General features: G+C 71.0%; 103 protein-coding genes, 1 tRNA gene and 1 other RNA gene (1 of these 105 running past the window's edge). 54 read left to right on the top strand and 51 right to left on the bottom strand.

What is annotated here, in order from left to right; genetic code table 11:
* The 6 genes from IEY73_RS11580 to IEY73_RS11555 form a co-directional block, all read right to left on the bottom strand.
* A protein-coding gene (locus IEY73_RS11580; RefSeq protein WP_189079156.1) for an acyl-CoA carboxylase subunit beta crosses the window boundary here: on the bottom strand, positions 1-1,223 show its 5' portion. The gene continues 199 nt to the left of window position 1, outside the view; the window shows 1,223 of its 1,422 coding nt (coding positions 1-1,223); the start codon lies at positions 1,221-1,223; its stop codon lies beyond the left edge, outside the window.
* A gap of 22 nt (positions 1,224-1,245) precedes the next feature.
* Positions 1,246-2,472, bottom strand: coding sequence for a beta-ketoacyl-ACP synthase II (gene fabF, locus IEY73_RS11575; RefSeq protein WP_189079155.1), 1,227 nt, complete (start codon positions 2,470-2,472; stop codon positions 1,246-1,248).
* Position 2,473: 1 nt separating this feature from the next.
* On the bottom strand, positions 2,474-2,716 hold the full coding sequence (locus IEY73_RS11570) for an acyl carrier protein (RefSeq protein WP_189079154.1): 243 nt from the start codon (positions 2,714-2,716) through the stop codon (positions 2,474-2,476).
* 60 nt (positions 2,717-2,776) lie between these two features.
* On the bottom strand, positions 2,777-3,727 hold the full coding sequence (locus IEY73_RS11565) for a beta-ketoacyl-ACP synthase III (protein ID WP_189079153.1): 951 nt from the start codon (positions 3,725-3,727) through the stop codon (positions 2,777-2,779).
* An 88-nt stretch (positions 3,728-3,815) separates the two neighbouring features.
* Positions 3,816-4,985: an acyltransferase domain-containing protein gene (locus IEY73_RS11560; RefSeq protein WP_189079152.1), complete on the bottom strand. Its 1,170-nt coding sequence runs from the start codon at positions 4,983-4,985 to the stop codon at positions 3,816-3,818.
* A 129-nt stretch (positions 4,986-5,114) separates the two neighbouring features.
* Positions 5,115-6,314 carry a PucR family transcriptional regulator gene (locus IEY73_RS11555; RefSeq protein ID WP_189079151.1) on the bottom strand — a complete coding sequence of 400 codons (1,200 nt, stop codon included), beginning with the start codon at positions 6,312-6,314 and terminating at the stop codon, positions 5,115-5,117.
* A 720-nt stretch (positions 6,315-7,034) separates the two neighbouring features.
* On the opposite strand from IEY73_RS11555, the gene IEY73_RS11550 reads away from it, so the two are divergent.
* The 3 genes from IEY73_RS11550 to IEY73_RS11540 are packed head-to-tail and all read left to right on the top strand — an operon-like array spanning position 7,035 to position 8,858.
* A complete protein-coding gene (locus tag IEY73_RS11550; protein ID WP_189079150.1) occupies positions 7,035-7,589 on the top strand; it encodes a TetR/AcrR family transcriptional regulator in 555 nt (184 codons plus the stop codon).
* Between the two features lie 46 nt (positions 7,590-7,635).
* Positions 7,636-8,097 (top strand): sigma factor-like helix-turn-helix DNA-binding protein, encoded by a 462-nt coding sequence (locus IEY73_RS11545; protein WP_189079149.1) that lies wholly within the window; start codon positions 7,636-7,638, stop codon positions 8,095-8,097.
* On the top strand, positions 8,094-8,858 hold the full coding sequence (locus tag IEY73_RS11540) for a hypothetical protein (RefSeq protein WP_189079148.1): 765 nt from the start codon (positions 8,094-8,096) through the stop codon (positions 8,856-8,858). Before IEY73_RS11545 ends, IEY73_RS11540 begins: the two co-directional genes overlap by 4 nt.
* Positions 8,859-8,876: 18 nt before the next feature.
* Here IEY73_RS11540 and IEY73_RS11535 read toward each other — a convergent pair whose 3' ends face one another.
* Complete coding sequence (locus IEY73_RS11535) at positions 8,877-9,512, bottom strand: hypothetical protein (protein ID WP_189079147.1); 636 nt, start codon at positions 9,510-9,512, stop codon at positions 8,877-8,879.
* A gap of 309 nt (positions 9,513-9,821) precedes the next feature.
* Entirely contained in the window at positions 9,822-11,228 is a 1,407-nt protein-coding gene (gene gltX, locus IEY73_RS11530) for a glutamate--tRNA ligase (protein ID WP_189079146.1), read from the bottom strand.
* Positions 11,229-11,369: 141 nt separating this feature from the next.
* Here gltX and IEY73_RS11525 point away from each other — a divergent pair, with 141 nt between their 5' ends.
* The 3 genes from IEY73_RS11525 to IEY73_RS11515 all read left to right on the top strand — a co-directional run bounded on the left by IEY73_RS11525 (position 11,370) and on the right by IEY73_RS11515 (position 13,989).
* Entirely contained in the window at positions 11,370-12,746 is a 1,377-nt protein-coding gene (locus IEY73_RS11525; RefSeq protein WP_189079145.1) for a glycosyl hydrolase family 18 protein, read from the top strand.
* Positions 12,747-13,067: 321 nt separating this feature from the next.
* Positions 13,068-13,601: a dihydrofolate reductase family protein gene (locus IEY73_RS11520; protein ID WP_189079144.1), complete on the top strand. Its 534-nt coding sequence runs from the start codon at positions 13,068-13,070 to the stop codon at positions 13,599-13,601.
* A 4-nt stretch (positions 13,602-13,605) separates the two neighbouring features.
* On the top strand, positions 13,606-13,989 hold the full coding sequence (locus IEY73_RS11515) for an ArsR/SmtB family transcription factor (RefSeq protein WP_189079143.1): 384 nt from the start codon (positions 13,606-13,608) through the stop codon (positions 13,987-13,989).
* Here IEY73_RS11515 and IEY73_RS11510 read toward each other — a convergent pair.
* The 3 genes from IEY73_RS11510 to IEY73_RS11500 form a co-directional block, all read right to left on the bottom strand.
* Positions 13,979-16,087, bottom strand: a complete 2,109-nt coding sequence (locus tag IEY73_RS11510; RefSeq protein ID WP_229715759.1) for a methyl-accepting chemotaxis protein — start codon at positions 16,085-16,087, stop codon at positions 13,979-13,981. The two genes, IEY73_RS11515 and IEY73_RS11510, sit on opposite strands and share 11 nt — an antisense overlap.
* A gap of 106 nt (positions 16,088-16,193) precedes the next feature.
* Entirely contained in the window at positions 16,194-18,932 is a 2,739-nt protein-coding gene (gene aceE / locus IEY73_RS11505; RefSeq protein ID WP_189079141.1) for a pyruvate dehydrogenase (acetyl-transferring), homodimeric type, read from the bottom strand.
* A gap of 162 nt (positions 18,933-19,094) precedes the next feature.
* Positions 19,095-19,499, bottom strand: a complete 405-nt coding sequence (locus IEY73_RS11500) for a YjbQ family protein (protein WP_189079140.1) — start codon at positions 19,497-19,499, stop codon at positions 19,095-19,097.
* Positions 19,500-19,603: 104 nt separating this feature from the next.
* Between IEY73_RS11500 and IEY73_RS11495 the strand changes: the two genes are divergently transcribed.
* The 7 genes from IEY73_RS11495 (at position 19,604) to IEY73_RS11465 (ending at position 26,821) form a co-directional block, all read left to right on the top strand.
* Positions 19,604-21,904, top strand: a complete 2,301-nt coding sequence (locus IEY73_RS11495) for a thiamine pyrophosphate-dependent enzyme (RefSeq protein ID WP_189079139.1) — start codon at positions 19,604-19,606, stop codon at positions 21,902-21,904.
* Between the two features lie 106 nt (positions 21,905-22,010).
* The gene (locus IEY73_RS11490; RefSeq protein WP_189079138.1) at positions 22,011-22,442 is read left to right on the top strand and encodes a DUF3052 domain-containing protein; all 432 of its coding nucleotides are present in this window, start codon (positions 22,011-22,013) and stop codon (positions 22,440-22,442) included.
* An 8-nt stretch (positions 22,443-22,450) separates the two neighbouring features.
* Positions 22,451-22,915, top strand: coding sequence for a peroxiredoxin (locus tag IEY73_RS11485; protein WP_189079137.1), 465 nt, complete (start codon positions 22,451-22,453; stop codon positions 22,913-22,915).
* A gap of 184 nt (positions 22,916-23,099) precedes the next feature.
* Positions 23,100-23,171: transfer RNA gene (locus IEY73_RS11480), tRNA-Val, on the top strand.
* Positions 23,172-23,862: 691 nt separating this feature from the next.
* Entirely contained in the window at positions 23,863-24,849 is a 987-nt protein-coding gene (locus IEY73_RS11475; protein WP_189079136.1) for a matrixin family metalloprotease, read from the top strand.
* Between the two features lie 62 nt (positions 24,850-24,911).
* Complete coding sequence (locus tag IEY73_RS11470; RefSeq protein ID WP_189079135.1) at positions 24,912-25,850, top strand: glycoside hydrolase family 16 protein; 939 nt, start codon at positions 24,912-24,914, stop codon at positions 25,848-25,850.
* A 20-nt stretch (positions 25,851-25,870) separates the two neighbouring features.
* Complete coding sequence (locus IEY73_RS11465) at positions 25,871-26,821, top strand: glycoside hydrolase family 64 protein (RefSeq protein WP_189079134.1); 951 nt, start codon at positions 25,871-25,873, stop codon at positions 26,819-26,821.
* Positions 26,822-26,851: 30 nt separating this feature from the next.
* On the opposite strand, the gene IEY73_RS11460 is transcribed toward IEY73_RS11465, so the two are convergent.
* Positions 26,852-28,054 (bottom strand): MFS transporter, encoded by a 1,203-nt coding sequence (locus IEY73_RS11460; protein ID WP_229715758.1) that lies wholly within the window; start codon positions 28,052-28,054, stop codon positions 26,852-26,854.
* Positions 28,055-28,123: 69 nt separating this feature from the next.
* Between IEY73_RS11460 and IEY73_RS11455 the strand changes: the two genes are divergently transcribed.
* From IEY73_RS11455 to IEY73_RS11440, 4 genes are all read left to right on the top strand, one after another.
* Positions 28,124-28,753 (top strand): maleylpyruvate isomerase family mycothiol-dependent enzyme, encoded by a 630-nt coding sequence (locus IEY73_RS11455; RefSeq protein ID WP_189079132.1) that lies wholly within the window; start codon positions 28,124-28,126, stop codon positions 28,751-28,753.
* A gap of 95 nt (positions 28,754-28,848) precedes the next feature.
* On the top strand, positions 28,849-29,289 hold the full coding sequence (locus tag IEY73_RS11450) for a hypothetical protein (RefSeq protein ID WP_189079131.1): 441 nt from the start codon (positions 28,849-28,851) through the stop codon (positions 29,287-29,289).
* Between the two features lie 154 nt (positions 29,290-29,443).
* On the top strand, positions 29,444-30,298 hold the full coding sequence (locus IEY73_RS11445) for a hypothetical protein (RefSeq protein WP_189079130.1): 855 nt from the start codon (positions 29,444-29,446) through the stop codon (positions 30,296-30,298).
* Between the two features lie 80 nt (positions 30,299-30,378).
* Positions 30,379-31,035: a nucleoside/nucleotide kinase family protein gene (locus IEY73_RS11440; RefSeq protein ID WP_189079129.1), complete on the top strand. Its 657-nt coding sequence runs from the start codon at positions 30,379-30,381 to the stop codon at positions 31,033-31,035.
* Positions 31,036-31,049: 14 nt separating this feature from the next.
* Here the strand turns inward: IEY73_RS11440 and IEY73_RS11435 are convergent, their stop codons facing one another.
* Positions 31,050-31,610 (bottom strand): bifunctional DNA primase/polymerase, encoded by a 561-nt coding sequence (locus IEY73_RS11435; protein ID WP_189079128.1) that lies wholly within the window; start codon positions 31,608-31,610, stop codon positions 31,050-31,052.
* A gap of 245 nt (positions 31,611-31,855) precedes the next feature.
* Between IEY73_RS11435 and IEY73_RS11430 the strand changes: the two genes are divergently transcribed.
* From IEY73_RS11430 to mctP, 8 genes are all read left to right on the top strand, one after another.
* Positions 31,856-33,079 (top strand): helix-turn-helix domain-containing protein, encoded by a 1,224-nt coding sequence (locus IEY73_RS11430; RefSeq protein WP_189079127.1) that lies wholly within the window; start codon positions 31,856-31,858, stop codon positions 33,077-33,079.
* A 67-nt stretch (positions 33,080-33,146) separates the two neighbouring features.
* On the top strand, positions 33,147-33,677 hold the full coding sequence (locus tag IEY73_RS11425; RefSeq protein ID WP_229715772.1) for a flavoprotein: 531 nt from the start codon (positions 33,147-33,149) through the stop codon (positions 33,675-33,677).
* A 79-nt stretch (positions 33,678-33,756) separates the two neighbouring features.
* Positions 33,757-34,620, top strand: coding sequence for a Nif3-like dinuclear metal center hexameric protein (locus IEY73_RS11420; RefSeq protein WP_189079125.1), 864 nt, complete (start codon positions 33,757-33,759; stop codon positions 34,618-34,620).
* Positions 34,617-35,351, top strand: a complete 735-nt coding sequence (locus IEY73_RS11415) for a zinc ribbon domain-containing protein (RefSeq protein WP_189079124.1) — start codon at positions 34,617-34,619, stop codon at positions 35,349-35,351. Before IEY73_RS11420 ends, IEY73_RS11415 begins: the two co-directional genes overlap by 4 nt.
* A 4-nt stretch (positions 35,352-35,355) precedes the next feature.
* Complete coding sequence (locus IEY73_RS11410; RefSeq protein ID WP_189079123.1) at positions 35,356-36,471, top strand: bifunctional RNase H/acid phosphatase; 1,116 nt, start codon at positions 35,356-35,358, stop codon at positions 36,469-36,471.
* Positions 36,472-36,530: 59 nt separating this feature from the next.
* On the top strand, positions 36,531-37,793 hold the full coding sequence (locus tag IEY73_RS11405; RefSeq protein WP_189079122.1) for a glycoside hydrolase family 18 protein: 1,263 nt from the start codon (positions 36,531-36,533) through the stop codon (positions 37,791-37,793).
* A gap of 145 nt (positions 37,794-37,938) precedes the next feature.
* Positions 37,939-38,181, top strand: a complete 243-nt coding sequence (locus IEY73_RS11400; RefSeq protein ID WP_189079121.1) for a DUF3311 domain-containing protein — start codon at positions 37,939-37,941, stop codon at positions 38,179-38,181.
* Positions 38,174-39,820: a monocarboxylate uptake permease MctP gene (mctP, locus tag IEY73_RS11395; protein WP_189079120.1), complete on the top strand. Its 1,647-nt coding sequence runs from the start codon at positions 38,174-38,176 to the stop codon at positions 39,818-39,820. The genes IEY73_RS11400 and mctP overlap by 8 nt, the downstream gene beginning before the upstream one ends.
* 95 nt (positions 39,821-39,915) lie before the next feature.
* On the opposite strand, the gene IEY73_RS11390 is transcribed toward mctP, so the two are convergent.
* On the bottom strand, positions 39,916-40,569 hold the full coding sequence (locus IEY73_RS11390) for a hypothetical protein (protein ID WP_189079119.1): 654 nt from the start codon (positions 40,567-40,569) through the stop codon (positions 39,916-39,918).
* Between the two features lie 220 nt (positions 40,570-40,789).
* Between IEY73_RS11390 and IEY73_RS11385 the strand changes: the two genes are divergently transcribed.
* Positions 40,790-42,043 (top strand): outer membrane protein assembly factor BamB family protein, encoded by a 1,254-nt coding sequence (locus IEY73_RS11385; RefSeq protein ID WP_189079118.1) that lies wholly within the window; start codon positions 40,790-40,792, stop codon positions 42,041-42,043.
* A gap of 7 nt (positions 42,044-42,050) precedes the next feature.
* Here the strand turns inward: IEY73_RS11385 and IEY73_RS11380 are convergent, their stop codons facing one another.
* A complete protein-coding gene (locus IEY73_RS11380; RefSeq protein ID WP_189079117.1) occupies positions 42,051-43,127 on the bottom strand; it encodes an SGNH/GDSL hydrolase family protein in 1,077 nt (358 codons plus the stop codon).
* Between the two features lie 137 nt (positions 43,128-43,264).
* On the opposite strand from IEY73_RS11380, the gene IEY73_RS11375 reads away from it, so the two are divergent.
* Positions 43,265-43,543 (top strand): ArsR/SmtB family transcription factor, encoded by a 279-nt coding sequence (locus tag IEY73_RS11375; protein ID WP_229715757.1) that lies wholly within the window; start codon positions 43,265-43,267, stop codon positions 43,541-43,543.
* A gap of 6 nt (positions 43,544-43,549) precedes the next feature.
* Positions 43,550-43,936, top strand: coding sequence for a VOC family protein (locus IEY73_RS11370; RefSeq protein ID WP_189079116.1), 387 nt, complete (start codon positions 43,550-43,552; stop codon positions 43,934-43,936).
* Between the two features lie 32 nt (positions 43,937-43,968).
* Here the strand turns inward: IEY73_RS11370 and rnpB are convergent.
* The 4 genes from rnpB to IEY73_RS11350 form a co-directional block, all read right to left on the bottom strand.
* Positions 43,969-44,368, bottom strand: an RNA gene (rnpB, locus tag IEY73_RS11365) — RNase P RNA component class A.
* Positions 44,369-44,518: 150 nt separating this feature from the next.
* On the bottom strand, positions 44,519-45,283 hold the full coding sequence (locus IEY73_RS11360) for a sulfite exporter TauE/SafE family protein (RefSeq protein WP_189079115.1): 765 nt from the start codon (positions 45,281-45,283) through the stop codon (positions 44,519-44,521).
* Positions 45,284-45,433: 150 nt separating this feature from the next.
* Positions 45,434-46,348, bottom strand: coding sequence for a serine/threonine dehydratase (locus tag IEY73_RS11355; RefSeq protein WP_189079114.1), 915 nt, complete (start codon positions 46,346-46,348; stop codon positions 45,434-45,436).
* A gap of 18 nt (positions 46,349-46,366) precedes the next feature.
* Complete coding sequence (locus IEY73_RS11350) at positions 46,367-47,425, bottom strand: type I glyceraldehyde-3-phosphate dehydrogenase (protein WP_189079113.1); 1,059 nt, start codon at positions 47,423-47,425, stop codon at positions 46,367-46,369.
* A 461-nt stretch (positions 47,426-47,886) separates the two neighbouring features.
* On the opposite strand from IEY73_RS11350, the gene IEY73_RS11345 reads away from it, so the two are divergent.
* Positions 47,887-48,636, top strand: a complete 750-nt coding sequence (locus IEY73_RS11345) for a M15 family metallopeptidase (protein ID WP_229715756.1) — start codon at positions 47,887-47,889, stop codon at positions 48,634-48,636.
* A gap of 33 nt (positions 48,637-48,669) precedes the next feature.
* Here IEY73_RS11345 and IEY73_RS11340 read toward each other — a convergent pair whose 3' ends face one another.
* Positions 48,670-49,470 (bottom strand): class I SAM-dependent methyltransferase, encoded by an 801-nt coding sequence (locus tag IEY73_RS11340; protein WP_189079112.1) that lies wholly within the window; start codon positions 49,468-49,470, stop codon positions 48,670-48,672.
* 110 nt (positions 49,471-49,580) lie between these two features.
* On the opposite strand from IEY73_RS11340, the gene IEY73_RS11335 reads away from it, so the two are divergent.
* Both IEY73_RS11335 and IEY73_RS11330 read left to right on the top strand, forming a co-directional pair.
* Positions 49,581-50,606: an aspartate-semialdehyde dehydrogenase gene (locus IEY73_RS11335; RefSeq protein ID WP_189079111.1), complete on the top strand. Its 1,026-nt coding sequence runs from the start codon at positions 49,581-49,583 to the stop codon at positions 50,604-50,606.
* Positions 50,607-50,766: 160 nt separating this feature from the next.
* The gene (locus tag IEY73_RS11330; protein WP_189079110.1) at positions 50,767-50,973 is read left to right on the top strand and encodes a hypothetical protein; all 207 of its coding nucleotides are present in this window, start codon (positions 50,767-50,769) and stop codon (positions 50,971-50,973) included.
* A gap of 13 nt (positions 50,974-50,986) precedes the next feature.
* Here IEY73_RS11330 and IEY73_RS11325 read toward each other — a convergent pair whose 3' ends face one another.
* Entirely contained in the window at positions 50,987-52,225 is a 1,239-nt protein-coding gene (locus tag IEY73_RS11325) for a hypothetical protein (RefSeq protein WP_189079109.1), read from the bottom strand.
* 102 nt (positions 52,226-52,327) lie between these two features.
* On the opposite strand from IEY73_RS11325, the gene IEY73_RS11320 reads away from it, so the two are divergent.
* On the top strand, positions 52,328-53,737 hold the full coding sequence (locus IEY73_RS11320) for an RNB domain-containing ribonuclease (RefSeq protein WP_189079108.1): 1,410 nt from the start codon (positions 52,328-52,330) through the stop codon (positions 53,735-53,737).
* Positions 53,738-53,743: 6 nt separating this feature from the next.
* Here IEY73_RS11320 and IEY73_RS11315 read toward each other — a convergent pair whose 3' ends face one another.
* The 3 genes from IEY73_RS11315 to IEY73_RS11305 form a co-directional block, all read right to left on the bottom strand.
* Positions 53,744-54,178, bottom strand: a complete 435-nt coding sequence (locus tag IEY73_RS11315) for a VOC family protein (protein WP_189079107.1) — start codon at positions 54,176-54,178, stop codon at positions 53,744-53,746.
* 88 nt (positions 54,179-54,266) lie between these two features.
* Positions 54,267-55,100 (bottom strand): 3-methyl-2-oxobutanoate hydroxymethyltransferase, encoded by an 834-nt coding sequence (panB, locus tag IEY73_RS11310; RefSeq protein WP_189079106.1) that lies wholly within the window; start codon positions 55,098-55,100, stop codon positions 54,267-54,269.
* 98 nt (positions 55,101-55,198) lie between these two features.
* Positions 55,199-57,028 carry an NAD+ synthase gene (locus IEY73_RS11305; RefSeq protein ID WP_189079105.1) on the bottom strand — a complete coding sequence of 610 codons (1,830 nt, stop codon included), beginning with the start codon at positions 57,026-57,028 and terminating at the stop codon, positions 55,199-55,201.
* Positions 57,029-57,198: 170 nt separating this feature from the next.
* On the opposite strand from IEY73_RS11305, the gene IEY73_RS11300 reads away from it, so the two are divergent.
* Positions 57,199-58,551 carry a glutamine synthetase family protein gene (locus IEY73_RS11300; RefSeq protein ID WP_189079104.1) on the top strand — a complete coding sequence of 451 codons (1,353 nt, stop codon included), beginning with the start codon at positions 57,199-57,201 and terminating at the stop codon, positions 58,549-58,551.
* 92 nt (positions 58,552-58,643) lie between these two features.
* Positions 58,644-59,069: a DUF350 domain-containing protein gene (locus tag IEY73_RS11295; RefSeq protein WP_189079103.1), complete on the top strand. Its 426-nt coding sequence runs from the start codon at positions 58,644-58,646 to the stop codon at positions 59,067-59,069.
* Positions 59,070-59,112: 43 nt separating this feature from the next.
* On the opposite strand, the gene IEY73_RS11290 is transcribed toward IEY73_RS11295, so the two are convergent.
* Positions 59,113-60,156, bottom strand: coding sequence for an HNH endonuclease (locus tag IEY73_RS11290; RefSeq protein ID WP_189079102.1), 1,044 nt, complete (start codon positions 60,154-60,156; stop codon positions 59,113-59,115).
* 9 nt (positions 60,157-60,165) lie between these two features.
* A complete protein-coding gene (locus tag IEY73_RS11285; RefSeq protein ID WP_189079101.1) occupies positions 60,166-60,525 on the bottom strand; it encodes a DUF6317 family protein in 360 nt (119 codons plus the stop codon).
* Between the two features lie 135 nt (positions 60,526-60,660).
* Between IEY73_RS11285 and IEY73_RS11280 the strand changes: the two genes are divergently transcribed.
* The gene (locus IEY73_RS11280) at positions 60,661-61,446 is read left to right on the top strand and encodes a type 1 glutamine amidotransferase (RefSeq protein WP_189079100.1); all 786 of its coding nucleotides are present in this window, start codon (positions 60,661-60,663) and stop codon (positions 61,444-61,446) included.
* A gap of 40 nt (positions 61,447-61,486) precedes the next feature.
* Positions 61,487-64,543, top strand: a complete 3,057-nt coding sequence (locus IEY73_RS11275; RefSeq protein WP_189079099.1) for a bifunctional [glutamine synthetase] adenylyltransferase/[glutamine synthetase]-adenylyl-L-tyrosine phosphorylase — start codon at positions 61,487-61,489, stop codon at positions 64,541-64,543.
* Between the two features lie 25 nt (positions 64,544-64,568).
* Here IEY73_RS11275 and IEY73_RS11270 read toward each other — a convergent pair whose 3' ends face one another.
* Entirely contained in the window at positions 64,569-66,113 is a 1,545-nt protein-coding gene (locus IEY73_RS11270; RefSeq protein ID WP_373292773.1) for a hypothetical protein, read from the bottom strand.
* Positions 66,114-66,173: 60 nt separating this feature from the next.
* Here IEY73_RS11270 and mptB point away from each other — a divergent pair, with 60 nt between their 5' ends.
* Both mptB and IEY73_RS11260 read left to right on the top strand, forming a co-directional pair.
* Positions 66,174-67,730, top strand: coding sequence for a polyprenol phosphomannose-dependent alpha 1,6 mannosyltransferase MptB (gene mptB, locus IEY73_RS11265; RefSeq protein ID WP_189079098.1), 1,557 nt, complete (start codon positions 66,174-66,176; stop codon positions 67,728-67,730).
* A gap of 122 nt (positions 67,731-67,852) precedes the next feature.
* Positions 67,853-69,973 (top strand): esterase-like activity of phytase family protein, encoded by a 2,121-nt coding sequence (locus IEY73_RS11260; protein ID WP_229715755.1) that lies wholly within the window; start codon positions 67,853-67,855, stop codon positions 69,971-69,973.
* A gap of 7 nt (positions 69,974-69,980) precedes the next feature.
* On the opposite strand, the gene IEY73_RS11255 is transcribed toward IEY73_RS11260, so the two are convergent.
* The gene (locus IEY73_RS11255; protein ID WP_229715754.1) at positions 69,981-73,127 is read right to left on the bottom strand and encodes an ATP-binding protein; all 3,147 of its coding nucleotides are present in this window, start codon (positions 73,125-73,127) and stop codon (positions 69,981-69,983) included.
* Between the two features lie 53 nt (positions 73,128-73,180).
* On the bottom strand, positions 73,181-74,605 hold the full coding sequence (gene glnA / locus IEY73_RS11250; RefSeq protein WP_189079096.1) for a type I glutamate--ammonia ligase: 1,425 nt from the start codon (positions 74,603-74,605) through the stop codon (positions 73,181-73,183).
* Positions 74,606-74,781: 176 nt separating this feature from the next.
* On the opposite strand from glnA, the gene IEY73_RS11245 reads away from it, so the two are divergent.
* Complete coding sequence (locus tag IEY73_RS11245; RefSeq protein WP_189079095.1) at positions 74,782-75,186, top strand: RDD family protein; 405 nt, start codon at positions 74,782-74,784, stop codon at positions 75,184-75,186.
* Between the two features lie 59 nt (positions 75,187-75,245).
* Here the strand turns inward: IEY73_RS11245 and IEY73_RS11240 are convergent, their stop codons facing one another.
* From IEY73_RS11240 to lpdA, 7 genes are all read right to left on the bottom strand, one after another.
* Complete coding sequence (locus IEY73_RS11240; RefSeq protein WP_189079094.1) at positions 75,246-75,938, bottom strand: DUF4191 domain-containing protein; 693 nt, start codon at positions 75,936-75,938, stop codon at positions 75,246-75,248.
* A gap of 30 nt (positions 75,939-75,968) precedes the next feature.
* On the bottom strand, positions 75,969-76,865 hold the full coding sequence (gene lipA, locus IEY73_RS11235) for a lipoyl synthase (RefSeq protein ID WP_189079218.1): 897 nt from the start codon (positions 76,863-76,865) through the stop codon (positions 75,969-75,971).
* A 172-nt stretch (positions 76,866-77,037) separates the two neighbouring features.
* The gene (gene lipB / locus IEY73_RS11230; RefSeq protein WP_189079093.1) at positions 77,038-77,670 is read right to left on the bottom strand and encodes a lipoyl(octanoyl) transferase LipB; all 633 of its coding nucleotides are present in this window, start codon (positions 77,668-77,670) and stop codon (positions 77,038-77,040) included.
* A 42-nt stretch (positions 77,671-77,712) separates the two neighbouring features.
* A complete protein-coding gene (locus IEY73_RS11225) occupies positions 77,713-79,563 on the bottom strand; it encodes a DUF6311 domain-containing protein (RefSeq protein ID WP_189079092.1) in 1,851 nt (616 codons plus the stop codon).
* A 53-nt stretch (positions 79,564-79,616) separates the two neighbouring features.
* Positions 79,617-80,534 (bottom strand): TIGR01777 family oxidoreductase, encoded by a 918-nt coding sequence (locus tag IEY73_RS11220; RefSeq protein WP_189079091.1) that lies wholly within the window; start codon positions 80,532-80,534, stop codon positions 79,617-79,619.
* 133 nt (positions 80,535-80,667) lie between these two features.
* Positions 80,668-82,512, bottom strand: coding sequence for a 2-oxoglutarate dehydrogenase, E2 component, dihydrolipoamide succinyltransferase (gene sucB / locus IEY73_RS11215; protein ID WP_189079090.1), 1,845 nt, complete (start codon positions 82,510-82,512; stop codon positions 80,668-80,670).
* Between the two features lie 43 nt (positions 82,513-82,555).
* A complete protein-coding gene (gene lpdA, locus IEY73_RS11210) occupies positions 82,556-83,938 on the bottom strand; it encodes a dihydrolipoyl dehydrogenase (protein WP_189079089.1) in 1,383 nt (460 codons plus the stop codon).
* A gap of 163 nt (positions 83,939-84,101) precedes the next feature.
* Here lpdA and IEY73_RS11205 point away from each other — a divergent pair, with 163 nt between their 5' ends.
* A complete protein-coding gene (locus tag IEY73_RS11205; protein WP_189079088.1) occupies positions 84,102-84,437 on the top strand; it encodes a hypothetical protein in 336 nt (111 codons plus the stop codon).
* Between the two features lies 1 nt (position 84,438).
* Here the strand turns inward: IEY73_RS11205 and IEY73_RS11200 are convergent, their stop codons facing one another.
* On the bottom strand, positions 84,439-85,983 hold the full coding sequence (locus tag IEY73_RS11200; protein WP_189079087.1) for a leucyl aminopeptidase: 1,545 nt from the start codon (positions 85,981-85,983) through the stop codon (positions 84,439-84,441).
* A 150-nt stretch (positions 85,984-86,133) separates the two neighbouring features.
* Positions 86,134-87,063 (bottom strand): hypothetical protein, encoded by a 930-nt coding sequence (locus tag IEY73_RS11195; RefSeq protein WP_189079086.1) that lies wholly within the window; start codon positions 87,061-87,063, stop codon positions 86,134-86,136.
* Between the two features lie 265 nt (positions 87,064-87,328).
* Here IEY73_RS11195 and gcvT point away from each other — a divergent pair, with 265 nt between their 5' ends.
* Complete coding sequence (gene gcvT, locus IEY73_RS11190; protein WP_373292772.1) at positions 87,329-88,414, top strand: glycine cleavage system aminomethyltransferase GcvT; 1,086 nt, start codon at positions 87,329-87,331, stop codon at positions 88,412-88,414.
* Between the two features lie 12 nt (positions 88,415-88,426).
* Here the strand turns inward: gcvT and IEY73_RS11185 are convergent, their stop codons facing one another.
* Positions 88,427-89,188, bottom strand: a complete 762-nt coding sequence (locus IEY73_RS11185; RefSeq protein WP_189079084.1) for an adenosylcobinamide-GDP ribazoletransferase — start codon at positions 89,186-89,188, stop codon at positions 88,427-88,429.
* On the bottom strand, positions 89,181-91,106 hold the full coding sequence (locus IEY73_RS11180) for a bifunctional adenosylcobinamide kinase/adenosylcobinamide-phosphate guanylyltransferase (RefSeq protein ID WP_189079083.1): 1,926 nt from the start codon (positions 91,104-91,106) through the stop codon (positions 89,181-89,183). The genes IEY73_RS11185 and IEY73_RS11180 overlap by 8 nt, the downstream gene beginning before the upstream one ends.
* Positions 91,107-91,188: 82 nt before the next feature.
* Here IEY73_RS11180 and IEY73_RS11175 point away from each other — a divergent pair, with 82 nt between their 5' ends.
* Both IEY73_RS11175 and IEY73_RS11170 read left to right on the top strand, forming a co-directional pair.
* The gene (locus tag IEY73_RS11175; RefSeq protein ID WP_189079082.1) at positions 91,189-91,386 is read left to right on the top strand and encodes a hypothetical protein; all 198 of its coding nucleotides are present in this window, start codon (positions 91,189-91,191) and stop codon (positions 91,384-91,386) included.
* The gene (locus IEY73_RS11170) at positions 91,383-92,204 is read left to right on the top strand and encodes a site-2 protease family protein (protein WP_189079081.1); all 822 of its coding nucleotides are present in this window, start codon (positions 91,383-91,385) and stop codon (positions 92,202-92,204) included. Before IEY73_RS11175 ends, IEY73_RS11170 begins: the two co-directional genes overlap by 4 nt.
* A 351-nt stretch (positions 92,205-92,555) precedes the next feature.
* On the opposite strand, the gene IEY73_RS11165 is transcribed toward IEY73_RS11170, so the two are convergent.
* From IEY73_RS11165 to IEY73_RS11155, 3 genes are all read right to left on the bottom strand, one after another.
* The gene (locus IEY73_RS11165) at positions 92,556-93,554 is read right to left on the bottom strand and encodes an aldo/keto reductase family protein (protein WP_189079080.1); all 999 of its coding nucleotides are present in this window, start codon (positions 93,552-93,554) and stop codon (positions 92,556-92,558) included.
* Positions 93,555-93,572: 18 nt separating this feature from the next.
* Positions 93,573-97,568, bottom strand: a complete 3,996-nt coding sequence (locus tag IEY73_RS34100; RefSeq protein ID WP_189079079.1) for a WG repeat-containing protein — start codon at positions 97,566-97,568, stop codon at positions 93,573-93,575.
* A gap of 339 nt (positions 97,569-97,907) precedes the next feature.
* Positions 97,908-98,465, bottom strand: a complete 558-nt coding sequence (locus IEY73_RS11155) for a helix-turn-helix domain-containing protein (protein ID WP_189079078.1) — start codon at positions 98,463-98,465, stop codon at positions 97,908-97,910.
* A 66-nt stretch (positions 98,466-98,531) separates the two neighbouring features.
* Here IEY73_RS11155 and IEY73_RS11150 point away from each other — a divergent pair, with 66 nt between their 5' ends.
* Entirely contained in the window at positions 98,532-99,263 is a 732-nt protein-coding gene (locus tag IEY73_RS11150) for an AzlC family ABC transporter permease (RefSeq protein WP_189079077.1), read from the top strand.
* Complete coding sequence (locus tag IEY73_RS11145; protein ID WP_189079076.1) at positions 99,257-99,565, top strand: AzlD domain-containing protein; 309 nt, start codon at positions 99,257-99,259, stop codon at positions 99,563-99,565. The genes IEY73_RS11150 and IEY73_RS11145 overlap by 7 nt, the downstream gene beginning before the upstream one ends.
* A 31-nt stretch (positions 99,566-99,596) precedes the next feature.
* Here the strand turns inward: IEY73_RS11145 and IEY73_RS11140 are convergent, their stop codons facing one another.
* From IEY73_RS11140 to nadA, 3 genes are all read right to left on the bottom strand, one after another.
* Positions 99,597-100,226: a DUF3043 domain-containing protein gene (locus IEY73_RS11140; RefSeq protein WP_189079075.1), complete on the bottom strand. Its 630-nt coding sequence runs from the start codon at positions 100,224-100,226 to the stop codon at positions 99,597-99,599.
* A gap of 44 nt (positions 100,227-100,270) precedes the next feature.
* Positions 100,271-101,626 carry a UDP-N-acetylglucosamine 1-carboxyvinyltransferase gene (gene murA / locus IEY73_RS11135; protein WP_189079074.1) on the bottom strand — a complete coding sequence of 452 codons (1,356 nt, stop codon included), beginning with the start codon at positions 101,624-101,626 and terminating at the stop codon, positions 100,271-100,273.
* A 214-nt stretch (positions 101,627-101,840) separates the two neighbouring features.
* On the bottom strand, positions 101,841-103,010 hold the full coding sequence (gene nadA, locus IEY73_RS11130; RefSeq protein ID WP_189079073.1) for a quinolinate synthase NadA: 1,170 nt from the start codon (positions 103,008-103,010) through the stop codon (positions 101,841-101,843).
* Between the two features lie 82 nt (positions 103,011-103,092).
* On the opposite strand from nadA, the gene IEY73_RS11125 reads away from it, so the two are divergent.
* The 3 genes from IEY73_RS11125 to IEY73_RS11115 all read left to right on the top strand — a co-directional run bounded on the left by IEY73_RS11125 (position 103,093) and on the right by IEY73_RS11115 (position 105,823).
* Positions 103,093-104,205 carry a glycerate kinase family protein gene (locus IEY73_RS11125; protein WP_229715753.1) on the top strand — a complete coding sequence of 371 codons (1,113 nt, stop codon included), beginning with the start codon at positions 103,093-103,095 and terminating at the stop codon, positions 104,203-104,205.
* Positions 104,206-104,292: 87 nt separating this feature from the next.
* Entirely contained in the window at positions 104,293-104,667 is a 375-nt protein-coding gene (erpA, locus tag IEY73_RS11120; RefSeq protein WP_189079072.1) for an iron-sulfur cluster insertion protein ErpA, read from the top strand.
* A gap of 175 nt (positions 104,668-104,842) precedes the next feature.
* Entirely contained in the window at positions 104,843-105,823 is a 981-nt protein-coding gene (locus tag IEY73_RS11115; protein ID WP_189079071.1) for a carbohydrate kinase family protein, read from the top strand.
* 13 nt (positions 105,824-105,836) lie between these two features.
* Here the strand turns inward: IEY73_RS11115 and IEY73_RS11110 are convergent, their stop codons facing one another.
* Entirely contained in the window at positions 105,837-106,055 is a 219-nt protein-coding gene (locus IEY73_RS11110; RefSeq protein WP_189079070.1) for a sulfurtransferase TusA family protein, read from the bottom strand.
* Entirely contained in the window at positions 106,052-107,221 is a 1,170-nt protein-coding gene (locus IEY73_RS11105) for a cysteine desulfurase family protein (RefSeq protein WP_189079069.1), read from the bottom strand. The genes IEY73_RS11110 and IEY73_RS11105 overlap by 4 nt, the downstream gene beginning before the upstream one ends.
* A gap of 182 nt (positions 107,222-107,403) precedes the next feature.
* Between IEY73_RS11105 and ctaC the strand changes: the two genes are divergently transcribed.
* Together ctaC and IEY73_RS11095 are read left to right on the top strand one after the other, a co-directional pair.
* Complete coding sequence (gene ctaC / locus IEY73_RS11100) at positions 107,404-108,336, top strand: aa3-type cytochrome oxidase subunit II (protein WP_189079068.1); 933 nt, start codon at positions 107,404-107,406, stop codon at positions 108,334-108,336.
* 5 nt (positions 108,337-108,341) lie between these two features.
* On the top strand, positions 108,342-108,767 hold the full coding sequence (locus IEY73_RS11095; protein WP_189079067.1) for a cytochrome c oxidase subunit 4: 426 nt from the start codon (positions 108,342-108,344) through the stop codon (positions 108,765-108,767).
* A gap of 87 nt (positions 108,768-108,854) precedes the next feature.
* On the opposite strand, the gene IEY73_RS11090 is transcribed toward IEY73_RS11095, so the two are convergent.
* From IEY73_RS11090 to IEY73_RS11080, 3 genes are all read right to left on the bottom strand, one after another.
* Positions 108,855-109,052, bottom strand: a complete 198-nt coding sequence (locus IEY73_RS11090; protein ID WP_189079066.1) for a hypothetical protein — start codon at positions 109,050-109,052, stop codon at positions 108,855-108,857.
* Between the two features lie 137 nt (positions 109,053-109,189).
* Complete coding sequence (trpD, locus tag IEY73_RS11085) at positions 109,190-110,254, bottom strand: anthranilate phosphoribosyltransferase (RefSeq protein WP_189079065.1); 1,065 nt, start codon at positions 110,252-110,254, stop codon at positions 109,190-109,192.
* A gap of 41 nt (positions 110,255-110,295) precedes the next feature.
* Positions 110,296-110,727 (bottom strand): hypothetical protein, encoded by a 432-nt coding sequence (locus tag IEY73_RS11080; protein WP_189079064.1) that lies wholly within the window; start codon positions 110,725-110,727, stop codon positions 110,296-110,298.
* Positions 110,728-110,976: 249 nt separating this feature from the next.
* Here IEY73_RS11080 and ctaE point away from each other — a divergent pair, with 249 nt between their 5' ends.
* From ctaE to qcrB, 4 genes are read left to right on the top strand one after another with little or no spacing between them, the layout of a single operon-like run.
* Entirely contained in the window at positions 110,977-111,576 is a 600-nt protein-coding gene (ctaE, locus tag IEY73_RS11075) for an aa3-type cytochrome oxidase subunit III (RefSeq protein WP_189079063.1), read from the top strand.
* A 42-nt stretch (positions 111,577-111,618) separates the two neighbouring features.
* Positions 111,619-112,467 carry a cytochrome bc1 complex diheme cytochrome c subunit gene (qcrC, locus tag IEY73_RS11070; RefSeq protein ID WP_189079062.1) on the top strand — a complete coding sequence of 283 codons (849 nt, stop codon included), beginning with the start codon at positions 111,619-111,621 and terminating at the stop codon, positions 112,465-112,467.
* Positions 112,464-113,573 carry a cytochrome bc1 complex Rieske iron-sulfur subunit gene (gene qcrA, locus IEY73_RS11065; protein ID WP_189079061.1) on the top strand — a complete coding sequence of 370 codons (1,110 nt, stop codon included), beginning with the start codon at positions 112,464-112,466 and terminating at the stop codon, positions 113,571-113,573. Before qcrC ends, qcrA begins: the two co-directional genes overlap by 4 nt.
* Positions 113,570-115,183: a cytochrome bc1 complex cytochrome b subunit gene (gene qcrB, locus IEY73_RS11060; protein ID WP_189079060.1), complete on the top strand. Its 1,614-nt coding sequence runs from the start codon at positions 113,570-113,572 to the stop codon at positions 115,181-115,183. Before qcrA ends, qcrB begins: the two co-directional genes overlap by 4 nt.
* The last annotated feature ends 160 nt before the right edge of the window (positions 115,184-115,343 follow it).

Here is a 115,343-nt window from a genome sequence, read left to right as displayed (position 1 = left end):
GCGGCCAGCTTCTTGCGGTGCAGGACGTTCACCGCGGCGCTGGCACCCATCACCGCGATCTCCGCGTCCGGCCAGGCGAACACGGCGGTGGCACCCAGCGAGTGCGAGTTCATCGCGATGTACGCGCCGCCGTACGCCTTGCGCGTCACCAGCGTCACGCGCGGCACCACCGCTTCGGCGAAGGCGTGCAGCAGCTTGGCGCCGCGACGCACCACGCCATCCCACTCCTGGCCCAGACCGGGGAGGTACCCGGGCACGTCCACCAGCACGATCAGCGGCACGCCCAGCGAGTCGCACATCCGTACGAACCGGGCCGCCTTCTCCGCGCTGGACGCGTCCAGACATCCGCCCAGGCGTAGCGGATTGTTCGCGATCACGCCGACCGTGCGGCCACCGAAGCGGCCCAGCGTGGTGACGATGTTCGGCGCCCACTTCGCGTGCAGTTCCACGCCCGGAGCGTCCAGCAGCGCCTTCACGACCGGCTTCACGTCGTACGCCCGGCTGGCCTCCGCCGGCATGCTGGCGCCCAGGTCGTGGTTCTCGTCGCCGGTGGCCACGTCGTCGGCGACCACCCGGCCCTGGTGACCGAGCAGCGAGGCCAGCGCGCGGGCCTGGTCCATCGCCGTCTCGTCGTCCTTGGTGGTGATGTGCACGACGCCGGACCGCCGGCCGTGCGGCTCGGGACCGCCCAGCCGCTCCATGTCCACCTGCTCGCCGGTGACGCTGCGGACCACCTCGGGCCCGGTCACGAAGATGCGCCCGGCCTTGCTCATGATCACGATGTCGGTCAGCGCCGGTCCGTACGCGGCGCCGCCCGCGGCCGGGCCGAGCACCACGGATATCTGCGGCACCCGGCCGGAGGCGCGGACCATGGCGGCGAACACCTGGCCGACGCCGTCCAGGGCAACGACCCCTTCGGCCAGCCGGGCACCGCCGGAGTGCCACAGGCCGAGCACCGGGACTCGATCCTGCACGGCGGTGTCGATCGCGTCGACGATGCGGCGGCATCCGGCGAGGCCCATCGCGCCGCCCATCCGGGTGCCGTCGTTCGCGAAGGCGATCGCGGGCGTCCCGTTCACCTCGCCCCGCGCGAACAGCACGCCGGAGTCGTCGGCGGGCACCAGCAGGCGAAGGGTTCCCTGGTCGAAGAGGTTGCGCAGGCGCAACTCGGGATCGCGATAGTCGACGCTCGGCGCGTCGATGCCCGAAGAGGTGGTCGTCATGGCGTTCTCCTGATCGGTGAGGTCACACTCGGGTGAAGAGGAGAGCCACGTTGTGGCCGCCGAAGCCGAACGAGTTGTTCAGCGCGGCCGGGATCTCCATCGGACGGGCCTTCAGTGCGGCCACATCCAGGTCCAGTTCATCGTCGGGGTCGTCCAGGTTGATGGTCGGCGGGACGATGCTGTCCCGGATCGCCAGGATGGTGGCGATCGACTCGAGCGCGCCGGCGGCGCCGAGCAGATGGCCGGTCATCGACTTGGTGGAGGTCAGCACCGGATGGTCGCCGATCGCCTTCCGGATGCCGTGGATCTCCGCGATATCCCCGACCGGGGTCGAGGTCGCGTGCGCGTTGACGTGCACGACGTCCGTGCCGGACAAACCGGCATCGCGCAGTGCCATGGTCATCGCACGGATCCCGCCCAGACCCTGCGGGTGCGGCTGGACGATGTCATAGCCGTCCGAGGTGATTCCGGCACCGGCCAGCCGCGCATAGACCCTCGCTCCGCGAGCGGCGGCGTGGTCGGCGCGTTCCAGCACCAGGGTGGCGCAGCCTTCACCGAGCACGAAACCGTCGCGGGCCTTGTCCCAGGGGCGCGAGGCGCGTTCCGGTTCGTCGTTGCGCACCGACATCGCCCGCATGGAGGCGAAACCGGCGATGGGAAGCGGGTGGATGACCGCCTCGGTGCCGCCGGCCAGGACCACGTCGGCCCGCCCGGCGCGGATCAGGTCGTAGCCCAGCGACAGCGCCTCCGCGCCGGTGGCGCAGGCGCTGGCCATCGAGTGGACGCCGGCCCGGGCGCCCAGCTCCAGACCGACCCATGCGGCCGGTCCGTTGGGCATCAGCATCGGCACGGTGTGCGGGCTGACCCGGCGGGGCCCCGACGCCTCCAGGATGTCGTCCTGGTTGAGCAGGGTGGTGGCGCCTCCGATGCCGCTGCCGAGGCTGACCGCCAGCCGTTCCGGGTCGAGGCCGGAATCGGCCAGGCCGGCATCCGCCCACGCCTGATGGGCGGCGATCAACGCGATCGCCTCCGAGCGGTCCAGGCGGCGCATCTTGACCCGCTCGATGACCTCGGAGGGATCCACGGCGAGGTGTGCGCCGATGCGGACGGGCAACTGGGCGGCCCACTCCTGGGTGAGCGGTCCCACCCCGGAGCGGCCGGCGAGCAATGCGTCCCAGGTGGACGCGACGTCCCCGCCCAGCGGGGTTGTCGCGCCCAGCCCGGTGACGACGACGTCTGTGGAACTCATGTCAGTGGTTCGCCTCGATGTACGAAACGGCGTCGCCGACGGTCTTGAGGTTCTGCACCTCGTTGTCGGGGATCTTGACGCCGAACTTCTCCTCTGCCGCGACCACCACCTCGACCATGGACAGCGAGTCGACGTCCAGGTCGTCGGTGAAGGACTTCTCCTCGGCGACGTCGTCGGGGCTCACGCCGGCGACCTCCTCAAGGATCTCGGCGAGGCCGGACGTGATGTCAGCGCGAGTTGCCATGTGTGGTTCGTTCCTCTCGGGTGATGGGTACTGCTCGCGGGCAAATCGTCCGCCGTCCTGTCAAGGACAGCGGATGACCTGGCCGGCGTAGGTGAGGCCGCCGCCGAAACCGAACAGCAGCACCGGAGCGCCGGAGGGCACCTCGCGCCGCTCGATCAGTTTGGACAGGGCCAGCGGCACGCTTGCCGCGGAGGTGTTGCCGGACTCGACGAGATCCTTGGCGACCACACAGGCCGGGTTGAGGTCGAGCCGCTTCACGATGCCGTCGATGATGCGCACGTTCGCCTGGTGCGGCACGAAGGCGGCCAGCTCGTCCGGACGCACGCCGGCCTTCTCGCAGGTCTCGCGGGCGAACGGGGCGAGCAGGGTGGTGGCCCAGCGGAACACCGCTTGGCCGTCCTGCCGGATGTACGGCCGCCACCCCTCGATGGTCAGCGCCTCGCCGCGTTCCGGGGCGGAACCCCACAGCACCGGGCCGATGCCCGCCTGCTCGCCGTCCGGCACGGCGGTCACCACCGCCGCCCCGGCACCGTCGCCGAACAGCACGGCCGTGCTGCGATCGGTCCAGTCGGTCAGGTCGGACAGCTTCTCCGCGCCGATGATCAGCACGTTGTGTGCCGCCGCGGCCCGGATCGCGTGGTCCGCGGTGCCCAGCGCGTACGAGAACCCGGAGCATGCGGTGTTCAGGTCGAAGGCGGCCGGGGTCGCGATGCCGAGCCGGCTAGCCACCCGCGTCGCCACGTTCGGGCAGCGGTCCGCCGAGGAACAGGTCGCCACCGCGACCATGTCGATGTCCGCGGCCGTGAGGCCGGACGACGCCAGCGCCTTCTCCGCGGCGAAGGTGGCCATGTCGGCGACCGTCTCCTGGTCGGCGACGCGCCGCTCGGCGATGCCGACCCGGTCACGGATCCACTGGTCGTTGGTGTCCATGACCTGGGCGAGGTCGTCGTTGGTGACGACACGCGAGGGCTGGTAGTGGCCCATCGCGACGATGCGGGAACCTGCGGTCATCAGAGCGCTCCTTCGGCCGCGACGGAACGGGGGATCAATGCGCCTCGGGCGCGGGCCGGACGGGGGCGCCGCACGGCGTCTGCCCGGGTCACGACGGGCCGCCGATGCGGGCGACTGGCTGTCCCGGTGCCACCGGATCGTCGTCGCTGGCCAGCCACTCGGTCAGGACGCCGGCCGCGTGCGCCGTCACCTCGACCGAGCCCTGCCGGGTCATCACCTGTCCGACGGCCTGGCCGACGGCGATGGTGTCGCCTTCCGCGAGGCCGTCCACCGGGCGGAACATGCCCGCGCTGTTCGCCACGACCACCCAGAACAGGGGCGTCGGCTCGTGGGTGGGCGCCATGCCGTGCCGCGCGATCAGGTCGCGGGCCGCGGGCAGGTCGGCCGGTGTGTTCAGGGTGACGATCTCGGGTGCGCCGTCGCCCTTGAGCTCGCGTTTGATCAGGCCCGCCAGCGTGCCTGCGGGAGGCAACTCGACGATGCCGGTGACGCCGAGATCACGCATGGTACGCATGCACAAATCCCAGCGCACCGGCGAGGTGACCTGCCGGACGAGGCGCTGCAGCATCTCTCGGCCGTGGATGACCGCGGCGCCGTCCATGTCGGACAGCAGGATGCGTGCGGGGTCCGTCGTGGTGACGCCGCCGGCCATCGCCGCCAGCGCCTGCTCGGCGGGGGCCATGTACGGCGTATGGAACGCGCCGGCCACCTGCAACGCTCGTACGCGTGCCGATGCGGGTGGTTCCTCGGCGAACTTGGCCAGCGCATCCAACGCGCCGGCCGCGACGATCTGACCGGCGCCGTTACGGTTGGCCGGGTGCAGGCCGTGCCGGGCGATCGCCTCAACGACCTCGTCCGCGTCCCCGCCGAGCACGGCGCTCATCCCGGTCGGGTCGAGCGCGCAGGCGGCGGCCATCTCTCGGCCGCGCACGCCGGCCAGGGTGATCGCGGTTTCGCCGGACAACACCTCAGCGAGCGCCGAGGCTCCGAGCTCTCCGACGCTGTGCCCGGCCACCAGGGCGACGTCATGCATGGGCAGATGCTCGGCCGCGAGCAGCGAGGCGGCCACGAGCAGCGGCTGGGTCCGCGCGGTGTCCTTGATCTCCTCCGCGTCGGCTTCGGTGCCGAGGTGGATCAGATCCACCCCGGCCAGCGCGGACCACCAGCGCAGCCGGGATTCGGCTCCGGGCAGTTCGAGCCATGGAGCGAGAAATCCGGGCTTCTGTGATCCCTGACCGGGAGCGAGAACGGCGAGCACGTCTTCGACTCTTCCTGATCAACCGGCGACAAGCGGTAGCTGCCAGGCACGAAACCCTCCTACCAGCGTTGGAGGTTTCCTACAAAAGGTGAGTCGGTTTGTTGCTTTGGCGGCTTTTGTCAGCACCCGTCAAGTCGCCGGGTCGAGCCGTCCGATGGCCAGCGCCATCCGCAACGCGAACGCGTCCCGGCCGTCCAGCGGGGACAGGCCCGTCACCTCGGACACCCGCTTGAGCCGGTATCGGACGGTGTTCGGGTGCACGTACAACTCACGGGCCGCGCTCTCCAGCACGCCGCCGGCGGCGAAGAACGCGTCAAGCGTCTCCAGCAGGCCGCCGCCCGCGCGTGCCACCGCGCCGTACGCGTCATGCCGCAGGGCACGGCGGGCCTCCATGTCGCCGGCCAGGGTGCGCTCCGGCAGCAGGCCGTCCGCGGAGACCGGTGTCGGCGCACCCGGCCAGGCAGGCGCCGCACGGAAACCGGCCAGCGCCGACCGCGCCGACTCGGTGGCCTGATCCAGTGACGGCACGGCCGGGCCGACCACGATCGGCCCCGAGCCGAACGCGGGTGCCAGTTGACCGGCGATGGCCAGCGGATCGGTGGCGCCGCCCATGACCACGACCAGCCGGTCACCGTGTACGCCTCCGACCACCTCGATCCGCGCCCGCCGGGCCGCCCGGTACACCGTGTGCAGCACCGCGGTGATGTCCCCGCCCGGCGAGCGGCCCACCACGACCGCGACCGGCGGCGCATCCGCCCAGCCCAGCGCGGCGGCGCGGCTGGCCAGCACGTCGGCGGAATCGCCGCGCAGCAGGGCGTCCACGAGCAGCGCCTGCAGCCGGGCGTCCCAGGCACCGCGCGACTCCGCCGCGCGGGCGTACACCCGTGCCGCGGAGAAGGCGATCTCCCGGGAGAACTTGAGGATCGCCGTGGTCAGCGCTTCCTCTTCACCGTCGGCGGCCAGCTCGGTCACCTGGGACTCGGCCACATCGATGGTCACCTTGATGAGGGCGACGGTCTGGGTCAGTGTGATCGACCGGGCCAGGGCCCGCGGCGCGGCGGCGAACACCTCGTCGGAGATCTCCTGCGTGTCGGCGGCGAGGGTGCCGCCGGAGCGGAGCCACTCGACCAGCGACCGGACTCCCGCCTGGGCCACCAGCATCACCCAGGAACGCTGGTCGGCAGGTAACACCCGGAACCAGGGGAGCGTCTCTTCCATGCGGGCCACCGCAGACGAGGCCAGTGCACCCGCATGACGCTCGATGTGCACCAGCGTGGCGGCCAGCGGCGCTGAGCTGGGCGCCTGCTTCGAACGTGCCGTTTGTGCCACGGATCCAGCCTTTCACGGCGCACCCCAGAACCGACTGCGCTCCCGTCGGTTGTCTCATTGGCGGTATTTGACGGTTGTCGCCGTGCGCCTGTGCCGCGGTTTCGGTCGGTGACCTGGCAAGGTGTCATCCCTGGGGCACCGCCGGGCCGGCGACGCGACGAGGCGTCCGCCCGGCACGACCGAGATGTGGACGCAACGGGGCGTCAAATGCGCGCCGCGCGGGCGAGCGGCGCAGGGATGGCCGGTGCGGTGGCGGTTCGAGCCCGAAGGATCCGCCCCCGGCGACCGAGAGGCGCAGGCCGGACGGCGAGGCACGGGTGCGAACCGCGATGGTGCTCGGGTAAAGCCGGGTGCGCACCTGCCGATGGAACGGCAATGCCGTCGAGACCGCGGTTCGCGCGGGGTGAAGGAGGCAAGATGCCGGAACGGGACCACGGGCAAGTGCCAGCACGGGACAACGCCGCTGCCGCACAGGCCGCGCTCACCGCCGTGGCCGAGATTTCCGCAAGCCGTGCTTCCAGCGGCTGCCGCACCCGGCTGCACGGTTGGGCGGGAGGCCATCTGCACGGTGCGGTCCGGCCGCGGCGCAGGGCCCCCGGCCATGGGCGTCCACCCAGCCGGTGGTGCTGAGGGGGCGGTCTCGGACGGTGTCTCACCCGAGAGGGTGAGGCACGGCGCGTCGCGCGGGTTCGGGCTGTTCCAGGGCGACACCGTGATGTGGTGGACGACAAGAGACGGCTGATCCTGGACCAGGCGCTCGCTCTGGTCGACGAACGCGGGCTGGCCGCCATGTCCATGCGCGCCGTGGCGGAGCGGGTGGGGCTCACCTCCATGGCGCTCTACCCGTACGTGGGGGGCAAGGACTCGTTGCTCGACGGGCTCGTCGACCTGCTCAACCTGGAGCTGGACGCTGCGTACCGCAACGGGCAGACGGAGCTGGACTGGCGGCAGCGTCTGCGCGCGCTGGGCCGTGCCGTGCGCGCCCTGGCACACGCTCATCCCGGTGCCTTCCCGTTGCTGCTGAACCGCCCCGCGGCGGCCGCTTCGGCGTCCTGGCTGGCCGCGGCGCTGCGCGGCATCCTGCATGATGCTGGGCTGCCGCCGGGCCGGGTGCCGGGGATGGCCCGGATGATCTGCGCCCTGCTGCTGGGCTACTGCACCGGCGAGGTGACCGGAGGTCTGCCGGACGCCTCGGCGCGGACCGCCGAGGAGGACTACGACCAGGCGATGGTTGATCTGACGCGGTTGGTGGAGGTAGCCGTACGGGTGGGGTAAGTACATTTTGCCCCGATGTGAACGCTTGTTGCCTATAACAGGAGGCATGGACAGCGACGACGAAGCTCTGCGCGAGTTCGTCACGAAGAGGTACCCACGCCTGCGCCGCTCGGCGTTCCTCATGGGCGGGGACTGGTCCCAGGCCGACGAACTGGCCCGGGACACTCTGGCGAGGCTGATCACCGACAGCCAGCGCGGCGTCGTCGCGGATCCCGACGCGTACGCCTTCGGCGAGCTGATGGCCGCGTTCCGGCGCCGGCCCGGCCGTCGCGAGCACATCTTCGTCGCCGCACCGGACTGTCCCGGCGCGCAGCCGCGAACCGTGCTGATCCTCGACGCCCTGCACCGCCTGGCCCCCCGGTGTCGTGCCGTGCTGGTGCTGCGGCATGTCGACGGCTTCGCGGTGGACGAGACAGCGGACCTGCTCGGCATGGACGACGCCCAGGTCGAACGCTACGAAGCGGCCGGTCTCGCGGCCATGGAGACGATGCTGGCGACATCGGGATGATCGAGCTCGGCCGCGTCCTCGACGACGTCTTCGACGGCGAACCCGGCGCCGACGGGGCGGTCGACGCCGTCTACCGCCGTGCGGACGAGATGCGCCGCCGCAAGATCCGAGCGGTCATCTCCGCCGGACTGGCCTCGGCCGCGGTGGTGGTCGCGGTCGGCTACGGCGTCGCCACGCTGGTGATCCCCCGGTCCGCCGCGGGCACACCGGGCGCCGACCCGGCGGCCAGCGGGTCGGCGGAACCGCCGGACCAGGTGCTCGCCGCCCTTCGCCCGGTGGTCGGGGACGACCTGATGGTGCTGCCGCGGCATCCGAGCCGGGGTGCCGGCTGGCGGCAGTATCTGACGGTCGGCACGGACGGCCGGTCCCGCGGGCTGATCGAGGTCAGCGTCTACGACGCACCGGACGACCTGTGCTTCCCAGTGCTCGCCGATGCGGGCGCCTGCGCGCGGCCGGAGCACCGCGACGGCGTCGACTTCGTCCGGTACGCCTTCGACAGCGACGTGGATTGGCAGGTCAACGAGGTGATCGCGCGTCGGCGGGCGGACGGCCGGACGATCGTGGTGCTGGCCACGGGGGAGCGGGGCACCGGGAGCGCCGCCGCTGGACGCCCACCGCTGACCGGCGCGCAAGCGACCGAGGTGGCGACGGCGGGCACCGTGGCGGCGGCGTTCGACGGGGGAGAGCAGTGCAACGGACCCGATCCGGTGTGCCCGGTCCTGCGGGTGCGGGTGCCGGTGCCGGCTCCGGTCGACGACTGACAGCCAGGATCTGCAGCGTCAGACCCGGCGGCGGATCAGGAAGGCGATGCCCGCGAGGCCGAGCAGGATCACCCCGAGGACCGCGCCGTTGAGCAGGAACAGCCGTCGCATGTCGTCGAACACGCCGCGGGCGGTCGCCATCGGGTCGATGTCCTGGGTGGTGACCTCTTCACCGATGCCGCCGCCGATGCCGCCACTGGTGACGTCGGCCTTCTCGGCCAACGGTGCGCCCGCGATCCGCAGCGACTCGGACATGGTGAGCCGGCCGTAGAACCACCCGTCGGTCTTCTTCCCGGCGGGCTGCTTGGCCGGGCGGTGTGCCCGCGGCCCGCCGCTGGCCAGCGGGTAGAGGTCATAGACCTGCTGCGCCTTGTCCTTGATCAGCACGGTCATGGTGTATTTCGGCCCGAGCTTGTCCTCCTCGGGAGCGCTGGTCTGCGGCTTGGCCGTGGCCAGCCAGTTGACCTCGCTCAGCAGGCGGCCGAACAGTGCCGCCTTCGCCGATTTCTGCACCACGATCGGGCTGTCGCCGAGTTCCTTGCTGGCGATCTTCACTGCGGAGGGAGTGGGTTTCTTCGGCGCGGCATGCGCGCTGGCCGGCATGACGCCGACCGCCACGACCGTGGCGACGGCGAACGCGCCAACCGTCGCCATGATGCGTGTGAATGCCCCTCGAACCACCGTCCGGCCTCCCCGCCCCGTTGGTTGGACACGGCTGAAATTCCACTGCCGCCTCGTCAGCGTCCCCTGCGGATCCCCAGTGGCGCATCCGGAGAGCAAGCAATTTGTTGCTATCTGTGATCTGCGCCGTACGTTCGGAGATTCGCGCTGCATGAGGCGACGGTCATTGATCGATGACGGGATACTACCCAGCCCGGGCGACGCATAACCTGCTCGATCACCCGGGCCGCGCATAGTCATACCGGTATGACGCCGGATCGATACCGGATGGTTGCAATCGCGTTAAAGCTGGGCTCGGGCGGCGGCAATCCGGGCCAGTGTCCGGTCGCGGCCGAGCACCTCCAGGGACTCGAAGAGCGGCAGGCCAACCGTACGTCCGGTCACCGCCACGCGTACCGGTGCCTGGGTCTTGCCCAGCTTGAGCCCGCGTTCCAGGCCGACCTGCTCCAAGGCCGCCTTCAACGGTTCCGCCGTCCACGACTCGACGTCGGCGAACGCGCGCGCGGCGGCGTCCAGGATCTCGGCGGCACCCTCCTTCATCGCCTTGGCCCAGGCGCCCTCGTCGGAGGCGGGCCGGTCGAGGAAGAGGAAGTCGACGTAGTCAACGATCTCGGCGAGCGTCGCGATGCGGGTCTGCGCCAGTGGGGCGACCGCCGCGAACACCTGCGGATCGAAGGCTGCCGGATCCCACGGCGGCGCGGCGATGGTCCCGGTGCCGGCCAGCCACGGCGCGCAGACCGCGGTGAACTCCGTCGGCGACAGCGCCCGGATGTAGTCGCCGTTGAACGCGCGCAGCTTCTTGATGTCGAAGAAGGCCGGCGCGTGGCTGACCTCGGCGATGCGGTACTCGTCCTCGATCACCGACCACGGGACGATCTCCCGGTCGCCGGACGGCGCCCAGCCGAGCAACATCAGATAATTGCGCATGGTGGCGGCGAGGTAGCCCTCATCCCGGTACGCCTCCAGGGCCACCTTGTCCCGGCGCTTGGACAGCTTCTGCCGCTTCTCGTTCACGATCACCGGCACGTGCGCCCAGACCGGCGGCGTGGCACCCAGTGCCTCCCAGAGCATCTGCTGTTTGGGCGAGTTGGGCAGGTGCTCCTCGCCGCGGATCACGTGCGTGATGCGCATGCTGAGGTCGTCGACGACGTTGGCGAGCAGGAAGACCGCCGAACCGTCGCTGCGGGCGACGACGAAGTCCTCGATCAGCTTGTTCTCGAAGGTGGGCTTGCCGCGGACCAGGTCCTCGACCACGGTCTCACCGTCGTCGGGCGTGCGGAACCGCAGGGCGCGTCCCTCGCCCGGCCCGAGCTCGCGATCCCGGCAGAAGCCGTCGTATCCGGTGTGCTTGTTGCCGGTGCGCGCCACCACGTCGTCCCGCGTGCAGTCGCAGTAGTACGCACGCCCCTCGCCGTACAGCCGGGTGGCCGCGGCGGTGTGGTCGGCCGCGTACGACGACTGGAAGTACGGGCCTTCGTACGTCCCGCGCTCGATGCCGAGCCAGTCCAGCGCCGAGAGGATGCCCTCGGTCCACTCCGGACGGTTGCGGGCGGCGTCGGTGTCCTCGATGCGCAGCACGAAGACACCGTCGTGCTGCTTGGCGAAGATCCAGTTCTGGAGGGCCGAGCGGGCGCCGCCGACGTGGAACATTCCGGTTGGAGAAGGGGCGAAGCGTACGCGTACTGTCACCCGCCCAGCCTACGGCGACCGTCCAGGAGGATTCCCCGGACCTGGCGTGCCCGCATTGACGATTATTAGTAAGACTTCCTAATATTCGACGACCCGGTCATCCCCGCGGCGCCTGCCGGTGCCGGACAGAAGGGTTCCCCCATGTCGCGTACCTCAAGAAGAATGGCCGCCGCGGCGGCCACCGTCGCCACCGCGGCCTGCGGCACCGTTGCCGCCCTCGCCGTGCAAGGCACCTCCGAGGCGGCCGTGCTGCCGAACGGTTTCCGCAGCGTCGGATACATGCCGTCCTGGTCCGGCAGCGTCACCGCCGTCCAGTACTCGAAGCTCACCCACATCAACTACGCGTTCGCGCTGCCCAACGCCAACGGCACGCTCCGGCCGATCGAGAACACCGGCAAGCTTCAGCAACTGGTCAGCCTCGGCCACCAGAACAACGTCAAGGTCTCCCTCGCCATCGGCGGCTGGAACGACGGCGATGATTCCGCCTTCGAGGCGCTGGCCGGCAACTCCGGAGCGCGCGGCACCTTCGTCAGCAACGTCGTCAACGTCGTCGACCAGTACGGACTCGACGGCATCGACATCGACTGGGAGTACCCCGACCCCGGCCAGTCGGCGAACAACTACACCGCGATGATGCAGCAGCTCAGCTCCGCCCTGCACGGCCGTGGCAAGCTGCTGACCGCGGCCGTGGTCAGCGGCGGCGGCACCGCGAACGGCGTGCAGACAGCCGTCTTCTCCGCGGTGGACTGGCTCAACATCATGGCGTACGACGGCGGGAGCCCCCACGCCAACTACGACTGGTCCGTCGACAGCGCGAACTTCTGGAAGGGCCGCGGCCTGCCCGCGTCCAAGACCGTGCTGGGCGTGCCGTTCTACAGCAGGCCGGGCTATTACACGTACGCGCAGTTGGTGGCGATGGACCCGGCGAACGCCAACCGTGACTGCACGACGGTGAGCGGCACCCAGCAGTGCTACAACGGTCTCCCGACCATCCGGCGGAAGACACAATGGGCGCTGGGCAACGCCGGCGGCATCATGAACTGGGAGCTCTCGCAGGACGTGACGGGCGCAAACTCGCTGGTGAGCGCCATCTATGAGACGGCGACCGGAGGCACGCCGCCGACTCAGCCGGGTGGTCGCACCGGGCGGATCACCGGCATCGCCGGCAAGTGCGTCGATGTCGCGGCGGCCTCCAGTGCCAACGGCACGGCCATCCAGTTGTACGACTGCAACGGCACCAACGCGCAGAGCTGGACCGTGGGTGACGACGGCTCGGTGCGAGCCTTGGGCAAGTGCATGGACGTCACGGCGGCGGGTACGGCGAACGGCACCAAGATTCAGCTATACGACTGCAACGGCACGGGCGCCCAGCGGTGGACGGCACAGTCGAACGGCACCCTGGTGAACGCGGGAAGCGGCAGGTGCCTGGACGCGACGGACAACAGCTCGGCGAACGGGACAAGGTTGCAGATTTGGGACTGCTTCGCGAGCCCTAACCAAAGGTGGACCCTGCCCTAACCACCCCACCCCTCCCACCCCAACCCCCCTCCCACCCCCGCCCCCTCCCGCCCTGCCCCTCCCGCCCTGCCCCCTCCCGCCCCCGCCCCCTCCCCGTGCGGCCGAGCCGCGCCGACTCGCGCGCGATCTTGGAGTTTTGGGTCCGACATGGCTCCCTTTAGTGGGGCATATCGGGCACCAAATCTTCAAGATCGCCGCAGTGCGGGCGGCGCGGGCGGCGCGGCGGCGGCTCCGGGTGGGGTGAGGGGATTGACACCGATCCGTGTGGGCGATAGTTTACCGATCAGCTAATTAACCAGACGGCTAAGTGGGGAGGGTGCGATGGGCAAGCTGGTCGCCGTGGAGTACGTGTCGCTCGACGGGGTGTTCGAGGAGCCGGTGTGGAGCGGGCCGTACTTCAATGACGAGCTCGGCAGCTTCCAGGACGACAACCTGTCCGAGGCCGACGCGCTGTTGCTCGGGCGCAAGACCTATGAGGGCTTCAAGGCCGCCTGGCCGAGCATGGAGGCGCAGACGGGGGACTTCGGCAAGAAGATGAATTCGATGGGCAAGCACGTGGCGACCACGACGCTCAACGAGCCCGAATGGAACGCCTCGTTCCTGCCCGGCGACATCGCCGCGGCGGTGGCGGAGCTGAAGGAAGGGCCGGCGAACCTGCTCCTGAACGGCAGCGCCGCCCTGCTGAACCACCTGACGAAACACAACCTGGTCGACGAATACCGGATCATGATCTATCCGGTGGTGCTCGGCGAGGGGCGCAAACTGTGGCATGACGGTACCAAGATCGCGCTGAGCCACACCAAGTCCTGGACCACGAAGACGGGCGTCCAGGTTGTCACGTACGTGCCGGCCTGAGACGGTGGCGGCCGACCATCTGAGCCTGATCTTCGGCGCGCTCGCCGACCCGACACGCCGGGCCATCCTGGCGCGCCTGGCTGACGGGGAGACGACCGTCAACGAGTTGGCGTCGCCCTTCGACATGACGCTGCCGGCCATCTCCAAGCATCTGAAGGTCTTGGAACGGGCCGGCCTGATCTCGCGCGGCCGGGATGCCCAATGGCGGCCGTGCCGGCTGGAGGGCGGCGCGCTGCGCGAAGCGTCCGACTGGGTGGGTCGCTACCGGCGTTTCTGGGAGTCCAGCTACGACGAGCTGGAGGCGCTCATCGAGGCGGGGGCGCCGGCGACCGGCGCGGAAGCGCCGGCCGCCGACGCCCCCGCGCCGACGGAAACGATCACACCGTGAACCGGCCCACCAGTTCGGTCAGCCGCCGGGCGGTGGCGTTGAGTTCGCCCGCCGCCTGGTGGGAGGCGTCCACCGCGTTGCGGGTGCTGTTCACCGCGTTGCTGACCGCCCCGATGCCGGTGGCGATGTCCTCGCTGCCCGACGCCACCTCGCTGATGTTGCGCGCCATCTCAGCGGTGGTCGCCGCCTGCTCTTCCACCGCCGCGGCGATCGCGTTCTGATAGTCGTTGACCTTGCCGATGGTGGACGTGATCGCGTTGATGGCCTCCACCGCGCGGGCCGTGTCGCCCTCGATCGCGGCCACCCGCGCGGTGACGTCGTCGGTTGCCTTGGCGGTCTCCTGAGCCAGGTCCTTGACCTCGCCGGCGACCACCGCGAACCCCTTGCCGGCGTCGCCCGCGCGGGCCGCCTCGATTGTCGCGTTGAGGGCCAGCAGGTTCGTCTGCTCGGCGATGCTGGCGATCAGCCGCACCACGTCGGCGATCTTGGCGGTGGAGGTGCGCAGTTCGTCGATGACGCCGGACGCGGTGTTGGTCAGTCCGACGCCCTCGCTGCCGGCCGCGGCCGCGTCCTGCGCGTTGCTGGAGATCTCGCCGATCGACGCGCCCATCTCCTCGGCCCCGGCCGCGACGGTCTGCACCACCTGGTTGATGCCTTCGGCGGCGCGGCTGGCGACGTCCGCACGGCCCGAGGCGTCCGCCGCGGTGCCGGTCAGTTCGCTGCCGGAGGAGGCAACGATGCCCGCCGACTCGGACACGGCACGCGAGGCCGTGGTCACCTCGGCCATCAGTTCCCGCAGCTCCGTCGCCGCGGAGTTCAGCGCCTCGCCCGCCTGGGCGATTTCGTCCCGTCCCTGGTCGGTGACGGCGACCGTCAGGTCACGCTTGGCGAGCCGGGCCAGCCCGCTGGTGAGCCGGCGCAGCCGGGCGGCGATGTGGCGTGCCTGCCATGTGGCTACGATCCCGCCGAGCACCGCGAGCAGCACCGCGGCGACGAGGAAGGCGACGAGCATGTTCCGGCGGCCCTCCCGGACCGCGTCGGCCGCACCGGCGGTGTCGGCGTCGTAGCCGTCCACCGAGATCGCCCATTTGTAGGGCGCGTAGTAGGTGACCTCGGCGGTCGTCGCCCCGGCCGGGGCGCCGGAGGCGCCGGGCAGCTTGTAGGTTCCCTCCCAGCTTTCGCCCGCACCGAGCTTCGGCGCCTCGGCGACGATCTGCTCGACGTACTTGGCGCCGTTCGCGTCGGTGGCGTCCAACTGGGTCTCGCCCACCTGGTCGGGGAGGCTGGAGGCGATGACCCGTCCGGCGTCCGCCGCGGCGGCGCTGTAGACGGTGACCGAGCCGTTCTCGTGCACGTTGCGCTTGGCGATCGCCGCGGTGAGGTTCTCCAGGGCGTCGACCTGCTTCACTCCGACATAGACGGCGCCGACGATCTTTCCGGAGGAGTCCTTCACCGGGTCATAGGCGGTGATGTACCAGTCGTCCACCACGAAGGCCACGCCGCGGTACGGCTTGCCCTCCTTGATAGAGGTGGCGACCGGGTTGGGGGTGCCGTCCGGGTTCTTCGCCGGGATGTAGGTGCCGACGGCCCGCTTTCCGTCCGTCTTCCGTACGTTCGTGGACACCCGCAGCAGGTCGCCCGCCTCGTTCATGCGCTGGAAGACGGTGACCGTGCCGCCGACCACGTCCTGCACGTCGTCGACGTACGGCGCACGGGTTCCGAAGGTGGTGATCTGGCCGAGCCATTTGCCGCCGACGGTCATCCGCGGCAGCCGTACGGTCTTCGCGTCCTTGGTGTACTGGTTGACCGCGCTCCACCGCGCGGTGCCGTTCGCGAGCCGGATGCCGCCCTGCTGGCGCAGCACCTCATGCGCGCTGTTCATGTCCCGGTTGACGCCGTCCTGGATTTCCCCGCCGACCGTGCTGACCAGGGACGTGATGTCCCGCGAGGCGTCGTCGAGCGCCTCCTCGGTCAGGTGGGACACCTCGACGGCGGTCCGGTCCGCGAAGGCGCCGCTCTGCCAGGCGCCGACGGTGAACAGCACGGCGGCGGTGCCGAGCACTCCGCCGAGGCCGAGGGCCAGAAGTTTGTGGACCATTTGCGGACGCAGCACACCCATGTCCTGCTGTTCGGCCGCGATGTCCGAAAGCTGAGGGGGTGTGCCCGGAAAATGGGCACACCCCCGTCAGGAGTTCACCGGCTGCTCAACTGTCTCCGCCGGTTTCGCCCACCGGCGCCGCTGTGACGTCGTCGATCGCGTACTTGCTGGCCGCCTCGGCGGGCACGTGTGCCGGGACCTGGCCGCGCAGCGCGAGCTGGCGCAGCGTGGCCACGGTGACCGACTCGGCGTCCACGTGGAAGTGCCGGCGCAGCGCGTGCCGGGTGTCGCTCATGCCGAAGCCGTCGGTGCCCAGCGAGGTGTAGTCGTTCGGCACCCACCGGGCGATCAGGTCCGGTACCGCGCGCATGAAGTCGCTGACCGCCACCACCGGCCCCTCGGTGCCCTCCAGCTTGCGCTGCACGTACGGCGTACGCGGCTCCTCGCCCGGGTGGAGCAGGTTGTGCTCCTCGGTCTCCACCGCGTCGCGGCGCAGCTCGGTCCACGAGGTCACCGACCACACGTCGGCGGCCACGCCCCAGTCCTGCGCCAGCAACTGCTGGGCCTTCAACGCCCACGACATGCTCGACCCGGAGGCCAGCAGTTGCGCCTTCGGTCCGTCGCCCTGCGCGGCCGGAGCATATCGGTAGATGCCCTTGAGCAGGCCCTCCACGTCCACGTCGGCGGGCTCGGCGGGCTGCACGATGGGCTCGTTGTAGACGGTCAGGTAGTAGTAGATGTTCTCCTGCTTATCGCCGTACATCCGGTGCAGGCCGTTCTCCACGATGTGCGCGATCTCGAACGCGTACGCCGGGTCGTAGGCCACCACGGCCGGATTCGTCGCCGCGATGAGCAGCGAGTGCCCGTCCTCGTGCTGCAGGCCCTCGCCGTTCAGCGTGGTGCGGCCCGCGGTCGCGCCCAGCAGGAAGCCCCGCGTCATCTGGTCGGAGGCCGCCCACAGCTCGTCCGCGGTGCGCTGGAAGCCGAACATGGAGTAGAAGATGTACAGCGGGATCATCGGTTCGCCGTGCGTCGCGTACGACGTGCCGGCCGCGATGAAACTCGCGGTGGAACCCGCCTCGTTGATGCCCTCGTGCAGGATCTGGCCGTTCGTCGCTTCCTTGTACGACAGGAACAGCTCCCGGTCCACCGACGTGTACGTCTGCCCGTGCGGCGAGTAGATCTTGCGGGTCGGGAAGAGCGAGTCCATGCCGAACGTGCGGGCCTCGTCCGGGATGATCGGCACCCAGCGCGCGCCGAACTCCTTGTCCTTCATGACGTCCTTGAGCAGCCGGACGAACGCCATCGTGGTGGCGATTTTCTGCTTGCCGGAGCCCTTCTTGACGCCGCCGAACGCGGACGAGTCCGGGATGTGCAGCGGGATGGTGGTGGTGCGTCGGGACGGCAGATAACCGCCCAGCTCCCGGCGCCGCTGCTGAAGGTACTGGATCTCGTCGGACTTCTCGCCGGGGTGGAAATACGGCGGCAGGTAGGGGTTCTCCTCTAGCTGCTTGTCGCTGATGTCCAGGTACAGGCGGTCGCGGAAGCCCTTGAGGTCGTCCAGGGTCAGCTTCTTCATCTGGTGCGTGGCGTTGCGCGCCTCGAAGTGCGACCCGAGGGTCCAGCCCTTGATGGTCTTGGCCAGGATCACCGTCGGCTGGCCGGTGTGTTCCATCGCCGCCTTGTACGCCGCATACAGTTTGCGGTAGTCGTGGCCGCCGCGCTTGAGGTTCCATACCTCGTCGTCGCTCATGTGCTCGACCAGCTTGCGGGTGCGCGGGTCGCGGCCGAAGAAGTTGTCCCGCACGTACGCTCCGGACTCGCCCTTGAACGTCTGGTAATCGCCGTCCGGCGTGACGTTCATCAAGTTGACCAGCGCGCCGTCGGTGTCCGCGGCGAGCAGCGGGTCCCACTCGCGGCCCCAGATCACCTTGATCACGTTCCAGCCGGCACCCCGGAAGAACGCCTCCAGCTCCTGGATCACCTTGCCGTTGCCGCGCACCGGGCCGTCCAGCCGCTGCAGGTTGCAGTTGATGACGAAGGTGAGGTTGTCCAGCTCCTCGCGGGCGGCCACGCCGATCGCGCCGAGCGACTCCACCTCGTCCATCTCCCCGTCGCCGAGGAACGCCCACACGTGCTGGTCGCTGGTGTCCTTGATGCCGCGGTTGTGCAGGTAGCGGTTGAACCGCGCCTGGTAGATCGCGTTCAGCGGGCCCAGCCCCATGCTGACCGTCGGGAACTCCCAGAAGTCCGGCATCAGGCGCGGGTGCGGGTAGGACGGCAACCCGCCGCCCGGGTGCGACAGCTCCTGGCGGAACCCGTCCAACTGGTTCTCGCCGAGCCGGCCCTCAAGGTAGGCGCGGGCGTACATGCCGGGGGAGGCGTGCCCCTGGAAGAAGATGTGGTCGCCGCCGCCGGGGTGATCCTTGCCGCGGAAGAAGTGGTTCATGCCGACCTCGTAGAGCGAGGCCGACGACGCGTACGTGGAGATGTGGCCGCCGACGCCGATCTCCGGGCGCTGTGCCCGGTGCACGAGCATCGCCGCGTTCCACCGGATGAACGCCCGGATGCGCCGCTCCACGAACTCGTCCCCGGGGAACCACGGCTCGCGCTCCGGCGAGATGGTGTTGATGTAGTCGGTGGCGGTCAGCGGCGGGACGCCGACCTGCTTCTCCCGGGCCCGTTCGAGCAGCCGCAGCATGACGTACCGGGCTCGTTTGGCGCCGCGTTCGTCGATGACTCCGTCGAGCGACTCGACCCACTCGCTGGTTTCCTCGGGGTCGATGTCCGGAAGCTGGCTCGGCAGGCCGTCACTGATCACCGGGCGCTTGCGTTCCGTGGCCACAGGCATTCCTCTTGGTCGGGTGTCGAACCGTACGACTCGTCGTGTGGGCCGCACGGAATTGCTTACATCCTGCCCCCTTTCGGTGTCCGTCGTCACGCCTACCTGGTGGGTGGGCGACGCGCGACACAGGTACCCGTCGGTAACCTTGCGGGGGCCGGACGATCAGCCGGCGAGGAACGAGAACCGCACCTGCCGGGTCGGGTTGTCACCGTTCGGGTCGACCAGGCAGATCGACTGCCATGTGCCGAGCGCTATGCGGCCGTCGATCACCGGCAGTGACGCGTACGGCGGAATCCAGGCCGGCAGCACGTGATCCCGGCCGTGTCCGGGCGAGCCGTGCCGGTGCCGCCACTTGTCCTGCGCGGGCAGCAGGTCGTCGATCGCGCTCAGCAGATCGTCGTCGGAGCCGGCACCGGTCTCGATGAGGGCGAGCCCGGCCGTCGCATGCGGCACGAACACGTGCAGCAGGCCGTCGCCGGCGCCGCTGACGAACTGCTCGGCCTCCCGGGTGATGTCCCGCACTGCCGGACTGCCTCCGGTCCGGACGGTGATCGTTTCGGTGCGCATCCGTCGAGTCTGCCGCACCGTCCGGCACCCCACCCACCCCGCCCCGGCTGCGGGAAGTGTCCGGTCGGTGTCCGCCGCGTTGGCGCGTACCGTTCGGGTCGGCAATGCTGGTGGATGTGACCACCCCGCAAAATCTCGACGAGCGCTTCCGCGACGCGGTGTCGGCCATGCAGCCGCCGGCGTCCGGCCGGGCGCCCGGCGAACCGGTCCGCGACGGCACCGCGCTCACCGCGGAGACCGCCCTGCAACTCTTCGACGCCCAGCTCACCAGCCGCCATCTCGACCTCGCCGCCCGCTGGCTGCGCAGCTTCAACGAAGGCTTCTACACCATCGGATCGTCCGGTCACGAGGGCAACGCCGCGGTCGCGGCGGCGGTGCGCTCCGACGATCCGGCCCTGCTGCACTACCGCTCCGCCGGATTCTTCTGCGCCCGCGCGGCGGCCGCCTCCTCCATCGAGGACGCCGCCCGCGATGTGCTGCGCGGGGTGGTCGCCTCCGCGCACGAGCCGATCGCCGGCGGCCGGCACAAGGTGTTCGGCCGCGCCGACCTGTCCATCGTGCCCACCACCTCCACCGTCGCCTCACATCTGCCGCGCGCGGTCGGCGTCGCCTTCGGCATCACCCGGGCCCCCGCACTGCGCGGCGTCGGCAGCCCCTGGCCCGCCGACGCCATCGTGGTCGCGTCGGTCGGCGACGCGTCGGTCAACCACGCCACCGCGCTCGCCGCGATGAACACCGCCGGTTGGCACGACCACCGCGGCGAGCGGCTGCCGCTGCTGTTCGTCTGCGAGGACAACGGCCTGGGCATCAGCGTGCCGTCCCCGGCCGGCTGGGTGGCCGAGACGCTGCGCACCCGGCCGGGGCTGCGTTACACCGCCGCGGACGGGTGTGACCTGGCGGAGACCTTCGACGCCGCCCGGGACGCCGCGGCGTACGTGCGTGATCAGCGCAGGCCCGCCGTGCTGCACCTGTCCATGGTGCGGCTGATGGGACACGCCGGCGCGGACGCCGAGGTGGCGTACCGATCGTCCGACGACATCGCCCGCGACCGGGCCCGTGACCCGCTGGTCGGCACCGCCCGCCTGATCGTGGAGGCCGGGCTGGTCAAGCCGGACGAGGTGATAGACCGCTATGACGAGATCGGTTGGCAGGTCCGCAAGATCGCCGAGGAGGTGCTCGGCGAGCCGAAGCTGGCCACCGCTACCGAGGTCGCCGGACCGCTGGCCCCGCGCCGCCCGGTGCGCGCCGCGCGTACCGTCGCCGACACGGCCGCTCGGGCCACCGGGGCCAGCGCCGCCGCCCGCACCGCGGCCTTCGGCGGCAAGCTGCCCGAGCAGGGCGGTCCACTGACCCTCGCGCAGACGCTCAACGCCGCCCTGACCGATGCGCTGGCCGCGATGCCGGGCACCCTGTTGTTCGGCGAGGACGTGGCGCGCAAGGGCGGTGTCTACGGCGTGACCAAGAACCTGCTCGACCGGTTCGGTCCGGAACGCGTGTTCGACACGCTGCTCGACGAGACCTCGCTGCTCGGCCTGGGGCTCGGGGCCGGGCTGACCCGGTCTCGGAGCGAGTCGAAGGACATCCCCTCCGGCATTCTGCCCATTCCGGAGATTCAATACCTGGCCTACCTGCACAACGCCGAGGACCAACTGCGTGGCGAGGCCGCCACGCTGTCCTTCTTCTCCTCCGGCGCCTTTCGCAACCCCATGGTCGTACGGGTGGCCGGGCTCGCCTACCAGCAGAACTTCGGTGGCCATTTCCACAACGACAACTCGGTCGCCGTGCTGCGCGACGTGCCCGGCCTGGTCCTCGCCGTGCCGGCGCGCCCCGCCGACGCCGCGCCCATGCTGCGCTCGTGCCTGGCCGCCGCCGCCACCGACGGCAGCCTCTGCGTGTTTCTGGAGCCGATCGCGCTGTACCACACCCGAGACCTGTACGAGCAGGGCGACAACGAGTGGCTCGCGCCGTACGCGCCGCCCGCCGACTGGCCCGCCGGGCACGTGCCGATCGGGCGGGCGCGCACCTATCCGGTGGGTTCCGCGCAGGACCTCACCGTTCTCACGTACGGCAATGGGCTGCGCATGTCGTTGCGAGTCGCCGCGCAACTCGCCGAGCAGGGCTACGGATCCCGAGTGGTGGACCTGCGATGGCTGTCACCATTGCCCACCGCGGACCTGGTCCGCGAGTCCGCGGCAACCGGCAGAGTGCTGATCGTCGACGAGGGCCGACGCTCCGGCGGCGTCGGCGAAGGCATCCTTGCGGCCCTGGTCGACGGGGGTTTCGTGGGTGCGGCACGGCGCATCGCGTCAGCCGACTCGCTGATTCCGCTCGGTCCGGCAGCGCAACACGTGCTGATCGGGGAGGATGCCATCACACAGGGTGCTCACGCCCTGCTGGCACGGTAAATTGCCACACACCCGGTGCGCCACTTGCGCGCAGGCCCGTGAGTGTGTGGACTACCCCCAAGGTTGTTACACCGCAATTGAGTACCCGGCAAGGAGGAATCAGACAGTGAGCGCGACCGCTGGTCAGGCCGACGGCGTACGCAGTCCGGCGGACCGGTTCGGCTTGGAACCGGACATGGTGGTCATGGAGATGGGCTACGACGACGACGTCGACCAAGACCTCCGTGACGCCCTGACCGAACGCGTCGGCGATTTGGTCGACGAGGACACCGACGAAGTGGTCGACGCGGTGCTGTTGTGGTATCGCGACGGCGACGGCGACCTGTTCGAACTGCTGACCGACGCGCTGAACCCGCTCGCCGACGGCGGCGTGGTCTGGCTGCTCACGCCCAAGGCAGGCCGCACTGGGCACGTGGAGCCGAGCGACGTCAGCGAGTCCGCTCCGGCGGCCGGGCTGCAGCAGACCTCCACCCTGAACGCGGGCAAGGACTGGACCGGCGCCCGGCTGGTGTCACCGCGCAACGCGAAGCGGAAGTAGCCGACACGATGCCGATCGAGGTGGGCGCCCAAGCGCCCGACTTCACCCTGAAGGACCAGGACAATCAGGAAGTCAGCCTGTCCGACTTCAAGGGACGCAAAGCGGTCCTGCTGGTCTTCTACCCGATGGCTTTCACCGGCACCTGCCAGGGCGAACTCACCGAGGTGCGAGACAACCTCGATGCGTACGAGAACGAGCGCGTGCAGGTGCTCACCGTCAGCGTGGACACCGCGTACAGTCACAAGGTGTGGGCCATGCGGGAAGGCTTCACGTTCCCGTTGCTGGCCGACTTCTGGCCGCACGGCGCGGTGGCTCAGGCGTACGGGGTTTTCAACGAGGTGGCAGGATTCGCCAACCGGGGCACCTTCGTCATCGACGCCACGGGCGTAGTGCGCTTCGCCGAGATGCTCGGACCCGGGGAGTCCCGCAACCAGCAGGGGTGGCGCGACGCGCTGGCGGCCCTGGACACCTGACACCGGCTGATTCTCTGCTTACGCCGACTGGCGGCTGTCATACGAACGTCATGACAGCCGCCGGCTACGGCCGTTCTCCCGAGGCAGCCCTTGCCTACGGCCGGCCGAGAGGGGAGCCCCGCATCACCGCTGCGGCGGTCGCGGTGGGGCACGGTACGATGGCGTTCCGGCCGTACGCCGAGCCGGGCGCGTAGCTCAGTGGGAGAGCACTCGCCTTACAAGCGAGGGGTCGCAGGTTCGAAACCTGCCGCGCCCACTTTGTGACCGACGGGTGCCGAGTTGACTGCTGCGGATCGGGGTGACGGCTCCACGGCCCCGTGGTGGCAGACCCGCGGCCGTCGGCGGCTCGTGACGTCCTTGACCGTCGGCCGAACGAGTGAAGAGAGCCGCCAGCGACGGCCAGGCCCCGTCACGGGCGCTCTCGCGTGCCGGAACGTTGTGGCGGGCCCGAACGCTCGCCCGGGGCTGCTGCTCGCGTCGGATCGGATCGAGCAAAGTCTACGTCCTATGGTGTGTCGCCCGCGGAACTCCCGCCTGGTGCATCGCGAGGCCGTGCGTTGACCGCATCGCGAGGCCGTGCGTTGCCCGAAAGCTCAAAATGCCACAATAAATAAACCTTACATTCCTCGAACAATACGTTTACTCGCCCCGAACGTGTGGCCGAGGCTGCCCGGCCGTCACGGGTCTCGCCTGCTCCGGAGCTGGGCTGGTGCGTCGCTGTGAGGGTTGCGTAATGCAGCGGAAATACTCTCGGTAATCAATGCACATCAATGATGGTGGCGCACCCTAGGGGTTGCTGATTTGTTCGGCAACCCCTTCGACAGGGGCGCTTTCCGGCGGTGGGAAGTGCAAACGGGAAACCCTCATCGACAAACCTTGACGTCTCCGTGGAGTGCGCTGAATATCGCACCGGGATTACCCAGGCGGACGACGCGAAAGGATCGAGGATGACGACGACTTCACCGGCGTTCGGTGGCCGCAGGCGACGAGGGGCGGCGACCGCGCTTACCGCAACCGGGGTTCTCCTGGCCGGGGCGTTCTGGGCGGCGGCGCCCGCGTCGGCGGCCCCGGCGGAGCCGTGCGCGGGCGGGGAGATGTCGGTGGACGGCTTGGCGCAATGGAACCGGGATCGGGCGTGCGATCTGGTCGGCCGCACCATCCGGGCGGGCCGGACCTCGGCGGTGGTGCCTCCGCGCGGGACGAGTGTGACCGCGCACGTGCTCTTCGTCGACGGTGAGGAGGAGTTGACGGTCACCACGGCGGCCGACGGCTCCGTCACTGCGACCACCGAACCGGCTGCGGCCGCGGATGCCGCTGCGGCGGCCCCGACGGCGTGCAACGACCACGCCTCCAACCTCATGGGCATCAAATGGCCGGTCGGCAGCACGTACCGCTGGTTCTACCACCCGGCGAACCAGGCCAAGAGCAAGCTGACCGCCGCCGAAGCGCTCAACGCGACCAAGAATGCCACCAAGAACGTCGCGATCGGATTCAACGACTGCGGGCTGTCGGCCAAGCCGAAGGTCTTCCAGGCGTACGCCGGGACCACCTCCGCGGCGCCGAATGTGACAAACGGCGGCGGCTGCTCGGCGAGCGACGGCAAGAACGTGGCCGGCTGGGGCGACATGGGTGGCAGCGGCCCGCTGGGTGTCACCTGCAACTGGTCGTCCTCGGGGACCATCGTCGCGTCGGACATGAAGGTGAACTTCCGGTACGACTACTGGAACGGCAAGGGATCCTGCCCGGCCGGGCGCTACGACTACCAGTCCGTCGCCACGCACGAGCGCGGACACACCTTCGGCCTCGGGCACGTCGACGGCACGGCACACCCGACGGCGACCATGACCCCGGCGATCGGTCCGTGCAACAAGTCCAAGCGGACTCTGGACGCGGGGGAGCACCAAGCCCTGATCACCATGTACGGACGTCGCTGAGACGAAGCGGAGCCGGTGCCCCGGCGGCTCGGCCGTCGGGGCACCGGGGAGAGGACACCATCATGACGAAACCATTCCCGGCCGTGCGGTGGCGGCGGCTGCGCGGCGCCGCGGCCGCGGCGACCGTCGCCGGGTTGCTCGCGTCGGCGGTCGCGGCGCCCGCCGCCGCGGCGCCTGCGGCGGTGCCATCCGCCCCGGCGGGATTCAAGCTGGCGTGGAGCACGGATTTCGCGGGCGCGGCCAACACCGGGCTGAACACCGGCATCTGGAAGTACGACACCGGGCCGGGCAGCAACTTCGGCACCGGTGAGATCGAGACGATGACCAGCAGCACGCAGAACGTCTTCCGGGACGGCAGCGGACACCTGGTGATCAAGGCGAAGCACGCGGGTAGCGCGCCGCGCTCCGGCTGGACCTCCGGGCGGATCGAGACCAAGGCCGTCTTCGGCGTGGGCGCGGGTGGCGTGCTCCTGGTCAAAGCCAAGATCAAGCAGCCGGACGTGACCCGGGCCAACGGCGCCGGATACTGGCCGGCGTTCTGGATGCTCGGCTCGACGCTGCGTACCGGAACCGCCTGGCCCGGCTCCGGCGAGATCGACATCATGGAGGACATCAACGGTCGCAGCTCGGTATTCGGCACCTTCCACTGTGGAGTCAACCCGGGCGGCCCGTGCAACGAGTCCACCGGGATCGGCAGCGGCGAGCGGGCCTGCAACGGCTGTCAGACCGGATATCACACGTACGCCGTACGCATCGACCGCTCGGTCAAGCCGGAGCGCATCCGCTGGTACCGCGACGGCGCCAACTACTTCACCGTGACCGCCAACCAGGTGCCCGCGGCGACCTGGAACAAGGCCGTGCATCACCCGTTCTTCATCATCTTCGACCTGGCCATCGGCGGCAGTTTCCCGGACGCGTTCGGGGGCGGGCCGAACGCGGCCACCGTCGGCGGCCGAGCCATGAAGGTCGACTACGTGGCCGTGTACAAGAAGAAGCCCTGACCGGGAGGGAACGAACCACCATGCCGACCCATCTCATCTCCCGCGCCCAGCGGCGTTTCGCCGCCCGAGCGACGCGCCTCGTACGGGTCATGGCGGCGGCCACCGTCGCCGCCGGCCTCTCTCTGGCCGTCCCGACCGCCGCCTCGGCGGCCGGATTCTGGGGCAACACCAGTGGCATCCCGGTGTCCAGCCACGTCATGACGTTCAAGGTGCTCAACCGCACGAACGGCAAGTACCCGGACAGCAAGGTCTTCTGGACGTTCAACGGCCAGACGCACTCGATCGCCGAGAAGCGGTACGTCGACGTCCCGGTGGTCACCGCCGCCCGGATGTACTTTCATCTCGGCTCGCCGAACAGTCAGTACTCCGACTTCATCGAAATGAACACCACGTCGTCGTGGATCGGGGTCAACACCACCCGGGTTGACGGTTTCGGCCTGAAGCTCGCGCTGCGGGTGCACACCAAGGGCGGTGCCGAGGCGACCGTCGGAGAGACCCAAGCGGTGTTCAACCAGACCCGGAACGCGACGTTCCAGGAGTTCGTCAACAACGTCCCGGCCCAGTTCAAGCACCTCGCCAAGGTCCAGGCGCCGTACCGGATCCCGGCACCGTCGAAGGACGCCGCCTTCCAGCCGGGCGGGCGGTACCAGAACTACTTCAAGAAGTACGCCGCCTCGGTCGGGCACGGCAACGTGTCCACCAGCGACATCTTCGCCTGCGCCGGCGCGGTGGCGAACAACGCCGCGCTGTGCGGCGCGCTCAACCGGCACGTCGCCCAGTTGAACCAGTCGAAGTGGGGGGACACCAGCCTCTACTACAAGAAGGCCCCGGCGAACTACTACGCCCGGTTCTGGCACAACCACGCCATCGGCCACAAGGCATACGGGTTCCCGTACGACGACGCGGCCGACCAGTCCAGCTACATCGCCTTCAACAACCCGAAGTACATGTTGATCGCGGTCGGCTGGTAGTCCGCGCACGTTCGCTTCGCCCGCCGGGATTCACGCCCGGTGGGCGAAGCGCGCGTGGCGCGCCGCGAGAGCGGTGACCGTCACGATGGCGGCCAGCGCCACGACCGCCGCCCGGCTGCCCAACATCGTGATCATGGTGCCGGCGAGCAGCGGCGCGATGGCGGAGATCGACGTGGCCATCACGATCACCACGCTCACCACCCGGCCCTGCAGCCGGTCGGGGGTGATCGCCGCCAGATGGCCGAAGAGCGCGGCGTTCGAAGCCGGCCCGAGAAAGACCACGGCGGCCACCGGGACGGCGGCGGCGACACTGTCGGCGACCATCGCGGCTGCCGCGATGAGGACGGCGGCGGCCCAGCAGATCGTGCGGATCAGCTTCGGCAGCGCCATCCGGCGATGCAGCGCGGGTGCGGCGATCGCGCCGAGCAACCCGCCGATCGCCACCACCGTCTCGACCGTGCCGATGATCGCCGGCGGCGTTCCGCCGCGCTGCAGGGTGACGATGATGGTGAAGATGCTCCCCGTGATCGCGAGGTTCAGCGGCGCGCCGATCAGCAGGATCGTGCGCAGGAACGGGTTGCCGAAGACGAAGCGCAGCCCGGCCGCCATCGCGGACCGGTGGTCGCCGATGTCGCCGCGGCGGTTCTCCTGCAACGGCCGGCGCACCATGGTCACGCCGAGCAGCGACATCAGGAAGGTGATCGCGTCGCCGAAGAACGGCAGCGCCGGTCCCAGTCCGAACAACACGCCGCCCAACGGTGGCCCGGCGAGTGCGGTGCCGTACGTCCGTGCCTCGTTGCGGGCGACCGCCGTGGGCAGTTGCTGAGGTAGCACGAGGTTGCGCAGCGACGAGTGTTCGGCCGTACCGAAGACGGCGTTGCAGGCCGCTCCCACGACCGTGACCCCGGCGATCGCCGGGACCGAAGCCCGTCCACCGAGCACGATCACGCCGAGCAGGAGGTACGCGCTGAGCCGGACCGCATCACATACCAGCATGATGCGGCGGCGGTCGAGCCGGTCCACCAGGACACCGGCCGGCAACCGGCACGCGGCCGTCGCCACCAGGCCGGCCGTGCCGACCAGCCCGGCCTGAACCGGCGAGCGCGTCAGGGAGAGCACCAGCAGCGGTACGGCCAGGGTGGCGATCGCGTTGCCCAGGTCGGACAGTGACTGGCTGATCCAGAGAAGGTTGAATTCCCGGTTGCGCCACAGTTCTTCCGGCGCATCCGTCATGGATCGACTCTCACGTGGCATGCATCCACGGTCAAGGCGGCCCCGATGCAGCCGCGTAGTGTCTGCGTCGTGGATCTCCTCGCCGCGATCGCCGATGAGCGGCACCGGGTCGCCGATCTCCTGGATTCGCTGACCCCCGCGCAGCTCGACATGATGAGTCTGTGCAGTCGATGGACGGTCAAGCAGGTCGCCGGGCATCTGGTCGCCGCGGTAGACACCCCGCCGCGAGCACTGCCGCCGCTGGTGCTCCGCAGCGGCCTCAATCTGCATCGTGCCAACATCAGGCTGGCGGTGCGGGCAGCGGAGCGCCCGGCCGGCGAGATGGCCGCCACGCTGCGTGAGCGGGCCAATCATCCGGTCAAGCCACCGGTGGTCGGCCTTCGCGGCCAGTTGACCGACCTTCAGGTGCACGGCCAGGACATCCGCCGCCCGCTCGGCCTTCCGCATGGGCTGCGCCTGGACCGGCTGCATGCCTCCCTCGACTTCCTCACCGGCGGACGCGCGATCGGGTTCACGCCACGGCGCCGGGTGGCCGACCTGCGGTTCGAGTCGACCGACCTGGACTGGTCCTGGGGCACGGGTGCCGTGGTCGCCGGTCCGGCGGAGGCGCTGATGATGGCGATGACGGGCCGGGCGGTGGTGCTCGGTGAGTTGGACGGACCGGGGGTTCGGCTGCTGCGCGACCGGCTGCGGCCATGATCGCTCGCGCGGCATCGCGGGCCGCTCGGGGAGGTGCCCGGCGGACCGTCCCGGACGCTCTGGTTTTGTCGTAGGGCGGTCCTAGGGTCGGCGTCATGAACGACATCGAGCACCTTCCGGCCCATGTGATCCTCGACCGCAGCGTCGTCGTCGGTGACTCCACCTATCGCGTCGCCGCCACCGACGCCGGTGACCGATGTGTCGACGTGACGGTCATCGGCGTCGACCGTGACGGACGGATCGTGAGCGAGATCGGCGGAGGGATCTCGCACGACGACCTGCCCATCGTGGCCGAGCTCCTGATGTCCACGCTGACCGCGCTGACGGTCCTGGGGCAGCCGCCCGAGCAGGGGCGACCCCAGCGCGCCCACCCCAACCAGGGCGGCCGGTGGACCCGCGAGGACGACCAGCGCCTGCTGGCCAGGCATCGCGAGGGAGCATCCGACCGCGAGTTAATGGCCGAGTTCGGCCGCAGCCGGGGCGGGATCCGGCTGCGGCTGGAGCGTCTCGGCGCCATCCCCGCCGCGGTCGGATGAGACACGCCCCCGCACCCGGGATGCACCTGCATGACCGCTCATGTGCCGATGCCGCGCACCGATTTCTCTGGCACCTGCGGCGGAAACCCGCAGGCGGACGGGCTCGGTCGCACCCCCGGCGGCCGGCCCGTCCCCGACGACCGGGAGGGCTGACGTGGCGGTTCTGCACCTCGGCATCGATGCGGAGAAGGTCGTCGTCGCGCAGCGTCCCCTGAAGATGCGAGCGGGCCGGTCACGCCGCCGCAGCGCCGGGTCGGTGAGCGAGGCGGTCCCGCTGCCCGGCACCGGTCGGAGCATCGGCGACCGGGTGCGATTCGCCGGCCGCCTGGCCATGGCGCTCGGCGCCGCGGGTGCGGTGTTCGCCCTGTCAGGTGTCGTCCCCTGGCAGATCTCCGCATGTCTGGGCGCAGCGGTCGTCATCGCCGTCTTCGCCGGGCAGACCCGCAGCGCACCGACGGGCGTGTTCGCGGTGCCGCATGGCGACCGCGTCCACGTGCTGTGGGCCTCCGCGGAACGGGCAGCGTTCGCCCGCGTCATGGATGTTGCGCGGCGGATCCGCCGGACCTGGCCGGACCTGGCCGGCATGATCGATCCGCAGGTCGCCGACCACGATCTGACGCGGGCGCTGGACGAACTCGCCGCCCTGTTGGCCCGCCGCCAGGAGATCCGTCGCTTGCGAGCGGAACTGGCCGACGCTGCCCGTGCCGACCTGCCACCCGGCAGCTCTGCCATGATCGCCTTGGCCGAGCGACGTGACCGGGTCGAGCAACTCTGGCAGGAGACCGGCGTCACGGCCAACCGGATGTTGTCCGCCGTCGACGCCGCCGCCCTGGCCGGGGAGAGCTGGATCCGGGAACAGCGCCTGCGACAGACCACTCGGGACGCGGACCTGATGCTGTCCCGCATCACCGCCGGCATCGCGCAACCGGCGGCCGAGTCCGGTGCGGAGCTCGCCGAGCGTACGGCCGCCGTCGTCGCCGCCTACCGGGAACTGGCCGCCGGCGTCTGACCCGGTGTCCCAGGCCGTAGCGGTTCGTTGACCGCGGCGCGCGGGCGTTGCCGGGAGCGCCGGTGGCAGGATGCTTGCCCGTGGCATGCGGCGGCGACACGAACCACCACGATGTGGCCCGGATCGTGGCACGGATTCTGGGCATGCGGCGGTCGCATCCGATCCGCGTCGGCGTCGACGGGCCGTCCGGCGCCGGCAAGACAACGCTGGCCGACAGCGTTGCGCGAGCCTTGCGGACCACCACGCGGCGCCAGATCATCCGCGCCGAACTGGATCATTTCATGTGCATGGTGCCCGGCCTGGACGGCTTTCCCTACGATTCGGCGGAGAACTTCTACGCCCGGGCATGGGACTGTCCGGCGATCCGTGACCGGCTGCTGTGTCCGTTGGGTGACGGCGGCTCGCGACGTTTCCGGACCGCGGGTACCGATGCGCATGCTCCCGTCGACCGTCTCGCCGCCGCCGACGCGATCCTGATCGCCGACGGTGTCTTCCTGCAGCGGCCTGCCCTGGACGCCCACTGGGACCTGCGGATCTATGTGGAGGTGACGCCCCAGGAGTCGCTGCGCCGATGCGTGGCCCGGGACCGGCACTGGCTCGGGTCGGCGGAGCAGGCACGGTGGCGGCACGCGAATCTGTACCGGCCGGCTCAGGAACGCTATGTCGACCGGGTGGATCCGGTATCCCGGGCACACATCGTGGTGGACGGAACGGCTTGGCCGCACGCCATCGGGTGACCGGGGCGTGTGAGTCACTCGGCGCGGCGAGTCGTGGAGAGCTGCCGCGGAATCATCGGCCGGCCGGGGTTGCGTGTCGCCGTGCCGAGTGTGGCCAGTGCGTCGATCAGCAGAGTCTGCACGGCCACTGCCGTCGGCAGCCGCCATCCGGTGAGTTCCGGCGCCACCATCCACCGCACCATGCCTCCCGGTACGCGGCTCGGTGGTGCCGGGATCCACGAGTTGCTGCCGTGCAGGGCGACGGCGGACACCCGCCGCAGTTCCGGGCGCAACGGCACGCCCGGCTGGGTGAGGAACATCCAGCGTCCGCTCGGCGTGGACGCCACCGGGCCGCGAGCCGCGACGTCGCCCAGCAGACCGGCGCGCAGCCGGGCCCGGCCGAGTGCGCGCAGTCCCAGGGGCGAGGGAACCTCGATCGCGTCGAAGGTCAGGCCGGTCGGCAGCAGGAGAGCGTGTGGGTGGCGTCCGGGGAGGACGGCCCAGCCCTGCCGAGCGTACCTGGCCGCCGCGCGGCGCAGCCGCATGCGTGTCAGCGCCGAGACCGGACCGGGCGGCCGGCCGTTGGTCCATGACATGGTTCGTTACCCCCATACCTGCTGACGCTGGCGGCCGTATCAGCCAAACGTGCCGTTTCCAAGCACGACACACCTCGTTAAATCCGTCAGATTCACCCTTTGCAAGTTGCAGACAAAACTACGAGCATCGGTGAGCAGGCGATCACACACGCTGTGCGACGGGCGTGCAGCGGTGAGATTCACACTGCGGACAACGCACCGAATGGCTCACCGGCTGGGGACGCTGGATGAGTTGGGGAGGCACCGTGGACGAGCTGCCGATCGGACGCCGGGTCGCGTACTGGCGGGGCCGGCGCAAGATGTCCCAGCAGGTATTTGCTGATCGGCTGGGCAAATCGAAGAGCTGGGTCGACAAGGTGGAGAGAGGCGTCCGCCGACTCGACAAATTCTCCATCGTGTACGAGATCGCCGACGTGCTGGCGGTCGACGTTCAGCTCTTGCTGGGCAAGGAGCCGGAGCGGCGGCCGGAGACCCAGAACTGCATCGACCAGGTCGAGGTCGAGGAGATTCGGGCGGCTCTGGAGCGATATGACCAGATGAGTGCTTTCTTCCAGGTGGTGCCACATTCGCCGCCGTTACCGGAGATGCACAAGGCCGTCAGCCATGCCTGGCTGACCTATCAGCACGCGAAGTACGGGCCGCTGGCTCGTGTGCTGCCGAAGTTGCTGCGCGACGCCCAGGCCGCGGACAGCGCCTACGCGACCACGGAGCACGCGCACGACGCCGCACATCTGCTGGGCCAGGTTTATCAGATCGCCTCGTCCGCGCTGCGCAAGGTCGGCGAGCACGAGCTGTCCTGGCTCGCCGCCGACCGTTCGATCGCGGTCTCGCAGCGGGCCGGCGACCAGCTTCTGGCGGGGCTGGCGAGTTATCGCGTGGGCAGTGCGCTGCTCGCACTCGGCCGGGTGCGGCCGTCGCTGGAGGTCAACGTCAACATCGCCAACCGGCTGGCGCCCTCCGGGGAACTCGACCCCGACCGGCTGTCCGTGTACGGGATGCTGCTGCTCAATGGGGCGATGGCGGCGGCGCGTATCGGCGATTCCGCTACCGTCCGTGACTTGCTTGCCGGCGCCGATCAGGCGGCGAACGCCATGGGCGGTGACCAGAACCACTACTGGACCAGTTTCGGCCCGACCAACGTGGAACTGCACCGATGCGCGACGGCCGTCGAGCTCGGGGACGGGCGCACCGCCGTGGACACGCACGAGCGGATCGATCCGGACGGATTCGCCGCGCTCCTCCCGGAGCGTCGAGCCCATCATTATCTCGACATCGCCCGTGGGTACACCCAGATCGGCGACGTGGACAAGGCCAGCGAAATGCTGCTGGAGGGCGACCGCCTCGCCCCGTCCGAGATCCGGTGTCGCCCGCTGGCCCACGAGGTTCTCTCCGACGTGCTGCGGCGTACGCGAGGCGCGCCGCCGGCGCCCGTCGCGGAGCTGGCAGAGCAGATGGGAGTCGGCGTATGAGATGGGATAGCACGTGAGGATCAAGCCCGTGCGCGGAGTGCTCTATGTGCTGGTCTGTGGTTCTCCGATGGCCCGCGACGTCGGCATTCTCGTCGACCTGGCCCAGCGCGACGGCTGGGAGGTGTGTGTGGTCACCACCCCGGACGGGCTGAAGTTCGTCGACGTGGCCGAGCTGCAGGAGCAGACCGGTCACCCGGTGCGCACGCACTACAAGAGCCCCGGCGACGCGGATGTGCTGCCACCGGCGGACGCGATGATCGTCGCCCCGGCGACCGTCAACACGGTCAACAAGTGGGCCGCCGGCATCACCGACACGCTCGTGCTGGGACTGCTGGTGGAGGGGTACGGTTACGGCGTGCCGACCGCGGTGGTCCCGTACACCAACCGGGTCATGGCCCTGCACCCCGTCATGCACGAGTCCCTGGCCAAGCTGCGGGACTGGGGCGTGCACGTGCTCTATGGCGACGATCTTTACCTGCTGGGCGGGCCGGGGCAGACGGATCGTTACCGCAATCAGTTCCCCTGGCGCCGGGCCTTGCAGGCGGTCACCAACCCGATGATCGCCAACAGCCGAGTCGAGCCGGGGGCCGTCTCCTAGGGTTATAGAGTTGGCGGTCGTGACCGACTCCGCCGTGTCTGACCCAGCCGTGTCCGACCCAGCCGTGTCCGATCCAGCCGTGTCCGATCCAGCCGCTCCCACCGTCCGCGATGTCGTCGCCGCGCTGGATCAGCGATATCCGCGTGCCTGGGCTGAGCAGTGGGACCGCGTCGGCCCGGTGCTGGGCGACTTCGACGCGGCGGTGGGTCGTGTGCTCTGCGTGGTCGACTGCGTGCCGGAAACCGTCGATGAGGCGCTGGCCGTCGGCGCGCACCTGATCGTCGCGCATCACCCGTTGCTGCTGCGCCCGGTGTCGTCCCTCGCGCCGGACACCCACAAGGGTCGCATCGTGCACCGCCTGATCCGCGCGGGCGTGGCCCTCTACACCGCGCACACCAACGCCGACGTCGCCGATCCGGGCGTGTCCGACGCGCTGGCGGCATGTCTGGGACTGACCGCCGTGCGCCCTCTGGTCCCGGCCGCGGGCGCGGCGGCGGGGGAGGGGCGCGGCATCGGGCGCATCGGGGAGTTGGACGAGCCGATGCGCTTCGACGCGTTCACCGCCCGGGTGGCGCAGCGTCTGCCGGGCACCGCCGCGGGGGTGCGCGCCGCCGGCCAAGCGGACCGGACGGTGCGGGTGGTGGCCGTCTGCGGCGGCGCGGGCGACGGTTTTCTGGCCGACGCGGCACGGGCGGGCGTGGACGCGTACCTCTGTGCCGACCTGCGGCATCATCCGGCGACCGAGCATCTCGCCGACGGCGGGCCGGCGCTGCTGGATGTGGCGCACTGGGCCAGCGAGCGGCCCTGGCTCGACGAGCTGGCCGGATGGCTGCGCCGCCGATTCCCTGTCGACGTTCAGGTGTCCGATGTGGACACCGATCCCTGGACCCTCCGTGCCGGAGGCGACCAGGCCATCGCAATGACAAAGGAGAGCCTGTCGTGAAGGCCGCCCCGGAAGCCCAACGCCGTCTGCTCGACCTGCAGGCCATCGACACGGCTCTGGCCCAGCTCGCGCATCGGCGCAAGTCGCTGCCCGAGCTTGCCGAGATCGACACCGTGGCGCGGGAGATCTCTGCGCTGGAGGACGAGCGGGTACGCGCGCAGGTCGCGGTCGACGATCTGGACCGGGACATCTCCCGGTTCGAGCGGGACATCGAGCAGGTGCGCACCCGCAAGGCGCGTGACCAGGCGAGGTTGGACGCCGGCGGGGCGCTGCGTGAGATCGAGGGCCTGCAGCATGAGATGGCCACGCTCAACCGGCGTCAGTCCGAACTGGAGGATGCCGAACTGGAGCTGATGGAGCAGCGCGAGTCGGCCGAGGAGGCGCTCAACGGGGTGACCGCCAAGCTCGCCGAGGCGAACGAGCGGCGCACGTCGGCCGAGGCGCGCCGCGATGAGGCGTACGCGGAAATCACCAAGGAGGAGGAGTTCAAGACGGCCGCTCGGGGGCCGTTGGCCGCGGATCTGCCGACCGACCTGATCGCGCTCTACGACAAGATCCGCCTGGACTCCGGCATGGGCGCGGCGCTGATGCGCGCGGGCCGTTGCGGTGGTTGCCGCATCGAGCTGTACGGCGCGGACCTGGCCCGGGTGCGTTCCGCCCCGGACGACGAGGTGGTGCGTTGCGAGGAGTGCCGGCGCATCATGGTGCGTACCGCCGAGTCGGGCCTGTAACGCGGTGGCCGAGCTCAAGGTCGTGGTCGAGGCCGACGGTGGATCGCGGGGCAATCCGGGGCCGGCCGGGTACGGCGCGGTGGTGCGCGAGGCGGCCACCGGCGAGGTGCTGCTGGAGCGCTTCGCGTCGGTCGGTGTGAACACCAACAACGTCGCCGAGTACGCCGGCCTGGTGGCCGGTCTGGAGGCCGCGCTGGAACTGGGCGCCACGCATGTCGAGGTGCGGATGGACTCCAAGCTCGTGGTGGAGCAGATGTCCGGGCGCTGGCAGATCAAGAATGCCGGTCTGCGACCGCTCGCCGCCCGCGCGGCGGACCTGGCCGGCCGGTTCGCCGCGGTCACCTTCGACTGGATCCCGCGGGCCCGCAACGCCGCCGCCGACGCGCTGGCCAACAGGGCGATGGACGAGGCGGCCGGCAAACCGGTCCGGGACACGATCGCGAAGGAGGTCGTCCCGGCCGCTCCCAAGCCGCGCAAGTCGTGGGCGCCGCCGCCGCTGGACGAGGCGACCCGTCTGATCCTGGTGCGGCACGGCCAGACCGCATACACCTCGCAGGGCCGGTATTCCGGGCGCGGCGACGTGCCGCTCTCCGACGAGGGGGAGGCGCAGGCGATGGCGGCGGCCGGCCGGGTGGCGGTGCTGTCGCGCGACGTCGCGGCGGTGGTCACCTCGCCGCTGTCCCGCTGCACGCGGACCGCGGAGCTGATCGCCGCGGAGTTGGGCGGCGTCGAGGTGACCGTGCTGGCCGACCTGATCGAGTGCGATTTCGGCCGGTGGGAGGGCATGACCTTCGCCGATGTGCAGGAGCGCTGGCCGGATGAGATGAACGCATGGCTGGACTCGACCGCGGTGGCGCCGCCGGGCGGGGAGTCCTTCCAGGAGGTCGGCGAGCGGGTGCAGCGGGCGTTGCGGACGGTGCTCAGCGCGTACGCGCAGAAGGTGGTCGTGCTGGTCTCGCACGTCTCGCCGATCAAACTGATCCTGCGCGACGCGCTGGCGGCCGGCGACGATTTCCTGCACCGGCTCTATCTGGATGCGGCCGGGGTCTCCACCCTGGACGTCTGGCCGGACGGCGGCATCGCCGTGCGCACGGTGAACGAGACCGCACACTTGCGATAGAAGCGGCCTGGCCTCTAGGTTCCCTCCAATAGATAACTTTGTTGCCTGTTGGAGGTCTCATGCGTCGCCTTCTCGCCGTGGGCGCTGCCGTCGTAGTGGCGCTCGCGGCCTCCGCAACACCCGTGCAGGCGCACGGTCGCGATTCCTACCGAAAAGTTGGCTATTTCACGCAGTGGGGTATTTACGGGCGCAACTTTCCGCTCGCCCGGGTGCAGACCTCCGGAGCTGCCGCCCGGCTGACCCACCTCAACTATGCGTTCAGCGACGTCACCGCGGACGGCGTCTGCGCGTCGGCCGACCCGTGGGCGGACTGGCAGACGCCCTTCCCGGCCGCCGACAGCGTCGACGGCGTGGCCGATCAGGCCGGGCAGCCGCTCGCCGGGAACCTGAACCAGCTCGCCGAGCTCAAGAAGAAGAACCCGCGCCTGCGTGTGCTCATCTCGCTCGGCGGATGGACGCTGTCCGCACACTTCTCCGACGCGGCGGCCACCCCGGCGGCCCGCCGCAAGCTGGTGTCGTCCTGCGTGGACCTCTGGCTCAGGGGCGACCTGCCGGGCCTGGCGCCGGGGGTTGCGGCGGGCATCTTCGACGGCATCGACCTGGACTGGGAGTGGCCGGGCTCGGACGGCAACGCGGGCAACGCGATCCGGCCCGAGGACAAGCAGAACTTCACCGCGCTGGCCGCCGAGTTCCGCCGCCAACTCGACGGTCTGGGGCGGCACTACGACCTGACCGCGTTCCTGCCCGCCGCGCCGGCGAAGATCGAGGCGGGTTTCCAGGCCGACAAGATCTTCAAGTACCTCGACTTCGGCACCGTCCAGGGTTATGACTTCCACGGCTCCTGGGAACCCCGGACCAATCAGCAGTCCGCGCTGCGTGTCCCCGCCGGCGCGCCGGACGACCCGGACTTCTCGATCACCACCACGATCGATGCCTGGCTGTCGCGGGGCGCGCCGCGCCGGCAACTGGTCCTCGGCATCCCCTATTACGGGCAGGGCTGGACCGGTGTCAGCGGCGGGCTGTTCGGCACCGCGACCGGTCCTGCGCCGGGCACCTTCGCCGCCGGTACCGAGGACTGGAAGGTCCTCAAGCACCTGAGCGCGCAGGGATACGCGCTGCACCGCGACTGGCGCAGCGGTTTCGCTTATCTCTACGACGGCACCACCTTCTGGACGTACGACGATCCGGTTCAGATCCTGCAGAAGACCGCCTACATCCGGACCAAGGGGCTGGGCGGCGCGATGATGTGGTCCCTGGACGGCGACGACAGTTCGGCCACGCTGACCAAGACGGTTTCAGCAGGTTTGTGGACTCCCTGGTGAGATGTCCGTGGGCGGTGCGCCGTTCGGCGCACCGCCCACACCGCTCGGCGCACGATGATCGGTTGTGCGGCACCTCGTCGATAGCGTGACGAAAGACCGTGACCGCGGTCACCTCGTCAGCGCTTGAGATGAGGAGGTACGGCCCATGGCCGATACAGAAACCGGCACCGCGCCGGCACGACGCTCGGACCACAGCCCGTGGAACTGGCTGCTCGTCGTGCCGATCGTGCTGCCGCTGCTGACCCCGTTGTTCAACATCGACTCACCCCGCCTCTGGGGATTCCCCGCGTTCTACTGGCTGCAGTTCCTGTTCATCCTCGTCGGGGTGGCCACCACCTCGATCGTCTACCGCATGACGCGCATCCGGCGGGCGGCCCGCGATGAGTGAGCACATTACCGAGATCATCGTCTTCACGCTGCTGTTCCTGCTGGTCAGCGCGATGGGCTTCGTCGCGGCCCGGTGGCGTGCGCCGAAGGACATGGCGCACCTGGACGAGTGGGGACTGGGCGGGCGCAGCTTCGGCGGCTGGATCACATGGTTCCTGGTCGGTGGCGACCTCTACACGGCATACACGTTCGTGGCGGTGCCCGCCCTGATCTTCGGCGCCGGCGCAGCGGGGTTCTTCGCCGTCCCCTACACCGTGATCATTTATCCGCTTTTCTTCCTGATCCTGATCCGGCTGTGGTCGGTGTCGCATCGGCACGGGTTCGTCACCCCGGCCGACTTCGTCCGCGCCCGGTTCGGCTCGCCGACGTTGGCCCTGCTGGTCGCCATCACCGGCATCGTCGCCACCATGCCCTACATCGCGTTGCAACTCGTGGGCATCGAGGCGGTGCTCAAGACCATGGGCGTGACCGGCGACTCCGCGCTGGCCCGGCACGCGCCGATCATCGTGGCGTTCGCCATCCTGGCGGCGTACACCTACCAGTCCGGCCTGCGCGCCCCGGCGCTCATCGCGTTCGTCAAGGACACGCTGATCTACCTGGTCATCCTGGTCGCGGTGCTCTACCTGCCGTACAAACTGGGCGGCTGGGGGACCATCTTCGACGACGCCCAAGCCAAGTTCCAGGCCTCCGAGTCGGCCTCCGACGGCATCATTCTCGGGCCGAACAACCAGATCCAGTATGTGACCCTGGCGCTGGGGTCGGCGCTCGCGCTGTTCCTTTACCCCCACAGCGTGACCGGCGTGCTGGCGAGCAAGAACCGCAACGTCATCAAGCGGAACATGTCCGCCCTTCCGGCGTACAGCTTCCTGCTCGGGCTCATCGCGCTGCTGGGATACATGGCGATTTCCGCCGGAGTGAAGCCGCTGCCCGGTGCCACGGCCGGCAGCACGGACAGCAACACCGTGGTGCCGCTGCTGTTCGACCAGCAGTTCCCGTCCTGGTTCGCCGGGGTGGCGTTCGCGGCCGTCGGCATCGGCGCCCTGGTGCCGGCCGCGATCATGTCGATCGCCGCGGCCAACCTGTTCACCCGCAACATCTACACCGAATATCTGCGGCGGGACGCGACCGACGCGGAGGAGGCCCGCGTCTCCAAGATCGCATCGCTGGTGGTGAAGATCGGCGCGGTCGGGTTCATCATCTTCCTCGACCCGCAGTTCTCCATCGACCTCCAGCTCATCGGTGGTGTGATCATTCTGCAGACGGCGCCGGCGGTGGCCATCGGACTGTTCACCCGCTGGATGCATCGCGGCGGCCTGATCGCCGGGTGGGTGGTCGGCATGGGCCTGGGCATGTGGATGCTCTACGAGATCCCGAACGCGGCGACCGGCCGGGAACACTTCGGCGGATCGGCGTTCCCGCTGTCCGACGTCGGCTTCGACACGCCAAAGACGATCTACGTCGGATTCCTCGCGGTGCTGGCGAACCTGCTGGTAGCCGCCCTGGTGACGGTGGTGTTGCGGGCCGTGAAAACTCCGGACGGGCCGGACGCCACGACGCACGACGACTACTTCGCCGACGAGGGCGATCCGCGGCTGGAACGACGCCGGTCCACACCGGATGCCGTCGGCTCCTCCACCTGACCCGTTCGGCGATGACCGCGCGCCGCGCCCTCGCTTCGTTCTCGCGAGGGCGCGGCGCGTGTGCGTCGTCCCTCGGCGGCGGCACGACCGTGCGGTCAGTGCCGGCGGTGCCCGTCCACCACCAGCGCGGCGATGTCGTCGGCGAGCCCGCGATTGATCCGGTAGACGTCCGTGTCGTCGGTGGTCGCGGCCAGCAGGGAGGCGCGCAACGCGGTGTCGTGGTGCAACGGCAGATACTCCGGCGGCGATTCGAAGTGGCGGCAGGGGTGGCATCCCTCCGCCGCGGTGCGCGGGCAGTCGGCGTCGAGCGGCCGGGTGCACCAGCCGCCCGGCACGGCCTGCAGGTAGGTGCGCTGATTGGTCGACTTCCGCACCGGCGTGCGCTGGCGCGGAACCATCTCGTCGGCCACCTCGACGGTGAATCTCAGCCGGCCCTCGGGCCGCAGCGTGCGGGACAGCACCTGCAGCGCGTATTCGGGTGAGGACGGCAGCACGACCACCGGCACCTCGCCCCGGTCCAGGACGTCCGTGATCACCTCCGCCCGCGGGCGGCCGAACCGGTCGGCGGCCAGCGCCACGAAATCGAACAGCGGCAGCAGCCGCTCCAGGGTGTTCAACACGAGGGCGGACATCGCCGGGTCGTGGACGGCGACAACCACCTCGTGCTCACGGAGCAGATCCACCATCTCGTCCGGTGGTGGCGAACCGTGCCCCGGCGGTACCGGAATCACCTGTATGAGGGTTGTCATGTTGCGTCTCCTAGCCGGGCCACAGGCCATCCGCGGACCAGCTTGAGGCTGCCCCGGCGCATCCCTATCGAGATGGTGTGAGGACTTCCAGCCTATTTGGCCTACTCGGTTGCATGCCTCACCCGTCCGAGTGGTGTGCGAGCTTCCGGGAACCCCGCGGCGTCCGGACGACCATCGCGGTACGGATGACAACGCGGCCACGATTGGTCATGCTCCACGCATGGTGATCGACCTCGACCGGGTGGCGCCCGCGCACGCCCCGGGCCGTCGCGGACACCGAAGTCCCCACGCGCGCGCCTACCTTGTCGCGGCGGTGCTGCTCGCGATGGCGGTCCTGGGCGGCTCGGCCTCGCCGGCACGCCCGCTGCGCGTCGCGTTCACCGATACCGGGGCGACCGCGGCGTTCGCGCTGACGTCAACCGCGTTGTTCACCGCGGACACCCAGATCGGCGTCGACGCTCGGGTGGCGCTGCGCGCGTACACGCTGGGTACCGGCGCGCAGCGGTGGGAGAGCAGGCTGCCGGACATGGTCTGGGGCATCGACCCGGTGGCCGGCACCGGCGTGCTGATGGTCACCGCCACCGGCGCGACCCGGGCGGCGTTCCTGGATGCGGACACCGGCCGCCTCCTCTGGCGCCTGGACCTGAGTCGGGCCGCCGTGCTGCGCGCCACCGCGGCGGGTGTCCTCGTGTCGAGCGGCGACCACGCCGCCACCACGTTGCGGCTTGCCGATCTGCGCAGCGGCGCCACCCGATGGAGCCGCTCGCTGGCGGCGGACAGTTGGGTCGACGCCGGTGATGCGGAGCTGCCCGCGCCCGACCGGGTCATCGCGGTGGCGCCGGACGGCCACGCCACGGTGCTGCGCCTCGCGGACGGCGCCGACCTCTCCTCCGCCGAGCTGCCCGGCGCCGCCCGGCTCACCCGGCTCGGGGACCGGCTCTACGCCGTCGAGAGCCGCCTCGACGGCAAGACCCTCACCGCGTACCGGCTGAGCGACTTGCGCCGGCTCTGGACCACCAGCGCCGTGCCGCTGGGCCGGCTTAGCTGGTGCGGACCGTACGTCTGCGACACCACCGACGCGGGCATGACGATTCTGGACGGGAACGACGGCGCGGTGCGATGGTCGGTGCGCCGCTGGCAACTCGGGTACGGCAGCACCGCGACCGCCCTTCCCGGCCCGTTGCGCCTGATCGCGATCGACTATCAGGACAGCCCCGCGCGGGCGCTGCTGGATCCCGGCTCCGGAGCGGTGGTGGCCGACCTCGGGCACACCACCGTCGTGGGGCGTGTGCTGTTGCGCACCGACACCGGGCAGCCCGCTCGCACCTGGATCCAGCGGATGGATGCGTGGGGTGGCACCCATGCCATCGCAGCGGTGACCGTGGCCGCGCCGCACCATTGCGCCGCCGCCGGTGACTACGTGGCCTGCCCGAACCCGGCCGGCCAGGTGGTCGTCTGGCGGCTGCCGCCCTGACCCGCCCTCACACCGGGGACCAGGTGTAGACCCGCCGGGTACGGGTCACCGCGCGGCCACCGGACAGCACCCGGTATTTCTTGGTGAGCAGCCGTTTGGTCTCCCACCGGTAGACCTGCTTCGGCTGGCCGTCGACCACGCGGGTCACCTTGTGCCGGAACCACCACCGGCAGTCGAAGCCGGCGTGATAACCCGGGCCCGGGTCCGCGTCCACCAGCAGGCAGCGGTACGCCGTCTGGGCCGCGTACGGGTTGGCGGTCGCCGGCCATGCCGTCCCGGTCGTGCGGTAGACGGTCTCCATGGCGCGATACCAGTTCCACGCCATTTTGCGGTAGCCGAAGTCGTTGGGGTGCAGCGCGTCGCGGATGTCGAGATTGCGCACGCTGCTCTGATCCACCACGTGCACCCGGGATGAGCCGAGGGAGGCGACAATCGCCGGGATCTGCGCGTTGAACGCCTCGGTGCGTTTCTGCTGCGCGGGATACCGCCGCGTTCCGGTGATCTGGGCGACGAACAGGTGCGCCTCGGGACGCTCGGACACGATCTGGTGCAGCAGGTGCTTCAGCCGGGCGGGCGCCCGCGCCGCGCCGGACCGGCTGCGCAGATCGTTGGTGCCGACGTGGAGCAGAATCGCGTCCGGACGGTACGTGCGGAGCCACGCGCCCACCCCGGCGGAGATCCGCGCGATCGTCCAGCCCGAGTGACCCTCGTGGTCCAGGTCGGCGGCGGCCGGATCGCCGGTACGCCGCGAACCCACGAAGTCCACCGACATGCCCGCCGTCGCCAGCCGCCTGCGCAGCTCCACCCGGTACGAGCTGGTGGTCTGCGATCCGACCCCGTACGTGATCGAGTCGCCGAGCGGCATGACCCTGAGCGTGGAGGCCGGCATCGCGGTGGCCGTCTGCGTCCCGTCGGCGCCGGTTTCGCCGGCGCTGGTCGGCCCGCCGGCGTGCTCGGCGCCCGTTCCGGCGGCCAGCTCGGCGGCGACCGCGGTGGCGGAACCCCTCTCGGTGGGCTCTGGCCGGTCCGGCACCATGACCAGCGCGGTGGTCACGAGGACGGCCGAGACGACGGCTGCCGACACGGCGTGCGTAACAACTCGGCGTGAGGTCATACCGGACGCTTCGACCGCGTCGGGTGCACCCGTGCGAGGCCCGGGGTGCCGTTCGGTTGCCCGCTGAGGAGTTGATAGGCAAGCGGATGCTTGCCTATAGTCTTCGGGTGGCGGACGTGTTCAAGGCTCTCGCCGACCCGACTCGCCGTGCCATCCTCGACGAGCTACGAGACCGCGACGATCAGACCCTGTTCGAGTTGTGCACCCGCCTCGCGATGAGGCACGGGCTGGGCTCCTCACGCCAGGCGATCTCGCAGCATCTCGACGTTCTTGAGGGGGCCGGCCTGGTCGTCACGAGGCGGGAGGGGCGATACAAGTTCCACAGCCTCGACACGTCGCCCCTGCGGGCCATCATCGAGCGATGGCCGATCAGTGACGGGAGATGAACGGCCGTGAAGATCTACATCACTCAGGTATTCGTCGACGACCAGGACAAGGCGCTCGGCTTTTACACCGAAATCCTCGGGTTCCACAAGAAGGACGAGGTGCCCCTGGGCGAGCACCGCTGGCTCACCGTGGTCTCCCCGGAGCAGCCGGAGGGACCCGAGTTGCTGCTCGAACCGGACGCTCACCCGGCGGTGCGGCCCTACAAGGAGGCGCTCGTCGCGGACGGGATCCCGGCCGCCTCCTTCGCGGTCGCCGACGTGACCGCCGAGGTCGAACGCCTGCGCGGGCTGGGTGTGAAGTTCACGCAGGAGCCGCTGCAGATGGGGCCGGTGGTGACCGCGGTGCTCGACGACACGTGCGGCAACCTGATCCAGATCGTCACCCGGCTGTGACCGGGCTCCCGGCCGGTGGGCCGTGCGGGCGGCGGACGAGCCGGCCTGTACGCCGGATCCTGTTCCTCGGCTTGCGCCTCGGTGGCGGCCATCCCTCTCGGCCTGCCGTTGCCGACAGGCTCTAGCGGCCCACCCGCAGGCTCGGGCGAGCAGCCCTCAAACGCCTGCGCCGACCGCCGGCCGCGTGGCCGGCGGTCTTGCTTGGCCTTGCTCCGGGTGGGGTTTACCGAGCCACCCCGGTCGCCCGGGATGCTGGTGAGCTCTTACCTCACCGTTTCACCCTTACCGGCACACGTGGCACCGGCGGTCTGCTTTCTGTGGCACTGTCCCGCGGGTCGCCCCGGGTTGCCGTTAGCAACCACCCTGCTCTGCGGAGTCCGGACGTTCCTCGGCGACACCCGAAGGCGCCGACGCGGCCGCCCAGCCGACTCGTCCGTCGCGCGGTCAGTCTACGGCAGGTGCATGCGTGCAGCGCGGGCGAGTGCGGTGCGGCCCGGCCGTACGGGACACCGGGCCGACGGTGCGGTAGCGGATTGCAAACTCCAAGATCGCCAGGGAGCCGGCGGTTCCGTGGCGGGGAGGCTAGGTGATGGCCCGGTAGAGCAGGACCAGCCCGATGATCGTGCCGAACGCGACGATCACGAACTTGAGCACGCGCGCGGGCATGCGGCGTGCCAGGCGTGCGCCCGCGTATCCGCCGACGACCGTCGCCGGTGCCAGCAGCAGCGCCGCTCCCCAGTGGACCGGCCCGAAGACGGCGAAGACGAACACCGTCACCAGCCCGACCGCCGCTGACAGGGCGTTCTTCAACGCGTTGATGCGATTGATCGGCTCGTCCAGCACCAGGGCGAGGGCCGCCACGTACATGACTCCCAGCGCGGCGCCGAAGTATCCGCCGTAGACGGCGCCCACGAACACCATGATCTGCAGGGTGACGGCCGCCCGGCGCGGTCGCAGCGTCCTCGGATGTCCCACCAGTCCGCGCAACCGGTCCTGGAAGGCGAGCGTCGCGCTCGCGCCCAGCACCAGGAACGGCACGATGATTTCGAATGCTTTCGCGGGCGTGAGCAGCAGCAGCGCGCAACCGGCGGCGGAGCCGACCAGGCACGCGGGCAGGATCAGGCGTATCCGCCGGCCCTGCCCGGCCAGGTCGGCACGGCTGCCCGCGACGCTGGAGGCATACCCGGGGAAGACGGCGATCGAGTTGGTGACGTTCGCGTCGACGGAGGGCAGGCCGATCGCGATCAGGCTGGGAAAGGTGATCAGTGAGCCGCCGCCGGCGATGGCGTTGACCGCGCCGGCGGCGAGCCCGGCGACGATCAGCAGCAAGACGTGGGGGAGATCCATGGCGCGTTCAATGTACGGCCTCGCGGGCCGATTGCGCCGGGTGCTTCCTCCGCCTGACGCAGGCGCGACGGCGCCGTGGCGGTACGCGGACGTCGAGCGTGCCGCACACGAGCTCGTGCAGCATCTGGACGAACCGGACGGCGTGCCGGGTCAGACGGCAATGCTGATGTTCGCTCCGCAGAGCAGCACGACCACCTGTTCGCCGTCGGTCGGGGTGTAGACGCCCGAGGTCAGCGCGGCGTATGCGGCGGCGCTGCCGGGCTCGACCACGATCCGGTAGTCCTCCCAGAGGCGGTGTCGTGCCTCGACGATGGCCTTGTCGTCGATCAGCACCGACCGGGCATGGGCGGAGGCGGCGAGTGCGTAACCGATCTCGCCGGCCCGGCGGGCCCCGAGCGAGTCGGCCGCCACGCCGGACACCGGCACGTCGACGGGCCGGCCGGCGTCCAGGGCCGCGTGCAGGGACTGGGCGCGGGTGGGCTCGACCGCGACGACCTGGGCGTGGTCGCGTACCGCGGCGATCACGCCGCCGAGCAGGCCACCGCCGCCGACCGCGACCATCACCGTGTGGAAACCGCCGGGGATCTGCTCCAGCAGCTCCAGCCCGAGCGTCCCGTTGCCGGCGACCATGTCCGGGTTGTCGTAGGCGTGGCAAAACAACGCGCCGGTCTGCTCGGCCCGGACGGTGGCTTCCGCGTACGCCTCGGCGTATTCGGAGCCGGCCTGGACGACGCGCGCGCCGAGCTGTCCGAGCTTGGCCACCTTGACCTCCGGCGCGGTGACCGGAACGTACACCTCGGCGGTGAGTCCCAGCTCGCGCGCCGCGTAAGCGGCGGCGAGTCCCGCGTTGCCGCCCGACGCGGCAACCACGCCCGCGTCGGGCACCTCGCCGCGGGACATGGCGGCCAGGATCTGGTTGAGCATGCCGCGAGCCTTGAAGGACCCGGCGTGCTGCGTGTACTCAAGCTTGAAGTACAGCGAATCAGCGGCCTGGATGACCGGCGTGCGCCGAACCCGTGATCCGATGCGTTCCGCTGCTGCTCGAACATCCTGCTGGCTGATCATCGAGCTGATCCTAGAGCCTCAGGCGAGGCTCCAGCACTCGTCCGCCGCGGAAACCGGGGCGTGTTCCCCCACGAGGCGGGCCAGGTCCAACACCCGGTGCGAGAAGCCCCATTCGTTGTCGAACCATCCGCGTACCTGAACGCCGCCGTGCCGGGTGGTCCGCGTGCCGGACGGATCGAACAGGCAGGACGCCGGATTGTTCTTCACGTCGACCGACACGGTGGGGTCCGGGTCGTACGCGAGGATGCCGCGCAGCGGTCCGGCCGCCGCTTCGGCCATCGCCCGGTTGATCTCCTCGCTGGACACCGGCCGGTCGGTGAGGCCGCTGAGTTCGGCGAGCGATCCGACCGGCGTCGGCACGCAGTAGTAGCTGTACAGGATGTCGCCGAGGGCGGGCAGTGCCACCGAGACCAGCTCGCCGGCCACATAGTTGTGCGGGATGATGCTCTGCCCGACGGACCGCCCCAGTCGAGGGTCGTCGCGCGAGGTGCCAATGAGGGTGTCGTGCACCTTCTGCCAGCCCTGCACCGCGAGCACCACGGACGTGCTGACCGAGTGCAGGCCGAACCGGTCCAGCAGCACCTTGGCCATGATGCTGAGCGCGTTCACGCCGCAGGACGCGGGGGAGATCACATCGTGACTGGCGGAGTCGTAGCGGTCGTGGTTGGCGCCGTACACCAGATAGGCGTCCGGATCGTCGGCCGAGGCGCTGATCACGACCTTGCGGGCGCCGCCGTGGGTGATGTGTGAGCGCGCCTGGCCGCCGGTGCGGAACCGGCCGGTCGCCTCGATCACCACGTCCACGTTGGCCTCGGCCCAGCGGATGCGGTCCGGCCGGGCCTGGTTGAAGACCTGGATGGGGTGGTCGTTGACGATGAGATGGTCGCCTCGGGACAGCACGGTGCCCGGGAAGACCCCGCGTAAGCTGTCGCGTTTGAGCCCGTATGCGAGCTTGTCCGCGGATGCGATGTCGTTGACCGCGGCGATGGTGATGCCGCTGTCCGGCGTGGTGCTGACGATGCGCGTGAGGCATCGGCCGATCCGGCCGAATCCATTGATGCCGATCGTGACGTTCACGCGGACTCCTCGTAGCCGACGGATCGGTGACCTTCTCGCGGCGGATCCGATGATGGCCTCGCTAGCATCAACTCGCCGTGACGGTGTCGACACTATTTGGTGTGCAAGTTGCACGTCAATCTGAGGCCATGACGGCAAGATCGCGTCGTGTCGGCCTATTTCATAGCTAAAAGTAGGGATATCCTCCCTCGTTGATTACGCTCCGCAATGATCACGGAGGTGGCGTGGCGTCGACCGGGGTCGGGCCGATCTGGACAACGAAGATCACGGTGCGTGATCGCGGGAGGGGCGAGTGTGCGCCTCCGTGCTGTCCGGTGAAATACATTGGATCTCGAATCGGCGACGTGGTGGGTGCGATTTGCCCGATCTCGCAACCCTCCCGAGTCGTCGATGGCCGGGCGCGGAGGTGGCTCGTACCGCGATCGGCTCAGCGATCCGGCGGGCGCGCCGACCGTGACGGTATGGGAATCGAGCGAGTGAGTGAGCGCATCGCCGACATCCAGGGCCGGCTGGTCGCGCTGCAGAACCAGATGTCCGCATCCCAGACGCCCACGGGCGGCGCGTCCAATGCCCTCGCGCCGACCGCATCGGGGCAGGGCGTCCTCTCACCCTCGGCGTTGCCCCCGGGAGCCACACCGGCCACGCCGTCCGCGCTCGCCGCACGGGTCGTCTCGACGCCTGGCACGCTCGCCACCGGCGGCGTCGCCGCGTCGTCCACCACCGCGACCGCCTTCGCCGAGCAGCTCAGCAAGGCGGTGCAGGCGCAGGCCGCCACCAAGCCCGAGCCGAAGAAGACCTACAAGCTCAACGGCAAGGGCATTCCCACCGATCTGGCGAAGTACGGGAACGGCAAGATCCCCTCGGCGGCGCTGGAGAGCGTCGCCGGAACCCGGCACAGACTGTGGGCGCCCGCGGCGGAGTCGCTCACCAAACTGATCGCCGCGGCCAAGAAGGACGGCGTGCGGATCGGCATCACCGACTCGTATCGCCCGTACGCCGAACAGGTCGACCTGGTGCGGCGCAAGGGGCTGTATTCCCAGGGCGGACTGGCGGCCAAGCCGGGCACCAGTGAACACGGCTGGGGCATGGCCACCGACCTGGACCTCAACGGCAAGGCGCTGTCGTGGATGCGCAAGCACGCGAAGGAGTTCGGTTTTCACGAGAACGTGCCCCGGGAAAGCTGGCACTGGGCCTACCGCCCGAACGGCTGAGCCGTCCCGAACGGCCGAGCCGTGCGCGTCCGGTCAGGCCCGGCAGATCAGTTCACCGTGCAGCACCGACAACCAGCCGTCGGGGTCCGCGGCCCACCGGCGCCAGCCGTCCGAGATGCGTCGCAGATCGTCCTGCTGCGCCACGCCGGTGGCCACCGCTCGCGCGGCGATGTCCGACCGCAGCACGCGTTCCGCCCACATGCCGCCCCACCACGCGCGGTCCGGCTCGTCGGCGAAGCACCAGGTGCTCGCGGTCGCGGTGATGTCGGTGAACCCGGCCGCCCGTGCCCACGACAGCAGGCGCCGTCCGGCGTCGGGCTCGCCGCCGTTGGCCCGCGCCACCCGCTCGTACATCGTCAGCCACTCGCTCAGCTCCGGCAGCTCGGGAAACCAGGTGAAGCCGGCATAGTCCCCGTCGCGAACGGCCACGATCCCGCCGGGACGGGCGACCCGCCGCATCTCCCGCAGCGCGGTCACCGGATCGCCGACGTGCTGCAGCACCTGGTGGGCGTGCACCACGTCGTAGGTGTCGTCCGGCGCGTCGATCGCATGCACGTCACCGACCATGAAGTCGACCGTGGCGAGCCCGCGCCGGCCGATCTCGTCGCGGGCCAGGGCGAGGGCCGGCTCGGTGACTTCCATCGCGGTGACCCGGCCCGGCGTGACGAGCGTCGCCAGGTCCGCGGTGATGGTGGCCGGCCCGCAGCCGACATCCAGCACGCGATCGCCGGACTTGAGGTGTGGCAGCAGGTAGGCGGCGGAATTCGCCGCGGTGCGCCACCGATGGGAGCGCAGAACGGACTCGTGGTGCCCATGGGTGTAGAGATTCGCCATGGCGCCGAAGCTACGCCGCTGTCCCGAATACCGGGAGAAGCATTCCGAAATGCAGGACGCCGATCCTTATCGATTTCCGCGTGCGCGCAGCCGGGACGTACTTTGTCGGCATGAGGATCGGCATCGTAGGCGCGACCGGACAGGTGGGCGGCGTGATGCGCCGCATCCTGGCCGAGCGCCGGTTCCCCGTTGACCAGCTACGCCTGTTCGCGTCCGCGCGTTCCGCCGGGCGTGCCCTGCCGTGGGGCGACGGCGAGGTGACCGTGGAGGACGCCGCGACGGCCGACTACCGCGGGCTCGACATCGTCCTGTTCTCCGCGGGCAAGGGCAGCGCCAAGCAGTTCGCCCCGCTGGTCGCCGAGGCGGGCGCGGTGGTCGTGGACAATTCGTCGGCGTTCCGGATGGATCCCGAGGTCCCCCTCGTGGTGTCCGAGGTGAACCCGGATGCGGCACGACGGCGTCCGAAGGGCATCATCGCCAACCCGAACTGCACGACGATGGCCGCGATGCCGGTGCTGCGCCCGTTGCACGACGCGGCCGGGCTGGTCGCCATGGTGGCGACCACCTACCAGGCGGTGTCCGGTGCCGGCCTGTCCGGCGTTTCCGAACTGGACGAACAGGTCAAGAAGGTCGCAGACCGGGCGACCGAACTGACCCATGACGGCGCCGCGGTGGACTTCCCGGCGCAACGCAACTTCGCCCGGCCGATCGCGTTCAACGTGCTGCCGCTGGCGGGCTCGATCGTGGAGGACGGCAGCGACGAGACCGACGAGGAGCAGAAGCTGCGCAACGAGAGTCGCAAGATTCTCGACATCCCCGAGCTCAAAGTCTCCGGCACCTGCGTGCGGGTGCCCGTCTTCACCGGCCATTCGCTCCAGGTGAACGCCCGCTTCGCGGGCCCGCTGCCGCCCGCCCGGGCGCGCGAGTTGCTGGCGTCGGCACCCGGCGTGGAGCTCGCCGACATCCCGACGCCGTTGCAAGCGGCCGGTCGTGACCCCTCCTACGTGGGCCGGATTCGTGTCGACGACACGGTGGAGAACGGCTTGGCGATGTTCATCTCCAACGACAATCTGCGCAAGGGCGCGGCGCTCAACGCGGTGCAGATCGCCGAATTGGTGGCTGCCGAGCTGGGTTGAGCCGCGTCTCCCTCCGATCTCGAAATCCGCCCGTCCCGCGACCGTGGGGCGGGCGGATTTTCGTCCGATCGGGGGTTCTTTTCCGCAATCCACTATGGAATTTCGGTGCTTTTTGCCCGAATCGGTAGCGCATGGTTGGTTTGAGGTGCACAGTGTTGTCATGCACGACAGTGGGCCTGGTGACGGTGCCTTTTTCTGGTGCCTGCGCCACAAGCGGGTCGAGACCGGGGACGATGTGTGTCCCGCTCAGTACCGGCTCGGTCCGTATGCCTCCACCGACGACGCCATGCGAGCCCTCGAAACCGTCGAGAAGCGCAACGCGGCGTGGGAGGCGGAGGACGCCCGCTGGACAGGGGAGGAAAGCTGAACCGGCGGCGGAATCACGCATCTTCGTCGGAATCTCGCGGTCTGTAGGCGGAGCACAGCCACAGTCTCATTTCGTATCCAAGGAGCATCCTCATGGCCACTAAGAAGGCCACCACGAGGCAGGTGCCTGCCACCGCGGCATCCGCCGCCACCACGATGACCACGTCCACGACCAGCACGCCGTCCGCGGCGGCACCGTCCGCCGCGCCGACCACGGCCGCTTCGGCACCGACGACGGCGACCTCGACGGGCGCTGCGGGCAAGACCACGACTACCCGGCGGGCCAAGCCGGTCGCGGCGGCGACCTCGACGACCGCCAAGCGGACGAGCACCACGGCGCGTGCCGCGGCCAAGAAGCCGGCGTCGACCCGCCCGGCCGCCGCGAAGACCGCGTCCACCCGCCCGGCGGCGAAGTCCACCACCAGCCGGTCCGCGGCGGCGAAGACGCCTGCCAAGCCCGCGGCGGCGAAGACGACTGCCAAGCCGGCAGCGAAGTCCGTGGCCGGCAAGGCCAAGCCCACAGCCACCAAGCCCACCACGGTGAAGGCCAAGCCCACGGCCACCAAGCCCACCACGGCGAAGGCCACCACCACCCGAGCCGCTGCCAAGCCGGCGACCTCGCGGAGCGCGGCGAAGGCGGTGACCGCGGCCAAGAGCGCCGCGAAGGCGGCCACCGCGGCGAGGTCGGCGACCACCAAGGCCAAGGCGACCAAGGCCACCAAGGCGACCACCAAGGCCAAGGCCACCAAGGCCACCAAGGCCACCACCAAGGCCAAGGCCACCACCGCGGCGAAGAAGCCCACCGCCGCCAAGGCCACCACGGCGAAGAAGGCCGTCACGAAGAAGCCCACGGTGGCCAAGGCCACCACCGCGAAGAAGACGGTCGCCCCGAAGAAGGCGCCTGCGGCGAAGAAGACCACCGCCAGGACCGCCGTTGCGAAGAAGACAGCGGCGAAGAAGACGGCGGCGAAGGTCACGACGGCGAGGAAGACGGCGGCGAAGAAGACCGCGGCGGGCAAGGCGACGCCGGCCAAGAACCGGGCGAGCGGTAACGCCGCACCCAGCCGTGCGAAGGCCAGCACCGCTCGCGCGAAGGCGTCCAACGCCACGAAGGGCGGCGCGACCGCGAAGACCTCGGCGACCAACGCGAACCGGGTCAGTCGGCCGTCCTCCGCTGCCGCCGCGCGCAAGGCCACCGCGGCAAGCAACGGCCGCACCCGTGGCGGCACGACGCGCAAGACGGCGGCCCGCACCGCCTGACGAATCGCACCACGAGAGGGTCACGCCGGCGCGGCGTGGCCCTTTCGGCGTACCGGGAACCGATTCTTCGTACGCCGGCCGGGTAGAAAGAGGGCGTGCCGATCAGACGGATGCGTGCGCCGCGCATCGACTTCTCCGCGCTGCGCAGCGAACTGGACCTTCCCGAGGCGTTCCCGCCACAGGCGCAGCGCGAGGCCGAGACCACCGCCGCCGACCCTCCGGACGAGGGCGCGGACCGCACCGGGCGTCCCTTTGTCACCATCGACCCGGCCGGTTCCCGCGACCTCGACCAGGCGATGTGCCTGAGCCGCCGGGACGGCGGATACCGCGTCGAATACGCGATCGCGGACGTGGCGTCGTACGTACGGCCGGGTGGCGAGTTGGAAGCCGAGACCTGGCGCCGGGGGCAGACGGTCTACCTGCCGGACGGGCGGGTGCCGCTGCATCCGGCGGTGCTGAGCGAGGACGCCGCGAGCCTGTTGCCGGACGTGGACCGCGCCGCGGTCGTGTGGACGATCGACCTGGACCGCGACGGCGGCATCACCGCGATCGAGTTGGCGCGCTCGCGGGTTCGTAGCCGGGCGCGACTGGACTACCGCACCGTGCAGGCGTCCGCGGACGCGGGCACCTTGCCGGAACCGATTGCGCTGCTGCCGGAGATAGGCACCCTGCTCGCCGCGCGGTCGTCGGACCGCGGCGCGGTGAACCTTCCCCTGCCCGAGCAGGAAGTGGAACGCGACGGGCAGGGTTGGCGCCTGGTGCTGCGGGCGCCGCGCCCGGCGGAGGAGCACAACGCCCAGATCTCCCTGCTGACCGGGATGGCCGCGGCGACGCTGATGCTGCGCGGGCGGGTCGGCCTGCTGCGGACGATGCCGCCGCCAGCCCCGGAAGCGGTGGCGAAGTTGCGGGCGGCGGCGCAGTCGCTGGGGGTGGCCTGGCCGGAGGGCGCGACGGTGGGCGCGGTCGTGGCGAACGCCGACCCGGGCACGCCCCGCGGCGCGGCCTTCCTCGACCAGGCCGCCGAACTGTTGCGCGGCGCCGGATACACCGCCTTCGACGGTTCGGCTCCGGCACAGACCGGACACGGCGGGGTCGGTGCGCCGTACGCGCATGTCACGGCCCCGCTGCGACGGCTGGCCGACCGGTATGTGACCGAGGTGTGCCTGGCGTTGCACGAGCAACGCCCGGTGCCGGAGTGGGCGCGGACGGCGTTGCCCCGGCTGCCGGAGGTGATGAGCACGACCGGCCGGGTGGCGGCCACGGCGGGCCGGGCGGCGGTCGACCTGACCGAGGCGGTGCTGTTGGAGCACCGGGTGGGCGAGAGGTTCGACGCGGGCGTGGTGGACGTCGACGACGCGTCGAAGAAGCGACCGGGCGGAACGGTGGCGATCGACGATCCGGCGGTCCGCGCCCGTTGCCACGGCGACCTGCCACTGGGCGAGCGGGTCGAGGTCACGCTCACACAGGCGGATCCGACGTCGCGTACCGTCCGGTTCGAACGTTGAGCGTGGTCACGGCAGGCGCGGCACGCCGTCGTGGTCGAGCGGAAAACCGGGGTTGTACGTGATTTCCCACAGATGCCCGTCCGGGTCGGTGAAGTAGCCCACGTATCCGCCCCAGTCGGCCTCGCCGCCCGCCTTCACCAGCGCCGCGCCCGCCTGCACCACGGCCCGTAACGACTCGTCGACCTCCGCCGGTGACGCCACGTTGATGGCCAGCATCACGCCACGAAAGTCGGTGGACCGGCGCGGGGCGATGCCCGCGTCCGTCGACACGTCGTCGGTCTTGACGAGCGAGAGCAGCCCGCCGGCGGTGTGGAAGAAGCTGACCACCGCGGGCACCGAGGCGGGGGACAGCTTCCACCCCAGCGATGCGTAGAACTCGGTCGAACGAGCCACGTCGGCGACGCCGAGCGTGGCGAGACTGATCCGGGCTGGCACGGACATGTCACACCTCCGTGGAGGAAGTGTGCCATCTGCGATCTAACCGGTTGTGATCACGGTCGGTCGACCCGGGTCTGTGCGGCCGGACGGCTCAGGAGAACGTGTGCTCGGCGGCCGGGAACTCGCCGCCACGCACCTCGTCGGCGAACCGCCGGGTGGCGTCCTCCAGCACGCCCGCCAGGTCCGCGTAGCGCTTCACGAACCGCGGCGCCGCGCCGGTGCGCAGCCCGGCCATGTCCTGCCAGACGAGCACCTGCGCGTCGGTGTCCGGCCCGGCGCCGATGCCCACGGTCGGGATGGCCAGTTCCTTGGTCACCTGCTTGGCCACCTCGCCCGGCACCATCTCCAGCACCACCGCGAAGGCGCCCGCCTCGGCCACCGCGTGCGCGTCGGCGATGATGTCCGCCCCCGCGCGTTCCCGCCCCTGCACCCGGTAACCGCCGATGGCGTGCTCGCTCTGCGGCGTGAAACCGATGTGCGCCATGACTGGGATCCCGGCGGTGGTCAGCGCCTCGATCTGCGCCGCGACGCGGCGCCCGCCCTCCAGCTTGACCGCGTGGCAGCCGCCCTCCTTCATGAACCGCACCGCGGTGCGCAGCGCCTGGGTGGGCCCCTCCTCGTACGACCCGAACGGCAGGTCGCCCACGATCAGCGCGGTGCTCGTGGCGCGGACCACGGCGCGTACCAGCGGCAGCAGATCGTCCACGGTGACCGGGACGGTGGTCTCGAAGCCGAAGACGTTGTTCGCCGCGGAGTCGCCGACCAGCAGAACCGGCACGCCGGACCGGTCAAAGATCGCCGCGGTGTACATGTCGTACGAAGTCAGCATCGGCCAGCGATCGCCGCGGCTCTTCGCGGCGAGCAGGTCGCGGGTGCGTACCCGCCGGGTAGGTGGCCCGCCGTACAGGGTGGGAACGTCGGACATCGCACTTCTCCTTCCCTCGAGGCCGCACGGTGCGGTCCCCGGGTATGCCCCGATCGTCGCACCGCGCGGCGTTCATGGTCAGGGGTCAGTGGAGGTCATCACACACCTTCGCGAAACCGGTTGGTGATCGGCAGGCGACGATCCCGGCCGAACGCCTTGACCGAGATCTTGGTGCCGGGGGCCGACTGCCGACGCTTGTATTCGGCGATGTCGACCATGCGCAGCACCCGGTCCACCACGGCGGCGTCGTGCCCGGCCGTGATCAGGTCGGCGCGGCCCTGGTCATAGTCGATGTAGCCGTTGAGAACCGCGTCGAGCACCTCGTAGTCGGGTAGCGAGTCGGTGTCGAGCTGACCGGGCCGCAGTTCGGCGGACGGTGGTTTGGCGATGGAGTTCTCCGGGATCGGTGGCTCGCCCCCACGCCGGCCGGCGTCGGCGTTGCGCCAGCGGGCCAGTTTCCAGACCATCGTCTTGGGCACGTCCTTGAGCGGGTTGAAGCCGCCGACCGAGTCGCCGTAAAGGGTGGAGTAGCCGACCGCGAGCTCGCTCTTGTTGCCCGTGGTGAGGACGAGGTGGCCCTCCTGGTTCGACAGCGCCATCAGGATCACCCCGCGCACGCGGGCCTGCAGGTTCTCCACGGCCAGGCCGGACAGGGCGATGTTGGCCAGGAACGCATCGACCATCGGCTGGATCGGTTCCACGCGGTAGTCCAGCCCGGTGCGCTTGGCCAGGTCGGCGGCGTCGTCGCGGGAATGCTGCGAGGAGTGCCCGCTGGGCATGGAGACGCCGACCACCCGGTCCGGCCCGATCGCGTCGACCGCGATCGCGGCGACCACCGCCGAGTCGATGCCGCCGGAGACGGCCACCACGACCGACGAGAAGCCGTTCTTGTTCACGTAGTCGCGCAACCCCAGGGTCAGCGCGGACCAGATCTCGGCCTCGTCGGTGATGCGCTCGGCGATCCCGCCGACCGCCGGGCCGTCGCGCAACGGCCGCGGCGCCGAGCCGATCTCGACACGCTCCACGGCCATGTCGTCCGAGCCCCGATCCTCACCCCGGATCGCCTCGCCCCGGACCGGCCCGCTGGACCGCGGCGCGGCCTGCGTGGTGCCGCCCGGCGCGTTCGGCGTCGCGTCGCCAGCCGAGGGCAGCTCGACGTCGTGCAACAGGAGCTCCTCGGTGAACTGCCCGGCCCGAGCGAGCAGCTCGCCGTCCGCGGTCACGATCATCGAGTCGCCGTCGAAGACCAGTTCGTCCTGGCCGCCGACCAGGTTCACGTACGCCACGGTGGCGCCGGCCTCGGCCGCGCGCCGCCGCACCAGCGACAGGCGTACGTCGTCCTTGTTCAGCTCGTACGGCGACGCGTTGATGTTGAGCACCATGCCGACGCCGGCGCGCCGCGCGGCGGCGAACGGGCCGCCTGACTGCCACAGGTCCTCACAGACCGTGAGCGCGACATCGGTGCCGCCGAACCGTACGACGGTCAACGTGTCGCCCGGCTCGAAATAGCGGTCCTCGTCGAAGACGCCGTAGTTGGGCAGGTGGTGCTTGAAATACGTGGCGGCCACCCGGCCACCGGTCAGCAACGCCGAGGCGTCCCGCCGGCCGCGGCCCGGGGTGGCCTCGGCGCTGGTCGGCGGCGGTCCGTCGGCGTCCACATAACCGACCACGACGGCCATGTCGCCGAGGCCGTCGGCGGCCAGGTCGGCGGCGAGGGTGTCGAGGGCGTGCCGGGAGGCGGTGACGAACGAGTCCCGGAACACCAGATCCTCGATCGGATAGCCGGTCAACATCATCTCCGGGAACGCGACAAGCTGGCAGCCGGCGTCCGCCGCGCGGCGTGACCAGCGGCGCACCGCGGCGGCGTTGCCGGCGATGTCACCGACGGTCGAGTTGACCTGGGCGAGGGCGAGGCGCATCGTGGGCATTCTCTTATTGTTCCGCAAGCGTTGCCGTGCCTCGCCGGGGCGCGCTGTCGTAGGGTCTGAGGGCGATGTCGGGCCTTACCCGCGACATCTCGCCGGGCTTGCGGAGCGTAATCTCGGCGTAATGGGGCCGGGGAAGACTGACTCGCCGGAGGCTGATCAGAGGGGTGGACGTGGACCGACAGCAGGAGTTCGTGCTTCGTACGCTCGAGGAGCGCGACATCCGTTTCGTGCGTCTCTGGTTCACCGATGTGCTCGGCACCCTCAAGAGCGTGTCCGTCGCCCCCGCCGAGCTTGAGTCCGCCTTCGAGGAGGGCATGGGCATCGACGGCTCGGCGATCGAGGGCTTCGCCCGCGTCTCGGAGTCGGACATGATCGCCATGCCCGACCCGACCACGTTCCAGGTCTTCCCGTTCGAGGGCGGGGTCAGCGGCGAGAGCGCCCGGATGTTCTGCGACATCCTGCTGCCCGACCGCACCCCGGCCTGGGCCGACCCGCGGCACGTGCTGCGCCGCATGCTGGCCAAGGCGGCGGAGAAGGGCTTCACCTTCTACACCCACCCCGAGGTGGAGTTCTTCCTGATCCGGGACACCCCGCTGGACGGCGCGGTGCCGGTGCCGGTGGACAACGGCGGTTACTTCGACCACACCACACACGCGGTGGCCCGCGACTTCCGGCGGCAGGCCGTGCTCGCCCTGGAGCGGATCGGCATCTCGGTGGAGTTCAGCCACCACGAGGTCGCCCCCGGCCAGCAGGAGATCGACCTGCGGTACGCGGACGCGTTGACCACCGCGGACAACGTGATGACGTTCCGGCATGTGGTCAAGGAGGTGGCGCTGTCACAGGGCGTGCGCGCCACGTTCATGCCGAAGCCGTACACCGACCAGCCGGGCAGCGGCATGCACACACACCTGTCGCTGTTCGAGGGGGAGCGCAACGCCTTCTTCGACGGCGACGACCCGCTGAAGCTGTCCAAGACGGCCCGCGCGTTCATCGCTGGCCTGCTGGTGCACGCCCGGGAATACACCGCGGTCACCAATCAGTGGGTGAACTCGTACAAGCGGCTCTTCCCGCTGCAACTGACCGACCGGATCACCGAGTCGCCGGCCTTCGTGAGCTGGGGACACCTCAACCGGTCCGCGCTGGTGCGGGTGCCCGCGTTCGGCAAGCCCAACTCGGCGCGGGTCGAGGTGCGCTCGATCGACTCGGCCACCAATCCGTACCTCGCCTTCGCGGTGATGCTCGGCGCCGGCCTCAAGGGCATCGAGGAGGGGTACGAGCTGCCCCCCGGCGCCGAGGACGACGTCTGGTCGCTGACCGCTGCCGAGCGCCGTGCGATGGGGTACGACGCGCTGCCGGAGAACCTGTCCGAGGCGATCGACGTGATGGCCAAGTCGGAACTGGTCCCCGAGGTGCTCGGCGAGCACGTCTTCGACTTCTTCCTGCGCAACAAGCGGGCCGAGTGGGAGCAGTACCGGCGCGAGGTCACGCCGTACGAGCGGCAGCGCTACCTGGGCGTGCTTTAGGAGTTCCGCCGGAGTTTCGGCGGACCGGTCGATCCACGGCGAGCGCCGGTCGGCTACCGTGCCCCTGGTCAGATCGCGACGAGGGAGTGGATGTGCTGGAAGACCTGCTGTCCGGCGCCGGGCGCAGCATCGTGTTCGGACTGATCGGCATCGGCTTGATGGCCGCCGGCTATGTGCTGGTCGACGTGCTCACACCGGGCAAGCTGCGAGACCTCATCTGGCGTGACCGGAACCCGAACGCGGCCCTGCTGCTCGCGGCGAACCAACTCGGCATCGCGGTCATCGTGTTCACCGCGATCTGGACCAGCTATGACTCGTTCGGCAAGGGACTGGCCTCCACGGTAATCTTCGGCCTGCTCGGTATCGTCATCATGGGGGTCGGGTTCCTGGTCCTCGACTGGATGACGCCGGGCAAGCTGGGCGAGGTCATCTGCACACCGGAGCGCCACCCGGGTGCGACGGTGAGCGCCGCCGCCCACTTCGGCGCCGCGCTGATCGTCACCGCCTGCATCGCCTAGCCCGCCGTGTGGTGAGGAGCGTGCCGGCCGGGGGCCGGCGGTGTCATTTCAGGTCGCTGGCGCCGCCGTCGTGCGGCAGGCCGCGGTGCACCCGGCCGGGCACCAACTGCATCTCGCTTGTCGAGTAGTGGTGCCACACGTAGTTGTTCTCCTTGCGCCAGGCGGCGACCCGTTCCGGTGTCCAGCCCATCCGGTCGGCCAGCGTGTGGTCGGCGATGTCGTAGTCGTTGCGATACTTGCCGTTCAGGCCGCGCAGGTCGGTGAGCCAGGCGTCGTCGCCGTCCGGCATGCGGTGCACCGGGACGCTGTGCTCCCGCAGGTCGGGGACGCCCTCGCGCCAGGTGATGGTGTCCTTGGGCCACTGCAGCCCGTAGTCCTCCGGCCGGTGCGGCCGCCACACCCCGTCACCGCGCTCGCCGCTGATCCAGTCGCCCTTGTTCCTGCCGGGCACCCGGACGGTGCCCTCGTAGAGGCGTTCCTGGGTGGTCTGGCGGCTGCGCTCGGACGGGGGGCGCTTGCGTTTGACGGCGTTGAGCTTGCCGCTGGTCCGGCCACTGCGCTGGAGCACTTCGTTGATCTCGTTCGCGGACTGCTCCAGGTGGTCCATGCGCGCGTTGAACTCCTGGTTCGCGTCACGGACCTGCTGCCGGGCCTGCTCGGCCAGGTACACGCTCGCGTTGACGCCTCGCTGCGCCGCCATGACCAGCGCCTGGACACCCGGCCGGGTCGTGTCTCGGGGCACCACCACCAGGTCGGCGCGCACCGCCAGGCCGTTGTCGTCGGCGAACTTGCGGGTGTTCTCCAGTGCCTGCCGGGCCTTGGCCATGGTCACCGCGGCCTGGTCGATGCGCTGCAGCCAGACGCCGTACGCGCCGCTTGAATACCGGGACAGCCAGCTCATGTTGCGGTTCCAGAAGCGGGCGAGCGCGTTCGCGGTGTCACCGCCCCAGTAGTCCGGGACGGTGGCGGTCACGTCCCGGTTGACCGTCTCGGTCAGCTCGTCCAGCGTGGTGATCGCGTCCTGCCCGGCGGCGGGCACGGCGGCGATGCTCTGCGGATCTCCGAATCCCGGAGGTGCCTGCGCCATCGTCGTCTCCTATCCGACCGGGACGTTGTCGCGGACCGGCGGTGGTCCGCTCGGCGTCGTGGCCGTGTCGTCGGACATCAACTCCCGGAAGGCCGCCGCGACCGCCTCGTCCGCGTCGCGGTAGTCCGCGACGGCGTCGCTCACGTTCGCGGACAGCGTGGCGAACACCTGCGCCATCAGGCGATAGAGGCCGTCGACACGCCGGGCCACCGCCGCCGTTTCGGCGTCCAGTCCGGCATCCCCGGTGCGGATCGCCTCGCACGCCCCGCGCAGCGGCGCGGCCAGGCGCAGCAGCGGATCCTGCGCCCGCGCGAAGGTGTCCGCCAGTGCGGTCCCGCGGCTCACCGCCACGTGGTAATCGTCGCCCATGATCCCTCCCGGCTTCCGGTTCGTCTCGATGCCCGACGTCTTCTCGGTGCCCCGACGCTACGAGCAGGGCCGGGGCCGGCGGCACGGCACAACTACCCACCACGGGTGTGCCGGGAGAACGGATAGCCTCGGGGGGTGGGAACCGCGCTAGTCATCGAGAACGACCCGTCCGACGACCTCGCCCGGCTGGGGGAGTGGTTCGCCGAAGCCGAGCTGCCGCTGACCGTGCTGCGGCCGCACGCCGGCGACGAGCTGCCCGGCGACCTGGACGACCACCTCGCGCTGGTGGTTCTCGGGGGTGATCAGAGCGCCTATCCGGACGCGAACGGTGTGCCCGGCGCGCCGTGGTTCCCGGCGTTGGAAGGGCTGCTGCGCAAGGCTGTCCGGCACCGCGTGCCCACCCTGGGGGTCTGCCTGGGCGCGCACCTGCTTGCCGCGGCACACGGCGGGCTGGTGGAGCGCAGCACCGCCGGGCCGGAGATCGGGCCGGCGCTGGTCGGCAAGCGGGACGCCGCCGACACCGACCCGCTGTTCCGGTACGTCCCACTGATGCCCGACGTGCTGCAGTGGCACCGCGACGAGATCACCGAGTTGCCGCTGAACGCCGTCCTGCTGGCCGCCTCCGGCAGCTACCCGCACCAGGCGTTCCGGATCGGCGACCGGGCCTGGGGCGTGCAGTTCCACATCGAGTGCGACGCCGCGATGATCGAGCGGTGGGTGCGTTCGGACGCGGCGACGCTGGACGAGCTGGGTTACCACGCGGATGCGGTGCTCGCCGCGACCGAGCAGGCGCTCGCCGATGTGGAGGAGGTGTGGCAGCCGTTCGCCGCCCGGTTCGCGTCGCTGGCGCTGGGCACGCTGCCGAACGCCGACATTCCCAACCCCGGCACCGCCCGCACGCTGCCGTTGCTGGGCCAGTGACGGGCGCCCCGCGGCACCGGCCGGAGTGCGGTGACGTGCGATGACCAGGCCCAGCCGGCTCGCCCGCTACGGATTCGCCGCCAACGGGGCCAGCGCGGCCGACCTGCTCGGCCCGTCCGGCCTGCGGCTGTGGGACGACGAGGCCCAGGAACCGGTGGACACCCCGTCGGCCGAGCTGATCCACGCCCTGTCCCGTGCCGCGGACCCCAACCTGGCGCTGCGGCAACTGCATCGCGTCGCGGAGGCGGTGGCCCGCACGGCTGCGCGTCCGGTGGACGCCGATCCGGCTGCGCGTCCGGTGGACGCCGATCCGGCTGCGCGTCCGGTGGACGCCGACGACCCGGGGCGGGTCGCCGCCGGCACGATGCTCGCCGAGCTCTGCCGCGACGTGGGGCTGCGACGTCGCCTGGTCGCGGTGCTCGGCGCCTCGTCGGCGCTCGGCGACCACCTGGTGGCCAATCCGGACGAGTGGCGGATGCTGGCCACCGGCAAGAGCGGTCTGCCGCCCAGCGCCGAGGGGCACCTGGAACTGCCGGACTCGATGGGCGACGGCCCGCCGACCGTGCCGGACCTGCGCCGGGCATACCGGATAGCGCTGCTGCGCATCGTGGCGGCCGACCTCACCGGCGGTCGCGGCCTGGAACCCACCATGGCGGCACTGTCCCGGCTCGCCGACGAAACCCTGGCCGCCGCGTACGCGATCGCGGTGGCCGGGCTGCCCGCCACCGCCGCCGAGCCGCGGCTGGCGGTGGTGGCGATGGGCAAGTGTGGTGGCAACGAGCTCAACTATGTGTCCGATGTGGACGTCATCTTCGTGGCGGGCGGGGACGAGGACTTGGCCGCCGGAACCACGGTGGCCGCGCGCATCATCGAGATCTGCGGGCAGGTCGCGTGGCAGGTGGACGCGGCGCTGCGCCCGGAGGGCAGTCGGGGGCCGCTGGTCCGCACCCTGGCCAGCCATCAGGCGTACTACCGGCGCTGGGCGCGCACCTGGGAGTTCCAGGCGCTGCTCAAGGCCCGCCCGGCGGCCGGTGACCTGACGCTGGCGTTGGAGTGGTTGGACGATCTAGCCCCGCTGGTCTGGAACGCCGCGGAACGGCCGGAAGCGGTGGCCGACGTCCGCGACATGCGCCGCAAGATCATCGACAACGTGCCGCCGGACCGGGTCGACCGCGAGATCAAACGCGGCCCGGGTGGTCTGCGGGACATCGAGTTCGCGGTGCAGTTGCTGCAACTCGTGCACGGCCGGATCGACGAGACGCTGCGGGATGCGGGCACCCTTCCGGCGCTGCGGGCGCTGGTCAACGGCGGCTATGTGGGACGACAGGACGGCGAGACGCTGCTGCGCGGCTACCGCTTCCTGCGCAGCGTCGAACACCGCCTGCAACTGCAGAACCTGCGCCGTACGCACATCGTGCCGGCGGATCCGCAGGCGTTGCGGTGGCTCGTCGCCGCACTGGGCTACACCGCCATGCCCGGCCGTGACGCCGTCGAGGCGTTCCGCTCGGACTGGGTCTCGCACGCCGCGCAGGTCCGGCGCCTGCACGTGAAACTGCTCTACCGGCCGCTGCTGGAAGCGGTGGCGCGGGTGCCGGTGGAGGTGCTGCGCATGACCCCGGAGTCGGCCGGCCGTCGGCTGGAGATCCTCGGCTTCGCGGACACCGCCGCCGCGCTGCGTCACCTGCAGGCGCTCACCGGAGGGGTGACCCGGACCGCGGCGATCCAACGAACCCTGCTGCCCATGCTGCTGCAGGAGTTCGCCGACGCGCCCGAACCGGACCGTGGCCTGCTCAATTACCGGCACGTCTCGGACAAGCTCGGCAGCACCCCGTGGTACCTGCGCCTGCTGCGCGACGGCGGTCCGGTGGCGCAACGACTGGCCCGCGTGCTGAGCCTCAGCAAGTACGCGGCCGACCTGCTCACCCGCGACCCGGAGGCGTTGCGGCTGCTGGCCGAGGACACCGAGCTGCAACCCCGCTCGCGGTCCACCCTGATCGAGGGGTTCGCCGCCGCGGCGGCCCGCCACCCCGCCGACCCGGTCAAGGCGATCACCGCGGTCCGGGCGCTGCGCCGCCGGGAACTGTTCCGGCTCGCCTGCGCGGACATCCTGAGCCGGGCGGACAGCCTGGCCCCGGCGCAGCCGGTGGACGTGGAGGCGATAGGCATCGCCCTGTCGGACGTCACCGACGCCACCCTCGCCGCCGCCCTGCAGATCGCCCGCGCCGTGCACCCCGGACCGGACGGGCTGCAGTTCGCCGTCATCGGCATGGGGCGGCTCGGCGGGTACGAGATGAGCTACCCGTCCGACGCCGACGTGCTGTTCGTGTTCGCCGCCCCGCCGGGCGTGGCGGACAGCGCCGCCAGCGCCGCCGCACACGCCATCGCGGAGGAGATGCGCCGGCTGCTCGGCGCGCCCGCGCACGACCCGCCGCTGGGCGTGGACGCGGACCTGCGGCCCGAGGGCCGGCAGGGGCCGTTGGTGCGCAGCCTCAACGCGTACCAGCAGTACTACGCCCGATGGTCGCGGGTCTGGGAGGCGCAGGCGATGCTGCGCGCCCGGTACGTCTGCGGCGACCCCGACCTGGGCCGGCGCTTCGAGGAACTGGCCGACGGCGTGCGCTACCCCGGTGGCGGGCTGAGCCGGGAGCAGATCGTCGAGATCCGCCGGATCAAGGCACGGGTGGAACGCGAACGGCTGCCGCGCGGCGCCGATCCGCACACGCACACCAAGCTGGGGCGTGGCGGGCTGACCGACGTGGAGTGGGCGGTGCAGGTGCTGCAACTGCGGCACGCATACGCCCTGCCGGGGCTGCGGCTGACCCAGACGCTGGAGGCGTTGACCGCCGAGCGCGAGGCCGGCCTGGTGGACCGGGTGGACGCGGCGGCGATGGCGGCCGGATGGCTGCTGGCGGCCCGGGTGCGCAACGCCCTGACCCTGGTCCGCGGGCGGCCGACCGACCAGCTACCGGCGCACGGCCCGGAGCTGGCCGGTGCGGTGCAACTGCTGGACGGCGGTGACCCGGGCGCGTTCGTGGACCGCTACCTGCGGGTCACCCGCCGGTCGCGGGCGGCGATGGAACGCGTCCTGGAATCGTGAGCGTCGTCGCGGGCCGGCCGACGCGTCAGCCGACGGCGACCGCGCTCGACAGGGTGTAACGACCGGGCGCCGGCACCCGCAGCAGCGTCCATCGGCCGCTCTGTTCCACCAGGGCGCCGCCGTCGGCCCGCAGCCACGGGTAATACCGGACCCGGACGACGATGTCCGCCGCGTCCGGGGCGTTCAGGGTGAGTGACGCCGCGTCCTGGGCGACCAGGGACGCCGGTGGCGCCACGATCGGCTGCACGTCGCGCACCGAGTAGAGCCGCCAATGCGCGCCGGACCAGATCTCGGTGAGATAGGGCAGACCGGACCCGACCAGCGCCGCCTCGTCCCGGCCCACCCAGGACAGTTCCGTGTCCGGCACCGCCACGTACTGCACGGACTTCTCGGCCAGCCAGGCGCGGTAGGTGGCCGGGGTGAGCGCCGCGCCGGTCCCGGACGCGCCCGGCACTTCGGCGAAGAACAACGGGTTGCGGTCGATGTCGGCCTGGCGCAGCCAGCCACGGGCGAGCGGAACGTCGCCCATCCGTGCCGACTCCCAATAGTCGCGGGTGGGCGGGATCTCCAACCGGCCGCTCATCGGCAGCGCGGCCAGCCGCTCGCGCAGCGGCGCGAAGTACGCCGGGTCGGCCGTCGGGTTTCCGATGTCGCGCACGTCGCCCACCACCACCGGCGGCTGCCACCAGACGGCCGCGGCCAGCAGCGGGACCAGCGCCCACCACGGCATCCGGGACAGCCGGGGCAGCACCGCGTACCCGGCGAGCACCGGAAGCGCGAACATCACCGCGAGCCGGGTGGCGTTCAGCCCCACCGGGGTGTGCACCAGCGCGGCCAGCAGCACCCCGGCCGCGGACAGCAGCCCGCCGACGCGCACCGGCCAGCGCGGCACCAGCACCGCCACCGCCAGGCTGGTGCCGATCGCGCGGACCGCGTCGGTGCGGCTGATGTTCATCCAGCCGCCGTCGCCGAACAGGCCCGCGACCATCGCCAGCGCGATCGCGGCGGGGACCGCGACCAGCAGGCCGGCGCCGTACCGGCGAGAGACCAGCAGGGCGACCCCGGCCAGGCCCAGGAACAGCCCGGCCACCGGACTGGTCGCGGAGGCGATCAGCGCCAGCACGGCGGACGCCCAGCGCCATGCCGGATGCGTCAGGGTGAGCAGCGCCAGCAGGCCGAACAGCACCGCCAGCCCGTACGTGACGCGGCCGGAGACGAGGTTGCCGGCCAGGCAGACGGTGAGCAACGCACCGGCCAGTTCCGGGCGGGCCGCTCCGGTGCGGCGCAGCAGGATGGTGCCGGCCACCGCCGCCAGGAACAGGGCGAGCGCGCCGGTGACCGGGGCGGTGAGGACCGCCATCACCGGCTGTGACACCAGGCTGTAGCCGAGCTGGTCGACGCCGCCGTACCAGCGCAGATCGATCGGGGTGTAGCCGTGCGCCGCGAAGAATGTCGCCCGGGCCACCTGCGCGGACAGGTCCGACCCCATGCGGGGGAGCAGGAGATAGGCGACGGCGAGCACCCCGGCCAGCACACCGGACGTCGTTTCGGCGCGCCACCTCGTCCACATGGACGCCGACCCTACCGGGAGTGACCGGCGGGCCCGGCGAGCCCCGGTAGGGTGGCCGCCATGCCGTTGCCGAGCCGCGCCCGACACGACACACCGGAGGATGCTGCGGCCGACGTGGCTCCGGCGCGGCGGTTCGCGCCGGCGCTGGTGCGGTTCGGCGGCCTGGCCGGCAGCCTGCTTCTCGCCGCGGTGGCCTGGCAGCACGGTGCGCGGTCGCCGTGGGAATCGACGATGACCGCGGCGTCCGTGTTCGCCGGCCGCGAAGGGGTGATCGCGCCCCTCGGGTGGCTGGTCGGTATCGGGCTGCTGATCACGGCCTGGGTGGCCGGGCTGCGGGTGGTGCCGTCGGCACGGTGGGCGTGGGTGACCGCGGCGCTGTGGGCGTTGCCGCTGCTGGCGTTGCCACCATTGGGCAGCTACGACGTGCACTCCTACGCCTGCCAGGGGTACGCCCTGTCGGCCGGACTGGATCCGTACGGCGCGGGGCCGCAGCAGGTGGGCTGTCCGTGGCTGGACGCGGTGGCGCCGACGTGGCGGGACTCGCCCGCGCCGTACGGACCGGTGTTTCTGGTGGTGGCTGCTGCGGCGGCGAAGCTCGGCGGTTCGCTGACCGGGGCGATCGCGATCCTGCGGGGTGTCGCGGTGGCCGGCGTGGTGTTGACCGGGGTGTGCTTGCCGGTGCTTGCCCGCCGGTGCGGCGTGCCAACGGCCCGGGCGGCCTGGCTGGCGCTGGCATGCCCGCTGGTGGCGGTGCACCTGATCTCCGGCGCGCACAACGACGCGTTGATGGTCGGGCTGGCCGTGGCCGGGCTGGCCGTGGCGGTGCGCATCGGTGAGCAGAGCAGAGCGCCGACGGCCATGCCGGTCGCGGCCGGCGTTCTCCTCGGGCTCGCCGCCGGGATCAAGATCACCGCCGTGGTGGTGCTCCCGTTCGCGGTGCTCGTCGCGGTGCCCCCTCGCGCGAGGCCGGACGCCGATCGGGCCGACGTCGGTGCCGATGACGACGCCGATATCGGCGTGCTCGGCCGGCTCGCCGCGCTGGTGCGGCCCGCCGTCGCCATGGTCGGCGGCGCCGTGGCGGCGCTCGCCGCCGTGTCGTTCGCGTCCGGGCTCGGCCTGGGGTGGCTCGCCAACCTCGCCGGTTCCGGCGCCTCGGTGCAGTGGACCTCGCTGCCGACCGCCGTCGGCATGACCGCCGACCTGGTCGGCCGCGCGTTCGGGGTGTCCGGCGACACGGTGCCGGTCGCCCGCGGCTGCGGCCTGGTCACCCTCGCCATGGTGCTTGTCGCGTTCTGGTGGCGGACCCTGCGCACCGGGCCGGATCCCCGGCGCGCGGTGTACGGTGCCGGCCTGGCCCTGGCCGCGACCGTCGTCTTCGGGCCGGTCTTCCACCCGTGGTACGCGACGTGGCCGTTGGCCGTGCTGGCGGCCTCGATGCACCGGGGCACCCGATGGCTGGTCGTGCCCTGCGCGGTGGCTTCCGCCCTGTGCCTTCCGGACGGTTACAACCTGGCCCTGGCCACCAAGGCGCAGGGCGCGCTCGCCATGACCGCGGGAGTGTTGGTGCTCGCCGTCTGGGCGCACCGGCGAGACCGCGGCCCGGCGCGTCCCGGTTGACCCGGGTCTGCGCTGCCGCTCCGGACGCGATAACCGTCCGTTCGCCCGCCGTCCATGAACCGGACAGAGACGGCACGTAGGCAGAGCACATGCCGACAGCAACATCATCACGCCGATTCCGCATGGCGGTCGCGCTGGCCGGGACGGGAGCGGTCCTCGCCGCGTCCGGACTGCCCGCCGCCGCGTCCGCCCGTCCGCGCCACCCCCACGGCGTCACGTTCCAGCGGCTGGCCACCTTTCCCGCGTACCGGAACACGTCGATCGACGACACGGCCTCGGCGGAGATCTCCACCGTCACCGAGGACGGCCGCACGGTGGTCTACACCGACAGCCCGGGCGAACGGCTCGGCTTCGTCGACATCCGCGACCCCGGCCGGCCGCGACCCGCGGGCACGCTGGCCCTGGGTGGCGAGCCGACGTCGGTGGCCCATCTGGGCGGGCTGCTGCTGGCCGCGGTGAACACCAGCGAGAGTTACACCAACCCGTCCGGCGAACTCGTCGTGGTCGACGCACGTACGCGTACCGTCCGCGCCCGCATCGACCTCGGCGGACAGCCGGACTCGGTGGCCGTGGCGCCCAGCGGCCGTTACGTCGCGGTCGCCGTGGAGAACGAACGCGACGAGGACGTCAACGGCGGAGCGCTGCCGCAATTGCCGCCCGGCTGGCTCTCGGTGATCGACACGCGGACGTGGACCGTGCACCGCGTCGATCTGACCGGCCTGGCCGAGGTTGGCCCCGGCGATCCGGAGCCCGAGTACGTCAGCATCAACTCCCGCGACGAGGCCGTGGTCAGCCTGCAGGAGAACAACCACCTGGCAGTGGTGGATCTGCGCAGCCGCCGAGTGCGGGCACACTTCAGCGCCGGCACCGTGACGGTGTCCGGTGTGGACACCCGGGACGACGACCGGATCACGCTGGACGGCACGATCACCGCCAAGCGGGAACCGGACGGCGTGGCCTGGTTGTCCGACGACCTGTTCGCGACCGCGAATGAGGGCGACTATGAGGGCGGTACGCGCGGATGGTCCATCTTCGACCGCCGGGGCCGGGTGGTCTGGGACGCGGGTAACACCCTCGAACATCTGGCCGTCGAGCACGGGCTGTACCCGGACAAGCGCTCGGACGCCAAGGGCATCGAGCCGGAGAACGTGGCGTTCGGCCGGTTCGGCGGCGTTCCGTACGTCTTCGTCAACTCCGAGCGCGGAAACTTCACCGCCGTGTACGACGTGAGTCGCCCCTGGGCGCCGGTGTTCCGCCAGATGCTGCCGACCACCAACGGGCCGGAGGGCGTGGTCGCCGTCCCGTCTCGTGGGCTGTTCGTGGTGTCCAGCGAGGAGGACGATCCGGACAACGGCATCCGGGGCACGGTTCAGGTGTACGGCATCGGCCGGGGCGCGTTCCCGTCCATCGTCTCCCGGAACGAGATCCCCTGGGGGGCGCTGTCGGCCCTCAGCCCGGTGCCCGGCCGCCCGTGGCAGGTGCAGACGGTCACCGACGCGGTCTACTCGCCGACCCGGATCCTGACCGTCGACACCCGCACCCGGCCCGCCGCGATCACCGACGAGCTCACCGTGACCAAGGACGGCGTACCGGTCGGGTACGACGCGGAAGGTCTCGTCGCCCGCCGCGGCGGCGGCTGGTGGCTCGCCGTCGAGGGCGCCAAGACGACGCCGAACCTGTTGGTGCGCCTGGACCGGGGCGGGGCCGTGCGGCAGGAGGTCCCGCTGCCGGCCGACGTGGCCGCCGCGGTCACCACCAACGGCCTGGAAGGGGTGGCGGAATCCGGCGGCGCGCTCTGGGTGGCCGTGCAGCGCGAGCTGACCACCGACCCGGCGGGCATCACCCGGATCGGCCGGTACGACCTGCGCACCGGCGGCTGGTCGTGGCTCGGCTACCCGTTGGAGAAGGCGGACACCGGCTGGGTGGGGCTGAGCGAGCTGGTGGCCGTGGACCGCAACACGTTCGCGGTGATCGAACGCGACAACCAGCGCGGACCGGCGGCGTCCATCAAGCGGATCTACGCGTTCGATGTGCCGGCGCACTGGACCGGCATGCCGACCGTGCACAAGCGGCTCGTCAAGGACCTGCTGCCGGCGCTGTCCGCGGACCACGGCTGGGTGCAGGACAAGGTCGAGGGACTCGCGGTCGCCGGCGACGGCCGGACCTACGCGGTGACCGACAACGACGGCCTGGACGACGCCACCGGCGAAACGGTGTTCCTGCGGCTGGGCCGCCTGCTCTGAGGCCGGTTCACCCGGCCGGCGCGTCCGGGCCGGACAGCCCGGCCGCCTCGATCATGGCCGCCTCGATCATGGCCGCCATGGTCACCGTCGAACCATCGGCGTACGCCTGTGCGTAGCCCGCGTCGCCCAGTGCGGCGCGGGCCTGCGTGGTGATCCGGGCGGTGTCCGGCAGCGCCAGGTCGACCGAACCGCGCACCCCGTCGGCGGCGCCGATCAGCCGCGCGGCGCGCGCCGGATCGCCCTCCCGCATCGCCAGGTCGGCCACGCCGACCAGGCACTGCGCCACCACGGGGCGGTCCTTCGACTCCCGGGACAGGCGGAGCGCATCGGCGTGCAGGCACCGCGCGGCGGCCAGCTCGCCCGAGGCGGCCTCCACCATCCCGCGTACCGACCGGGCCAGGGCTACCGCCTGCGGCGCGAACGACGGTTCCCGCATCAGGCGGGCCGCCTTGTCCAGCTTCTCCCGTGCCGCCGCCAGGTCGCCGTCCATGCGGTCGAAGGTGATCTGACTGAACACCACGCAGGCCAGCACCTCGGGCAGGCCCACCGCCTCCGCCGAGGCCTCCGCCTGTTTGAGCACGCGGCGCGCCTCATCCTCCTCGCCGGCCAGCAACAACTGGTGCGCCAGCTTCGCCTCCAACTGCGGGATGTCCTCGCGGATGCCGACCTCGCGCACCATCGCGATGGCCTCCCGCTGGGTGCGCACGGCCGCGGTGAAGTCGCCACGGCTGGCGGCCATGTCACCCAGCATGCTCAGGGTGAACGCGATGCCCCAGCGGTCGCCGAGCGCGCGAAACGCCTCCGAGGACGCGCGCAGGGACCGCTCCGCGGTGTCGGCGCGGTGTCCGAAGTTGATCCGCAACACACCGTCGATCATCAGGGCGGCGGCGCGCAGCCACGGGTCGGAGTCCTCGATCAGGCCGCCGACCTGGCGGAAGCACTCCGCCTCGTCGTCCACGGCGAACATCGCATTCAACGGCCGCACGAGCCGCAGCAGCAGGTGCGAATCCGGGATGGTCGTGTCGAGCTCCTGGGCGGCGCGGAAATGCGCGTGCACGACGTCCATGTCGAGGGCGCCCTCCAGGCCGTTCATCGCGCAGAGCGCGTGGGCCAGCGCGCGGTCGCGGCGGTCCGCCGCACCGGGCAGGGCGAGCACCTCGATGCCGAGCTGCGCACCCTCGGCGCGGTGTCCGCGCAGCCACCAATACCAGCCGAGCCGCGCGACCATCGCACAGCCGGTGGCGGCGTCTCCGGCGTCGATCGCGGCGCGGATCGTGGCGAGCATGTTGTCGTGCTCGGCGTCCAGCCGGCGGAGCCACTCCAACTGATCCGCGCGGCGCAGCTCCGGCTCGGCGCGGGCGGCGAGGTCCAGCAGGTACGCCGCCACCGCCCGGCGCGTCGACTCGGGCTCGCCCGACTCTGCCAGCCGTGCCCACCCGTACTCGCGGATCGTTTCCAGCATCCGGTAGCGGCCGCCCGGACCGAGCACCAGCAGAGACCTGTCGACCAGCGACCCGAGCAGATCCGGATCCGCCCCGAACATCCGCTCGGCGCCGGTGACATCGGCGCCGCCGGGAAGCACCGCCAGGCACTGCCAGAGCCGGCGTTCCGGTTCGTCCAGCAGATCCCAGCTCCAGTCCACCACCGCCCGCAGCGTCTGGTGCCGGGGCAGCGCGGTGCGGCTCCCCCCGGTCAGCAGCCGGAACCGGTCGTCCAGGCGGCCCGCCAGCACCTCGACGGGCAGCGTTCGCAGCCGGGCGGCGGCCAGCTCGATGGCCAACGGCATGCCGTCCAGCGCACGGCAGACGTGGACGGCGGGTGCGGTGGTGGCCTCGTCCAGGCCGAACCCGGCGGCGCGGTCCAGCAGTAGCCGCACCGCGGGGTAGCTCATCGCCGTGGTCGTGTCGGCGTCGGGCGGCGGCAACGCCAGCGGCTCCACCGGCCACAACCGCTCGCCGGGGATGCCCAGCGGTTCCCGGCTGGTGGCCAGCAGGCGCAGCCCGGGGGACGCACGCACCATCGTCTCGGCCACCCGCGCCGCGGCGCCGATCAGATGCTCGCAATTGTCCAGGATGACCAGCATGGCCTTGCTGCTCACGGCGGCGGCGAGGCGGGCGAGCGGGGACACCGAGTCACCCGCGTGCGCCACCAGCATCCGGCTGCGCAGCCCGAGCGCGCCGAGCACGGCCTGCGGCACCTCGGCCGGATCGGTCACCGGGGCGAGCTCCACCCGCCACACGCCGTCCGGCGCGTGCATCGCGAACTGCCGTCCGGTCTCCAGCGACAGCCGAGTCTTGCCGCTGCCGCCCGGACCGGTCAACGTGACCAGGCGGTGCTCGGCCAGCAGATCCCCGACGCGGCGCAGGTCCGCGTCCCGGCCCACGAAGCTGCTCACCTCGGCCGGCAGGTTGCCGTGCCGGGAGCGATCCTCGCGCAGGATGCCGAGATGCAACTCGGTCAGTTCGGGGGAGGGGTCGGTGCCGAGCGTCTCGGCCAGCCGGCGGCGCATCCGGTCGAACACGTCCAGCGCGCGCCCGGGGCTGCCGGTCGCGACAAACGCCTGCATCAGCAGCCCGGCCAGCGGCTCGTCCGCCGGATGCGTGGCGGCCAGCCGTTCCGCTTCGGCGACCACGTCCTCGCCGGCGCTCAACCGGGCCGCGAGATGCTCCCGCGTCGCGGTCCGGCGCAGTTGCTCCAGCCGTACGGCGTCAGCCTGCGCGGCCTCGGGAAACGTCAGCTCGCCCCGCCAGAGCCGGAGCGCCTCCGCCGCGTCGCCGTCGCCGACCAGGCGCGCGAATCGGGCGGCGTCCACCCGGTCCGCGTCGATGCTGAGGCAATATCCGCCCGGCCCGGCGGTGACCACCAGACCGGTGCGGCGCAGCCGGGACACGAGCGCCTGCAACGCGTTGCCGGCCGCCGCGGGCGGGTCGTCGGCCCACACGCCGTCGATCAGGCGTCCGGGCGTGACGGTCCGGTTGGCCTGCAGGGCGAGCAGCACGAGCAGGGTGCGCAGCCGCGCGCCGGTGACCGGCACCGGTTCACCGGTGCCGGTGCGCAGCTCCACCGGGCCGAGCAGCCGGATCTCCACCACTCGATTGTGCCCTGCCCGGCCCAGCATCTCCGCCCGCCCGTGGGCACACGAAACGGCGGCCATGCCAGCAGGGTGTGCTGACATGGCCGCCGCTTGGCGAAGGTGCCGCCCGAGGATCAGACGTTGTAGTACATCTCGAACTCGTGCGGGGTCGGGCGCAGGCGGACCGGGTCGATCTCGTTGGCCCGCTTCCAGTCGATCCACGTCGAGATCAGGTCGTCGGTGAACACGCCACCGGCGGTCAGGAACTCGTGGTCGGCCTCCAGCGACGCCAGCACCGCGTCCAGCGAGCCCGGCACCTGCTTGACCGAGCCCCACTCCTCCGGCGGCAGGTCGTAGAGATCCTTGTCGATCGGGGACGGCGGCTCGATCTTGTTCTTGATGCCGTCCAAGCCGGCCATCATCATGGCGGAGAAGGCGAGGTACGGGTTGCTCGACGGGTCCGGCACGCGGAACTCGACGCGCTTGGCCTTCGGGTTGCTGCCGGTCACCGGGATGCGGGTGCAGGCGGAGCGGTTGCGCTGCGAGTAGACCAGGTTGACCGGGGCCTCGAAGCCGGGCACCAGGCGCCGGTACGAGTTGACGGTCGGGTTGGTGAAGGCGAGCAGCGACGGCGCGTGGTGCAGCAGGCCGCCGATGTACCAGCGCGCGGTGTCCGAGAGCCCGGCGTATCCGGTCTCGTCGTAGAACAGCGGTTCGCCGTTCAGCCACAGGCTCTGGTGGGTGTGCATGCCGGAGCCGTTGTCGCCGAACAGCGGCTTGGGCATGAACGTCGCGGTCTTGCCGTTCTCCCAGGCGGTGTTCTTGATGATGTACTTGAACATCTGCATCTGGTCGCCGGCGTGCAGCAGGGTGGAGAACTTGTAGTTGATCTCAGCCTGGCCCGCGGTGCCGACCTCGTGGTGGGCGCGCTCGATGGTGAAACCGGCGTCCATCAGCCGGCGCACCATGGAGTCGCGCAGGTCGGAGTAGTGGTCCAGCGGAGCCACCGGGAAGTAGCCGCCCTTGTACGCGGTCTTGTAGCCGCGGTTGCCGCCCTCTTCCTCCTTGCCGGAGTTCCAGGCGCCCTCGATCGAGTCGATGTAGTAGAACGAGCTGTTCGCCGAGGTCTGGTGGCGGATCGAGTCGAAGATGTAGAACTCGGCCTCGGCGCCGAAGTAGGCCGTGTCGGCGATGCCGCTGGAGGCCAGGTAGGTCTCCGCCTTCTTGGCCACGTTCCGCGGGTCACGCGAGTAGGCCTCGCGGGTGAACGGGTCGTGGATGAAGAAGTTCAGCGCCAGCGTCTTCTGGATCCGGAACGGATCGATGAACGCGGTGGCGACGTCCGGCAGCAGGAGCATGTCCGACTCGTGGATGGCCTGGAACCCGCGGATCGAGGACCCGTCGAAGGCGAGGCCGTCAGTCATGATGCTGTCGTCGAACGACTCCACCGGGGTGGTGAAGTGCTGCATCACGCCGGGGAGGTCACAGAACCGTACGTCGACGAACCTGACGTCCTCGTCCTTGAGGTATCGCAGCAGTTCCTCAGAATTGGCGAACACACGTCCTCCTGGCACAGTATTTTCGAACCGGGCGGCGGAGCCGCCGCAGGGCTAGGCTGGACGCGACGCTATGGGCACGGAATTGCCCACCTGTATCCCTATTGTTTCCGTCGTGTTACGGACCCTGTGAGGCGCTCCGACTTCCGCCAGACCCTATCGCGCTAGGGTCCTCAAGCGTGGCAGCATCCCAGAACGACGTCCCGCCCACGCCGGTCGACGCAGGCCCGGCGGGCTTCGGACCCCGCTTCGCCGCCCTGATGATCGATTGGGCGTTCTGCCTGCTGGCGTCCAGCCTCTACGCGGATCCGTTCACCGTGGCATGGCCGGCGGTGGCCCTGCTGATCGCGCTGAACGCGGTCTGCATCGGCTTCTTCGGCCGCACGCTTGGCATGACCCTAGCTCGCCTGCGCTGTGTGTCGTACGTGGACGGTGCGGCGATCGGGCTGCTGCGGGCGACCGTGCGGGCGGCGCTGCTGGCGTTGCTGGTGCCGGCGCTGATCCTCGACGGGCAGGGGCGTGGCCTGCACGACCGCGCCGCCGGATCGATCGTGCTGGCCCTGCCGAAACCGCCACGCGGCTGAGCTGCTGAGCTGCCGCGGCTGTCGAGCTGCCGCGCCGTTGAGCTGCCGCGCCGTTGAGCTCAGCGGGGGCGCTGCTGCCGGAACTGGCCCTTGGACGGGCGCATGTTCTTCGGGACCGCACCCTTGGGCATCTGTGGCCGCGCCATCAGCGCGCCGAGCCGCTTGTCGAGCGCATTGACGTCCTTGCCGGTGAGATTGCGGGGGAGGCGCATCACCGTGGTGCGCAGTTTCCGGATGGACAGTTCGCCCTCGCCCTGCCCGATGATGTAGTCGTACATCGGCGCGTTGCCGATGACCTTGGACAGGCGCCGCTTCTCCTGGCCGAGCAGGCCCTTCACGCGCTGCGGCACGCCCTCACCGAGCAGAATGACACCGGGTCGGCCGACCACCACGTGCACCATGTCGAACTGGGTGGTGGAGCAGGCCGCGGGGCGGACCCGCCAGTCGCCGCGCAGGTTCTCCACGATCGACGCGGCCGCGCCGGGCTGGCCCTCGGCGGCGTTCATCATCGCCGCGTTGGACCGCAGGTTCAGCACGATCAGCACGGCCAGCAGGGCGACCATGACGCCGATCGGGATGTAGACCCACCCGAAACCCAGGATCACGAGCAGTACGCTCACCGCGAGTGGGATGAGCACCGCACCGATGACCAGCGGTACGAACCACTTGTCCTGTCGAGCGGTGAACGTGAACACCTGCCCGATCTGCTTCAGGCGCTCGACGAACGACACCTTCTCCTGGGGTTTTGCCATGACTCGAAAGTGTAGTGGTGTGCCCGGCCGTCAGCCGCGGGCGGCCAGGGCCTGCTGATAGAGGCGGCCCGCGCGGTACGACGAACGCACCAGCGGCCCGCTCATCACGCCCGCGAAGCCGATCCGCTCGGCCTCCTCGCGCAGCTCGACGAACTCCTCGGGCTGCACCCACCGCTCCACCGGATGATGCCGCGGCGTGGGGCGCAGGTATTGCGTGATGGTGATCAGCTCGCAGCCGGCGCCGTGCAGGTCACGCAGGGCCTGGGAGACCTCGTCACGGTGCTCGCCCATGCCCAGGATCAGGTTGCTCTTGGTGACCAGCCCGACGGCGCGTGCCCGGGTGATCACGTCGAGGGAGCGTTCGTATCGGAAGCCGGGACGGATCCGCTTGAAGATGCGCGGCACCGTCTCCACGTTGTGCGCCAGCACCTCGGGGGCCGCGCCGAACACCTCGGCGAGCTGGTCCGGATCGGCGTTGAAGTCGGGGATCAGCAGTTCCACGCCGCAGCCCGGCTGCAGCTTGTGAATCTGCCGCACGGTCTCGGCGTACAGCCAGGCGCCGCCGTCGGGCAGATCGTCGCGGGCCACGCCGGTGACGGTCGCGTAGCGCAAGCCCATGGTGGCCACGGACTCGCCGACGCGACGCGGCTCGTCGGCGTCGAACTCGGCGGGCTTGCCGGTGTCGATCTGGCAGAAGTCACAACGCCGCGTGCACTGATCGCCGCCGATGAGGAAGGTCGCCTCGCGGTCTTCCCAGCATTCGTAGATGTTGGGACATCCGGCTTCCTGACAGACCGTGTGCAGGCCCTCTTTTTGGACAAGACCCCGCAACTGGGAGTATTCCGGACCCATCCGGGCCTTGACCTTGATCCACGGAGGCTTCCGCTCGATGGGAGTTTCGGCGTTGCGCGCTTCGATGCGCAGCATGCGGCGGCCCTCGGGAGCAACAGTCACGCCCCCGAGGTTACGCCGGATCGGCGCGGCACTGGCCCGGAGGCGACGAGGCTCACGTGGCGACTGGTGTGACTGCCCTCACCCGACGCGTAAAAACCCGTTTGCCGAATCGAATCCTGCCGTTAACCGTCCGAGCCGGGAGCGGTCACGGGAACAGCGTGGGCAGGTGACGCTCGACGACCGGCAGCACGTCGGCCACGGTGACCGGCCGCCCCCGCTCGGCGGTCAGCGAGGTGACCCCGGCGTCGCGGATGCCGCACGGCACGAAGCGGTCGTAGTTGGCCAGGTCGCAGTCGGCGTTGAGGGCGAAACCGTGCTGGGTCACGCCGCGCGAGACCCGGATGCCGATGGCGGCGATCTTGCGGTCCGGTCCGCGCTCGTCGGCGGTGACCCAGGCGCCGCTGCGCCCGTCCACGCGCGCGGCGGTGACCCCGAACTCCGCGCACACATCGATCAGCAGTTGCTCGGTGCGCCGCACGTACGCCACCACGTCGATCGGGTCGGGCAGCTTGAGGATCGGGTAGCCGACGAGCTGGCCGGGGCCATGCCAGGTGATCTTGCCACCGCGGTCGACGTCGACCACCGGGGTGCCGTCCCACGGGCGGTCGGCGGGCTCGGTGCGTCGCCCGGCGGTCAGCACGCTGGGGTGCTCCAGCAGCAGGATCGTGTCGGCCTGGGCGCCGGACGCCACGGCCTCGTGCAAACGGCGTTGCTCATCCCATGCCTGCCGGTAGTCGACCAGGCCGGGACGCAGCACGGTGAGCGTGGGTGTGGTCACGGTGAAAGCCTAGCCCGCCCCGCTCAGAAGCCGTCGCCCCGCTCAGAAGCCGTCGGTGACCGGGTCCACGCCGGGGCGGATGCGCCAGAGCAACACGTCGTCGACGTGCTCCGGGGGCCCCAGCAGATCGGTCGCGGCGATCTCCGTCGCGCTGCGGAACAGCATCCCGTCGGGCCCGGTGATCTCCGCCGGGAGGAAGACCGCGCGCACGTCCCAGTACGCGAAGTCGGCGCGGGCCTGCGCGCGGTCGTAATCGTCGATGCGGGTGACGAAGCCGTACCGGGCGGCCCGGAAGAACAACCAGTCCGTGTGCCGCCACGGTGCGCCGATCTGACCGGTGCCGTTCTGGCCGCCCGGCCCGAGGAAGTAGCCGTCCGGGATCCGGAACTGCGGACCGCCGCGGGCCAACGTGTACGCCTGCCAGCGCTGCGCGTCAGGAGACGTGTTGATGGCGAACGGCAGCGCGCTCAGCACCCCGCCATCGGGCACGTACCGCTGCCAGTCGCCGGAAGCGATGAACTCCGGTTCGGGCGCCCGCCGCATGGTCTGCAGCGGCATCGGCAGCAGCGGCACCAGGGCCACCACGAACGCGACCGCCCACGTGCTGCTCCGTCGCGTCCGGGTGAGGGCACGCTCCGCCGCCAGCGCCAGCACCACCGCGATCACCCCGGCCACCACCAGCGCGAAGCGCGCGGGCAGCGCGGAGTCGAACAGCGGCAGGTGGGCCAGGGCCGCGTAGGGCAGCGGGATCGGCGTCTCGATCTCCAGGAACTGCAGCCGGGGACCCCACGACAGCACCGTGAAGACGGCGCCCACGACCATCAGCGCGCGCAGCGTGGCGCGGCGCCCCGGCTTGGCCGCGCGCCACAAGCGGCCCAGCGCGACCACCACCAGCACCACGAGCGGCAGCCCGAAGAAGGAGGTCTGTTCCGTGTCGTTCGGCGCCAGGAACGAACTGCCGAGGTGGGCGTGACCGGCCAGCGATCCCGAGGACCAGGCGAACGTGGAGACCACGTCCTCGACGAAGCGCCGTTGGTTGAAGCCGGTGCCGGAGAACGATTGCGGCCCGGCGAAATGCATGTAGAGCGGGTACGCGAGGAGCAAGCCGGCCACCACGGCGGCCACCGCCAGCCCCTTGAGCAGCGGCGCCGCGGCGGCGCGCACCTCGTCTGCGTGCACCCGGGCGCACGCCCAGGTGATCAGGAAGACGGCGCTGGCCAGGGCGGTGAAGAACAGTCCTTCCGCGGCGATCGAGAAGCCGATGGCCAGCAGGAGTCCGAGGACGGCGCCGTTGCGCAGCCAGCGGCCGGGCTCGCGCAGCCGCAGCACCCACCAGAGCACGGCCGGCGCCACCCAGCCCGCGGACCAGTTGAGGTGGCCGTTGGCGTGCGACACGAAGCCCGGCGCGAAACCGGCGAACAACCCACCCACCGCTGCCGCCGCCGGCACCGGCGTGACGTGGCGCAGCAGGAACGCGTACCAGACGACGGCCGCCGCGGCCAGGTTCAGGGTGAGGATCAGCACGAAGCTGATCTGCGGGCCGAGCAGCCAACTGATCGGCGCGAACAGAATGATGTAGACGGTGATCGAGGTGTTCGCGGCGAGGTTCACACCCAGGGGCGCGTTCAGCAACTGGCTGAAGAACGGGTCGCCGCCGGCGCGCAGCAGATGCACGCCGTACCCCAGCAGCCATTCGAAGAAGGCCTGGTCCCCGGCGTTCTGCGTGAGGGCTTGACGGTACGGGTCGGTCCACAACGGCCAGGTGATCCAGACCGCCAGCGCCAGGGCGAGGGCGGTCACGCTCAGGTGCCAGCGCCACTGTGCGAGCCGCGACGGGGCGCCCTCGGGCGTGGCAGGCGGGTCGGCCGATGCGGTGGGGGTGGCGACGGACATCAGCCGGAGGTTAGCAAGCCGCGGCCGCCGCGGCTCCGCGACGCACGCGAGTGTCAACGTGCCGGGCTGCTCACCGGTGCCAGGGCGGAGCGCAACGCCGACTCGATGGTGGGATGCGCCCAGGTGAAGCCCGCCTTGGTCAACGCGCCCGGCATCACCCGTTGGCTGCGCGTGGCCTCGGCCGCGAACTCGCCCAGCGCCACGCGCAGCGCGACCGGGGGGATGGGCATGATCGCCGGACGGTGCAGGAGCCGGGCGAAGGTGTCGGCGAAGGCGGCGTTGGTGACCGGATCGGGCCCGACGACGTTGACCGGCCCGGCGACGTCGTCGCGGTCCAGCAGGAATTCGACGGCGTCCAGCCAGTCCGCCAGGGCGATCCACGACATCCACTGGCGGCCCCGCCCGAACTTGCCGCCGATGCCCAGGCGGAACGGCAGCATCTGCGGCTTGAGCAGGCCGCCGTCGGCGTCCAGTGGCAGGCCGGTGCGGAGCAGCACGACCCGCGCTCCGGCGTCCTCGGCGGGGCGGGCGGCGGCCTCCCAGACCCGGCAGACGTCGGCCAGGAAGGTGGATCCGGCCGGGGCGTCCTCGGTCACCCGGCGGTCATCCGTGCTGCCGTACCAGCCGATTGCGGATCCCTGCAGCAGCGTGCGTGGCCGGTCCTGATCGCTCACCTGCCGCACCGCTCGGGCGATGGTGCCGGTGCTGTCCACCCGGCTGGAGCGGATGAGGCTCTTGTAGCGCGGGGTCCACCGCTGGTCACCGACTCCGGCCCCGGCGAGGTTGATCACCGCGTCGGCGGCGGCCACCACCGCCGGGTCCAGCCGGCCCTCGGCGGGCCGCCAGCTCACCTCGTCGGGCTGCTGAGCGGTCCGGCGCACCAGACGTGTGACGTCGTGACCGTGCGCGCGCAGCCGGGCGGCCAGTGCGGTGCCGAGGAAGCCGGAGGAGCCGGCCATGAGAATCCGCATGCGTTCATCATTGCCCAGAACTGAACCCGTTCAACGCCACTGCGCGCGAGCTGACGCCAAACAGTGACGCCGGTGCGCCGGTGGGGCAGGAGACCCCACGGGCACACCGGCGTCGCGATGCCGCGCGGTCCGGTCAGCCGAGTCCGAGGTCGCCCTCGAACTGGCCGCCCTCCAACCGCTGCTTGACGGTGACCAGGAAGCGGGCCGCGTCCGCGCCGTCGACGATGCGGTGGTCGTAGCTGAGCGCGAAGTAGACCATCGACCGCGGCACCACCAGTTCGCCCAGGTTGGGGTCGTCCACCACCACGGCACGCTTGACCACCGCACCGGTGCCCAAGATCCCGACCTGCGGCTGGTTGATGATCGGGGTGTCGAACAGCGCGCCACGGCTGCCGGTGTTGGTCAGCGTGAACGTGCCGCCGGAGATCTCGTCCGGGCTGATCTTGTTGGCCCGGGTGCGCTCGGCGACGTCGGCGATCCGCTTGGCCAGACCGGCGAGGCTGAGGTCGCCAGCGTCCTTGATCACCGGAACGATGAGGCCCTTCGGGGTGTCCACCGCGATGCCCAGGTGCTCACCGTCGTGGTAGGTGACGGTGCCGGCCTCCTGGTCGATCGAGGAGTTCACCACCGGGTGCTCCTGCAGCGCCTCCACGGTGGCCAGCGCGAAGAACGGCATGAAGCTCAGCTTCACCCCGTGCCGCGACTGGAAGTCGCCCTTCGCGCGGTTGCGCAACTGCGCGACCTTGGTGACGTCGATCTCCACCACGGTCGTGAGCTGCGCGGAGATCTGCAGCGACTCGACCATGCGCCGGGCGATGGTGGCCCGGGTGCGGGTCAGCTTCTCGGTGCGTCCGCGCAGCGGGCTGGGCGTCGGCTTCGGCGCCGCCTGCGCGGCCGGGGAAGCCTGCGCCGCCGGGGCTGCGGGCTTGGCCGCGGCGGCGGCAGCCGCCTTGTCGGCCGCCTCGATGACGTCCTGCTTGCGGATCCGGCCGCCGACGCCGGTGCCGGTCAGCGTGGACAGGTCCACGCCCTTCTCCGCGGCAAGCTTGCGCACCAGCGGGGTCACGTAGCCGGCGTCGCCCGCACCGTTGGACTTGACCTTGTCGGCAGCGGGCGCCGGAGCCGACGGCTCCGCCTTGCGCTCGGTGGCCGCCGGCTCACCGGACTTCTCGGTCTGCGGAGCCGGATCGGCGTACGACTCGCCGGCCTGCGCGGGCGCGGGGGCCGATTCGACCAGCGGCCGCTCCTGCTGCGGCGGCTTCTTCTCCTGCTCCTGCCGCGGCGGGGCGGCCTGCTGCGGCGCGGCCTGCTGCGGGGTTTGCTGCTGCGGCGCGGACGACGGGCTGCCCACGATCGCCAGCTCGGCGCCGACCTCCGCGGTCTCGTCCTCAGGCACCTTGATCTCAAGCACGGTGCCGGCCACCGGTGAGGGGATCTCCGTGTCCACCTTGTCGGTGGAGACCTCCAGCAGCGGCTCGTCCACCTCGACGGTCTCGCCGACCTGCTTCAGCCACCGGGTGACGGTGCCCTCGGTGACGCTCTCGCCGAGCGCCGGCATGGTCACGGCGGTGCCGTCGCCACCGGCCGATTCGGCGGTCTGCGGTTCCGGGGTCTCCTGCTCGGCCGGCTTCTCGGTGGACGGGGTGTTCGGCGCGGCCGGCTCCGGCTCGGCGGCGTCCTGGTCGGCGGGCGCGGACGCCTGCTCGGCGGGGGCCGGGGCAGAGGAACCCGCGTCCTCGCCGTCACCGGCGATGACCGCCAGCTCACTGCCGACGTCGGCGGTCTCGTCCTCGCCGACGACGATGCGGGACAGCACGCCCGCGGCCGGCGACGGGATCTCGGTGTCGACCTTGTCGGTGGAGACCTCAAGCAGCGGCTCGTCGGCCTCGACCCGCTCGCCCTCCTGCTTGAGCCAGCGGGTGACGGTGCCCTCGGTGACGCTCTCACCCAGCCGCGGCATGGTGACCGATACCGGCATCTCTTCGAACTCCTTGTCGGGGACGTGCGTGTTCAGGTCGGGATCAGGAGTGGGCGTGCAGCGGTTTGCCGGCCAGGGCCAGGTGTGCCTCGCCGAGCGCCTCGGACTGGGTGGGATGCGCGTGCACGAGCTGAGCGACCTCCTCCGGGAACGCCTCCCAGTTGTAGATCAGCTGGGCCTCGCTGACCAGCTCACCCATCCGCGCACCCACCATGTGGACGCCGACGACCGGGCCGTCGACGGTGCGGATGAGCTTGACGAAGCCCTGCGTCTTGAGGATCTGGCTCTTGCCATTGCCGCCGAGGTTGTAGTTGTACGTCGTCACCTTGTCCGCGCCGTACTTCTCCTTGGCCTTCTCCTCGGTGAGCCCGACCGAGGCGACCTCGGGGTCGGAGTACGTCACCCGCGGGATGCCGGCCTCGTCGATGACCGCCGGGTTCAGGCCGGCGATCTCCTCGGCCACGAAGATGCCCTGGGCGAAGCCGCGATGCGCTAGCTGCAGACCGGGCACGATGTCACCGACCGCGTAGATGTTGCCGACGCCGGTGTGCAACCGCTCGTTCGTCAGCACGAAGCCACGGTCGAGGCGGACGCCCTGCTGCTCGTACCCGAGATCCTGGGTGGTCGGCCCGCGGCCGACCGCGACCAGCAGAATCTCGGCCTCGACCGTCTCGCCGCCCTGGATGGTCGCCCGCACACCGTTCTCGGTGTGCTCGACCTTCTCGAACGGCTTGCCCACCTTGAAGTTGATCTTACGCTTGCGGAAGGCCCGCTCGACCTGCTTGGAGATGTCGGCGTCCTCGGCGGCGACCAGACGCGGCAGCGCCTCCAGGATGGTCACGTCGGCGCCGAAGGACTTCCACACGCTGGCGAACTCGACGCCGATGACGCCGCCGCCCAGCACGATCGCCGAGCTCGGCACGCGGTCCAGCTTCAGCGCGTGCTCGCTGGTCAGCACCCGCTTGCCGTCCACCTCAAGGCCGGGCAGCGAGCGGGAGTAGGACCCGGTGGCCAGGATGACGTTGCGGCCGGTGTAGCGCTGGCCGTCGACCTCGACGGTGTCCTGGGCGACCAGCTTGCCGGCGCCCTGCACGATGGTGATCTTGTCCTGCTTGAGCAGGCCCTGCAGGCCCTTGTAGAGGCGGCCGACCACGCCGTCCTTGTATGAGTTGACCCCGGCCATGTCGATGCCGACCAGATCGGCCTTGACGCCGAACTGCTCGCTCTCACGGGTCTGGTCGGCCAACTCGGCGGCGTGCAGCAGCGCCTTGGTCGGGATGCACCCGCGATGCAGGCAGGTCCCGCCCAGCTCGGCCTTGTCGATCAGCGCCACCGTGAGACCGAGCTCGGCGGCGCGTAGGGCGGCCGCGTAACCTCCGCTGCCCGCACCGAGGATCACGATGTCGAAGGTGTTCGGCTGGCTCACGTCAACTCCCAGGTCGCGTCGTCACCACGTGGGTCACACTATGGAAACGGTCACAAGTCGTCACGGCCATCTTGTCACTTGCGCCGCCGCTCGATGCAGTCAGGTGCCGACCGGGGTGCGTCGACCAAGTAACCTTGCCGCAGTCGATGGTGAGGAGCGGGTCGTGGCGTGGTTTCGCCGGCGCAAGGAGCCGGGCCGTACCAGTGGACGTCCGGCCGATCGCGCCGATTTGGACTACCTTGCGGAGTTCGTCCGATCTCGCCGCGGCGTGGAAGGTTTCATCGAACCGCGCACCACAGTGACCGAAACCACGTTGCTGCTCGTCGCGCACGACGGAGAGTGGACCCGTCGGCGCATCGAGTCCCCGGACCTCGCCCGGCGCTTCGCCCATCAGTTGGCAATGCCCGTCTACGACGTGCGGCTGATGGGCTATCCGCAGCGGATGCGCGACTACAACGAGCGCCGGCGGCGTCGGCCGGGCGACGGCCGCCCGGCCTGAGTCACCCGTTGGTCGCCACATCGTCGATCAGGGCGAGGAGGGTCCGCACCGGCACGCCTGTCGCGCCCTTGGTCCAGTGCCCGGTCGCCTCGCCGGTGTGGAACGCCGGCCCGGCGATGTCGATGTGCGCCCAGTCGACCCCGTCGGCCACGAACTCGCTCAGGAACACGCCGCCCTGCAGCATGTGCCCGGCCCGGTCCATGCCCGCGTTGGTCTGGCAGATGTCGGCGATCTCCGACTCCATGCCCTTACGCACGTCGTCGGGCAGCGGCATCGGCCAGGTCGGCTCGCCCACCAGGTCACCGGCGGCGCGCACCCGCTCGCAGGTCTGCGGGTCGCCCATCACGCCGGCGACGCGCTTGCCCAGCGAGATCACCTGGCCGCCGGTGAGCGTCGAGGTCTCGAACAGGTAGTCCGTGCCGTCCGCGCACGCGCGGGCGATGCCGTCGGCCAGGACCATGCGGCCCTCGGCGTCGGTGTTGAGGACCTCGACGCGCTTGCCGCTGAACATGGTGATCACGTCGCCGGGACGGTACGCGGTGCCGGACGGCATGTTCTCCGCCATCGCCAGATATCCGATCACCGCGACATCGGGCTTGAGCGCGGCCACCGCCAGCATCGTGGCGCCGACCGCCGCCGCGCCGGCCATGTCGGACTTCATCTCCCACATGCCGGCCGCGGTCTTGATGCTGATGCCGCCGGTGTCGAACGTGATGCCCTTGCCGACCAGCGCCACCCGCTTCGGGTCGGCCACCTGCTGCGGGGTGTAGGACAGCTTGACCAGCCGCGGCTCCGCCTCGGAACCCTGGCCGACGGCGACGATGCCGCCGTAGCCGCCCGCGCGCAGGGCGGCCATGTCGAGCACCTCGATCTCCAGGCCGGAGTCCTTGGCCGCGTCGATCACCGCGTCCGCGAACGCCGGCGGACGCAGGTGGTTCGGCGGGGTGTTGACCCAGTCCCGGGCACGCCGCACCGATCGCGCCACCGCCTCGGCGCGCGTCACCTCGGCGAGCGCGGCCGCATCCGTGGCGTCCGGCACATGCACCTGAATCGCCGCCACCGGCTTCTTCTGCCCCGGGCGCGGCTTGGTCTTGTATCCGGCGAACCGGTACGGGCCGAGCAGCGCACCCTCCAGGGTGGCGCGCAGCACGGCGGGAGCGTCCTCGTCGTCGGGCAACGGCAGCGCGAGAGCCACGGTGCTGCTGCCGGCCAGCGCCCGCACCGCGGCCGCGGTGCCCCGGCGCAGCATCTCGGTGGCCGGCGCGGAGCCGCGGGGCTCGTCGCCCAGGCCCACCGCGACGATCAGCGGAGCGGTGACGGCGCCCAGCGTCGCCAGCTTGGTCACCTCACCCGGGCTGCCGCCGGCGCCCAGCAGGGCCAGCGTCGAGGTGAGCTTGCCGTCGAAGGCTGCCGTGATGCTCTCCGCTCCGGCGGCGGGCAGCAGCGCGCCGGTCTCCTCCGGCTGGCTGTGCAGGCCGATCACGATCGCATCGACGGCCAGTTCGGCGGGGTCGGTGTCCACCAGGCTGACAGTGGGCTGGGTCACTGAAGTGTCTCCGCGGGCGACTGGGGCCGGGCCGCGGCTGGTGGGCGGCGCCGACTCAAGCTTCAGCCGGCGCGGTCGCGCCGGCTGTTCGACGATGTCCCCGCGACTCTAACCATTGTCGGCGGTGAAAGATCGGTGTGCCCCCGCAGATCACCCTTGGTTCAGCAGGCGGCCGACCTCGGCCGCGCGGTCGCCGAGCACCATCCGCAACGCCGCGGCGGTCTCCTCGGGCGTGCCGCTCAGCAACTCGGTCGGCACGGCCGCATCCACCCGGTCGACGAGTGTCTTGAGCTCGTTGACGTGCTGCGGGTCGACATCGCCGGCGGCCATCGAGGCGACGGTCACGGACAGCTTGCCGACCAGGTCCCGGATGTCGCCGACCGCCTGACCCAGGTTCAGCAGGGCAGCCCACGCCGTGGTCTTCGTGCCGGTGATGCCGTTCGGGATGCCCTGATCCAGCGCGTTGCGGCCGATCAGGCTGGTGATCGACTCGCCGTCCGGCTGGGTGCCGCGGGCGACCAGCGCGTCAAGGGTGCCGCCCAGGGTCCGGTTGTGGCGGATCGGCGCGGTGTCGAGCCGCTTGACCACTTCCGCGGCGATCTCTGCTGCAGTCGGCATGTCCTCGTCCTCCTCAAGAAGCCCCCAGGGGCGGGTGTCCGATTCCTGGGCGGTGGTGTAGCGGGCGGAGAAGTGCGCGTGCTCGGTGTGCGGGCTCGTTCCGGTGTACGTCCGCGCCGTCCAGCCCCAGGACCGGGACCAGATGCGCCGGTTGTAGATGACGTTCTGCAGCCGGTTGTCCTTGCCGGTGCGGTGGCGGGTCACGATGATCTGCACGCATCGCTGCATGGTCCAGCCCGACTTGCGCAGGTCGTCGTCCACATCGATGGCGTGCACCTCGTTGATGTGGTCGGCGTCGTGGTACGGCGTACGTCCGGTCTCGTCCGGATTGTGATCGGAGCTGGACTGCGCATGCGCGGCATCACCGATCGATCCGTCCGAGGTGTGGTCTCGGCCGGGCGCCAACCGGTTGAACTCGCTGCGCAGGCTGACCAGGCACGGCACCAGGATCCAGCTAGCCATCGTCGCTGTCCTTCCGGTGTTGTCGTCCGCGGACCGTGGCTGGCCGCGGTGGCTCGTCACTCGGTGCGGCCATCATTCCCGCAGTGGCGGCAAGACAACCGAACAACGTCCCTGAATCATGTGTAAAGTCCGTTTCTTGATATTTACTCACCGCGACCTCGGAAAGAAAGGCGCAGGTGACGCCGATAACCCCGGAACCCCGCGAACCCTCCAAACGGCTGGCGTGAGCCTTGTCACATCCGGGTCGCCAGGTAGGTTCGACGCCATGCTGCTCCGCTCTCCGTTGCACGACCGTCACACTGCGCTCGGCGCCAAATTCGCCACCTTCGGTGGCTGGGAGATGCCGCTGGAGTACGCGGGCGGCGGCGTCCTGAAGGAACACACCGCGGTCCGTACGACGGTGGGGGTGTTCGACGTGTCGCATCTCGGGAAGGCCCGCGTCACCGGGCCGGGTGCGGCCGGATTCGTCGACGCCTGCCTGACCAATGACCTCAGCCGGATCGGGCCCGGCCAGGCGCAGTACACGCTGTGTTGCGACGACGCGACCGGTGGCGTGGTGGACGATCTCATCGCGTACCTGATCGGGCCGGACGAGGTCTTCCTGGTGCCCAATGCGGCCAACACCGCCGAGGTGGTCCGCCGCCTGCGCGCCGCTGCCCCGGACGGCGTCACGGTGAGCGACGAACATCAGCAGTACGCGATCCTCGCCGTGCAGGGCCCGTCGTCGGAGCCCGCGGTGAAGGCGCTCGGCTTGCCCACCGGACACGACTACATGTCGTTCTCATCGGCGGCGGTGGACGGCGCCGAGGTGATCGTCTGCCGGACCGGCTACACCGGCGAGCAGGGGTACGAACTGGTCGTCGCCCGTGACGACGCGGCCACGATCTGGGACGCCCTGATCGGCGCCGGGGTGCAGCCGTGCGGCCTGGGAGCGCGGGACACGCTGCGCACCGAGATGGGATACCCGCTGCACGGCCAGGACCTGTCGCTGTCCATCACGCCGGTGCAGGGCCGTTCGGGATGGGCGGTGGGCTGGTCCAAGCCCGCCTTCTGGGGCCGTGCGGCGCTGCTCGCGGAGAAGTCCGCCGGCCCGGCGCGCCGGCTGCGCGGACTGGAGCTCACCGGCCGTGGCGTCCCGCGCGGGCAGATGGAGGTGTTCGCGGGAGACACCCGCGTGGGGGAGACCACCAGCGGCACGTTCTCACCCACCCGCAAGGTCGGCATCGCCCTCGCCCTGATCGACACCTCGGCCGGGCTGTCCGAGGGCGACCTGGTACAGGTGGACATCCGCGGCCGTCGCACCGAGGCGCGGATCGTCCGGCCGCCGTTCGTGCAGACCTCCGTGCGGTGAGCGCCGTGCGGCTCACCGCACGGACAGCCCTACCAGCGCGATCGTGGTGGTGATCTCGGTGGCGGCGCCGAGCACGTCGCCGGTGACGCCGCCCAGCCGGCGGACCGCGTGGCGCACCAGCGCCGCGGCCCCGGCCAGCGCGACGACGGTGGCGGCCGGCCCCTGCCATGCGCGACCCGGCACCACCGGGATCGAGGCGGCGACCGCGCCTGCCGCCAGCAGCGCGACGACCGCGGTGGGCACGGTGCCGGCGACCAGCGCGCCCAGCCCGTGCGGCCGGGCGGCCGGGACGCGGCGGTGGCACGCCAGCGTGATGGCGAGCCGGCCGGTGGCCCACGCGGACGCGGCAGCCCAGAGCGGCGCCTGAGCCAGCGCGGCGGCCTGGAGCAGCAGCACGAGGACGACGGCCGCCACCCCGAACGGGCCGATGTCCGCCCTCTTCATGATCTCTAGGGCTTCGGCGCCGTGGCGGTACGACCCCAGCGCGTCCACCGTGTCGGCCAGCCCGTCCAGGTGCAGCCCGCGAGTCAGCACCGCTCCGGCGGCCACCGCGACCGCCGCCGCCAGCAATCCACCGCCCAGCATCGCGAGCACCGCGACCAGCACGCCGCCGAGGGCCATGCCGACCACCGGCGCCGCGCTCATCGCCACCGCTGCGGTGGCCCGGTCCACCCGGCCCGCCGGCATGGGCGCGACGGTCAAGGTGCCGACGGCGAGCCGCAGGCCGTCCCCGAACGTGCGCGATGCCCGCCCCGGCGTGCCGGGATCAGGCATCCGATGTGGACGAGGCGGCCTCCGTGCCGGAGCCGTCGTGCTCGGTATCCGTGCCGGAGCCGTCGTGCTCGGCGACCGGCAGCGTGGGATGCACCGGCAGCGACCGGGCCAGGCCGATCGCGGACCGCAGCAGTGGCAGCGCGGCCAGCGCGTTGGCACCTTCGCCGAGGTCCAGCCGCATGTTCAGCACCGGGATCAGCCCCAGCACGTCGGCGCCCTGAGCGACAAGCGGTTGCGTGCCGGCGTCCGGCAGCAGGCACCAGTGCCGCGCCGGACCCGCCATGTCCCGGGCGACCAGGGCCGCGGCGACGCCGACCGGGCCGTCCAACAGCACCGGCATGCGGCGTGCGGCGGCGCCCAGGAGCGCCCCCACGGCCAGCGTCAGATCCGCCCCGCCGATCTGCGCCAGGATGTCCTTCGGACCGCGCGGCTCGCGCCGGATCCGGTGCAGGGCGTCGCGCACCGCAGCGCAGCGCAGCATCCACGCGTTGTCGTCGAACATCCCGCCCGGCGTCAGCACCCGCGGCAGCGCCGCGACCGGCTCGGCCCCGGTGGTTGCCGCCAGCACCGCCGTCGCGGCGGCGTCGGTGCCGACCCCGACCGAGCCGATGACCAGCGCCTGCTTGCCGTCCGAGCCGGCGGCGTCGGTCAGCTCCCAGCCCTGCCGGAGCAGGTCGTCGACGGCCTCGTCGCTGAGCACCGGGCCGTCCTCCATGGCACCCGAGGCCGGCACCCGCACCACGGCAACGTCCGCGTCGGCCGCGCCGGCGAGCCGCATCAGGGGGCCGCGGCCCGCCTCCACCGCGGCGACCCGGCGCTCCACGTCGGCCCGGTCGGTGCCGGCCGCCGCGCCGCCGTCGTGCGCGCCGGCGAACAGCATCACCCGCACCGGACCCCACGGGCGCGGGATCGCGGTGCCCTGCGTCGCGGCGGCGAACTCGATCGCCTCGGCGAGCACCCCCACACCGGCGCCCGGCAGGTCCAGGGTGCCGAGCCGGTCCCGGGCGTCCGGCCCGGCGTCGCCGTCCGGCATGGGCAGATCCATGCCGGGCCGGATGTCGGTGCCGTCGGGGACGAGCTCTCCCGCGTCCGCGCGCGCCGGGCCGGCCTCCGCCGGTGCCTCGGTCGGCCCCGCGGTTTCCGGCTCGGCGGTTTCCGGCCCGGCGGTTTCCGGCCCGGCGGTTTCCGGCCCCGCGGTTTCCGGTGCGGTGGGTGCGACGAGCACCGCCGGCTGCACCTTCGGCGTGGGCGGGGGCGCGACCGCGGGCTTGGTCGGCGCGGCGGCGGGCGGGGTGGTCGGCGGCGCGTCCGGGGATGCGGTCGCGGCGGCAGCCGGTTCGTCCGGGGTGGCGGGCGTCGTGTGCGGGGTCGGCGGCATCGGCTTCAGCCACGTCGGCTGTCCCGCCACCACCAGCACTACACCGTCACAGGCGTCGGCCAGTGCCTGGTTCGCGGTGCCGACCGCGTCCGCGAACGCCCGGCCAACCGGGGTGACCGGCACCAACGACAGGCCCACCTCCGGGCTGACCAGCACCACCCGCGCGGCGCATCGCCGGACGGCCGTGGCCAGCGCGTCCACGGACGCCACATCGTCGTTGGGCTGACGGGCAGGATCCAAGAGGGCGGCCACCCAGCCGCCCAGATCGTCGATCAGCAGCGTGTCGTCCGGCTTGGCCTCGGTCAGCAGATCGGTCAGCCGCGCCGGGTCCGGCCCGGTCTCCTCGGTGCTCCACGACTGGGGACGGCGGCGCTGGTGGGCCTCGATCCGCTCGATCCACTCGGGGTCGTCCTCACCGCCGACGGCGGTGGCGACATAGCGCACCGTCGGCGCGTCGGCGACCAACGACTCGGCGAACGCGGACTTGCCGGAGCGGATCCCGCCGAGAACGAGGACCGTGTTCCACCGATCTTCGGACATGCCCCGTACCTTACGGCCGGAGCCCGCCGGATGACGCCGTAGGGTGGAGGACCACCGAACGAAGAGGTAAGGGGGCGGCGCAATGCCGTGGAGTTGGCGGTACGAAGGTCTCGACGGGCAGCCGGTGGCCGGCCCGGCCGAGACGTTCAGCAGCCAGGCCGACGCCGAGTCGTGGATCGGCCAGGAGTGGCGTGAGCTGGCCGCCGCCGGGGTCGCCCAGGTCGTTCTGTTGGAGGACGATCGCGTCGACTACGCCATGAGCCTGCAGCCGGCCGAGTGAGCAATCCGGTCACCCGACGAACCCCGGCCGGGGCGTTCCTGCCCAGCCCGGTGTTCGTCGGCATTCTCGCGCTCACCGCGGTGGCCGGCTGGATGGCCTGGACCGGTTTCGGCAACGTCCGCATCGACGTCTTCCTACTGGTCGTCTCCGGCTGGCTGGTGTCGCTGTGCCTGCACGAGTACGCCCACGCCATCGTCGCTTACGCGTCCGGCGACCGTGGCGTGGCCGACCGCGGTTACCTGCGCCTCAACCCACTGAAATACACCCACCCGCTGCTGTCCATTGTGCTGCCCATCGTCGCCGTGGTGCTGGGTGGCATCGGCCTGCCCGGCGGCGCGGTCTGGGTGGACCACGCGCACATCGGCAGCAAGCTGCGGCAATCGCTGATCAGCGCGGCCGGGCCGTTGACCAACGTGCTGTTCGCACTGATCCTGGCGGTGCCGTTCCTGTCCGGGGCGGCCCCGCGTATCGAGCAGAACGAGTTCGGCCAGTACACCGTGGTCGGCGGCGCGGGACACCTGGAGTTCTGGGCCGCTCTGGCGTTGCTGGCCTTCCTCCAGGTCACCGCCAGCGTGCTGAACTTCCTGCCGGTCCCCGGTCTGGACGGCGGCAACATGCTGCACCCCTGGCTCAGCCCGCCGTATCAGCGCACCTACAACCTCTTCGCGCCGTACGGCTTCATCCTGCTCTTCGCGCTGCTCTGGCAGTCCCGGATCAACCACTGGTTCTTCTCGGCCGTGTACTGGCTGTCCGAGTCGATCGGTGTGCCGCGGGCGCTGTCCGCCGCCGGTTTCGAGCTGATGCGGTTCTGGAGCTGAGCCAGCCCCCGGCGGGTCCCCGCCCGCCCGGCCCGTGTCCCCGGCGATCCCCCGCCGTCCCGCCCCGCCCCGTCCCGTCGCCGTCCCGTCCCGTCGCCGTCCCGTCCCGTCGCCGTCCCGTCCCGTCGCCGTCCCGCCCCGTCGCCGTCCCGTCCCGTCGATCTTGGATTTCGGGGTCCGACATGTCGGTTAGGACGTGTCAGACCGGGCACCGAAAGCTCAAGATCGCGGGGCCGGGTCGCGGGGCCGGGTCGCGGGGCCGGGGCGGGGCGGGGCGTCGGGGCGGGGCGACGGGACGGCGGGACGGGGCGGGGGGTCGGGGCGGGACGGCGGGGTATTGGTGGCTTGCGTTCAGGGACGCTTCGCGGGGCTCACCGTCTTGCCCGGGTCCCGCTCGGTGATCGGTTCCACGATCTCATCGATCGCCTTGAGCAGTCCGCTGTCCAGCTTCACCCCGGACGCCTTGACGTTGTCCTGGATCTGCTCCGGGCGCGAAGCGCCCACGATGGCCGCCGACACGTTGTCGTTCTGCAGCACCCACGCCACCGCGAGCTGCGCCAGCGACAACCCGGCGTCCGCCGCCAGCGGCTTGAGCTTCTGCACCGCGCCCAGCACCTCGTCGGACATCCAGCGCTTGATGAAGTTCGCCCCCGACTTGTCATCGGTCGCCCGGGAACCGGTCGGCGGCTGCTTGCCCGGCTCATACTTGCCGGTCAGCACGCCCTGCGCGATCGGCGAGAAGACCACTTGGCCGAGGCCCAGCTCGACGGAGGTCGGCACCACCTCGGTCTCGATCACCCGCCACAGCATGGAGTATTGCGGCTGGTTCGAGACCAGCGAGAACTTCAGCTCGCGGGCCATCTTCCAACCCGCCCGGATCTGCTCCGCGGTCCACTCGGAGACGCCGATGTAATGGGCCTTGCCGGAATGCACCACGTCGGCGAACGCCTCCATGGTCTCCTCCAGCGGCGTCGAGTAGTCGTACCGGTGCGCCTGATAGACGTCCACGTAATCGGTCTGCAACCGGCGCAGCGAGCCGTCGATCGACTCCATGATGTGCTTGCGCGACAGGCCGCGGTCGTTCGGGCCGGGCCCGGTCGGCCAGAACACCTTGGTGAAGATTTCCAGGCCGGCCCGCCGCTGCCCGTGGAGCGCCCGGCCCAGGACCTCCTCGGCACGCGTTCCCGCGTACGCGTCGGCGGTGTCGAAGGTCGTCACGCCCGCGTCGAGGGCGGCCTTGACGCACGCGGCGGCGGCTTCCTCCTCGACCTGAGAACCGTGGGTGATCCAGTTGCCGTAGGCGATCTCGCTGACGATGAGGCCGGAACGGCCGAGGTGTCGGAACTCCATGACCCGACCATACCCAGCTCACAGGACCGGACGCGTGTCCACCATCAGCCGGTCGATCTCCTCGGTCACGGTCGCCGGGTCGCGATGTGTGGTGTCGATGAGCGGCTCGCCGGCGCGGTCCAGCGCGCCCCACCGACCCTCGCGGTCGGCGATCAGGTACGCCACCGGGTGGATCAGCACGGCCGCGTGCACCGGGGCGATCAGCATCTGACCCGTACGGTCCAGCACGCCGAATCGGTCCCCGGCGTCGACCACCGCGAGTCCTTCGTCGGTGAACCCGTCGATGCTCCGGCCGCCGGCGAGGGCGGTGGCGAATCCGTGGTACTTCGGCGGCACCACCATCCGGCCGTACCGGTCGACCGCGCCCCAGCCGCCACGCTGTACCGCGGCGACACCCCGGCGGAACGGCCGCACGTCGTCGAACCCGCCCGGCACCACCAGGCGGTTGCGGGCGTCGATGGCGAACCAGCCGCCCACCGGATCGCGGGACACCCAGGAAACCCCGTCGGCGAACGGCTGTACTCGCACGTACCCGGCCGAGGTGTCGATCAGCAGGGTGCCCTCCGCGTCGATGAGCTCCCAGCGCGGCGCACCGGGCCGCCGCACCCAGGCCCTTCGCTCGGCGAACGGCTGCACCTCGGCGTACCGCCCTTCGGGCACCGGCTCGGGCTGCGGCGGGAGCTGGAGGATCTCCTCGCGACGGCGCGGGTACGGCCCCCAGCCCTTGTCGCGCGTCCGCTCCACGACGGAGTCCAGGGCCGTCTCGATCCGGGTCACCGTCTCCGGGTCGGCTTCCGGCCGCAGATCCAGGGCGCGTTCGAACTGGTTCATCGCCTCCAGGTAGCGGCCCTGCTCGTACGCGGAACGGCCGGCCAGTTCGCAGATCTCCGCGCGCAGCCGACCGGGGAGCTCGACCGAGTTCGCCTCCTCGTACAGCCGGTCGGCCTCGGCGTAGTCGCCTCGCCACTGCAACACGTGCGCCAGCCGCGCCTGCACGATCGCGGTCCGGCGCAGCTCGCCGGTGGCTTCCGCATGGTTCAGCGCGGTCCGGGCGTCCTCCAGCGCGAAGTCCAGGTCGCCCAGCACCCGGGAGACCACCGCGCGCAGGCTCAGCAGCCGGGCGCGTACGGCGTCCCGCTCGGCGAACTCCACCTTGTCGGTCAGGCGATCCCGGACGGCGGCCAGCCGGTCCGGGTCGTCGGCCTGCTCGCGCAGCGTCTCGGTGGAGAACTCCCAGTCGTACGTGGCGAGTAACTGCTCGGGATCGACGAGCCGGTTCGACGACTCCCGGCCCGGCGACGACGTCGGCTCGGCGGCCCCGGCCGGGCGTGCCGCACGGAACGGCACCGGTGCCGGCTCGTCCGGCGGGGACTCGACGGGCGCATCACCGGGGGGTTCCCGGTCCGCGGTGTTCTCCGGAGAGGCGTCCGGCTCGTCGACCGCCGCGAGTTTCGCGTCCGGCAGCCGATCCGCTTGCGGTACGGGCGTCGCCGCCCCGGCATCCGGGACGAATTCGGCGCCCGGCGCGTGCACCGGCGTCTCGTCCGGTTCCCGGTCCAGTCCCGCTTCCCGGTCCGGCGGCGCCGCAGCGACCGCGTCACCTTCGCCGACCGGTCCGGCTCCGGCGGCCGGTCCGGTTCCGGCGGCCGGGTCGGTTCTGGCGTCCGCGTCGGTCTCGTTGGCCGCGGCACTCGCGTCGGCCTCCTCGGTGGCCCCGGCGTCGGTGGTCCCAGGGTCGGTGGTCCCAGGGTCGGTGGTCCCAGGGTCGGTGGTCCCAGGGTCGGTGGTCCCAGGGTCGGTGGCTCCGGCGTCGGTGGCTCCGGCGTCGTTGTCCTCGGCGCCCTCGTCGTGCACCGGTGCGAACCAGTTCTGCCTGACCGGTGCGCCACCGCTGGCGGGCGCGTCGGCATACGCGGCGCCGGACGTCGGGTGGGGGATGTCCTCGGCCGGGTCGGCCCCGGGTTCCGGTCCCGTGGCGCCGAGCCCGTTCTGGGACAGCAGCCAACCCAGGCCATGACTACCGTCGGCCTCCCCGGCGTCGTCGTCGGTCTCGGCGCGCGCCGGCTCCCCGGCACTTCGCGGATCGATGCCGGTTGCCGGATCGTCGGTGGGTTCCGGCTCGTACGCGGGTGCCGGTTCGGGGACGTCCGCCACCGCGCCGGCCGGCCCGTCGTCGTGCTCCTCCACCTGCCTCTCGCCCGCGTGCCTCTCGCCCGCGTGCCTCTCGCCCGCGGGTGAGAGCGGCCGGTCGGACCATCCCAGGCCGGACACCGGCGAGGGCGACCCGGAGACCGGCGTCTCGGACGCCGCGGTGTCGTCCGGCGCGCGGCGGTCCTCCGCGCCCGCGGGCGGTGCGGACGCCGGCCGGTCGAACGATGGCGATGCGGACGCCGGCCGGTCGAACGATGGTGGTGCGGACCGGGGCAGCGGTGCGGTGGGCGCCGCCGACTGCGTGCGCGGGTCCAGCGTCGCCTCCAGATCGTCCTGTGCGGCGAGGCGCGACTGCCAGGGCTGCCCGGCCGCGGTGTCGTCGGGCCCGACCGGCCGGCGGTTGCGCGGAGCCGGATCCTCGTCCAGGTAGGTGGCATGCACGTCGCGGGACGACCACGGCGCTTCGGGCGCCTCCGGCTCGCCGCGCCGGTCCGGCGGGCCAATGTGCTCGCGCCACGTCGTCGGCTCGCCGAGCGGTCCCCGGTCCCGGTGCGGGGCGGGCGGTTCCCGGTGCGGGGTGGCCGGTTCCCGGTGCGGGGCGGGCGAGGACGGGCGGTACGGCCCGGCCGCATGGCGGTCGCGATGTGGCTCGTCGTCCGGGGCATAGAACGGCGGCGGCGCACCCTGCTGCGCGGGCGGCGCCGGGCGGAACGACGGCGCGCCGGACCGCGGTTGCGGCGCGCCGGGCGGCTGCGGCGGCGTCCGGTACGGCGCAGGCCGCGCAGGTGGTGCGCTGCCCGGCCCCTGCGTGCCCCGCCCTGGTGTGCTGCCCGGCCCCTGCGTGCTCGGCCCGGGGCGGCCGTGCCATGCCTCCGGCGCGCGCTGGCCGTTGACCGGTCCGGGTCGCGACATGCCCGGAGGCTCCGGTTGATGGGCGTACGGCGGTGGATACCCCGCCGAGACGGGACGCCCCGGAGGGGCCGCGGGCCGTGGCGCGCCGGGCACCACCGGTGGCGAAGCGTGCTGCCCGGGAGCCGTCGGCCGGGGACGAACGGTGGCTTCCGGCACGCCGTACCGCCCGCTCTCCGGTGCCGGTGAGCCGGGCCGGGCGGCGCCCGGTGGAGTCCGTCCCTGCGGACCGCGTGGCGGCGGGCCGCCGGGCCGCGGGGCCGGTGCGTGATCGAGGTGTCGAGGATCGGTGTCGTCCGGCCGCGGACGTCCGTACGGCGTGCCGGACGGACCCGTGGCGGGCCGGTAACCCTCACCCGGTCGACCGGGCGGTGGCCGGTAGCCGTCGTCCGGGCCCGGCCCCGGTCGCGCGGGCGGCGGCCGGTAAAGATCGTCCGGTCCCGATCGCGGGGCCGGTGGCCGGTAGCCGTCGTCCGGGCCGGAGCGTGGCGCCGGTGGCCGGTAACCGTTGACCGGACCGCGCGGGGGCCCGTAGCCGCCGGTCGACCGCGGGTGCCGGTGCGCCGGGTCGTCCGCCATGCGCTCGTCCAACAGCCGCTCGGGCAGCGGCACCGGCCGGTTCCACGACGGCTCCGCGCGAGGTGGCGCCGGGGGCCGGTCCGGGGGCCGGTCCGGTGGCGGCCGGTCGTGCGGTCGTGCCTGCGCCGGAATCTGTGGTCCGGGGGCACCTCCGGGTCCCGGGTCCGGTGACGGTCCGACGGTGGCCCGTCCGGCGCCATGCGCGTCGGTGCCGCGTGACGCCTCGTAGATCGGGGTGTGCACCGCCCGCCGCCGTCCCTGGTCGCCGGGATAGCGCTGGCCGGGCAGCGGCTCCCACTCCCAGGTGATCTCGTAGATCCAGGCAGGTTCGTCGTCCCAGCGGTCCTCGCCCAGGTGAGAGCTCCAGCCGTTCATCGGCGAGGCTCCGTCACGGCGCGTTCCACCTTGTCAGAAATCGTGCGGTGGCAGGCCGGGGCACCGGGTAGAGTCGCCCGGCTCCACTGCGGGGGGTACGAAGGGAGAGTAACGGCGTGGACCGGCTCGACGCCAGGGTGCCGACGATCTTCACGGTCCGCTCGTTACGGTGCGCCGTCGTCACGTTCGGTGCACTTGCCGCTTCGGGGTTTCGGCGATACGCCACGTATCTGCGGGCCGTCGCGGCGGGCGAGGTTCGCTCGGAGTAATCATGCCGGAGCGGCGGTCGGACCTGGCCGACCCGTGTCCGGGCCGGTGACGTGGTCGCCCGCCGGCATGTCAGCGGTGCTCCATGACCAGCACCGCCCAGGAACCCGCGGTGAGCGCCTCGTACCGGTGTGGCGCATCGCCCGGGAACGAGATGTAGTCCCCGGCCGCCAGCTCCACCGGCTCGGCGGCCGGACCAGCCATGATGCGCCCGGCGGCCACCACGACGTGTTCCACGCTGCCCGGCAGGTGCGCCTCGGCCTCCCGGGGCTGGCCCGGTTCCAGCTCCATCACGTACAGGTCGCGGCGCCGGTCCGGGGAGCCGGCCGCGAGCAGGGTGGCCACGAAGTCGGCACGGTCCGCGCTCAGGCGTGGTCCCTCGCCGGCCCGGATCACCCGTACGGCCGGGGTGGGCGGCTCGACCAGGCGGCTGAACGGCACGCCCAGCGCCACGCCCAGCGACCACAGCGTCTCGATGCCAGGGTTGCCGGTGCCCGCCTCTAGCTGGGACAGCGTGGACTTCGCCACCCCGGCGCGGCGGGCCAGTTCGGCGATGGAGATGCCGGCGCGTTCGCGTTCGGCGCGCAGCGCGGCGGCGATGGTGGCCAGGGGCGGTGCGGGATCCTGCAACGTTCACTCCATCGGTCGATCCGTTCGATTTGACGAACGGAGGGCTTTCGTTCATTATTTCAAACCATGCGTACGGCACAACGAACGGCATCGCCGAGACGCGACGCGGTGGCCATCGCCGCGGCGATGGTGGCCGTGGGCGCGTCCTTCGGCGCCATCGCCGTGTCCTACGGGCTGCCCCTGTGGCTGCCGTTCCTGATGTCGACGGCCGTGTTCGCCGGCGGCGCACAATTTCTCGCCGTCGGGTTGATCGCCGCCGGCAACCCGGTCGCCGCGGTGCTCGGTGGCCTCCTGTTGAATGCCCGGCACCTGCCGTTCGGCTTGGCCGTGTCGGACACCATCGGCCCGCGCTGGCGCGACCGGCTGGTCGGCAGCCACCTGATGACCGACGAGACGGTCGCATTCACCCTGGCCGAGCCCGACCCGGCGGGACGGCGCCGCACCTACTGGCTGATCGGGCTGACGCTGTTCACCTTCTGGAACGTCGGCACCGCCGTGGGCGTGCTGCTCGGCGGGGCCACCGGGGACCCGGCCACGCTCGGACTCGACGCCGCCTTCCCGGCCGGCCTGATCGCGTTGATCACGCCGTCGTTGCGCGATCGGGAGACCCGCCTTGTCGCGCTGACCGGCGCCGGTGTGGCCGTCGTCCTGACCCCGGTGCTGCCCGCTGGCCTGCCGGTGATGTGCGCGCTGCTGGGGCTGCTCGCGTTGTTCCTGCCGCGGCGCGCTTCGGGGCAGCAGGCTTCCCGGCCGACTTCGCCGACGGCGGAACCCTCCCGCCCGGTGGAACCATGCTGATCGCGGCAATCCTGACCTTGGCCGTGGGGACCTACGCCCTGCGGCTCGGTGGCGTCGTGCTGCGCGGCCGGCTGCGGTTGTCCGCCCGCACCCGCAAGGTATTGCCGTTGGCGGCTACGGCGCTGCTGGCCGCGCTGGCCGCGACGGCCGCGCTCACCGAGAACGCCGGGCCGGCCGGGGTAGCGCGTCCGGCGGGGGTGGCCGTGGGCGCGCTGCTGGCCTGGCGCAAGGTGCCGTTCGTGGTGGTCGTGGTGGCGGCGGCCGGCACTGCGGCGCTGCTGCGCCTGGCCGGTGTGCCCTGATCCGGCCGGGTTCGGTCCCGGACCGGGCCGGTCAGACCTTGTCGCCCAGTTCGACGGTCGGCTTCGGCACCCGCATCCGGCGGAACGTCAGGCCCCGCATGATGCCGTAGAGCGCCAGGGAACCCATCCGCTGCGTGGTCTTCGGGAAGCGCTCCCGGACGAGCCGGCGCACGCTGCGCGCGATGAGGACGCTGTCCACCACCACCGCGATGGCCAGGATCGCCCACAGCAGGTTCGCGCCCAGTTGGACGATCGGCGGCATCTTGGTGGAGGAGCCGACCAAGACGATGATCGCGCCGGCGAAGAACCAGGTGCCGACAGTGCGGCGCACATCGACGATGTTGCGCACCAGCGCACGCTCCGGGCCGCGGTCGCGGGCCAGCAGGTAGCGCTCGTCGCCGGCGCGCATGCCAGCCGCGGCCTCGGCGCGCTCCGAGCGCTGCCGCTCGCGCATCTGCTTGTACGCCTCGCGGCGGTTGGTCGGCGCCTGCTGCTCGCCACCCACCCGGCGACCGGAGCTGACGCGTTTCGGCGTCGCCTGGCCGAGCTCCTTCTTGCTGGGCGTGTAGCTCTTCGGCCGTTGCACCTCGGCGTCGGTCTCCGTCTCGGTGACGGCGTCGGCGACGAGGTCTGGGGACTTGCGGCGAAAGAGCGAGGGCACGACAAGAAGAGTAACCAAGTCTCTCGACCAGGCCTACACCGCCGTCAGAGCCGTTCGACGAGGGCGCCGAGCGCGCCGAGTTTGCCCTCGAAGTCTTCGTAGCCGCGGTTGATCAGGTCGACGCCGTAGACCCGGGAGGTGCCCTCCGCGGCGAGCGCCGCGATCAGGTGACTGAACCCGGCCCGCAGGTCCGGGATCTCCAGATCGGCGGCGTGCAGCTTGGACGGGCCGGCGATGACCGCGGAGTGCTTGAAGTTGCGGCGGCCGAAGCGGCACGGCGTGCCGCCCAGGCAATCCCGGTAGACCTGGATGGTGGCGCCCATCTGGTTCAGCGCCTGGGTGTATCCCAGCCGCTGCTCATAGACCGTCTCATGCATGATCGACAGGCCGCGGGCCTGGGTCAGGGCCACCACGAGCGGCTGCTGCCAGTCGGTCATGAAGCCGGGATGCACGTCCGTCTCCAGCGCCACCGCCTGCAGTTCGTGGCCGGGGTGCCAGAACTTGATGCCGCCCTCGACGCCGGTCACGCCCGGGCGGGCGACGCGGGCGTCGGTGATCTCGAACTCGCCACCGATCGAGCGGAACACGTTGAGGAACGTCATCATGTCCGCCTGCCGGGCGCCCAGCACCTCGATCTCGCCCTTGGTGGCCAGGGCGGCGGCGGCCCAGCTCGCCGCCTCGATCCGGTCCGGGATGGGCTTGTGCTGATAGCCGTGCAGCCGGGGCACGCCCTGGATCTCGATCACCCGGTCGGTGTGCACGGTGATGATCGCGCCCATCTTCTGCAACACGCAGATCAGGTCGATGATCTCCGGCTCGATGGCCGCGTTGCGCAGCTCGGTGACGCCGTCCGCGCGCACCGCGGTGAGCAGCACCTGCTCCGTCGCGCCGACGCTGGGGTACGGCAGTTCGAGCTTGGTGCCGTGCAGGCCGTTCGGCGCGCTGAGGTGCATGCCCTCGGGCGCCTTGTCGACGATCGCGCCGAACTCCCGCAGGGCCTGGATGTGGAAGTCGATCGGGCGCGGCCCGATGTGGCAGCCGCCCAGGTCCGGGATGAACGCTCGGCCCACGCGGTGCAGCAGCGGCCCGCAGAACAGGATCGGGATGCGGCTCGACCCGGCGTGCACGTTGATCTCGTCGGTGCTGGCCTCCTCCACGTTGGTGGGGTCCATCACCAGCTCGCCGTCGTCGGCGCCGGCGCTCACCTTGACGCCGTGCAGTTCGAGCAGGCCGCTCACCACCTCGACGTCGCGGATGCGCGGCACGTCGTAGAGGCGGCTCGGGGACTCGCCCAGCAAGGCGGCCACCATCGCCTTGGAAACCAGGTTCTTGGCGCCACGGACCCGGATCTGTCCCCGCAGCGGTGTCCCACCGTGCACGGTCAGCACATCGTCGGTCAACGTAACCTCCAGCCGGCGGGCGTCGGTGCCCGGGAATCGTCGAGGGGTGGCGGTCGACGCGCACGAGGTCGCCGCTGCCGCCCGGGCAGCATAGCGCTGAGTGACAAGAGCCGAATAAGGCATAACACCCATGAAGGGATTAACCGCCAACAATTAAGGCGGAAAAAAGACGTTCGGGTGCGCTCCGACAATTGGCGGATACGCTGAGTGATCCTTAAGGAAGGGTGAGCATCCGGTCCAGGGCGGCCCGTGCGTGGTGCGCCGTGCCCGGGTCGACCACGATCCGGTTCGGCACCCGGCCGGCGACCAACTCCTCCAGCGACCACACCAGGTGCGGCAGATCGATGCGGTTCATGGTGGAGCAGTAGCAGACCGTCCGGTCCAGAAACATGATCTGCTTGTCGGGGTGCGCCAGCGCCATGCGGCGCACCAGGTTGAGCTCGGTGCCCACGGCCCACGCGGAGCCTGCCGGTGCCGCCTCCAGGGCCTTGATGATGTATTCCGTCGATCCGACCATGTCGGCGGCCTGCACCACGTCGTGCCGGCACTCCGGGTGCACCAGGACCGTCACGCCGGGGACCCGGTCCCGCACTTCGCGCACGCTGTCGAGGGTGAACCGGCCGTGCACCGAACAGTGCCCGCGCCAGAGGATCATCCGGGCGTCGCGCAGTTGCTCCGCGGTCAGGCCACCGTTCGGCTTGTGCGGGTCGTACAGCACGCAGTCGTCCAGCGAGAAACCCATCTGCCGCACCGCGGTGTTGCGGCCCAGATGCTGATCGGGCAGGAAGAAGACCTTGGAGCCGATCTCGAAGGCCCAGGTCAGGGCGCGCTCGGCGTTGGACGAGGTGCACACCACTCCGCCGCGACGCCCGACGAAGCCCTTGATGTCGGCCGAGGAGTTCATGTAAGTGACCGGCACGATCTCGTCCGCGATGCCCAGGTCGGTGAACTGCTCCCAGGCGGCCTCCACCTGACCCAGCACGGCCATGTCGGCCATCGAGCACCCGGCGGCGAGATCCGGCAGCACCACCTGCTGCCGGTCGGAGGTGAGGATGTCCGCGCTCTCGGCCATGAAGTGCACGCCGCAGAAGACGATGAACTCGGCGTCCGGCCGGGCGGCGGCCTCGCGGGCGAGCTTGAACGAGTCGCCGGTCACGTCGGCGAACTGGATGACCTCGTCGCGCTGGTAGTGGTGCCCCAACACGAACACCCGATCGCCGAGTGCGTCCTTGGCGGCCCGGGCGCGTGCGACCAGGCCGGGGTCGCTGGGCGCGGGCAGATCACCGGGGCAGTCCACGCCGCGCTCACTGGCGGGGTCCGTGCCCTTGCCGAGCAGCAGCAGGGCGGTGGCGGTGTTGGCCGGCTCGGTCCAGGTCGAGGTCACGCGCACCATGGTTCCACAGCGGCGCGCCGGCGCCGCAGTGTCATCGGACACCACAGCCAGGGCCGCCCGGTACGTTGCTTGCGTGCGCGTGCTGATCTGTCCGGACAAGTTCGCCGGGACCCTGTCCGCCCCGGCCGCCGCCGAGGCGTTCGCGGCGGGATGGCGCGAGGGTGCACCGGGCGACGACACCGTGCTGCGCCCCCTCGCCGACGGCGGCCCCGGCTTCATCGACGTGCTCGCGTCGTCGCTGCCGGCCCGCCGCGTGCCGGTGCGCACGGTGGATCCGCTGGGCCGCCCGGCGCAGGGCGAGGTGCTGCTCGTCGGCGCCACGGCGTATGTGGAGAGCGCACAGGCGTGCGGGTTGCACCTGCTCACCGACGCGGAGCGGGATCCGAACGTGACCACCTCGTACGGGCTCGGACTGCTGCTCACCGCCGCGGTCGAGTCCGGGGCCCGGGAGATCGTGGTGGGCCTGGGCGGCTCGGCGGTCAACGACGGCGGCGCCGGCATGTTGGCCGCCCTCGGCGCCGCGCCGGTGGACGTCGCGGGGTACGCCCTGCCCTACGGCGGCGCGGCCCTGATCGCCGCGGCCGGGCTGGGTGGGACCCCACGGTTGCGCCAGGTGTCGCTGGTAGCGGCCACCGACGTGGACAACCCGCTCACCGGCCTGCACGGCGCGAGCAACGTCTTCGGCCCGCAGAAGGGCGCGGACCGCGCCGACGTGCTGCGGCTGGACGCGGCGCTGGAGCACTTCGCCGACGTGCTGGAGAAGGCGTTCGACGTCACCGGGCTGGCGGTGCGCCCGGGCGCCGGAGCGGCCGGCGGTATCGGTGCCGCCCTGCTCGCGCTGGGCGGCCGCACGGTCTCCGGCATCGCCCTGGTGACCGGCGCGATCGGCCTGGACGCCGAACTCGACCGAGCGGACCTGGTGATCACCGGCGAGGGATCATTCGACCACCAGTCGCTGCGCGGCAAGGTCGCCGCGGGGGTGGCCGCCGGCGCCCGCGACCGGGGACTGCCCTGCGTGGTGGTGGCCGGGCGGGTGGAGACGGGGCACCGGGAGGCAGCCGCGGCCGGGGTCACCGAACTGCACTCGCTGGTGGACCACTTCGGGTCGACCGCGACCGCGCTGGCCGAGCCGGAGCGTGGGCTGCGCGAGATCGGCACCCGGCTGGCCCGGCAATGGAGCCGGTGACGAGCATCTCCCCGATTGGGAATCCGCTCCGGGGCGACTAGCGTTGCAGACTACGGCAGAACCGTCCGCAAGCTGGGAGATCCGCACGTGACCACTGAAGCGCACACCGAGTCGACCGGGGCCGCCGCGGCAGCGCCGACCGGCATCATCCTGACCGACGTTGCCGCTGACAAGGTCAAGGCCCTGATCGAGCAGGAAGGGCGCGACGACCTGCGCCTGCGCATCGCCGTGCAGCCCGGTGGCTGCTCCGGCCTGCGCTACCAGCTCTTCTTCGACGAGCGGTCGCTGGACGGCGACATCGTCAGCGACTTCAACGGCGTCGAGGTCGTGGTGGACCGGATGAGCGCTCCCTACCTCGGCGGCGCGACGATCGACTACGCCGACCGGATCGACGCGCAGGGCTTCACCATCGACAACCCGAATGCGCAGAACTCCTGCGCATGTGGTGATTCCTTCCACTGACGCAGCACCGTCAAGACGCCGTGCGGGGCGCCGACCGTGGCCACGGTCGGCGCCCCGCACGGCGTCGATACACGCACAGCGTCGACCCCGTCGTGACGGCGGGTGGTCCGGCGGTGGGTCCGGCACCCCGGTACGCTCGGCCGGTAACCCCCCGTTCACGACATCGAGGGACGACATGAAGATCGCCGTCACCGGCTCGATCGCCACTGACCACCTCATGCACTTCCCCGGCAAGTTCACCGAATCGCTCATCGCCGACCAGCTACACACGGTGTCGCTGTCGTTCCTGGTGGACGACCTCGTGGTGCGCCGCGGAGGTGTGGCTCCGAACATCGCGTACGGCATGGGACAACTCGGCCTGCGGCCGCTGCTCGTCGGTGCGGTCGGCGCGGATTTCGCCGACTACCGTTCCTGGCTCGAACGACACGGCGTGGACTGCGCCTCGGTGCACGTCAGCGAGGTCGCCCAGACGTCGCGCTTCGTCTGCACCACCGATGACGACCTCAATCAGATCGCCTCGTTCTACGCCGGCGCGATGGCCGAGGCGCGCAACATCGAACTCGCGCCCATCGCTGAGCGCGTCGGCGGTCTGGACCTGGTCATGGTGGCCGCCAACGACCCGGCGGCGATGCTGCGGCACTCGCAGGAGTGCCGCGAGCGCGGCTACGCCTTCGCAGCCGACCCGTCGCAGCAGCTCGCCCGCATGGACGGCGGCGACGTGCTGTCGCTGATCAGCGGCGCGCAGTACCTGATGACCAACGAGTACGAGCGTTCCCTGCTGGAGAACAAGTCCGGCATGAGCGGCGATCAGGTGCTGGAGCACGTGCAGATCCGCGTCACCACGCGCGGCGCGGACGGGGTGGAGATCACCGGCCGCGACCTGGACCGGATTCACGTTCCGGTGGTGCGTGGCGTGTCACCGGAGGACCCGACCGGCGTCGGGGACGGATTCCGGGCCGGCTTCCTTGCCGCCATCGGCTGGGGCTTGAGCCTGGAACGCTCCGCCCAGGTCGGCTCGCTGGTGGCCGCTCTGGTGCTGGAAACGGTGGGCCCGCAGGAATACGAGATCAAGCCGGAGATGTTCGCCAAGCGCCTCGCCGACTCGTACGGCGACGAGGCCGCCGCCGAGGTCCTGCCGTTCCTGCCGGCGGCCTGAACCGCCGCCCCGGTCACGTCGTGCCGCCGCTGCGGCGCACCTCGAAGGTGACGCCGGAGCGGCCCACGAACTCGTGACCCTTCATCCGGCACCACGCCGGGATGTCACCCGCCGCGGCGGGATCGTCGGCCAGCACGCGGACGATCCCGCCGACTGGTGTGTCGCGGATGGCCTTCGCCAACGCGATCACCGGGAGCGGGCAGCGCTGACCGCGGCAGTCGAGCGTGGTCACAGGCCCACCTCGGCCCGGATCTCGGCCACCAGGCCGGGCAGCACCGCCAGGAAACGCCGGACGTCCGGTTCGGTGACGCCGCGGTGCAGCGACACCCGCACGTTGCCGTGGCTGAGCACGCCCATCGCCTCCAGGACGTGGCTGGGACGCAGCGTCGAAGCGGTGCACGACGAACCGGACGAGACGGCGAAACCCCGCCGGTCCAGCGCGTGCAGCAGCGCTTCGCCATCCACGTACAGGCAGGAGAACGTGACCAGGTGGGGGAGCCGGCGCACCGGGTCGCCGACCACCTCGACGTCGGGCACCGTGCGGGCGACCTCGGATCGGATCAGGTCGACCAGCGCGGACAGCCGCCGGTTCTCCACGTCCGCCTCGGCGAGCACGGCGCGCAACGAGGCGGCCGCGGCCACCATCGCCGGTACGCTCGCCGCGCCCGTCGCGCGCGGACGGAAGCGGTCGTCGCCCGGATGCGGCGACACCCAGCGCACGCCCTTGCGGACCGTGAGCACGCCCACCCCGGCCGGGCCGCCCCACTTGCGGGCGCTCGCGGACAACGACGACCAGCCCGGCGGCACCGGCAGCCGGCCGACCGACTGCGCGGCGTCCACATGCAGGGGGACACCCGCGTCGGCGCACGCCGCAGCGGCCTCGGCCACCGGTTGCACCGTGCCGGCCTCATGGCTGGCGCTGATCAGCGCCGCCGCCGCGACACCCGGCGTGGTCACCGCGGCGGTCCAGGCCGGCAGATCGAGGCGGCCCGGCATGTCGACGCCGACCTCGACCGCGTCGCCGTGCCGGGCCGCCGCGTGCAGCACCGCGGAGTGTTCGATCGCCGAATGCACCAGGCGAGTCCCCGTCCGCGCCCGCGCGCTTGCCAGCCCCAGCACGCCGGCCTGGGCCGCCGCGGCGCCGGACGGCCAGAACGAGACCTCATCCGGCCGTACGCCCAACGACTCCGCCATCGATTCGTGGGCCGCGTCCAGCAGGCGGCGCGCGCGGCGAGCGGACGCGTACAACCGGTCGGTGTCCGCCCAGCCGTCCTCCAGCGCGGCGAGCAGCGCCTGGCGCGTCACCGGGTGCGGCGGCACGGCCGTCGCCGCATCCAGGTAGGTCGCGTCCGGGCCGGCGGATGTCGGCGCACCGGCGGGAACGGCAGTGTCTTCCACCTGTGAAACGGTATCGTCCGGGTGTCCGGGCGTTACCCGGCTGCGGTGGAGATCGGACCCCCGCAACGGGGCGTGAGGGCCAGGTCGAGTAATGTGCGACCGTCGGTGACGCCTTGCCGCCGGTGTCCGGATTGACCCGGTGGCCGAGGGCTCCGGAGGCGCTGCATGGGAGGCAGGAGCAGGTGGGCGTAAAGAGTACGGCCGCACGGCCGCGAGCGGTCCGGCTCGCCGGGCTCGGGGTCGGCACGGTGACGCTGCTGACCCTGCTCACGGGGTGCTCCGCGGACGGCATCGGTAGCGCTTTCGGTCACTTCGGATGGCCGGGCAAGGGCGTGAGCCTGCAGGCCCACAAGATGTACGACCTGTGGATCGCCTCGGTGATCGCGGCGCTGGCCGTCGGCGTCCTGGTGTGGGGCCTGATCTTCTGGTGCGTCATCCGATACCGCAAGCGCGGCGACGAGCTGCCCGTGCAGACCCGCTTCAACATGCCGATGGAGGTGCTCTACACGGTCACCCCGGTGCTCGTGGTGTGCATCCTCTTCTACTACACGGCGATCGTGCAGACCGACGTGGACAAGCTGTCGCGCAATCCGCAGCAGGTCGTCGAGGTCGTCGCGTTCAAGTGGAACTGGCAGTTCAACTACCGTGACGGGGTCGGCAAGGACGCGCACACCGTGGCGTCCACGCTCGGCACCTCCGACCAGATCCCACTGCTGGTGCTGCCCACCGGGGAGAAGATCCGGTTCGAGGAGACCAGCCGTGACGTGATCCACTCGTTCTGGGTGCCCGAGCTGCTGTTCAAGAGGGACGTCTTCCCGGGCAATGTGCGCAACACCTTCGAGGTCACCCTCGACAAGGAGGGCCGCTATGTCGGCCGGTGCGCCGAGCTGTGCGGCACCTATCACGCCTTCATGCAGTTCGAGCTGGTGGTCGTCTCCCCGGATCGGTTCAACCGGTTCCTGGGCGCCCTGAAGGGCGGGGCGACCTCCCCGGAGGCCATGGGCGCCGCCGGCTTCACCGGCCGGGAGCGGTACGCGGTGACCACCGAACCGTTCGACACCCGGCGGCAGAACCAGAGCTGGTACCAGTCCGACACCGTCGCATCGGGGAAGTAGAGCACGTGAAGACCGAGTACAAGATCTTCGCCGCGGTCGCGGGATTCCTGTTCGCCGCCGCCGCGGTGTACGGCTTCTACACTCACGGCCAGACCGGCCACCTGGAATGGATCGGCACCGTCGCGCTGATCCTGTCCGGCCTGCTCTGCGCGATGTGCGGAGGCTTCTTCTGGTTCGTGGCGCGACGCATCGACCTGCGGCCCGAGGACCGGGACGAGGCCGAGATCGTCGAGGGCGCCGGAGAGATCGGCTTCTTCAGCCCGGGCAGCTACTGGCCGTTCGGCTTGGCGCTGTCCGCTTCGATCGCCGGCCTGGGCCTGGTCTTCTGGATGTGGTGGCTGATCGCGCTCGGCCTGATCATGGTGATCCTGTCCGCGTGCGGGCTGCTGTTCGAGTACTACTCGGGGACCCGGCACGCGGTCGAGCACTGACGACGGACGACGTGTCGGCGGCGGGCCGCCGACACTCAGGCAGAAGCCGAGGGGCGTTCCCGACGACGGGCACGCCCCTCGTGCGTGTCATGCCACCCGGCGCTGCTGCGGTGCCACTCGGCGCGCCGGACGGCGCACTCGCAGCGCGTGGGGAAACAGGATCTCTGCGGCGCCGCATCGCGTGCATAGCAACTCGGGGCATTCGTCGTGTCCGTCCACGCAGGGCGGCGCCTCGAAGGTCATGTCGGCGTCGCAGATGACGCAGCGCAGCTCGCGTTCCTTCATGGGCTTGCTCCTCTCCGCTGACAGGGGATTACCCGAATGTCATTCTGACGCTGCCACGGGTCACCCGGATGGGGAAGCAGGCCGCTCCGGCGTGTTGTCCGCGCCGCGTGCCGAGGTGCCGGCCCGGCACGGGTGGCTCACTCCTGGGCGGCGGACGCTGCCGCGACGGCGACGCTCACCCAGCGCTCCAGCAGGGCCGTGGCGGCACCGGCGTCGACCGTCTCGGCCGCACGCGTCAAGCCCGCCCGCAGCGCGGCCTCCAGGCCGCCGGGAAAGCCCGCCTGCGCCGCGAACGCCGCGGCGGCGTTGATCAGGACGGCGTCACGCACCGGTCCGGCCTCGCCACCGAACATCCGGCGCGCGGCGTCGGCGTTGAACGTCGGGTCGCCGCCGCGCAGATCACCGGCGCTGCTGCGGGGCAGGCCAAGATCGGCCGCGTCCACCAGTGACTCTTCGACCTTGCCGTCGTGCACCAACCAGACGCGGGTGGGCGCGGCGGTGGTGAACTCGTCGAGGCCGTCCTCGCCGCGCAGCACCAGCGCCGAATCGCCGCGGCGTGCGAACACCTCGGCCATCACCGGTGCCATGCGCAGGTCGAAGCAGCCCACCGCGGCGGCGCGCGGCCGTGCCGGGTTGGTCAGCGGGCCGAGCACGTTGAAGAACGTCGGCACGCCCAGCTCGCGGCGGGGGACCGAGGCGTGCCGCATGCCCGGGTGGTAGCGGGCGGCGAAACAGAAGCCGATGCCGGCCTCGGTCACCGTGCGGGCCACGCCCGCGGGGCCGAGGTCGAGCGGCAGGCCGAAGTGCTCCAGCAGGTCCGCGGTGCCGCACGCGGACGATGCGGCACGGTTGCCGTGCTTGACGACTGTCACACCGGCTGCGGCCACGATGATGGCGGCCATGGTGGAGATGTTCACCGTGTGCGCCCGGTCGCCGCCGGTGCCCACCACATCCACCGCCTGGTCGCGCACGCCGGCCGGCAGGTCGATCAGTGTGGCGTTGGCCAGCATCGCCTCGACCAGGCCGGCCAGCTCAGCAGGCGTCTCACCCTTGGCGCGCAGGGCCACCGCGAAACCGGTGACCTGCACCGGCGTCGCACTGCCCGTCATGATCTCGCCCATCGCCCAGGCGGTGTCCTGCGGCGACAACTCCTCGCCGCGCAACAGCGCGCTGATCAGGTCGGGCCAGGTGCGTGCGCCCATGGCGGGCCTTTCGTCGGGGGGTACGGCGATGCGGGGTGTCGTCAGTCGATGGTGCCGAGGGTGCCCAGCGGCACCGCGCCGTCGCGGTGGGCGCGCAGCATGCCGGCCACCGTCTGGCCGGTGGTGACCGGGTCGAGCGGGGCGAGCAGAGTGTGGTCGACCTGGGCGAAGGCGGCCAGCCAGCGGTCCGCGGCGCGGGCGATCACCACGCAGGTGGGCGGCGGGTCGGCGTACTCGTCCTTGGTCTGCCGGGCGATGCCCAGGCCACCCGCCGGGGTCGCCTCGCCGTCCAGCACCATCAGGTCGATCTCGTACTCGTCCAGCAGGTTGCGGCAGTCCTCCCAGGTCGACGCGTCGATGAACTCGACCTCCAGGTCGGCGGCCGGCCGGGTGCCGATGGCCAGCCGGATCCGGTCCCGGACGGCGGCGTCGTCGCTGTAGAGCAGGACGGTGTACCTGTCGGTGTCGCTCATGATGTGACCTGGCTCCCAGATTCGTAGCTGCACGCTGATCGTACCGAACCGACCCGTTCCCGTCGGGCCGTGGGCGGATCGCCGCGGTGCGGCAGTATCCCGTACGCCGTCCGCCCGCGCAGGCTTTCTCGCGAATCACACGGCAGGCATCCGAGGTCGGCGGGCCGAGATCGTCTCATCGCGCCACAACATGCACCGGATTGGGCCCCCCGCGGCACGCTTGCCTGATCGCGGGGCAATAATGAGCGCGTGACAGCGGCCTCAGCCATCGACAAGAGCAGGATCCATTCGCTGACGCGGCCCAACATGGTCAGCGTCGGGACGATCGTGTGGCTCTCCAGCGAGCTCATGTTCTTCGCGGCCTTGTTCGCGATGTATTTCGCCATCCGTGCGGCGGACTACAGCATGTGGGAGAGGCACACCGAGGTCCTCAAAATCCCGTACGCGACGACCTTCACGATCATCTTGGTGCTGTCGTCGGTGACCTGCCAGCTCGGCGTGTTCGCGGCCGAGAAGGGCGACGTGTTCGCGCTGCGCCGCTGGTTCACGATCACCTTCGTGATGGGCCTGATCTTCGTGCTGGGCCAGGCGAACGAGTACCGCCACCTCGTCCACGAGGGCGTCAAGCTCAACGGGGACGGGTACGGGTCGATGTTCTACCTGACCACCGGGTTCCACGGCCTGCACGTCACCGGCGGCCTGATCGCGTTCATCGTCTACATGATCCGCACGACGATGGGCCGGTTCACGCCGGCGCAGGCGACGTCCGCGATCGTCGTCTCGTACTACTGGCACTTCGTCGACATCGTCTGGATCGCGCTCTTCGCCATGATCTATTGGCTTCAGTAGCCGCCTGTTCGCGTCAAGGTCAAACCCAGAGGACACAAGCCCATGACTTCTGACACCCCCGCCAACCGGCGTTTCCGGGTGTTCCGCAGGCGGCGGACTGCGCCGAGCCGGACCCGCCGTCGGATCGGCGGCGCGGTTCGCATGATCGCCGCGCTGGCCCTGGCCGGCGGCGTCTACACCGCCTTCGCGCCGGGAGCGTTCGCCGAGGACAACCGGCAGCTCTCCGACGACGCGATGGCCGGCAAGGCGCTGTACGACAACAGTTGCATCAGTTGCCATGGGCGCAACGCCCAGGGCGTTGAGGGCAAGGGCCCGAGCCTGATCGGCGTCGGATCGGCCGCGGTGGAGTTCCAAGTCGGCACCGGCCGCATGCCGATGACCCGGCAGGAGGCGCAGGCCGAGCAGAAGCCGCCGCAGTTCGACACCAAGCAGACGGCGCAGATCGGCCAGTACATCCAGGAGTTGGGCGGCGGTCCGCAGATTCCCGCGGGTGAGCTGACCGACGACCTGGACACGCATCCGCAGGCGCTGTCGCAGGGCGGTGAGCTGTTCCGGCTCAACTGCACCTCATGTCACGGCTTCGGCGGCGCCGGCGGCGCGCTGTCTTCCGGCAAGTTCGCACCGGGCCTGCACGACGCGACCGCCGAGCAGATCTATGCGGCGATGCTGACCGGTCCGCAGAACATGCCGGTGTTCGGCGACAACGAGATCACGCCGGATCAGAAGCGTGAGATCATCACCTACATCACACAGCAGCTCCAGCAGGACAAGGACCCGGGTGGCGTGTTCAACCTGGGGCGCTACGGTCCGACCACGGAGGGCCTGGCGATCTTCATCGTCGGCATCACCATCCTGGTCTTCGCGGCGCTGTGGATTGCGGGGAAGTCATGACCGATCTGAAGCAGTCCGGCCACGACTCCGAGTCGGCGGTGGACGTGCACGACCCGCGGATGTCGCGGTTCGACATCGTCAAGGAGGGCGCCCGGCGCGACGACATTGAGATCGTCACGTACGAGTCGCAGTTCCCCGGGCCGAACTCGAAGGCCGAGCGGCGCGTGGTGCGTTCCATCTCGTTGCTGTTCATGATCTCCGGGGTGGCCGCCCTGGCGTTCCTGGTCTTCTACATCGTGTGGCCGTGGGAGTTCAAGCTCGGCAACACGCTGAACGACTACTACACGCCGATCCTCGGCGTGACCCTGGCCATCGCGCTGTTCGCGCTGGGTTTCGCGGTGCTGGCCTGGGCCAAGAAGCTGCTGCCGCACGAGGTGTCCATCCAGCAGCGGCACGACCAGCCCTCCAGCGAGGAGGAGCGGCAGATCACCGGCCAGACCATGGCCTACATGGTCGACGAGTTGGGCGTGCAGCGCCGTCCGCTGCTCAAGGGCGCGATCGGCCTGGGCCTGGCGCCGCTGGGCGTGGTCGCCGCCGCGCCGCTGGTCGGCGGCCTGATCAACGACCCGCACAAGCCGTCTTACGAGGGTGACTCGCCGCTGTTCCGCACCGGCTTCAACCCGGGTGCCAACGGCGGCCAGCCGGTCCGTCTCACCCGCGAGGACGGCACCCCGCTGCGGCCCGAGGACGTCAGCGTCGGCGGCCAGATCACCGTCTTCCCCGGCATCCCCGGCGGCGCGACGAACAAGTACGCGGACTCGCCCACCCTGTTGATCCATCTGCGGGCGGGCGACGCCGAGACCGCGCGTCAGAAGAGCGAGAACGACCACGCCAACAAGGGCGCGATGTGGGGCAACTACGTCGCGTTCTCCAAGATCTGCACGCATGCCGGCTGCCCGGCCAGCCTGTACGAGCAGCAGACCAACCGTCTGCTCTGCCCGTGCCACCAGTCGCAGTTCTTGATCACCGAAAATGCACGACCCATCTTCGGCCCGGCGAGCCGCAGGCTGCCCATGCTGCCCATCACGGTGGACGATGAGGGCTTCTTTGTGGCAAGTTCCGACTATCGCGAGACCGTGGGTCCCGACTTCTGGGAGCGGCCATGAAGCGCAGAAAGTTCGAGCTGTCGCAGGTCCCGGCAAACGTCGGCAAGGGCCTGGACGACCGTTTTCAGGCGGCGACCCCGCTACGCGGTCTGCTGAACAAGGTCTTTCCCGACCACTGGTCCTTCCTGCTGGGCGAGATCGCGCTGTTCTCGTTCATCCTCCTGCTGCTCAGTGGCACGTTCCTGACGCTGTACTTCGACCCCTCGATGAAGGAGGTCGTGTACGACGGGGCGTACCCGGCGCTGCGCGGCACGGAGATGTCCGCCGCCTACGAGTCCTCCCTGCGCCTGTCGTTCGAGGTGCGCGGCGGCCTGTTCCTGCGGCAGATGCACCACTGGGCGGCGCTGCTGTTCATGGCGTCGATCGTGGTGCACATGGCCCGCATCTTCTTCACCGGCGCGTTCCGGAAGCCGCGCGAGGCGAACTGGGCGATCGGTGTCGCGCTGTTCCTGCTGGGCTTCCTGGAGGGTTTCACCGGCTACTCGCTGCCCGACGACGGACTGTCCGGCACCGGCCTGCGCATCGCCTCGGCGATCATGCTCTCCATCCCGGTGATCGGCACCTGGCTCTCCGCGTCGGTCTTCGGCGGTGAGTTCCCCGGCGAGCTGATCATCGGCCGCTTCTACATCGGCCACGTGCTGCTCATCCCGGGTGCCCTGCTGGCCCTGATCAGCGTGCACCTGGGCCTGGTGTTCATGCAGAAGCACACACAGTGGCCGGGGCCGATGCGGACCAACCACAACGTGGTCGGCGAGCGCATGTTCCCGCGTTACGTGTTCAAGCAGACCGGCTTCATGATGACGGTCTTCGGCGTGGTGGCGATGATGGCCGGCCTGTTCCAGATCAACCCGATCTGGCTGTTCGGCCCGTACCGCGCCTCCGAGGTCTCCTCGGCCAGCCAGCCCGACTGGTACGTGATGTTCATGGACGGGCTGGTCCGGCTGATGCCCGCGTGGCAGATCACGCTGCCGTTCGGCGACGGCTACAGCATCCCGCCGCTGTTCTGGCCCGCCGTGGTCGGGCTCGGCGCGCTCACCACGGTGCCGATGTTCTATCCGTTCATCGAAGCCCGGCGCCTCAAGGACAAGACCTCGCATCACCTTCTGCAGCGTCCGCGGGATGCGCCCGAGCGGGTCGGCGTCGGCGCGATGGCCTTCACGTTCTTCCTGATCGCCACGCTCTCCGGTGGCAACGACGTGATCGCGGACAAGTTCCACATCAGCCTCAATGCGATGACCTGGGCGGGCCGCATCGGCCTGGTGATCCTGCCGCCGTTGGCCTACTACCTCGCCGTACGCATCTGCCTCGGCCTGCAACAGCATGACCGTGAGGTGCTGGCGCACGGCGTGGAGACCGGCATCATCCGGCGTGCGCCGGACGGCCGGTTCTACGAGGTGCACCAGCCGCTCGGCCCGGTGGACGACCACGGCCACCCGGTGCCGCTCGACTACGCCGGCTGGGTGGTGCCGAAGAAGATGAACCGGCTGGGTGCGCTCGCGCCCGCGGTGAAGGGCTTCTTCTTCCCGGTGGAGCGGCCGGCCGAGGCCCCGGTGTCGCCGGCGGTGCCGTCGGTGACCGGCGAGAAGCGCGAGGAGATCGGCTCGAAGTGAGGCAGGTGCTCCACGGCTGACGTGGAGGACAACAACAGCGCTGGTGTCCCCGGGGAACACCAGCGCTGTTCGCTTTCCGCATCCACCCCGCGCCCGCCCCGCGCCCGCACCCCGCGCCCGCCCGCACCCCGCGCCCGCCCGCACCCCGCGCCCGGCCCCG

This window comes from Mangrovihabitans endophyticus (genome assembly GCF_014646155.1).
Taxonomy (GTDB): domain Bacteria; phylum Actinomycetota; class Actinomycetes; order Mycobacteriales; family Micromonosporaceae; genus Actinoplanes; species Actinoplanes endophyticus.
The sequence above is the reverse complement of the archived record's forward strand: the minus strand, read 5'-3'. Positions and strand labels throughout refer to the sequence as shown.

Bases quoted from the DNA above. Each gene is read 5' to 3' on its own strand.
- IEY73_RS11225 (WP_189079092.1), bottom strand. From the start codon at position 79,563: ATGTCCGTCGCCACCCCCACCGCATCGGCCGACCCGCCTGCCACGCCC.
- IEY73_RS11330 (WP_189079110.1), top strand. From the start codon at position 50,767: ATGCACGACAGTGGGCCTGGTGACGGTGCCTTTTTCTGGTGCCTGCGC.
- fabF (WP_189079155.1), bottom strand. From the start codon at position 2,472: ATGAGTTCCACAGACGTCGTCGTCACCGGGCTGGGCGCGACAACCCCG.
- IEY73_RS11275 (WP_189079099.1), top strand. From the start codon at position 61,487: ATGACCAGGCCCAGCCGGCTCGCCCGCTACGGATTCGCCGCCAACGGG.
- IEY73_RS11285 (WP_189079101.1), bottom strand. From the start codon at position 60,525: ATGGGCGACGATTACCACGTGGCGGTGAGCCGCGGGACCGCACTGGCG.
- IEY73_RS11525 (WP_189079145.1), top strand. From the start codon at position 11,370: ATGTCGCGTACCTCAAGAAGAATGGCCGCCGCGGCGGCCACCGTCGCC.
- IEY73_RS11150 (WP_189079077.1), top strand. From the start codon at position 98,532: ATGCGTACGGCACAACGAACGGCATCGCCGAGACGCGACGCGGTGGCC.
- IEY73_RS11435 (WP_189079128.1), bottom strand. From the start codon at position 31,610: ATGTCATGGACCAACGGCCGGCCGCCCGGTCCGGTCTCGGCGCTGACA.
- IEY73_RS11180 (WP_189079083.1), bottom strand. From the start codon at position 91,106: ATGTCCGAAGATCGGTGGAACACGGTCCTCGTTCTCGGCGGGATCCGC.
- IEY73_RS11535 (WP_189079147.1), bottom strand. From the start codon at position 9,512: ATGGCGACGGTTGGCGCGTTCGCCGTCGCCACGGTCGTGGCGGTCGGC.
- IEY73_RS11450 (WP_189079131.1), top strand. From the start codon at position 28,849: ATGAACGACATCGAGCACCTTCCGGCCCATGTGATCCTCGACCGCAGC.
- mctP (WP_189079120.1), top strand. From the start codon at position 38,174: ATGAGTGAGCACATTACCGAGATCATCGTCTTCACGCTGCTGTTCCTG.
- IEY73_RS11270 (WP_373292773.1), bottom strand. From the start codon at position 66,113: ATGTGGACGAGGTGGCGCGCCGAAACGACGTCCGGTGTGCTGGCCGGG.
- IEY73_RS11460 (WP_229715758.1), bottom strand. From the start codon at position 28,054: ATGACGGATGCGCCGGAAGAACTGTGGCGCAACCGGGAATTCAACCTT.
- IEY73_RS11470 (WP_189079135.1), top strand. From the start codon at position 24,912: ATGACGAAACCATTCCCGGCCGTGCGGTGGCGGCGGCTGCGCGGCGCC.
- IEY73_RS11145 (WP_189079076.1), top strand. From the start codon at position 99,257: ATGCTGATCGCGGCAATCCTGACCTTGGCCGTGGGGACCTACGCCCTG.
- IEY73_RS11115 (WP_189079071.1), top strand. From the start codon at position 104,843: ATGAAGATCGCCGTCACCGGCTCGATCGCCACTGACCACCTCATGCAC.
- mptB (WP_189079098.1), top strand. From the start codon at position 66,174: ATGCCGTTGCCGAGCCGCGCCCGACACGACACACCGGAGGATGCTGCG.
- IEY73_RS11290 (WP_189079102.1), bottom strand. From the start codon at position 60,156: ATGGCGCAGGCACCTCCGGGATTCGGAGATCCGCAGAGCATCGCCGCC.
- IEY73_RS11385 (WP_189079118.1), top strand. From the start codon at position 40,790: ATGGTGATCGACCTCGACCGGGTGGCGCCCGCGCACGCCCCGGGCCGT.
- IEY73_RS11220 (WP_189079091.1), bottom strand. From the start codon at position 80,534: ATGCGGATTCTCATGGCCGGCTCCTCCGGCTTCCTCGGCACCGCACTG.
- IEY73_RS11340 (WP_189079112.1), bottom strand. From the start codon at position 49,470: ATGGCGAATCTCTACACCCATGGGCACCACGAGTCCGTTCTGCGCTCC.
- IEY73_RS11510 (WP_229715759.1), bottom strand. From the start codon at position 16,087: ATGGTCCACAAACTTCTGGCCCTCGGCCTCGGCGGAGTGCTCGGCACC.
- IEY73_RS11080 (WP_189079064.1), bottom strand. From the start codon at position 110,727: ATGAGCGACACCGACAGGTACACCGTCCTGCTCTACAGCGACGACGCC.
- IEY73_RS11305 (WP_189079105.1), bottom strand. From the start codon at position 57,028: ATGCCCACGATGCGCCTCGCCCTCGCCCAGGTCAACTCGACCGTCGGT.
- IEY73_RS11175 (WP_189079082.1), top strand. From the start codon at position 91,189: ATGCCGTGGAGTTGGCGGTACGAAGGTCTCGACGGGCAGCCGGTGGCC.
- IEY73_RS11185 (WP_189079084.1), bottom strand. From the start codon at position 89,188: ATGCCTGATCCCGGCACGCCGGGGCGGGCATCGCGCACGTTCGGGGAC.
- IEY73_RS11475 (WP_189079136.1), top strand. From the start codon at position 23,863: ATGACGACGACTTCACCGGCGTTCGGTGGCCGCAGGCGACGAGGGGCG.
- IEY73_RS11520 (WP_189079144.1), top strand. From the start codon at position 13,068: ATGGGCAAGCTGGTCGCCGTGGAGTACGTGTCGCTCGACGGGGTGTTC.
- IEY73_RS11345 (WP_229715756.1), top strand. From the start codon at position 47,887: ATGGGAATCGAGCGAGTGAGTGAGCGCATCGCCGACATCCAGGGCCGG.
- IEY73_RS11465 (WP_189079134.1), top strand. From the start codon at position 25,871: ATGCCGACCCATCTCATCTCCCGCGCCCAGCGGCGTTTCGCCGCCCGA.
- IEY73_RS11500 (WP_189079140.1), bottom strand. From the start codon at position 19,499: ATGCGCACCGAAACGATCACCGTCCGGACCGGAGGCAGTCCGGCAGTG.
- IEY73_RS11570 (WP_189079154.1), bottom strand. From the start codon at position 2,716: ATGGCAACTCGCGCTGACATCACGTCCGGCCTCGCCGAGATCCTTGAG.
- panB (WP_189079106.1), bottom strand. From the start codon at position 55,100: ATGTCCGACGTTCCCACCCTGTACGGCGGGCCACCTACCCGGCGGGTA.
- IEY73_RS34100 (WP_189079079.1), bottom strand. From the start codon at position 97,568: ATGAACGGCTGGAGCTCTCACCTGGGCGAGGACCGCTGGGACGACGAA.
- IEY73_RS11400 (WP_189079121.1), top strand. From the start codon at position 37,939: ATGGCCGATACAGAAACCGGCACCGCGCCGGCACGACGCTCGGACCAC.
- IEY73_RS11545 (WP_189079149.1), top strand. From the start codon at position 7,636: ATGGACAGCGACGACGAAGCTCTGCGCGAGTTCGTCACGAAGAGGTAC.
- IEY73_RS11335 (WP_189079111.1), top strand. From the start codon at position 49,581: ATGAGGATCGGCATCGTAGGCGCGACCGGACAGGTGGGCGGCGTGATG.
- IEY73_RS11495 (WP_189079139.1), top strand. From the start codon at position 19,604: ATGCTGGTGGATGTGACCACCCCGCAAAATCTCGACGAGCGCTTCCGC.
- IEY73_RS11165 (WP_189079080.1), bottom strand. From the start codon at position 93,554: ATGGAGTTCCGACACCTCGGCCGTTCCGGCCTCATCGTCAGCGAGATC.
- IEY73_RS11485 (WP_189079137.1), top strand. From the start codon at position 22,451: ATGCCGATCGAGGTGGGCGCCCAAGCGCCCGACTTCACCCTGAAGGAC.
- gcvT (WP_373292772.1), top strand. From the start codon at position 87,329: ATGCTGCTCCGCTCTCCGTTGCACGACCGTCACACTGCGCTCGGCGCC.
- IEY73_RS11360 (WP_189079115.1), bottom strand. From the start codon at position 45,283: ATGGATCTCCCCCACGTCTTGCTGCTGATCGTCGCCGGGCTCGCCGCC.
- sucB (WP_189079090.1), bottom strand. From the start codon at position 82,512: ATGCCGGTATCGGTCACCATGCCGCGGCTGGGTGAGAGCGTCACCGAG.
- IEY73_RS11355 (WP_189079114.1), bottom strand. From the start codon at position 46,348: ATGATCAGCCAGCAGGATGTTCGAGCAGCAGCGGAACGCATCGGATCA.
- qcrC (WP_189079062.1), top strand. From the start codon at position 111,619: ATGACTTCTGACACCCCCGCCAACCGGCGTTTCCGGGTGTTCCGCAGG.
- IEY73_RS11195 (WP_189079086.1), bottom strand. From the start codon at position 87,063: ATGGCTAGCTGGATCCTGGTGCCGTGCCTGGTCAGCCTGCGCAGCGAG.
- trpD (WP_189079065.1), bottom strand. From the start codon at position 110,254: ATGGGCGCACGCACCTGGCCCGACCTGATCAGCGCGCTGTTGCGCGGC.
- qcrA (WP_189079061.1), top strand. From the start codon at position 112,464: ATGACCGATCTGAAGCAGTCCGGCCACGACTCCGAGTCGGCGGTGGAC.
- IEY73_RS11540 (WP_189079148.1), top strand. From the start codon at position 8,094: ATGATCGAGCTCGGCCGCGTCCTCGACGACGTCTTCGACGGCGAACCC.
- qcrB (WP_189079060.1), top strand. From the start codon at position 113,570: ATGAAGCGCAGAAAGTTCGAGCTGTCGCAGGTCCCGGCAAACGTCGGC.
- IEY73_RS11315 (WP_189079107.1), bottom strand. From the start codon at position 54,178: ATGTCCGTGCCAGCCCGGATCAGTCTCGCCACGCTCGGCGTCGCCGAC.
- IEY73_RS11090 (WP_189079066.1), bottom strand. From the start codon at position 109,052: ATGAAGGAACGCGAGCTGCGCTGCGTCATCTGCGACGCCGACATGACC.
- IEY73_RS11390 (WP_189079119.1), bottom strand. From the start codon at position 40,569: ATGACAACCCTCATACAGGTGATTCCGGTACCGCCGGGGCACGGTTCG.
- IEY73_RS11425 (WP_229715772.1), top strand. From the start codon at position 33,147: ATGGCCCGCGACGTCGGCATTCTCGTCGACCTGGCCCAGCGCGACGGC.
- IEY73_RS11405 (WP_189079122.1), top strand. From the start codon at position 36,531: ATGCGTCGCCTTCTCGCCGTGGGCGCTGCCGTCGTAGTGGCGCTCGCG.
- lipA (WP_189079218.1), bottom strand. From the start codon at position 76,865: ATGCTGCGCATCGAAGCGCGCAACGCCGAAACTCCCATCGAGCGGAAG.
- IEY73_RS11260 (WP_229715755.1), top strand. From the start codon at position 67,853: ATGGCGGTCGCGCTGGCCGGGACGGGAGCGGTCCTCGCCGCGTCCGGA.
- IEY73_RS11240 (WP_189079094.1), bottom strand. From the start codon at position 75,938: ATGGCAAAACCCCAGGAGAAGGTGTCGTTCGTCGAGCGCCTGAAGCAG.
- IEY73_RS11255 (WP_229715754.1), bottom strand. From the start codon at position 73,127: ATGGCCGCCGTTTCGTGTGCCCACGGGCGGGCGGAGATGCTGGGCCGG.
- IEY73_RS11565 (WP_189079153.1), bottom strand. From the start codon at position 3,727: ATGACCGCAGGTTCCCGCATCGTCGCGATGGGCCACTACCAGCCCTCG.